The organism is Pseudomonas sp. JZ134 (assembly GCF_051027695.1).
Taxonomy (GTDB): domain Bacteria; phylum Pseudomonadota; class Gammaproteobacteria; order Pseudomonadales; family Pseudomonadaceae; genus Chryseomonas; species Chryseomonas luteola.
Window position 1 is genome coordinate 3045769 of sequence record NZ_CP069250.1, and the last position, 115343, is coordinate 3161111.

At 55.6% G+C, this 115343-nt stretch carries 116 protein-coding genes (2 of these 116 only partly in view); 33 read left to right on the forward strand and 83 right to left on the reverse strand.

Annotation, left to right across the window (positions count from 1 at the left end; translation table 11 throughout):
• From ispC to rpsB, 7 genes are all read right to left on the reverse strand, one after another.
• Window positions 1-1148: the 5' portion of a 1-deoxy-D-xylulose-5-phosphate reductoisomerase gene (gene ispC / locus JQR86_RS14180; protein ID WP_407362979.1), read on the reverse strand. Its footprint begins 43 nt before the window's first position; 1148 of the gene's 1191 nt are visible here — the first part of the coding sequence; its start codon is at window positions 1146-1148; its stop codon lies beyond the left edge, outside the window.
• Window positions 1145-1960 (reverse strand): phosphatidate cytidylyltransferase, encoded by an 816-nt coding sequence (locus JQR86_RS14185; RefSeq protein WP_407362978.1) that lies wholly within the window; start codon window positions 1958-1960, stop codon window positions 1145-1147. The genes ispC and JQR86_RS14185 overlap by 4 nt, the downstream gene beginning before the upstream one ends.
• On the reverse strand, window positions 1954-2709 hold the full coding sequence (gene uppS, locus JQR86_RS14190; protein WP_010797381.1) for a polyprenyl diphosphate synthase: 756 nt from the start codon (window positions 2707-2709) through the stop codon (window positions 1954-1956). The genes JQR86_RS14185 and uppS overlap by 7 nt, the downstream gene beginning before the upstream one ends.
• A 15-nt stretch (window positions 2710-2724) precedes the next feature.
• Entirely contained in the window at window positions 2725-3282 is a 558-nt protein-coding gene (gene frr / locus JQR86_RS14195) for a ribosome recycling factor (protein WP_434153772.1), read from the reverse strand.
• On the reverse strand, window positions 3279-4022 hold the full coding sequence (gene pyrH, locus JQR86_RS14200; protein ID WP_010797379.1) for a UMP kinase: 744 nt from the start codon (window positions 4020-4022) through the stop codon (window positions 3279-3281). The genes frr and pyrH overlap by 4 nt, the downstream gene beginning before the upstream one ends.
• A 190-nt stretch (window positions 4023-4212) precedes the next feature.
• The gene (tsf, locus tag JQR86_RS14205; protein WP_010797378.1) at window positions 4213-5082 is read right to left on the reverse strand and encodes a translation elongation factor Ts; all 870 of its coding nucleotides are present in this window, start codon (window positions 5080-5082) and stop codon (window positions 4213-4215) included.
• Between the two features lie 123 nt (window positions 5083-5205).
• Window positions 5206-5946 (reverse strand): 30S ribosomal protein S2, encoded by a 741-nt coding sequence (gene rpsB, locus JQR86_RS14210; RefSeq protein WP_010797377.1) that lies wholly within the window; start codon window positions 5944-5946, stop codon window positions 5206-5208.
• A 280-nt stretch (window positions 5947-6226) separates the two neighbouring features.
• On the opposite strand from rpsB, the gene map reads away from it, so the two are divergent.
• From map to dapC, 3 genes are read left to right on the forward strand one after another with little or no spacing between them, the layout of a single operon-like run.
• Window positions 6227-7009: a type I methionyl aminopeptidase gene (gene map / locus JQR86_RS14215; protein WP_010797376.1), complete on the forward strand. Its 783-nt coding sequence runs from the start codon at window positions 6227-6229 to the stop codon at window positions 7007-7009.
• A gap of 12 nt (window positions 7010-7021) precedes the next feature.
• Window positions 7022-9721 (forward strand): [protein-PII] uridylyltransferase, encoded by a 2700-nt coding sequence (locus JQR86_RS14220; RefSeq protein WP_010797375.1) that lies wholly within the window; start codon window positions 7022-7024, stop codon window positions 9719-9721.
• 45 nt (window positions 9722-9766) lie between these two features.
• On the forward strand, window positions 9767-10960 hold the full coding sequence (gene dapC / locus JQR86_RS14225; protein WP_407362976.1) for a succinyldiaminopimelate transaminase: 1194 nt from the start codon (window positions 9767-9769) through the stop codon (window positions 10958-10960).
• Between the two features lie 7 nt (window positions 10961-10967).
• Here dapC and JQR86_RS14230 read toward each other — a convergent pair whose 3' ends face one another.
• The 4 genes from JQR86_RS14230 to JQR86_RS14245 form a co-directional block, all read right to left on the reverse strand.
• Window positions 10968-12602, reverse strand: a complete 1635-nt coding sequence (locus tag JQR86_RS14230; RefSeq protein ID WP_150347886.1) for a Na+/H+ antiporter — start codon at window positions 12600-12602, stop codon at window positions 10968-10970.
• A gap of 214 nt (window positions 12603-12816) precedes the next feature.
• Complete coding sequence (locus JQR86_RS14235; protein ID WP_434154922.1) at window positions 12817-13773, reverse strand: methyltransferase; 957 nt, start codon at window positions 13771-13773, stop codon at window positions 12817-12819.
• Window positions 13774-13845: 72 nt separating this feature from the next.
• Window positions 13846-15324 (reverse strand): iron-containing redox enzyme family protein, encoded by a 1479-nt coding sequence (locus JQR86_RS14240; RefSeq protein WP_434153773.1) that lies wholly within the window; start codon window positions 15322-15324, stop codon window positions 13846-13848.
• 146 nt (window positions 15325-15470) lie between these two features.
• Complete coding sequence (locus tag JQR86_RS14245) at window positions 15471-16412, reverse strand: DNA/RNA non-specific endonuclease (protein ID WP_150347888.1); 942 nt, start codon at window positions 16410-16412, stop codon at window positions 15471-15473.
• A gap of 155 nt (window positions 16413-16567) precedes the next feature.
• Here JQR86_RS14245 and JQR86_RS14250 point away from each other — a divergent pair, with 155 nt between their 5' ends.
• The 6 genes from JQR86_RS14250 to JQR86_RS14275 all read left to right on the forward strand — a co-directional run bounded on the left by JQR86_RS14250 (window position 16568) and on the right by JQR86_RS14275 (window position 21353).
• Complete coding sequence (locus JQR86_RS14250) at window positions 16568-16933, forward strand: ArsC family reductase (protein WP_150347889.1); 366 nt, start codon at window positions 16568-16570, stop codon at window positions 16931-16933.
• Window position 16934: 1 nt separating this feature from the next.
• Window positions 16935-17561, forward strand: a complete 627-nt coding sequence (locus tag JQR86_RS14255; protein WP_074828052.1) for a LysE family translocator — start codon at window positions 16935-16937, stop codon at window positions 17559-17561.
• Window positions 17562-17587: 26 nt separating this feature from the next.
• Complete coding sequence (gene dapD / locus JQR86_RS14260) at window positions 17588-18628, forward strand: 2,3,4,5-tetrahydropyridine-2,6-dicarboxylate N-succinyltransferase (protein WP_434153774.1); 1041 nt, start codon at window positions 17588-17590, stop codon at window positions 18626-18628.
• A 105-nt stretch (window positions 18629-18733) separates the two neighbouring features.
• A complete protein-coding gene (locus tag JQR86_RS14265) occupies window positions 18734-19939 on the forward strand; it encodes an aminotransferase class V-fold PLP-dependent enzyme (RefSeq protein ID WP_312270217.1) in 1206 nt (401 codons plus the stop codon).
• On the forward strand, window positions 19936-20340 hold the full coding sequence (locus JQR86_RS14270; RefSeq protein WP_074828047.1) for a SufE family protein: 405 nt from the start codon (window positions 19936-19938) through the stop codon (window positions 20338-20340). Before JQR86_RS14265 ends, JQR86_RS14270 begins: the two co-directional genes overlap by 4 nt.
• A gap of 56 nt (window positions 20341-20396) precedes the next feature.
• A complete protein-coding gene (locus JQR86_RS14275; RefSeq protein WP_010797364.1) occupies window positions 20397-21353 on the forward strand; it encodes a DUF72 domain-containing protein in 957 nt (318 codons plus the stop codon).
• Here the strand turns inward: JQR86_RS14275 and tadA are convergent.
• From tadA to JQR86_RS14290, 3 genes are all read right to left on the reverse strand, one after another.
• Complete coding sequence (tadA, locus tag JQR86_RS14280) at window positions 21350-21844, reverse strand: tRNA adenosine(34) deaminase TadA (RefSeq protein ID WP_409440451.1); 495 nt, start codon at window positions 21842-21844, stop codon at window positions 21350-21352. The genes JQR86_RS14275 and tadA overlap by 4 nt on opposite strands.
• A gap of 14 nt (window positions 21845-21858) precedes the next feature.
• Entirely contained in the window at window positions 21859-23229 is a 1371-nt protein-coding gene (locus tag JQR86_RS14285; RefSeq protein WP_434153775.1) for a multicopper oxidase family protein, read from the reverse strand.
• Window positions 23230-23351: 122 nt separating this feature from the next.
• Entirely contained in the window at window positions 23352-24350 is a 999-nt protein-coding gene (locus tag JQR86_RS14290) for a LacI family DNA-binding transcriptional regulator (RefSeq protein ID WP_434153776.1), read from the reverse strand.
• Window positions 24351-24621: 271 nt separating this feature from the next.
• On the opposite strand from JQR86_RS14290, the gene JQR86_RS14295 reads away from it, so the two are divergent.
• From JQR86_RS14295 to JQR86_RS14310, 4 genes are all read left to right on the forward strand, one after another.
• Complete coding sequence (locus JQR86_RS14295) at window positions 24622-26406, forward strand: IlvD/Edd family dehydratase (protein ID WP_434153777.1); 1785 nt, start codon at window positions 24622-24624, stop codon at window positions 26404-26406.
• A gap of 71 nt (window positions 26407-26477) precedes the next feature.
• Entirely contained in the window at window positions 26478-27638 is a 1161-nt protein-coding gene (locus JQR86_RS14300; RefSeq protein WP_434154924.1) for a fumarylacetoacetate hydrolase family protein, read from the forward strand.
• Between the two features lie 168 nt (window positions 27639-27806).
• Window positions 27807-29450: a D-xylose transporter XylE gene (gene xylE / locus JQR86_RS14305; protein ID WP_434153778.1), complete on the forward strand. Its 1644-nt coding sequence runs from the start codon at window positions 27807-27809 to the stop codon at window positions 29448-29450.
• Window positions 29451-29475: 25 nt separating this feature from the next.
• Window positions 29476-30246 carry an SDR family NAD(P)-dependent oxidoreductase gene (locus JQR86_RS14310; protein WP_074828031.1) on the forward strand — a complete coding sequence of 257 codons (771 nt, stop codon included), beginning with the start codon at window positions 29476-29478 and terminating at the stop codon, window positions 30244-30246.
• A 63-nt stretch (window positions 30247-30309) separates the two neighbouring features.
• Here JQR86_RS14310 and guaA read toward each other — a convergent pair whose 3' ends face one another.
• Both guaA and guaB read right to left on the reverse strand, forming a co-directional pair.
• Window positions 30310-31887, reverse strand: coding sequence for a glutamine-hydrolyzing GMP synthase (guaA, locus tag JQR86_RS14315; RefSeq protein ID WP_010797356.1), 1578 nt, complete (start codon window positions 31885-31887; stop codon window positions 30310-30312).
• A gap of 99 nt (window positions 31888-31986) precedes the next feature.
• Window positions 31987-33456, reverse strand: coding sequence for an IMP dehydrogenase (guaB, locus tag JQR86_RS14320; protein WP_010797355.1), 1470 nt, complete (start codon window positions 33454-33456; stop codon window positions 31987-31989).
• A gap of 279 nt (window positions 33457-33735) precedes the next feature.
• On the opposite strand from guaB, the gene JQR86_RS14325 reads away from it, so the two are divergent.
• From JQR86_RS14325 to xseA, 3 genes are all read left to right on the forward strand, one after another.
• Complete coding sequence (locus tag JQR86_RS14325) at window positions 33736-35757, forward strand: TonB-dependent siderophore receptor (RefSeq protein WP_434154925.1); 2022 nt, start codon at window positions 33736-33738, stop codon at window positions 35755-35757.
• A 109-nt stretch (window positions 35758-35866) separates the two neighbouring features.
• Window positions 35867-36838, forward strand: a complete 972-nt coding sequence (locus tag JQR86_RS14330) for a D-2-hydroxyacid dehydrogenase family protein (protein WP_434153779.1) — start codon at window positions 35867-35869, stop codon at window positions 36836-36838.
• A gap of 33 nt (window positions 36839-36871) precedes the next feature.
• Window positions 36872-38251: an exodeoxyribonuclease VII large subunit gene (gene xseA / locus JQR86_RS14335; RefSeq protein ID WP_239381631.1), complete on the forward strand. Its 1380-nt coding sequence runs from the start codon at window positions 36872-36874 to the stop codon at window positions 38249-38251.
• Window positions 38252-38254: 3 nt separating this feature from the next.
• On the opposite strand, the gene grxB is transcribed toward xseA, so the two are convergent.
• A complete protein-coding gene (gene grxB / locus JQR86_RS14340) occupies window positions 38255-38899 on the reverse strand; it encodes a glutaredoxin 2 (RefSeq protein ID WP_434153780.1) in 645 nt (214 codons plus the stop codon).
• Between the two features lie 127 nt (window positions 38900-39026).
• Here grxB and JQR86_RS14345 point away from each other — a divergent pair, with 127 nt between their 5' ends.
• Window positions 39027-39854 (forward strand): peptidoglycan DD-metalloendopeptidase family protein, encoded by an 828-nt coding sequence (locus JQR86_RS14345; RefSeq protein WP_289923796.1) that lies wholly within the window; start codon window positions 39027-39029, stop codon window positions 39852-39854.
• 50 nt (window positions 39855-39904) lie between these two features.
• Here JQR86_RS14345 and JQR86_RS14350 read toward each other — a convergent pair whose 3' ends face one another.
• The 3 genes from JQR86_RS14350 to JQR86_RS14360 form a co-directional block, all read right to left on the reverse strand.
• Window positions 39905-40591 carry a thermonuclease family protein gene (locus JQR86_RS14350; RefSeq protein WP_150347899.1) on the reverse strand — a complete coding sequence of 229 codons (687 nt, stop codon included), beginning with the start codon at window positions 40589-40591 and terminating at the stop codon, window positions 39905-39907.
• Between the two features lie 66 nt (window positions 40592-40657).
• Complete coding sequence (locus JQR86_RS14355) at window positions 40658-41050, reverse strand: DUF6491 family protein (protein WP_019364410.1); 393 nt, start codon at window positions 41048-41050, stop codon at window positions 40658-40660.
• A 131-nt stretch (window positions 41051-41181) separates the two neighbouring features.
• Window positions 41182-41658: a MarR family winged helix-turn-helix transcriptional regulator gene (locus JQR86_RS14360; RefSeq protein WP_074828019.1), complete on the reverse strand. Its 477-nt coding sequence runs from the start codon at window positions 41656-41658 to the stop codon at window positions 41182-41184.
• Window positions 41659-41798: 140 nt separating this feature from the next.
• Between JQR86_RS14360 and JQR86_RS14365 the strand changes: the two genes are divergently transcribed.
• Together JQR86_RS14365 and JQR86_RS14370 are read left to right on the forward strand one after the other, a co-directional pair.
• Window positions 41799-42890, forward strand: a complete 1092-nt coding sequence (locus JQR86_RS14365) for an NADH:flavin oxidoreductase/NADH oxidase (RefSeq protein WP_434153781.1) — start codon at window positions 41799-41801, stop codon at window positions 42888-42890.
• A 118-nt stretch (window positions 42891-43008) separates the two neighbouring features.
• On the forward strand, window positions 43009-43683 hold the full coding sequence (locus JQR86_RS14370) for a glutathione S-transferase (RefSeq protein ID WP_019364407.1): 675 nt from the start codon (window positions 43009-43011) through the stop codon (window positions 43681-43683).
• Here the strand turns inward: JQR86_RS14370 and JQR86_RS14375 are convergent.
• The 28 genes from JQR86_RS14375 to trmJ form a co-directional block, all read right to left on the reverse strand.
• Window positions 43680-44123, reverse strand: coding sequence for a DUF4174 domain-containing protein (locus tag JQR86_RS14375; protein ID WP_197871958.1), 444 nt, complete (start codon window positions 44121-44123; stop codon window positions 43680-43682). The two genes, JQR86_RS14370 and JQR86_RS14375, sit on opposite strands and share 4 nt — an antisense overlap.
• Window positions 44124-44228: 105 nt before the next feature.
• Entirely contained in the window at window positions 44229-45407 is a 1179-nt protein-coding gene (locus tag JQR86_RS14380; protein ID WP_434153782.1) for an acetyl-CoA C-acetyltransferase, read from the reverse strand.
• Between the two features lie 118 nt (window positions 45408-45525).
• Complete coding sequence (locus JQR86_RS14385; protein ID WP_019364404.1) at window positions 45526-46152, reverse strand: CoA transferase subunit B; 627 nt, start codon at window positions 46150-46152, stop codon at window positions 45526-45528.
• A 1-nt stretch (window position 46153) separates the two neighbouring features.
• Window positions 46154-46855: a CoA transferase subunit A gene (locus tag JQR86_RS14390; RefSeq protein ID WP_010797341.1), complete on the reverse strand. Its 702-nt coding sequence runs from the start codon at window positions 46853-46855 to the stop codon at window positions 46154-46156.
• Window positions 46856-46880: 25 nt separating this feature from the next.
• The gene (locus tag JQR86_RS14395; RefSeq protein ID WP_434153783.1) at window positions 46881-47651 is read right to left on the reverse strand and encodes a 3-hydroxybutyrate dehydrogenase; all 771 of its coding nucleotides are present in this window, start codon (window positions 47649-47651) and stop codon (window positions 46881-46883) included.
• An 11-nt stretch (window positions 47652-47662) separates the two neighbouring features.
• Window positions 47663-49054 carry a GntP family permease gene (locus tag JQR86_RS14400; RefSeq protein WP_010797339.1) on the reverse strand — a complete coding sequence of 464 codons (1392 nt, stop codon included), beginning with the start codon at window positions 49052-49054 and terminating at the stop codon, window positions 47663-47665.
• Between the two features lie 205 nt (window positions 49055-49259).
• Window positions 49260-50696, reverse strand: a complete 1437-nt coding sequence (locus JQR86_RS14405; protein ID WP_434154926.1) for a sigma-54 interaction domain-containing protein — start codon at window positions 50694-50696, stop codon at window positions 49260-49262.
• A 20-nt stretch (window positions 50697-50716) separates the two neighbouring features.
• Window positions 50717-51640: a 3-hydroxyacyl-CoA dehydrogenase family protein gene (locus tag JQR86_RS14410; protein WP_434153784.1), complete on the reverse strand. Its 924-nt coding sequence runs from the start codon at window positions 51638-51640 to the stop codon at window positions 50717-50719.
• Between the two features lie 129 nt (window positions 51641-51769).
• Entirely contained in the window at window positions 51770-52561 is a 792-nt protein-coding gene (locus JQR86_RS14415; RefSeq protein ID WP_074827988.1) for an amidohydrolase, read from the reverse strand.
• Entirely contained in the window at window positions 52549-53697 is a 1149-nt protein-coding gene (locus JQR86_RS14420) for a pyridoxal phosphate-dependent aminotransferase (protein ID WP_010797335.1), read from the reverse strand. The genes JQR86_RS14415 and JQR86_RS14420 overlap by 13 nt, the downstream gene beginning before the upstream one ends.
• A gap of 162 nt (window positions 53698-53859) precedes the next feature.
• A complete protein-coding gene (gene der / locus JQR86_RS14425; protein WP_125889365.1) occupies window positions 53860-55350 on the reverse strand; it encodes a ribosome biogenesis GTPase Der in 1491 nt (496 codons plus the stop codon).
• 78 nt (window positions 55351-55428) lie between these two features.
• Window positions 55429-56571 (reverse strand): outer membrane protein assembly factor BamB, encoded by a 1143-nt coding sequence (gene bamB / locus JQR86_RS14430; protein WP_010797333.1) that lies wholly within the window; start codon window positions 56569-56571, stop codon window positions 55429-55431.
• The gene (locus JQR86_RS14435; protein WP_122043290.1) at window positions 56571-57215 is read right to left on the reverse strand and encodes a tetratricopeptide repeat protein; all 645 of its coding nucleotides are present in this window, start codon (window positions 57213-57215) and stop codon (window positions 56571-56573) included. Before JQR86_RS14435 ends, bamB begins: the two co-directional genes overlap by 1 nt.
• A 9-nt stretch (window positions 57216-57224) precedes the next feature.
• Window positions 57225-58538 (reverse strand): histidine--tRNA ligase, encoded by a 1314-nt coding sequence (gene hisS, locus JQR86_RS14440; RefSeq protein ID WP_074827980.1) that lies wholly within the window; start codon window positions 58536-58538, stop codon window positions 57225-57227.
• Between the two features lie 32 nt (window positions 58539-58570).
• The gene (ispG, locus tag JQR86_RS14445) at window positions 58571-59683 is read right to left on the reverse strand and encodes a flavodoxin-dependent (E)-4-hydroxy-3-methylbut-2-enyl-diphosphate synthase (protein ID WP_010797330.1); all 1113 of its coding nucleotides are present in this window, start codon (window positions 59681-59683) and stop codon (window positions 58571-58573) included.
• A 132-nt stretch (window positions 59684-59815) separates the two neighbouring features.
• On the reverse strand, window positions 59816-60838 hold the full coding sequence (locus JQR86_RS14450; RefSeq protein ID WP_434153785.1) for a RodZ domain-containing protein: 1023 nt from the start codon (window positions 60836-60838) through the stop codon (window positions 59816-59818).
• A complete protein-coding gene (gene pilW / locus JQR86_RS14455; protein WP_374940292.1) occupies window positions 60835-61596 on the reverse strand; it encodes a type IV pilus biogenesis/stability protein PilW in 762 nt (253 codons plus the stop codon). Before pilW ends, JQR86_RS14450 begins: the two co-directional genes overlap by 4 nt.
• Window positions 61597-61613: 17 nt before the next feature.
• Window positions 61614-62759, reverse strand: coding sequence for a 23S rRNA (adenine(2503)-C(2))-methyltransferase RlmN (rlmN, locus tag JQR86_RS14460; protein WP_074827970.1), 1146 nt, complete (start codon window positions 62757-62759; stop codon window positions 61614-61616).
• A gap of 15 nt (window positions 62760-62774) precedes the next feature.
• The gene (gene ndk, locus JQR86_RS14465; protein ID WP_010797326.1) at window positions 62775-63206 is read right to left on the reverse strand and encodes a nucleoside-diphosphate kinase; all 432 of its coding nucleotides are present in this window, start codon (window positions 63204-63206) and stop codon (window positions 62775-62777) included.
• Between the two features lie 89 nt (window positions 63207-63295).
• Window positions 63296-63496, reverse strand: a complete 201-nt coding sequence (gene iscX, locus JQR86_RS14470) for a Fe-S cluster assembly protein IscX (protein WP_010797325.1) — start codon at window positions 63494-63496, stop codon at window positions 63296-63298.
• Window positions 63497-63507: 11 nt separating this feature from the next.
• Window positions 63508-63846 (reverse strand): ISC system 2Fe-2S type ferredoxin, encoded by a 339-nt coding sequence (gene fdx / locus JQR86_RS14475; RefSeq protein ID WP_010797324.1) that lies wholly within the window; start codon window positions 63844-63846, stop codon window positions 63508-63510.
• 7 nt (window positions 63847-63853) lie between these two features.
• Window positions 63854-65713, reverse strand: a complete 1860-nt coding sequence (gene hscA, locus JQR86_RS14480; RefSeq protein ID WP_150347909.1) for a Fe-S protein assembly chaperone HscA — start codon at window positions 65711-65713, stop codon at window positions 63854-63856.
• Window positions 65714-65757: 44 nt separating this feature from the next.
• Window positions 65758-66279, reverse strand: a complete 522-nt coding sequence (gene hscB, locus JQR86_RS14485) for a co-chaperone HscB (protein WP_312270238.1) — start codon at window positions 66277-66279, stop codon at window positions 65758-65760.
• 8 nt (window positions 66280-66287) lie between these two features.
• The gene (gene iscA / locus JQR86_RS14490) at window positions 66288-66611 is read right to left on the reverse strand and encodes an iron-sulfur cluster assembly protein IscA (RefSeq protein WP_074827960.1); all 324 of its coding nucleotides are present in this window, start codon (window positions 66609-66611) and stop codon (window positions 66288-66290) included.
• A gap of 10 nt (window positions 66612-66621) precedes the next feature.
• Window positions 66622-67008: a Fe-S cluster assembly scaffold IscU gene (iscU, locus tag JQR86_RS14495; RefSeq protein ID WP_019365648.1), complete on the reverse strand. Its 387-nt coding sequence runs from the start codon at window positions 67006-67008 to the stop codon at window positions 66622-66624.
• A gap of 28 nt (window positions 67009-67036) precedes the next feature.
• Window positions 67037-68251, reverse strand: coding sequence for an IscS subfamily cysteine desulfurase (locus tag JQR86_RS14500; protein ID WP_010797319.1), 1215 nt, complete (start codon window positions 68249-68251; stop codon window positions 67037-67039).
• A 31-nt stretch (window positions 68252-68282) separates the two neighbouring features.
• A complete protein-coding gene (iscR, locus tag JQR86_RS14505; RefSeq protein WP_010797318.1) occupies window positions 68283-68780 on the reverse strand; it encodes a Fe-S cluster assembly transcriptional regulator IscR in 498 nt (165 codons plus the stop codon).
• Window positions 68781-68913: 133 nt separating this feature from the next.
• Window positions 68914-69687: a tRNA (cytosine(32)/uridine(32)-2'-O)-methyltransferase TrmJ gene (gene trmJ / locus JQR86_RS14510; RefSeq protein ID WP_026003925.1), complete on the reverse strand. Its 774-nt coding sequence runs from the start codon at window positions 69685-69687 to the stop codon at window positions 68914-68916.
• Window positions 69688-69822: 135 nt separating this feature from the next.
• On the opposite strand from trmJ, the gene suhB reads away from it, so the two are divergent.
• Complete coding sequence (gene suhB, locus JQR86_RS14515; protein ID WP_010797316.1) at window positions 69823-70638, forward strand: type III secretion system regulator SuhB; 816 nt, start codon at window positions 69823-69825, stop codon at window positions 70636-70638.
• 34 nt (window positions 70639-70672) lie between these two features.
• On the opposite strand, the gene JQR86_RS14520 is transcribed toward suhB, so the two are convergent.
• The 7 genes from JQR86_RS14520 to rplM form a co-directional block, all read right to left on the reverse strand.
• Complete coding sequence (locus tag JQR86_RS14520; RefSeq protein WP_074827954.1) at window positions 70673-71083, reverse strand: ClpXP protease specificity-enhancing factor; 411 nt, start codon at window positions 71081-71083, stop codon at window positions 70673-70675.
• Window positions 71084-71096: 13 nt separating this feature from the next.
• On the reverse strand, window positions 71097-71714 hold the full coding sequence (locus JQR86_RS14525; protein WP_074827950.1) for a glutathione S-transferase N-terminal domain-containing protein: 618 nt from the start codon (window positions 71712-71714) through the stop codon (window positions 71097-71099).
• Between the two features lie 75 nt (window positions 71715-71789).
• Window positions 71790-72503, reverse strand: a complete 714-nt coding sequence (locus JQR86_RS14530) for a cytochrome c1 (RefSeq protein WP_434154927.1) — start codon at window positions 72501-72503, stop codon at window positions 71790-71792.
• Between the two features lie 14 nt (window positions 72504-72517).
• Window positions 72518-73729 carry a cytochrome b gene (locus JQR86_RS14535; RefSeq protein ID WP_434153787.1) on the reverse strand — a complete coding sequence of 404 codons (1212 nt, stop codon included), beginning with the start codon at window positions 73727-73729 and terminating at the stop codon, window positions 72518-72520.
• A complete protein-coding gene (gene petA, locus JQR86_RS14540; protein WP_010797311.1) occupies window positions 73726-74322 on the reverse strand; it encodes a ubiquinol-cytochrome c reductase iron-sulfur subunit in 597 nt (198 codons plus the stop codon). The genes JQR86_RS14535 and petA overlap by 4 nt, the downstream gene beginning before the upstream one ends.
• 188 nt (window positions 74323-74510) lie before the next feature.
• Window positions 74511-74903: a 30S ribosomal protein S9 gene (rpsI, locus tag JQR86_RS14545; RefSeq protein WP_010797310.1), complete on the reverse strand. Its 393-nt coding sequence runs from the start codon at window positions 74901-74903 to the stop codon at window positions 74511-74513.
• A 15-nt stretch (window positions 74904-74918) separates the two neighbouring features.
• Window positions 74919-75347: a 50S ribosomal protein L13 gene (gene rplM / locus JQR86_RS14550; protein ID WP_010797309.1), complete on the reverse strand. Its 429-nt coding sequence runs from the start codon at window positions 75345-75347 to the stop codon at window positions 74919-74921.
• 226 nt (window positions 75348-75573) lie between these two features.
• Here rplM and JQR86_RS14555 point away from each other — a divergent pair, with 226 nt between their 5' ends.
• On the forward strand, window positions 75574-76611 hold the full coding sequence (locus JQR86_RS14555; protein WP_312508430.1) for an NADP(H)-dependent aldo-keto reductase: 1038 nt from the start codon (window positions 75574-75576) through the stop codon (window positions 76609-76611).
• Between the two features lie 34 nt (window positions 76612-76645).
• Here the strand turns inward: JQR86_RS14555 and nfi are convergent, their stop codons facing one another.
• The 4 genes from nfi to JQR86_RS14575 all read right to left on the reverse strand — a co-directional run bounded on the left by nfi (window position 76646) and on the right by JQR86_RS14575 (window position 80723).
• Window positions 76646-77383, reverse strand: coding sequence for a deoxyribonuclease V (gene nfi, locus JQR86_RS14560; protein WP_312508431.1), 738 nt, complete (start codon window positions 77381-77383; stop codon window positions 76646-76648).
• 72 nt (window positions 77384-77455) lie between these two features.
• Entirely contained in the window at window positions 77456-78550 is a 1095-nt protein-coding gene (gene zapE, locus JQR86_RS14565; RefSeq protein ID WP_037030784.1) for a cell division protein ZapE, read from the reverse strand.
• Between the two features lie 106 nt (window positions 78551-78656).
• Window positions 78657-80009, reverse strand: coding sequence for a tryptophan--tRNA ligase (locus tag JQR86_RS14570; protein WP_434153788.1), 1353 nt, complete (start codon window positions 80007-80009; stop codon window positions 78657-78659).
• Between the two features lie 81 nt (window positions 80010-80090).
• On the reverse strand, window positions 80091-80723 hold the full coding sequence (locus tag JQR86_RS14575) for an alpha/beta hydrolase (protein WP_074827927.1): 633 nt from the start codon (window positions 80721-80723) through the stop codon (window positions 80091-80093).
• 135 nt (window positions 80724-80858) lie between these two features.
• On the opposite strand from JQR86_RS14575, the gene JQR86_RS14580 reads away from it, so the two are divergent.
• Window positions 80859-81293 (forward strand): YhcB family protein, encoded by a 435-nt coding sequence (locus JQR86_RS14580; protein ID WP_434153789.1) that lies wholly within the window; start codon window positions 80859-80861, stop codon window positions 81291-81293.
• A gap of 46 nt (window positions 81294-81339) precedes the next feature.
• Here JQR86_RS14580 and cysN read toward each other — a convergent pair whose 3' ends face one another.
• The 3 genes from cysN to JQR86_RS14595 all read right to left on the reverse strand — a co-directional run bounded on the left by cysN (window position 81340) and on the right by JQR86_RS14595 (window position 85033).
• Window positions 81340-83238, reverse strand: a complete 1899-nt coding sequence (cysN, locus tag JQR86_RS14585; protein WP_434153790.1) for a sulfate adenylyltransferase subunit CysN — start codon at window positions 83236-83238, stop codon at window positions 81340-81342.
• A gap of 1 nt (window position 83239) precedes the next feature.
• Window positions 83240-84157, reverse strand: coding sequence for a sulfate adenylyltransferase subunit CysD (gene cysD / locus JQR86_RS14590; protein ID WP_019365662.1), 918 nt, complete (start codon window positions 84155-84157; stop codon window positions 83240-83242).
• A gap of 117 nt (window positions 84158-84274) precedes the next feature.
• Window positions 84275-85033: a Nif3-like dinuclear metal center hexameric protein gene (locus tag JQR86_RS14595; RefSeq protein WP_434153791.1), complete on the reverse strand. Its 759-nt coding sequence runs from the start codon at window positions 85031-85033 to the stop codon at window positions 84275-84277.
• A 124-nt stretch (window positions 85034-85157) separates the two neighbouring features.
• Between JQR86_RS14595 and JQR86_RS14600 the strand changes: the two genes are divergently transcribed.
• Window positions 85158-86342 carry a S1C family serine protease gene (locus JQR86_RS14600; protein ID WP_434153792.1) on the forward strand — a complete coding sequence of 395 codons (1185 nt, stop codon included), beginning with the start codon at window positions 85158-85160 and terminating at the stop codon, window positions 86340-86342.
• A gap of 18 nt (window positions 86343-86360) precedes the next feature.
• On the opposite strand, the gene hisC is transcribed toward JQR86_RS14600, so the two are convergent.
• From hisC to JQR86_RS14650, 10 genes are all read right to left on the reverse strand, one after another.
• Entirely contained in the window at window positions 86361-87422 is a 1062-nt protein-coding gene (gene hisC, locus JQR86_RS14605) for a histidinol-phosphate transaminase (protein ID WP_434153793.1), read from the reverse strand.
• Window positions 87423-87426: 4 nt separating this feature from the next.
• Window positions 87427-88737 (reverse strand): histidinol dehydrogenase, encoded by a 1311-nt coding sequence (gene hisD / locus JQR86_RS14610; RefSeq protein ID WP_074827905.1) that lies wholly within the window; start codon window positions 88735-88737, stop codon window positions 87427-87429.
• A 122-nt stretch (window positions 88738-88859) separates the two neighbouring features.
• Window positions 88860-89495 (reverse strand): ATP phosphoribosyltransferase, encoded by a 636-nt coding sequence (hisG, locus tag JQR86_RS14615; RefSeq protein ID WP_019365667.1) that lies wholly within the window; start codon window positions 89493-89495, stop codon window positions 88860-88862.
• A 6-nt stretch (window positions 89496-89501) separates the two neighbouring features.
• The gene (murA, locus tag JQR86_RS14620) at window positions 89502-90767 is read right to left on the reverse strand and encodes a UDP-N-acetylglucosamine 1-carboxyvinyltransferase (protein ID WP_010797295.1); all 1266 of its coding nucleotides are present in this window, start codon (window positions 90765-90767) and stop codon (window positions 89502-89504) included.
• Window positions 90768-90789: 22 nt separating this feature from the next.
• Entirely contained in the window at window positions 90790-91029 is a 240-nt protein-coding gene (locus JQR86_RS14625) for a BolA family protein (RefSeq protein ID WP_010797294.1), read from the reverse strand.
• A gap of 97 nt (window positions 91030-91126) precedes the next feature.
• Entirely contained in the window at window positions 91127-91438 is a 312-nt protein-coding gene (locus tag JQR86_RS14630; protein WP_407362956.1) for an STAS domain-containing protein, read from the reverse strand.
• Window positions 91435-92082: an MlaC/ttg2D family ABC transporter substrate-binding protein gene (locus JQR86_RS14635; RefSeq protein WP_074827900.1), complete on the reverse strand. Its 648-nt coding sequence runs from the start codon at window positions 92080-92082 to the stop codon at window positions 91435-91437. The genes JQR86_RS14630 and JQR86_RS14635 overlap by 4 nt, the downstream gene beginning before the upstream one ends.
• A gap of 12 nt (window positions 92083-92094) precedes the next feature.
• Window positions 92095-92571: an outer membrane lipid asymmetry maintenance protein MlaD gene (gene mlaD, locus JQR86_RS14640; RefSeq protein WP_019365671.1), complete on the reverse strand. Its 477-nt coding sequence runs from the start codon at window positions 92569-92571 to the stop codon at window positions 92095-92097.
• The gene (gene mlaE, locus JQR86_RS14645; protein ID WP_407362955.1) at window positions 92571-93365 is read right to left on the reverse strand and encodes a lipid asymmetry maintenance ABC transporter permease subunit MlaE; all 795 of its coding nucleotides are present in this window, start codon (window positions 93363-93365) and stop codon (window positions 92571-92573) included. The genes mlaD and mlaE overlap by 1 nt, the downstream gene beginning before the upstream one ends.
• Entirely contained in the window at window positions 93365-94174 is an 810-nt protein-coding gene (locus tag JQR86_RS14650; protein ID WP_074827898.1) for an ATP-binding cassette domain-containing protein, read from the reverse strand. The genes mlaE and JQR86_RS14650 overlap by 1 nt, the downstream gene beginning before the upstream one ends.
• A gap of 210 nt (window positions 94175-94384) precedes the next feature.
• Between JQR86_RS14650 and JQR86_RS14655 the strand changes: the two genes are divergently transcribed.
• The 9 genes from JQR86_RS14655 to JQR86_RS14695 all read left to right on the forward strand — a co-directional run bounded on the left by JQR86_RS14655 (window position 94385) and on the right by JQR86_RS14695 (window position 101010).
• Window positions 94385-95359: a KpsF/GutQ family sugar-phosphate isomerase gene (locus JQR86_RS14655; RefSeq protein ID WP_407362954.1), complete on the forward strand. Its 975-nt coding sequence runs from the start codon at window positions 94385-94387 to the stop codon at window positions 95357-95359.
• 145 nt (window positions 95360-95504) lie between these two features.
• Window positions 95505-96077, forward strand: a complete 573-nt coding sequence (lptC, locus tag JQR86_RS14660) for an LPS export ABC transporter periplasmic protein LptC (protein ID WP_010797287.1) — start codon at window positions 95505-95507, stop codon at window positions 96075-96077.
• The gene (gene lptA, locus JQR86_RS14665; protein WP_010797286.1) at window positions 96064-96609 is read left to right on the forward strand and encodes a lipopolysaccharide transport periplasmic protein LptA; all 546 of its coding nucleotides are present in this window, start codon (window positions 96064-96066) and stop codon (window positions 96607-96609) included. The genes lptC and lptA overlap by 14 nt, the downstream gene beginning before the upstream one ends.
• Window positions 96606-97334, forward strand: a complete 729-nt coding sequence (gene lptB / locus JQR86_RS14670) for an LPS export ABC transporter ATP-binding protein (protein WP_010797285.1) — start codon at window positions 96606-96608, stop codon at window positions 97332-97334. The genes lptA and lptB overlap by 4 nt, the downstream gene beginning before the upstream one ends.
• Window positions 97335-97441: 107 nt before the next feature.
• Window positions 97442-98938, forward strand: a complete 1497-nt coding sequence (locus tag JQR86_RS14675; RefSeq protein WP_074827893.1) for an RNA polymerase factor sigma-54 — start codon at window positions 97442-97444, stop codon at window positions 98936-98938.
• A 123-nt stretch (window positions 98939-99061) separates the two neighbouring features.
• Window positions 99062-99370 carry a ribosome hibernation-promoting factor, HPF/YfiA family gene (gene hpf / locus JQR86_RS14680; RefSeq protein WP_010797283.1) on the forward strand — a complete coding sequence of 103 codons (309 nt, stop codon included), beginning with the start codon at window positions 99062-99064 and terminating at the stop codon, window positions 99368-99370.
• 16 nt (window positions 99371-99386) lie between these two features.
• Window positions 99387-99851 carry a PTS IIA-like nitrogen regulatory protein PtsN gene (gene ptsN, locus JQR86_RS14685; RefSeq protein ID WP_407362953.1) on the forward strand — a complete coding sequence of 155 codons (465 nt, stop codon included), beginning with the start codon at window positions 99387-99389 and terminating at the stop codon, window positions 99849-99851.
• A gap of 1 nt (window position 99852) precedes the next feature.
• Window positions 99853-100716 (forward strand): RNase adapter RapZ, encoded by an 864-nt coding sequence (rapZ, locus tag JQR86_RS14690; RefSeq protein ID WP_010797281.1) that lies wholly within the window; start codon window positions 99853-99855, stop codon window positions 100714-100716.
• Window positions 100717-100737: 21 nt separating this feature from the next.
• On the forward strand, window positions 100738-101010 hold the full coding sequence (locus tag JQR86_RS14695) for an HPr family phosphocarrier protein (RefSeq protein WP_010797280.1): 273 nt from the start codon (window positions 100738-100740) through the stop codon (window positions 101008-101010).
• 14 nt (window positions 101011-101024) lie between these two features.
• On the opposite strand, the gene JQR86_RS14700 is transcribed toward JQR86_RS14695, so the two are convergent.
• The 3 genes from JQR86_RS14700 to pmbA all read right to left on the reverse strand — a co-directional run bounded on the left by JQR86_RS14700 (window position 101025) and on the right by pmbA (window position 104238).
• A complete protein-coding gene (locus JQR86_RS14700) occupies window positions 101025-101906 on the reverse strand; it encodes a ZIP family metal transporter (RefSeq protein ID WP_434153795.1) in 882 nt (293 codons plus the stop codon).
• Between the two features lie 85 nt (window positions 101907-101991).
• Window positions 101992-102603: a superoxide dismutase gene (locus JQR86_RS14705; protein ID WP_434153796.1), complete on the reverse strand. Its 612-nt coding sequence runs from the start codon at window positions 102601-102603 to the stop codon at window positions 101992-101994.
• A 285-nt stretch (window positions 102604-102888) separates the two neighbouring features.
• Window positions 102889-104238, reverse strand: a complete 1350-nt coding sequence (gene pmbA, locus JQR86_RS14710; protein WP_434153797.1) for a metalloprotease PmbA — start codon at window positions 104236-104238, stop codon at window positions 102889-102891.
• A gap of 92 nt (window positions 104239-104330) precedes the next feature.
• Between pmbA and yjgA the strand changes: the two genes are divergently transcribed.
• Entirely contained in the window at window positions 104331-104855 is a 525-nt protein-coding gene (gene yjgA / locus JQR86_RS14715) for a ribosome biogenesis factor YjgA (RefSeq protein WP_010797276.1), read from the forward strand.
• 21 nt (window positions 104856-104876) lie between these two features.
• Here yjgA and tldD read toward each other — a convergent pair whose 3' ends face one another.
• The 8 genes from tldD to mreB form a co-directional block, all read right to left on the reverse strand.
• Window positions 104877-106319: a metalloprotease TldD gene (tldD, locus tag JQR86_RS14720; protein WP_010797275.1), complete on the reverse strand. Its 1443-nt coding sequence runs from the start codon at window positions 106317-106319 to the stop codon at window positions 104877-104879.
• 132 nt (window positions 106320-106451) lie between these two features.
• Window positions 106452-107297, reverse strand: a complete 846-nt coding sequence (locus JQR86_RS14725; protein ID WP_434153798.1) for a carbon-nitrogen hydrolase family protein — start codon at window positions 107295-107297, stop codon at window positions 106452-106454.
• Window positions 107298-107398: 101 nt separating this feature from the next.
• Window positions 107399-111253 (reverse strand): YhdP family protein, encoded by a 3855-nt coding sequence (locus JQR86_RS14730; protein ID WP_434153799.1) that lies wholly within the window; start codon window positions 111251-111253, stop codon window positions 107399-107401.
• A gap of 18 nt (window positions 111254-111271) precedes the next feature.
• Entirely contained in the window at window positions 111272-112729 is a 1458-nt protein-coding gene (rng, locus tag JQR86_RS14735; protein ID WP_010797272.1) for a ribonuclease G, read from the reverse strand.
• A gap of 68 nt (window positions 112730-112797) precedes the next feature.
• Window positions 112798-113394, reverse strand: a complete 597-nt coding sequence (locus tag JQR86_RS14740; RefSeq protein WP_150347925.1) for a Maf family protein — start codon at window positions 113392-113394, stop codon at window positions 112798-112800.
• A gap of 50 nt (window positions 113395-113444) precedes the next feature.
• Entirely contained in the window at window positions 113445-113933 is a 489-nt protein-coding gene (mreD, locus tag JQR86_RS14745) for a rod shape-determining protein MreD (protein ID WP_010797270.1), read from the reverse strand.
• The gene (gene mreC, locus JQR86_RS14750) at window positions 113933-114991 is read right to left on the reverse strand and encodes a rod shape-determining protein MreC (RefSeq protein ID WP_233432213.1); all 1059 of its coding nucleotides are present in this window, start codon (window positions 114989-114991) and stop codon (window positions 113933-113935) included. The genes mreD and mreC overlap by 1 nt, the downstream gene beginning before the upstream one ends.
• A gap of 119 nt (window positions 114992-115110) precedes the next feature.
• Window positions 115111-115343, reverse strand: partial view of a rod shape-determining protein MreB gene (gene mreB / locus JQR86_RS14755; RefSeq protein ID WP_010797268.1) — the 3' portion only. The gene runs 805 nt beyond the window's last position; only the last 233 of its 1038 coding nucleotides appear in the window; the start codon falls outside the window, past its right edge; it ends in the stop codon at window positions 115111-115113.

Here is a 115343-nt window from a genome sequence, read left to right on the forward strand (position 1 = left end):
GCATGGCGATCCGCTTGCATGACACATTCAAGATCGGTTACGACAGAGATTGTTTCCTGCTTGAGCACAGCCTCGATGATCTGCGGTATCTCATCAAAGCGTGCCCTGCCGTTTAGAAAGGCATCTACTGCCACTTCGTTCGCAGCGTTCAATGTGGCAGGCGCGGTACCACCTGCGCTAATAGCTTGTCTCGCCAATCTGAGGCAAGGAAAGCGCTGCTCATCAGGCTTTTGAAAATCAAGGCGTGCTACTGCAAACAGGTCAAGAGGGCTAACCCCGGACTCTATTCGCTCAGGCCATGCCAATGCATGAGCAATTGGCGTACGCATATCGGGATTGCCCAACTGCGCAAGAACCGAACCGTCAATGTAGTCCACTAACGAATGGATAACACTTTGAGGATGAACAACAACTTCAACCTGATCAGGCCTTGCATTGAACAACCAGCAGGCCTCAATGAACTCCAACCCCTTGTTCATCATGGTGGCAGAGTCTACTGAAATTTTACGTCCCATCGACCAGTTAGGATGCGCGCACGCCTGATCAGGCGTAACGTCACGCAATACGTCCAATGAGGTTTCACGGAAAGGCCCGCCTGAAGCCGTCAGCAAAATTCGCCGCACCCCTTTTGCCACCAGTCCCTCTTCATAGCCTACTGGCAGGCATTGAAAAATGGCATTGTGCTCACTATCAATTGGTAACAGCTTTGCGTTGTACTTTTTGACAGCCTGCATAAACAGGGAGCCGCTCATGACAAGCGCCTCTTTATTGGCAAGGAGAACCTTTTTTCCTGCCTTGACGGCTGCAAGGGTAGGCTTAAGACCTGCCGCGCCAACTATAGCAGCCATAACAGCATCAACATCAGGATGAGCTGATACTTCACTTAGCCCTGCCTCACCGACCAGCACTTGCGTCGAGAGTCCAGCCGCCTTGATTCTATGTTCCAGCGCTTCGGCCTGCGCGCCGCCCGGCACTACAGCAAACCTCGGCTCATGAGTAATACAAAGCGCTCCGAGCTCATCGAGCCTGGTATAGCCAGTTAACGCAAATGCCCTGTAACGATCAGGATGACGTGCAATGACATCTAAAGTACTGAGACCTATCGATCCGGTAGCACCCAGTACGGTGATGTTTTGAGGACTAGTCACATAACACCCCAGCCCGACCACCAGAGAAGCGCTGTGTAAAGAGGCACTGCAGCAGTCAAACTATCAATACGATCCATGATGCCGCCATGCCCAGGTAGAAGCTGGCTACTGTCCTTAAGCCCCATCTGTCGCTTGAACATGCTTTCCGTAAGATCACCTACAACCGAAACAACGACAACCAGCGAAGCACCGATCAGAGCCTTAATCAGGGTATTGGCATCCCATCCGCGATAGAGACCTACACCCAATGTCAGCACAAGACTGGCTATCAGGCCGCCAATCATGCCCTCCCAGCTTTTACCTGGACTTACCTTGGGAGCAAGCTTGCGCTTACCAAATGCCTTGCCGGAAAAATAAGCACCAATGTCAGCCACCCATACCAGCAGCATGACACCAAGAATAAGCCAATTATTGAGAGGCCACTGCTTCAGCAGGATCAACCCCTGCCAGGCAGGAACCAGGATAGCCACACCAATCAAAAGGCGTCGCCAAGTTGACTTCCAGTAATGAGCGCTTTCTGGATAGGTCATAACGAGCACGGCAGCAAAAATCCACCAAGCCACTGCCATCGGCAGGATAGCCAACGCCAGCTGAGACATCTGCCAGCAGAGCAGAAGAAGGAAAGCAATTACAGCTGCATAACCTACACGAGCCGCCTGAGAGACGAGCCCGGAAAGCCGAGCCCACTCCCAAGCACCCAGGGAAACCACTGCTCCGATAAAGGCAGCGAATATCCCACCTTCTAGCAAAAAAAAGCCCCCAATCGCTATGGGCAGCAACACCAGAGCGGTAAGGACCCTTTGCTTTAGCATGATGCTCTCACTTCTGCTTCAATCTGTTCACTGGTCTTTCCAAAGCGTCTTTGCCGCGTCGCATAATCCGCCAACGCCTTACGCATAGCCTCATGTTTAAAGTCAGGCCAGAACAAGTCGGAAAAATATAGCTCCGCATAAGCCAATTGCCAGAGCAGGAAATTGCTGATGCGATGCTCTCCACCCGTACGGATACATAGATCAGGTAAAGGCATGCCTGCGGTGGTCAAGCAGTTCTGAAGTAACTCAGGCGTTATCCGCTCAGGCTCAAGTGTACCCTCCTTGACTGCCTGCGCCAGCCGCTGGGCCGCCTGGGCGATGTCCCACTGACCACCATAATTGGCAGCCACCTGGAGTACCAGTCTTGTATGACCAGCAGTCAAGGCTTCTGCCTGCTCCATCTCACGCTGCAGTTCAGGATGAAACCTGGAACGATCTCCAATGATGCGAAGACGTATGCCGTTCTGATCGAGCTTTTTGGCTTCCCGTCGAAGCGCTGATAGAAACAGCTCCATCAATGCACTGACTTCATCAGTCGGGCGCCGCCAGTTTTCACTGGAAAACGCAAACAACGTGAGCACTTCGACACCGGCGTCCGCGCAGACTTCTATAGCCGCACGAACAGCGTCGACACCAGCTCTATGTCCTGCCACTCCAGGCAGTAACCGCCGGCGAGCCCAGCGGTTATTACCATCCATGATAATGGCGACATGACGCGGTACTACAGAACTAGGGTCGCTATTGCCCATCTTGCATCCCTGCCGTCAAACGGCCATCAAATCAGTTTCCTTAGCCTCCAAGGCCTTATCGACCTCAGCGACATATTTATCAGTCAATTTCTGGATCTCATCCTGCGCACGACGCTCTTCGTCCTCGCTGATTTCCTTTTCCTTGAGCAGATCCTTCAGCTGAGCCAGCGCATCACGGCGAATATTCCGCACGGAAACACGAGCCTGTTCAGCCTCCTGGCGCGCCTGCTTAGTGAAACCCTTTCGAGTTTCCTCAGTGAGAGCCGGCATCGGGACGCGAATGGTAGTCCCGGCTGTCGCTGGGTTCAGTCCTAGATCCGAAGTCATGATGGCTTTTTCAACAGCCTGAATCATGCTTTTATCAAAAACAGTCAGCGCCAACGTACGGGAATCTTCCACTGTCACGTTGGCCACCTGGCGCAGCGGCGTGTCGATACCGTAATAGGACACCATAACGCTATCAAGAATGCTTGGATGAGCGCGTCCAGTACGGATCTTGGCGAAAGCGTGACCAAGCGCTTCAATGGTCTTGGTCATTCGGCTTTGAGCGTCTTGCTTTATTTCATTGATCATACTGTGCCCTCTTCGATCAAAGTACCTTCTCCGCCGCCTACAACAATATTCAGCAAGGCGCCGGATTTATTCATATTGAACACCCGAAGCGGCATCTTATGATCACGACACAGACAGATTGCTGTCAGGTCCATCACGCCCAGCTTACGGTCGAGCACTTCGTCATACGTCAAGCGATCGAACCTTTCCGCATTCGGGTCCTTGAAAGGATCTGCAGTGTACACGCCATCGACCTTAGTTGCTTTAAGCACCAGATCAGCCTCAACTTCGATAGCACGCAAGCAGGCAGCCGAATCAGTGGTAAAGAATGGGTTACCCGTACCGGCCGAGAAAATAACCACCTCGCCGTTCTGCAACTGACGCATAGCCTTACGACGATCATACTGATCGGTCACACCCACCATAGAGATGGCTGACATAACAGTTGCCGGGATATTGGAGCGCTCCAGGGAATCACGCATAGCCAGCGCATTCATAACGGTAGCCAGCATACCCATATGGTCACCCGTAACACGGTCCATACCTGCGGCTGACAACGCAGCCCCACGGAACAGGTTACCACCACCAATCACCAGCCCGACCTGAACACCAATACCAACAAGCTGACCGATTTCCAAGGACATACGATCAAGCACTTTTGGGTCAATCCCGAAGTCTTCGGATCCCATTAGGGCTTCGCCGCTGAGTTTAAGCAGAATACGTTTGTAACGGGGTTGGCGACCACTCATCTGCTGAGCCATTCAGTCTCTCCTGCGACGATTTGAAATAATAAAAAACAAATCATTTTCCCATTACCGAGCCGGAACGTCAGCGTTGACGCATCGATAGTGGGATCGTTACCAAATAAAAAAGAAAACCCATACCTTCGCTACTTGAAAAAAGAGGCCGCACGCGGTGGCGGGCAGCCTCTTTTTCAGCATCGATAGCGTCTTACTGCTTGCTGGCTGCGACCTGAGCGGCCACCTCAGCTGCGAAGTCCACTTCGGCTTTCTCGATACCTTCACCTACTTCGTAACGGACGAAGGAAACGATTTCAGCGCCAGCCTTCTTAGCCAGATCGCCAACCTTGACTTCCGGATCCTTTACAAAAGGCTGCTCAACCAGGCTTGCCTCAGCCAAGAACTTGTTGATACGGCCTTTGACCATGTTTTCAACAATATTTTCCGGCTTACCAGCAATCTTGTCTGCGTTCAGTGCCAGGAAGATTTCTTTTTCCTTGGCAATCGCTTCTTCAGAAACCTGGGAAGGATTCAGGAACTGGGGGTTGCTTGCAGCAATGTGCATCGCGATATCACGAGCCAGCTCAGGCGTACCACCGTTCAGAGCAACAACAACACCGATGCGGTGGCCGTGCAGGTAGGCACCTATCACATCACCTTCTACACGAGTCAGGCGACGAATAGTGACGTTTTCGCCTGTCTTGGAAACCAGCGCCAGACGCGCCTCTTCCTGGGACTCTACCAGCGGAGCAGCATCAGTCAGCTTCTGATCGAACGCCTTATTCAAGCTATCTGCAACGAAAGCCTTGAAGTCATCCTGCAGAGCCAGGAAGTCAGTCTGGGAGTTGACTTCGATGATCAGAGCAGCCTTGTTGTCGTCGGAAACCTTGACAGCAATCGCACCTTCAGCAGCGATGTTACCAGCCTTCTTGGCCGCCTTGATGGCGCCAGCTGCACGCATATCATCGATGGCTTTCTCGATGTCGCCGCCGGCAGCAGTCAACGCCTTCTTGCAATCCATCATGCCAAGGCCGGTACGCTCACGCAGTTCTTTGACCAGGGCCGCAGTAATCTCTGCCATGCTCGAATCCTCTTGAATCAGTGTCTAAACCAATGCCCTAGGGCAGTAATTCTCTGAGTGGCAAAAAGGGGGCCTAGCCCCCTTCCTGCTCACTGAATGTCCAAGTCTTTACGACAGGGTCAATCAGCCTTCAGCAGCTTCACTCGCTGCTTCTTGAACGAACTCTTCAGGTGTTGCACCTGCGTTCTGCTTACCACGCAGTACGGCATCAGCCGTGGCGCTCAGGTACAGCTGGACAGCGCGGAAGGCGTCATCGTTACCCGGGATGATGTAATCAACGCCTTCAGGGCTGCTGTTGGTATCAACAACACCGATAACCGGGATACCAAGCTTGTTCGCTTCGGTGATCGCGATGCGCTCATGATCAACGTCGATAACGAACAGAGCGTCCGGCAGACCGCCCATCTCCTTGATACCACCCAAGCTGCGCTCGAGCTTCTCGAGATCGCGAGTGCGCATCAGCGCTTCTTTCTTGGTCAGCTTGCCGAAGGTGCCGTCTTCAGCCTGAACTTCAAGCTCACGCAGACGCTTGATGGACTGACGAATAGTCTTATAGTTCGTCAGCATACCGCCCAACCAGCGGTGATCCACGAAAGGCATGCCACAACGAGCAGCTTCTTCGCGAACGATCTTGCCAGCGGAACGCTTGGTACCAACGAACAGGATTTTGTTCTTGCCAGAAGCCAGGCGCTCAACAAAGCTCAGCGCTTCGTTGAACATCGGCAAAGTCTTTTCGAGGTTGATGATGTGAATCTTGTTACGCGCGCCGAAAATATACTTACCCATTTTCGGGTTCCAGTAACGGGTCTGGTGGCCGAAGTGCACACCGGCCTTCAGCATGTCGCGCATATTGACTTGGGACATTGATATTTCCTCAATAAGTCGGGTTGGGCCTCCACGCATCCCAATGGCCAACTCCTTGCAGAGCACCCAGGCCATCGTGCCGATACGTGTGTGGGGTTTAGGGCGTTTTAGGGCTATTGCCCGAAAAGCGCCGCGCTTTATACCACAGAAGTCAGCTGAATTAAACCATGGCAGACTACTGCGATTGGGATGGTGACGAAGGACAGGTTTGTTAGAATCCTGTCCAACCCTCTTATTTTAGTTCATATGCAGGCTGCCTGCGCAGCGCTTAGAGATTCTAATGACCGTTATTATCAAGACCCCTGAAGACATCGAGAAAATGCGTATCGCCGGCCAACTGGCGGCTGATGTACTGGAAATGCTGGATGAGCATGTTAAGCCGGGCGTTACGACCGAGGAGCTGAATAAGCTTTGCCACGACTATATCGTCAATGTGCAACAGGCTATTCCGGCGCCACTCAATTACAAGGGCTACCCCAAGTCTATTTGTACTTCGCTTAATCATGTCGTCTGTCATGGCATCCCCAATGACAAGCCACTCAAGAAAGGCGACATCCTTAACGTGGATATCACGGTTATCAAAGACGGCTACCACGGCGATACCAGCAAGATGTATTGCGTCGGCGAAGTGGCCGAGTGGGCAAAGCGACTCTGTGAGGTAACTCAGGAGTGCCTATATAAAGGTATTTCGGTTGTTCGCCCCGGCGCCCGGCTGGGTGATATTGGCGAAATCATTCAGAAGCACGCTGAAAAACAGGGTTTTTCCGTGGTGCGCGAGTATTGTGGTCATGGTATCGGCAAGGGCTTTCATGAGGAGCCGCAGGTTGTTCATTATGGGCGTGCTGGAACAGGCCTTGAACTCAAGGAAGGCATGATCTTCACCATTGAGCCGATGATCAACCAGGGCCGCGCTGAAACCAAGCTGCTTGGTGACGGTTGGACGGCCATCACCAAGGACCGCAAGCTGTCTGCTCAGTGGGAACACACCGTACTGGTTACCGCCGATGGTTATGAAATTCTGACACTGCGCAAAGACGAAACCATTTCCCGCACCCCCGCATGAGGTAATACGGGTATGCCCCAGGTAGATCCCGAACTGTTCGACCGCGGACAGTTCCAGGCTGAACTCGCATTAAAGACCAGCCCCATCGCCGCATTCAAAAAGGCGATCCGCAAGGCAAATGAGGTATTGGACGAGCGATTTTCAGCCGGGCGCAGTACGCGTCGCCTGGTTGAAGATCGAGCCTGGTTCGTTGACCAGATACTGTGCGAAGCCTGGCAACGACTGAACTGGGGTAATGCACAAATTGCCTTGCTCGCCGTAGGGGGGTATGGCCGCGGCGAGCTGCATCCGCAATCGGACATCGATTTGCTCATTTTATTGGGCGCAGAAGATCAGGAAGCGCATCGGGAAGCCATTGAAGGCTTCCTGACGTTGCTATGGGATATCGGCCTTGCTGTCGGACAGAGTGTGCGCTCGGTTCAGGAGTGCGCGGATGAGGCCAGGGCCGACCTGACCGTCATCACCAATCTGATGGAGTGCCGTACCATTGCCGGCCCGGAAGCCCTTCGTCTGAGGATGCTGGATGTAACCAGCCCCAAGCGAATGTGGCCCAGCCGTGATTTCTTTCTGGCAAAGCGGGATGAGCAGAAAGCCCGGCATGCCAAGTACAACGACACGGAATACAACCTTGAGCCCAACGTCAAAGGCTCACCGGGTGGATTACGTGATATCCAGGCACTCTTGTGGGTTGCACGCCGCCATTTCGGGACGCTGAACCTGCATGCGCTGGTTGGTCAGGGTTTTCTGACTGAAAGCGAATGTTCGCTGCTGGCTTCCAGTCAGGAGTTCCTGTGGAAGGTGCGTTATGCCCTGCATATGCTGGCAGGCCGACCTGAGGATCGCCTCCTGTTTGATCATCAGCGCCGCATCGCCGGCCTCCTGGGTTATGAAGACAGCGATGCGAAGCTGGCCGTTGAGCGCTTCATGCAGAAGTATTATCGCGTGGTCATGGACATTGCCCAGCTCAACGATGTTGTCATGCAGCACTTTGAGGAAGCCATCCTGCGGGATGACGAAAGCGAGCCAACGCAGCCTCTTAACAGCCGCTTCCAGTTACGGGACGGCTATATTGAGGTTACGCATCCGGAGGTATTCAAGCGCACCCCCTTTGCACTGCTGGAAATTTTCGTGCTGATGGCTCAGCACCCGGAAATCAAGGGTGTTTCTGCGGGTACGATCCGGCTGCTTCGCGACCACCGTCATCTGATCAATGACGAATTCCGACATGACATCCGCAACACCAGCTTATTTATCGAGTTGTTCAAGAGCCGCGAAGGCATTCATCGCAACCTTCGCCGTATGAACCGCTACGGTATTCTTGGCCTGTACTTGCCGGAGTTCGGCCAAATCATCGGTCAGATGCAGCATGACCTGTTCCATATCTATACGGTCGATGCGCATACACTCAATCTGATCAAGCATCTGCGCAAACTGAACCGACCAGAGATGACGGAAAAGTATCCCCTGGCCACGCGGGTGATGAACAAGCTGCCTAAACCGGAGTTGATCTATATTGCCGGTCTTTACCATGACATTGGCAAGGGCCGAGGCGGTGATCATTCGGAGCTGGGCGCCGTAGATGCCGAAGCGTTCTGCCGCCGCCATCAGCTACCCGAATGGGACAGCAACCTAATCTGTTGGCTGGTACGCAATCACTTGGCGATGTCGACAACAGCGCAGCGCAAGGATTTGTCTGACCCCCTGGTGATTCATGACTTTGCACAGACGGTAGGCGACCAGGTCCATCTGGATTATCTCTATGCGCTCACTGTGGCAGATATCAACGCGACCAACCCCAACCTCTGGAACTCCTGGCGCGCCAGTCTGCTGCGACAGCTGTATACCGAGACCAAGCGTGCCTTGCGCCGCGGACTTGAGAATCCGGTAGAACGTGAAGAGCAAATTCGCCAGACACAGAGTTCAGCCATCGATATTCTGGTGCGTAATGGCATCGATCAGGATGATGCCGAACACCTATGGGGGCAGCTCGGTGACGACTATTTTCTGCGTCACACTGCCAGCGATGTAGCGTGGCACACCGAAGCTATTTTGAGTCATCCCAATGACGGTAATCCGCTGATCCTGATCAAGGAAACTACCCAACGCGAGTTTGAAGGCGGCACCCAGATCTTCATTTATGCGCAGGACCAGCACGACTTCTTTGCTGTGACCGTGGCGGCAATGGACCAGCTGAACCTGAGCATCCAGGACGCGCGTATTATTACGTCCACCAGCCAGTTTACCCTGGATACCTATGTTGTACTCGACGCGGACGGAGGCTCTATCGGCAATAATCCGGCCCGTATCCAGCAGATCAGAAGCGGCTTGATCCAGGCCCTGAAGACACCTGAAGAGTACCCCAACATCATCAACCGACGTGTCCCTCGTCAGCTCAAGCATTTTGCGTTCGCGCCACACGTGAATATCTATACGGATGCTCAGCGCGCCGTGAGCCTGATTGAGCTGACCGCCCCTGATCGCCCGGGCCTGCTGGCTCGCGTGGGCGGTATATTCCTGGATTTCGACCTGTCGGTTCAGAATGCCAAAATTGCCACGTTGGGCGAGCGTGTTGAAGACGTCTTTTATGTTACGGATGCTCAAGGGCAGCCCCTGTCGGATCCGAAGCTGTGCGAGCAACTTCAACAAGCGCTGATCAAAAACCTAAGCGGGGCCAATGGCTCAGAAACGCCGTTGCTACGCATCAGTATCTAATGGACAACTCAGCCTAAGGCCAGGCTGCACTCGCGAGACCTGTATATGAACGATGCCTTGAACCTGCTCCAGCCCTACCCTTTCGAAAAACTGCGCGCGCTGCTGGCAGGTGTCCAGCCACCGGCAGATAAAAAGGCCATCGCGTTATCAATCGGCGAACCTAAACACCCCTCCCCAGCGTTTGTCGCAAAAGCGCTGACCGAGCACCTTGATCAACTGGCGGTCTATCCAACAACAGCCGGACTGCCTGCTTTGCGCGAAGCGATTGTAACGTGGTGCGAGCAGCGTTTTCGTGTACCGACCGGCTGGATGGACGCAGCTCAGCATGCCCTACCGGTAACCGGCACGCGCGAAGCGCTTTTCTCTTTTACACAGGCGGTGGTGAATCGCCAGGAAGGCGCGCTGGTAGTAAGCCCCAACCCTTTCTATCAGATCTATGAAGGCGCCACGCTGCTGGCTGGTGCGCAGCCGCACTACCTGCCCTGCCTGCCCGAGAAAGGTTTTAATCCTGACTTCGATGCTGTTCCAGCCGAAATATGGGATCGCTGCCAGTTGCTGTTCCTGTGCTCTCCCGGCAATCCAACCGGAGCATTGTTGCCTGTCGAGACCTTGAAGCGTTTGATCGAGCTGGCCGACCACCATGACTTCGTAATTGCAGCGGATGAGTGCTATAGCGAATTGTATTTCGATGAAAACAACCCACCTGCAGGCCTTTTGACAGCCTGCGCGGAGTTAGGTCGTAAGGACTTCAGCCGTTGCGTGGTCTTTCACAGCCTGTCCAAGCGCTCGAATTTACCTGGTTTGCGCTCAGGCTTCGTTGCAGGGGACGCTGAGATTCTCAAACGCTTCCTGCTGTATCGGACCTACCACGGCTGCGCCATGCCGATCCAGGTACAGCGCGCCAGCATTGCCGCATGGAGCGATGAGATCCACGTACGCGAGAACCGCGTGCTTTACCGGGAAAAATTCGACGCTGTGCTGGCAATACTAAAAGATGTATTGGATGTCGAGCGTCCGGACGGCGGTTTTTACCTCTGGGCTAAGACACCGTTAGATGACGAGTCCTTCGCCCGTGAGCTATACGCAAAGGAACATGTTACCGTTGTGCCAGGCTCCTACCTTTCCCGGACGGTGGACGGCGTGAATCCTGGTGCCAATCGGGTTCGCATGGCCTTGGTAGCACCTCTGAGCGAGTGTATCGAAGCAGCCGAGCGTATCCGCGCATTCTGCAGCCGCTGACGCTTGCTCAGCCTGCCGCTGAAGCTGGCAGGCTGCGCATCAGTGTCGCCTCGCTGAAGTCCAGATCACTCAGGACTTCAGCGACGATTTCATCGTCGATTACGCCAGACAAGCGCATACGATAGAGCTCCCTACGCTGAGCCCGGATAGCCAGCAACCGCAGCTGCGTTTCAATAAACAGACTGGTTCGGGCACGCGCCTGAACCTCCTCCGTGTCCTGGTAGATATCAAGCTGTTCGCGAAACTCGGCCATGAGCTGCGTCTTGATTTCCGCCTTCAATCCCGCACGCGCAGGATCTTCGTCATCAATACTTTCCGCTTCAAGGGCGCGAAGAGCTGCTTCTGCCGTATTACGCCGAATCTCTCGGCGCTCACGGTCGGCAGCCTCATTGGTACCCACACTTAGTCCACGCAGCAGCAGGGGCAATCCAATGCTGGCCGCCAGCAGGGACAGCAGGATTACGCCCGCAGCAATAAAGATCAGGACATCGCGCTGGGGGAATGGCTGTCCATTCGCGAGAACAATGGGTAGAGACAGTACACCTGCCAGCGTCACGGCCCCGCGTACACCTGCAATTGACGCAATAATTGCGGTACGTTGGAAATCATTGCCCGGCATAGCCTCATGATGTCGGGAGATGCGCCAATACAAGTTCATGACTAGGTAACGCAGCAGGATCAGCGCCAGGAAGATCAGAGTCACCTCCCCCATCAGCCACCCTAGCGTCTTGTAGACATGCTCGGAAGGCTTGAGCACGGCCGCAATGATGTCGGGCAGCTGCAGGCCCAAGAGCAGGAACACCAGTCCATTGAAGGTGAACTCCAGCATCGACCAGATACTGTGGTTGAGCAATCGAGTACGCGACTGCCTGGGCAGCATGTCGATACGGCTTTGCACAAGCCCGGCGGCAACCGCAGAAAGAATGCCTGAGAAGCCCAGGTGTTCGGCAATGACATAAGCGGCAAATGGCAATAGAAGCAAGAAGACGACATAGGGTGCAGGATCCGTCCACCCATGCTCGACCAGCCAGTTACGGGCCTGCCCTGTCAGCCAGCTGAGCGCCGCCCCTGTAAAGAGACCGCCAATGGCAACCATGAGAAACGTCAGACTCGCATCTGCCAGCGAAAACACGCCCGTCATGGCAGCCGCTACGGCAAAGCGAAAGGTGACAAGACCGGACGCATCATTGAAAAGTGCTTCACCCTGCAGGATATGCATCAGCCGCTTGGGCAGTTTCCCACGTGCAATTCCGGACACCGCAACGGCATCGGTCGGCGACAGAACCGCGGCCAGTGCAAAGGCTACCGGCCAGGACAAGCCAGGCACCAGCCAGTGAATAAAGGCGCCAGCGGCCAAAACGGTGATGAATACCAGACCAAACGCCAGCGTCAGGATAGGCGCCCGAAGCCGCCAGAGTTCGCGCTTCGGCATGCGCCACCCATCGGAGAACAGAAGTGGCGGAATGAATAAGAGCATGAACAGTTCAGGATCAAGCGCGACATGCAAGCCCAGGGATGGCAACGCCAGTAACGCCCCGACAACGACCTGGATCAGTGGAAGCGGCACGGGAAGAAACTGAGCACTCAAGCGGGTCGCGCCCACCACAAGCAGCATGATCAAGATGGTATAAACGAGTGTCACCGCTTCTCTCCGCTGGCTACCGAGCCGATCCGCCCGATCTGTACGACACGATCCCTATCGACAAGCCCTGCAAAGACACGTTCGGCAATGCCGTGCCCAAACGGTAGGCATGACGTGTCATGAGGTCATACACCTCACCCAAGGCTCGCCAGTACGTCGTGCTGGCGCCAACTGGACGCCCTCAACTAAGAGGGCGTCACGTTGAAAAACAGTTTCAGGCTGGGCGGGTAACGGTCAGGGTTACAGCCGCGATGCGGTCGGCCTGTGCATAAACACCGGATTCCAGTTCTTCACCGAAGACATCCGGGTCCATCTCACGATAACGCCAGACCAAATCTGTTTTGGCTAACCGCTCCTGGACAGCCTCTAGGAACGGATCCTGGCCTCCCACCATGGCCACGCCGGTATACAGCAGCAAGGTTCCCGCTGGTGCCAAGCGCTCCAGCGCGGCGTCCAGAATGGAAAGAGAGAGTCCGGCTCCCAGCGGCCCGCCCCCGTGGCGATAGGCGCGTTCGGTAGGATCGACCAGGTAAGGCGGATTGGAAATAATAAGATCGAACTCGCCTTCAACATCATTCAGCAGGTTGCTATGCCGAGCCACCACATTGGTCGCTTCAGCCATGTCCGCATTGATTTCAGTAAAGCGGAGCGCGCGATCGTTGATATCAACAGCCAAGACCTCGGCGCCTGGCCTCGCCAGCGCGACAAGTATCGCACCCGGACCTGCACCACTGCCGATATCGACTGCCCGCCGGATCTGCCCAGTTCCGAAGCGCAGCTGGGCTTCGATAGCGTTGGCGTAGCGATAGGTATCTGGACCAAAGAACACTGCATCCGCCTCGTCCGTAGGATAAGCGGAGTGGACGAACAGCTGATCGCCCAAAGTCGACACGCGAACCTTGCTGCGCCAACCATCCTGGTAGGATTCCAGGATGTCGGCGGCCTGCATGGCTTCGAAAAGCTCGGGTGAAATGAGCCCCTGCCTGAAAGGCCGACTCCAGCCAAAAATACCTTGCAAGTCCTTTGCCCACTCGTTGCCGGGGCGACCATTGACGCGGGCATGTGAGGCCGGCGTTATTGTAATGAATTGGTAATGAGCGTCGCGTAATGCTTCGATCAGGAGGCGAAAAGGTTGGACCGAGTGTTTGGAGATTGCAGGCTGTTCGCGCATCTGTGTATCCGTCACGCAGTTTGATCCTTTAGAAGCAGGACAGGGCCCTTATTGGGCCCTGTCCTTGGATGGTCAGTTGAAAAGCTTGTTGAAGAGGCGTGTGGCCAACAATCCAGAGGCGGTATGGTGATTGGCTGGCGACATCATCTCGATCAGAAGCGCCATACCCGCTTCGCGAGTCGGCTGGCACGCCAGGCGTTGCTCCAGGGCCGCGGCTTCGCTGTCAAAGTCATTTACCTCTGCAATAGAGGCATTTGAGGCCGCATTATCGCCTGCGCTTTGACAAAGCGCTTCCTGCTGGCGCTGCTTGGCGCGAAAGCTCAGCTCCCGCTTAGGCAAGATAGCAACTCGGTCCTGCCCTGCCTGGTCCTTGGCTATTACCTTGGCACCGGTGTGCACCAGATCACCCGCAATCCAGTCATGGATAAGCTGCTGCTCATAGGCAGTAAACACACCAAACATTTCGGCACGCTCACCTTGTATGAGCTTCCAGAAACGGCTGTTTTGTGGGTCTTCATGGCGCTTGATCCAGCCTTGAGCCTCCATGGCTTCAAGAAAGGCCGGTATCTGAGCTGGATCGGCCAGCCACTCACTTACATTGCGCCCACCGATTCGGCAGTAATCAGAATGCACGTATTTGCCGACGGTGCTTTTCTCTGCCAGTAGCGAAATAACTTCCTGTTCAAGATCGAACGAGCCAATGACAGACGTTGTGCCTGCGCCCAGGTTGTTGAGCAGATAGCCCTGAGCTACACGTCGATAGAATGCTTCGCGACCTTCTACCGGCATGGCGTCAAGAACGGCCTGCAGGGCCTTCTTTGCATGACCGGTACCGGCGTTATCGACCGTCACGTGCAACGTAAAGTAATAAGGATCGATCCCAAGCTCATTCAACTCGTAAGAGGTAATGAGCAGATGAAGCGGCAACTGTTCATAGCCGAGGTTGAATCCAATGATCTCGGGCAGGAAATGCTCGGCGTTATAGGCCAGCGCCAGCTGGATCGCACCCTGAACATAATGATCATCGCTCAGGCCATCCCAGTCTTCACAACCGTTACTGGCCAGCAATTTCTTATACAGGACGACATGATTCTTGTCTGGCAAACCCTCGCCCAACTCTTCCAGATAGATCTGGATAGGTGCAGTGAAGCGGGTGTCATTCCAGCGCTGCAAAATACCGTACAGCCAGGCGCCGTCTACCAGTTTGGTCGGGGCAACCCCTCTCAAAAAGTAGAGCGCATGGGATTTACTCGTGAAATAACGACGAGGGGCGCCTGCCTTTCGCGACTTAAGATAGGCTCGGTACTCCTGACCTACCTGCTCGGTACTTTGTAGCATCCAGCGCTCTAGCCCTTGCGGATCCTCCGGCAAATCGGATGGCATAGGTCCAGTCGCACTCAGCTGCTCGTCAAGATAGTGCCGAGCCCTTTCGAGCGCGTCAGCCGCGGGTTTCTGTTCAAGCAGAGAAAAATAAAGATGACGGGATGGCTCAAGGGCGTACGGCGTTAACACAGCCTGTCGGCTCGTCGTGGCTCGTGTAGTGGTCTGCATACGTCAGCACATCTGGCAGTTAATAATTGTACAGGTTGTACAATTTGGCCCCTGCCTGGCGGGTGAGTTCCTTACCTTGTGTCCGCTTGGCAGAAAACGATTGCAACTCAAGAGGCCAACGTCTTGAGCTGCAAGGCGTTAAGCCATCAAACCCGTATGTCGGCCAATGTGTGAAGCTCAGCCTCGATCCGTGTCCCTGTCATGGCCTCCTCGTTGGAAAAACCGTCGTAACGGGAGAGTGGGCCAAAATTGATACCTGTCAGCTGTTCGATACGACGAACACTGCGCTGATAGGTTCGGAAGCGTCCGAACGCGGCATCCAGCTGTCCCAGCTCGCTAGATTGATCGATCATGTAGGCGGTTGCAGATGGTTTTCCGTCATCGGATAAAAAGGCGACTACCTTCCAAAAAGCAGACGGGATCAGCACACCTCGATAGCGCCGGTCATCGTCCCGGAAAACCGGCCCGGTAAATACCGTTGCCCGTTCCTTCCAGCGCCGGGTGTTTTCCAGCAGGTAGTTTTCCAGATCCAGCCAGTTCTTCTGATTGAAGCCGGCCATCTGCGGAGAGCAGTTGGTGAAATGAAAGGTGTCACGGTTGGCAACTTCCGCCTCATTCCCCCAGTTAGGGTCCTCACGACGAACAAGGTGTCCGCGATCCAGCAGGTTATTGGCGTACAGGTCTTCGCCAATCTGGGCTTCCAGCGGGATACGTCCGTCATAGGACCAGCGATCCTTGCCCCGCTCGACCGAAACGGACTGAGCACCATCGATATTGACGCCAACGTAGAACGCCAGCCGGCGTGACGCCGACATGGTGATGGAGAAATGCATATAGTCGAGCCGATTTTCGGCGGAACCTGAAACAGGCAGCACGTCCCCGGCACGCTCATCGCTCATGGTAGGCCAGGGTACGCTGAATTCACCAAGAAAGTCGGCGGCATATCCTGGGCGCCCGGACAGCGACTCGGCATCAGTGATACGAGGGCCCTGCTGCCTGGCCTCAAGATCAACCGCAGGCGCTGCCTCCTGCGGTGCGAGTCGGCGCATATCGCTCAGTCTGGGTCTGTGGTTCAGGTCGATCGCCATTTCTTCATATTCCTATCGTATAGAGTGCGTAGAGAGCTTAGGCAATGCCTTGTCGCCTTGTTATAGATTGCGTCGATAGGCGCACAGCCCACCTCTACATGGCATACTCTGACATTCCTATTTGGCGATTACTTTACAAGGGTGGGAGGCCAGGAATGCCCGACACGAACGGCACATTGAGTTTGTATGGCATAAAGGCCTGCGACACCATGAAAAAGGCGCGCACATGGCTCGACGAACATGGCGTGACCTATCATTTTCACGACTACAAGGTCAGCGGCATCGACCGGGAAACCCTTTCAACCTGGTGCCGTGAGCTTGGTTGGGAAAAGGTGCTGAACCGCGCCGGCACTACGTTCAGAAAACTGCCTGACGAACAAAAGGCAGATCTTGACGAGACCCGTGCCATCGAGCTCATGTTGGCGCAGCCCTCCATGATCAAGCGTCCTGTACTGGACCTGGGAGAGCGTCGCGTACTAGGCTTCAAGCCGGAACTCTACTCGGCTGAACTGGACCGCTGACATGTCGATTGCCTGGGCACTATTCATACCTTCCTGTTTCGCATTGAACATGGCGCCTGGGCCGAACAATTTGCTGTCCGTCAATAATGCTGCCCGCTTCGGCTTTGCAGCGGCCTGTATCGGCACCTTGGGCCGACTGATTGCCTTTGCCGGCATGATCGCGCTGGCGGGCTCAGGCCTGGCGCTCGTATTGTTGACGTCGGCCTGGCTCTTTACTGCGATCAAGCTTGTAGGTGCGATGTACCTCATCTGGACTGCCATCCGCTTATGGACTGCCAACACCTCGACGGACGCTCCATCTCCTGACGAAGTCATCAAGGCAGACCTCTGGAAGTTGATGCGTCAGGAGTTTCTGATCGCTGCAGGCAACCCCAAAGCTATTTTGCTGTTTACCGCGTTTCTTCCGCAGTTTGTAGTGGTGGGTGAGCCGCTTGGGCAGCAGTTTACTCAATTGGGCGCAGCGTTTCTGATCATGGAATGCTTCGCCATCGCAATTTACGCCTTCGCCGGAGCACGTCTCGGCCGCCTGTTGGCTGGTGAGCGTGCCAAGCGTCTGTTCAACCGTGGTTGTGCCGCCCTTCTGGGTAGTGCCGGTGTGGGACTACTTCTCAGCCGGCGTCCGGCCTGACCTTATTTGTTTAGAAGGAAAGTTTCATGTCTCAGAATGTGTTCAGCCTGGCCTTTGGTGTCGGCACGCAAAATCGCGACGGCGCCTGGCTCGAAGTCTTCTATGCCCAGCCCCTGCTGAACCCCTCGGCAGAACTGATTGCGGCCATCACGCCGGTTCTCAATTATGCAGGCGGGAACCAAACCATCACCTTTACGCCGTCTCAGGCGCGCGCTCTGGCCGATGCCTTGCGTGGTGTAGAGAACGCTCAGACTCAGATGGCGCTGCTAACCCGTCTGGCTGAAAGCGCCAAGCCGCTAGTTGCCACGATTCTGGCGGAAGACGCTGCGCCCTCCTCAACGCCTGAGGCGTACCTGAAGCTGCATTTGCTGTCGCATCGCCTGGTCAAGCCGCACGGCGTCAACCTGAGCGGCATCTTTGCTCTGCTGCCGAATGTTGCCTGGACCAATCAGGGTGCCATCGACCTGGCAGAACTGCCTTCCGAGCAACTGGAAGCCCGTCTGCGCGGCAAATTGCTGGAAGTGTTCTCCGTCGATAAATTCCCGAAGATGACCGACTATGTCGTTCCCAGTGGCGTGCGCATCGCCGATACCGCCCGTGTTCGTCTGGGCGCTTATATCGGTGAAGGCACAACCGTCATGCATGAGGGCTTCGTAAACTTCAATGCCGGTACGGCGGGCCCAAATATGGTCGAAGGCCGCGTCTCGGCGGGTGTATTCGTCGGCAAGGGTTCGGATCTGGGCGGCGGCTGCTCCACCATGGGTACTTTGTCTGGCGGTGGCAATATCGTGATCAGCGTTGGCGAGGGCTGCCTGATCGGTGCCAACGCGGGCATCGGCATTCCGCTGGGTGATCGCTGCACCGTGGAGTCCGGCCTGTATGTAACAGCGGGCACTAAGGTGATTGTGCTGGATGATCAGAACCAGCAGATACAGGTGGTCAAGGCGCGCGATTTGGCAGGCCAGAATGATCTTCTGTTCCGCCGCAACTCCCAGACCGGCGCGGTCGAGTGCAAAACCAACAAGAGCGCAATCGAGCTGAACGAAGCCCTGCACGCGCATAACTGAGTCATGGAACCCGGTACCTTGGTACCGGGTCCAGACCTGTAAGTAGGCCGCCCGCCGGCTCACGGCCGGGCGGCTTTTTTTCATCCGTTTCCAAAAGTTGAAGCCATGACATTGCCCTCCCCCTGGCGCACCGACTTTCCGGCCCTTGCTGCCTTTGAAGAAGACGGCATCACCTATCTGGACACTGCGGCCACAGCGCAAAAGCCCAAGGCTGTACTGGATGCGCTCACAGCGTACTATGCCCGCGGCGCCGCCAATGTTCATCGCGCTCAGCACCGCCCTGGCGAGCGCGCAACCCAGGCCTATGAGTCCGTACGCGCCAAGGTGGCCCGCTGGCTGGGCGCTTCCAGTTCAAGGGAAGTCGTGTTTACTCGCGGCACGACGGAAGGGCTCAACCTGATAGCCTACGGGCTTGAGCATCACTTCAAGCCCGGCGATGAAATTGTGGTCAGTGCCCTAGAGCATCATGCCAACCTTCTGCCCTGGCAGCAGTTGGCTCGGCGTCAGGGGGTAGAGTTGATCGTATTGCCGCTTACAGACTCGGGCCATATCGACCTCAATCGAGCCAGTGAACTGATCGGCCCACGCACGCGTCTGGTTGCCATCAGCCAGCTGTCGAACGTATTGGGAACCTGGCAGCCGCTGGCCGAGCTCTCCCGTCTGGCCCACGATCAAGGCGCCTGGTTCGTTGTGGATGGCGCTCAAGGCGTGGTTCATGGCCGCCACAGTCCCAAGGACCTGGGCGCGGATTTCTATGTATTTTCCGGCCATAAGCTCTACGCACCAGAGGCCATAGGGGTACTCTGGGGACATGCCGAGGCCCTGGCAGCTCTTGCGCCCTGGCAGTTTGGTGGCGAGATGGTGCGTAACGCCGATTATGAACACGCTGAGTTTCATTCTGCTCCCATGGGGCTGGAGGCCGGGACACCGCCTGTTGGTGCAGCCATTGGCTTGGGGGCAGCATTGGATTGGCTCAGCGCACAAGACGAGTCATCCATTTTTGGTCATGAGCAGGCGTTGTGCGTGAAGCTACAGGCCGGACTGGCTGCTCGCGAGGGCGTTCGTGTATTGGGCGAGCCGCAGATTGCCCTGGCCAGCGTAGTGGTTGATGGCATACATGTGGCTGATCTTTCCCATATGTTGGGCGAGCAAGGCATTGCCGTGCGGGCGGGCAATCATTGCGCCATGCCGCTGTTCAAGCGCCTGGGCGAGGCAGGCTCGCTGCGGATTTCTCTCGGTCTGTATAGTGACTCAACGGATCTGGAGCGCTTCTTCATGGCGCTGGATAATGCCTTGGAGCTACTACGATGACAGGTTTGACGACTGAGGCGCAGGCTGCGCTGGATGCCTTCTCTTCCGCCAACGGGTGGGAAGCTCGTTCACGCCTCTTGCTGCAGTGGGCGACACGCTTGCCCGATGTTGAAACCCGACGAGACGAAGATCGGGTCTATGGCTGTGAAAGTCAGGTCTGGGTCACTCACAAGCAGGATGGAGAGCAGCACTTCTTTCGGGCAGGCAGCGATTCTCGCATTCTACGTGGCCTGCTGGCTGTACTCTTGGTCCGAGCCAATGGACTGACCCAGGAAGAACTGGCCGTGCTGGATATTCATGACTGGCTGGGCCAACTAGGGCTGGAGCGGCAACTCTCCGCCTCTCGTGGCAATGGCCTACGTGCGGTAGTCGAACGCATGCGAACGCTGGCTGAAGCCTAGCCGAACCCCGCTCCCCTCCGCGCAGTCCGAAGAAGAGACGAGTTGAGGAGTTTTCTATGGCTGCGCAGATCCGTATTGGTATTTCCGGCTGGCGCTACGTGCCTTGGCGGGGTGTTTTCTATCCTGAAGGGCTGACTCAAAACAAGGAGCTGCGCTTTGCCTCACGGGCGCTGTCTACAATCGAGATCAATGGCTCCTTCTATTCGCTTCAGCGCCCTCAGAGCTACGCCAGCTGGTATGCAGAAACCGGTGAAAACTTTCTTTTCAGCGTCAAAGGTCCGCGCTACATCACGCATATCCTGCGCCTAAAAGATATCGAAAAAGCGATGGCCAATTTTCTGGCCTCCGGCATCTTTGAGCTCAAGGAGAAACTGGGACCTATCCTCTGGCAGTTTCCAGCTAATTTGAAGTTCGAGCCTGAGCGGTTTGAGGCATTTCTAAAGCTCCTGCCTCAGGACACCCAGACCGCCCAGGCGCTCGCCCTGCATTGTGAGGCGCGCATGGAGGGCCGCTGCAGCCTGAGTATCGATGCCAATCGCCCCTTGCGCCACGCCGTCGAGATCCGGCATGAGAGCTTTATCGACCCCGCTTTTGTCGAGCTACTGCGGCGCTATAACGTGGCGCTGGTAATTGCCGACACAGCGGGCAAGTGGCTGTACCGGGAGGATGTCACGGCAGACTTTCTTTATATACGCCTGCACGGTCACGAGCAGCTCTATTCAAGCCGCTACTCGGATGAAGCGCTGCACTATTGGACGTCTCGCATTCAGGCTTGGGCGCAAGGTGGAGAGCCGGACGATGCCCAGCTGATTGACCAGGCACATCGGTTGCCCACACAGGAGAGCCGAGACATCTATTGCTATTTTGATAATGATGCCAATGTCCACGCGCCGTTCGATGCCGACCGGCTCACAGTGGCGCTAGGCCTGAAGGAAAGCCTGGGCAAATGGGATCTAAGCCTGATTGGCGAGGAGGCCAAGCCGAAGCGAAAGAAAAAGGCCAATGCGCCTTAGGATCTACTCCGACGCGCCCGGAAGAAATCGGTCAGCAAGGCGCCACACTCTTCAGCCAGAAGACCGCCCTCAACGATAACGCGATGGTTCAGGAAATCCTGCTTGAAAAACTGCCCACGGCTTTCTACCGCACCGGCACGCGGTTCACGTGCACCATACACCAGACGCTGGATCCGGGCGTGCACCAGAAGCCCTGAACACATGCTGCACGGCTCAAGGGTTACATACAAGGTAGTGTCCGGCAGACGATAGTTTTCCAGCGCCAAGGCCGCTGCACGAATGGCCTGCATTTCTGCATGGGCGCTGGGATCATGGCCGGTAATGGGCTGATTGAAGCCGCGTCCAATGATCCGTCCCTCATGAACCAATACCGCACCGACAGGCACCTCACCCAGGGATGCCCCTTCAGCCGCCAAGGCCAGCGCCTCTCGCATGAAAAGCTCATCCTGACTACGGTCGATAATGGGAGGGAAACGGCGCATACGATTCATGACAAGCTCAAACGTCAGCTGACCTCAATGGTCCCCATGAGGCCGGTTTCCATGTGGTCGATCACATGGCAGTGAAGCATCCATTGTCCTGGATTATCGGCCACCAGCGCTACCCGAGCTGTCTCGTTCTTGCCGAGCAGGTAGGTGTCGGTATAGTACGGCGTCACGGGATGCCGGTCCGAGCTCAAGACCTTGAAGGTCAGCCCATGCAGATGCACAGGATGAAAATACTGGGCCATGTTACGAAACTCAAGGATGTAACTCTGCCCAAGCTTGAGCTTCGCCAACGCTGGATGCGGGTCCCCTTCCTTGTGCTCGCCACCGGCCTGGCCGTTGATCTGCCAGTACATCGCCTTGCCGCAGTACGCCGGGTCGCTGGCCAGGGTCGCTACCCATTCGAAGCGAAAGCTTACGGTTTCCGCCCGTTCAAGGTCCGGCTCGCTGACAGGGTTGGGCGGCAATGGCCGCGGCCATTCTCCAGGCTGGGCGCCCTGATCGGTAGACCCCAGTGTAGCCAGTCGCAACGGGCCGTTACGCAGGGACACCGTTGTCCCGGCTGCCGGTACCCTATATGCCAGATCGATGCGCATACCAGGGCCTAGCAGGTACTCATCGCCAAACGCCCGAGGCTCGATAGGATGGCCGTCCAGCGCGTAAATACGCGCCTCGACATCCGTCAGGTTCAATCGGTAGGTTGCCGTGTTATCCACATTCAGAATGCGCAAACGCACCACTGCGCCCGCGGGCAGATCAATAGTGGGAACGTGCTTTCCGTTTACTGTGGTCAGCCGACCCAGCGTGCCTACGCGAGCCGCCTCTCGAGGAATGCTGAACGCTGTAAAGACTCCCTGATCATCCACATGCCAGTTCTTCAGGCACAACGTCATGTCGTGCGCAAAGCCGGTCGGCTCACGCTCTTCGACAATAAGCGGTCCTTCCAGGCCTCGCCCCAGTTGCTCACTGCTGGCGACATGCGGGTGATACCAATAGGTTCCAGCGTCTGGTGTCTTGAACTGGTAAACGAAACTCTCGCCCGGTAGCACTGGTGCCTGCGAGATATACGGTACGCCATCCATCTCGATGGGCAGACGAATGCCATGCCAGTGAATCGTGGTGGGCTGATCAAGATGATTAGTGAAGCGGACACGCAGCCACTCGCCTTGCCGCGCCCGGATTTCCTTGCCTGGAAATTGGCCGCCATAGGCCAGCGCAGGCGTGACATGCCCCGGCACCAACTCGACATCCAGCGGTGCCGCGATCAGCTCGTAGTCATACGCTTTGGCCACTTGTGGCCGCCCCAGCCACCAGCGAGCGCCGCCAGCGCCTACCCCTACCACAGCCAGACCGGTCAAACCGCCGAGCACCTGGCGCCGCGTGAAAGACATGAAATGCAGTCCCTCGGGAAATTGGAGGAGCGCACAATACACCCGATTTCACTCAAAGATAAGAAGCACTCTCAATTAAGTAAGCGGAGACGTACGCTTTCAGACTGATGGGAATGAGCGACCTAGGCCCTGGGATCAAGCCGTGTCGTTTCGCGGTGAACGATTTCAAATCCCAGGTCTACATGACGCTCCGGCCTGTCCTGCCCCGCCAGATGAGCGACAAGCAGCTCTGCGGCCTCACAACCGATGCGATAGCGTGGTGTTGCCACAGTCGTGAGCGGCGGAGACGTCCAGGCCGACCCGTTTAGGTCATGGAAGCCCATGATGGCCATGCGGTCGGGAACGGCAATACCCAGGCGGCCGCATTTGAAAACAGCGCCCTGCGCCAAGTCATCATTGCAAAAGAACAGCGCCTCACAATCGGGATGTGTACGGTGCATCCGCTCAAACAGCTCTGCCCCCAGCGCCAGGGAAGAGTTGTTGGTCACAAACAGCTCCCGCTGTGGATCATATAACCCGGCTTCCTCAAGCGCCTGGCGGCACCCATCTCGACGCCGCAGCGTGCGTGGATCGCCCTGCGCGCCAATGATGCCGATACGTCGATAGCCGCACTCGATCAGATGACGGGCCGCGGCATACCCAGCGGCAAACTGGGAAAACCCTACGCTCCAACAATCGTCCCGCGTTAGGGTTTCGATGGTATGCACCGTTGGAATCTGCTGTTGTTCCAGCAATGCCCATAGCCCGGGCGTATGGTCGATACCCGTCAGGATCACACCATCCGGGGAATGCTGCAGATAGGTACGCAGCAGGTGTTCCTCCTGTTCGAGCGAATAGCCGGTTATGCCGATGAGCAGGTTATAACCATGCCGGTCGAGCCGCTCCTTGATGCCGACCAGGATGTCGACGAACACGCTATTGGTAAGCGAGGGGATCAACACGACAATATTCTGGGAACGTGCCGACGCCAGGGCCATAGCGGCTTGGTTGGGGACGTAGCCCAGCTGGCTGCATGCTTCGAGGATCTTGTCACGCACCGGCACGGCGACCTTTTCCGGCGTCTTGAGCGCTCGGGAAACCGTAATCGAACTCACGCCGACGTGTTCCGCTATGTCCTGCATCGTGACTCGTCTACGAGCCGGTTTCCGGTTTCTCATCATCCATACCGTTATAAGCACAGCTGATTTTAGCGTCAAAAGAGGTCTTTACAAACAAAATGTAGGCGCTAACATCGAAATGTATGCGCTAACATTCGCTTGATAAAAACAATAGTGGTGAACGCATCATGTCCTTGCCCCTCACACGTTCTTTTCCAGCACAGCGTCTGATACCTGTTATCGCTCCGGAGCGCTCGCTGCGCCCCTTCACCTCTGATCTGAAGAACAACAAAGCATGAGTGAACCCACACAACGCCGACTACGCAGCCAGCAATGGTTTGATGATCCTGCCCATGCCGACATGACCGCGCTTTATGTAGAGCGCTATATGAACTACGGACTGACCCGTGATGAATTGCAATCGGGTCGACCTATTATCGGGATCGCCCAGACAGGTAGTGACCTGGCCCCCTGCAACCGCCACCATTTGGAACTTGCCCAACGCGTCAAGGCCGGCATTCGCGACTCAGGCGGAATCCCCATGGAGTTTCCGGTGCACCCGCTCGCTGAGCAGAGCCGGCGGCCTACCGCTGCGCTGGATCGAAACCTGGCTTATCTCGGGCTTGTGGAGATTCTGCACGGCTATCCGCTCGATGGCGTGGTGTTGACTACAGGCTGCGACAAAACCACCCCGGCCTGCCTGATGGCAGCCGCCACGACAGATCTTCCTGCCATCGTGCTTTCCGGCGGCCCCATGCTGGACGGCTGGCATAACGGCAAGCGTATCGGCTCCGGAACCGTGCTTTGGCATGCACGCAACCTGTTGTCTGCCGGGACGATCGACTACGAAGGCTTCATGGAAATGACCACGGCGGCCTCCCCGTCCATCGGCCACTGCAACACCATGGGCACAGCCCTCTCCATGAACTCACTGGCCGAGGCGCTCGGCATGTCGCTGCCTGGGTGCGCCAGTATTCCGGCTGCCTACCGCGAGCGTGGCCAGATGGCCTACGTCACAGGCAAGCGCATTGTCGACCTGGTGAAAGAAGAAATTCGTCCCTCGCAGATCATGACGCGAGAGGCATTCGAAAATGCCATCGTGCTGGCTTCGGCCCTAGGGGCTTCCAGCAACTGCCCTCCACATCTGATCGCGATTGCCCGCCACATGGGTATCGATCTGAGCCTGGAAGATTGGCAGCGCCTGGGCGAGGACGTCCCGTTGCTGGTCAATTGCATGCCGGCAGGTGAATACCTGGGTGAAAGCTTTCACCGCGCGGGCGGTGTACCGGCCGTGCTTCACGAACTGGATAAGGCCGGTTTGATCCATCGGCACTGCAACACCGTCTCCGGCAAAACCATTGGCGAGATCATCACGCAGCATCAGACGCTGGACAATGATGTGATTCGCCCCTGTGAATCGCCCCTCAAGCATCGCGCCGGGTTTATCGTCCTGAGCGGCAATTTTTTCGATAGCGCCATCATGAAGGTCTCGGTTATTGGTGAAGCGTTCCGTCAGACCTATCTGGCCGAGCCAGGCAAGGAGAACACCTTCGAGACGCGTGCGATTGTCTTCGAGGGGCCTGAGGATTATCACGCCCGTATCAACGATCCCAGCCTGGAAATCGATGAGCACTGCATCCTGGTCATTCGCGGTTGCGGCACAGTGGGATACCCCGGCAGCGCCGAGGTGGTCAACATGGCGCCACCTTCAGAGCTGATCCGTCGAGGCATCGATTCACTGCCCTGCATGGGTGACGGACGCCAGAGCGGCACCTCAGCCAGCCCGTCTATTCTCAACATGTCACCCGAAGCAGCTATAGGCGGCGGACTTGCCCTGCTCAGGACAGGGGACCGCCTGAGGGTCGACCTTAATGCACGACGGGTCGAACTGCTGATCGACGAGGATGAACTGGAGCGTCGGCGCGGCGAAGCCTTGCCCAGCATTCCGACCTCTCAGACCCCCTGGCAGGAGCTCTACCGCAAACTGGTCGGGCAGTTATCGACTGGCGGCTGCCTGGAGCCAGCCACCCTGTATATGCGAGTGATCACCGAAAACGGTGCCCCTCGCCACTCCCATTGAGTAAGGAGAACCGCATGTCTTCCTACACGCCTTCACATCCCCTGACGGCGGCCTATCAAGCGCCTGACGACATGGCCGCTGGTACCTGGGTCGGCCGTGTCTGGCTACCCGGCTCCACCGCCGGCCCTGCCGTGGTGCTCGTCAAAGAGCAGGCGGTGTATGACATCAGCACCTCGGTTTCGACCATATCTGCGCTGATGGAACTGGACAACCCTGCTGCCTATCTTCGTGAGCTGCCGTTGCCAGCGCCCCTAATAGACCTGCCAGGTCTGCTCGCCAATAGCGACAACCGCGAGCGTGATGAGAGCAAGCCCTGGCTTCTCGCACCGATCGATCTACAGGCTATCAAGGCAGCCGGTGTCACCTTCGCGGCCAGCCTGCTGGAGCGCGTCGTCGAAGAACAGGCCAAGGGCGATCCGGGCAAGGCGGCTGACATCCGCGCCTCATTGACTGAGCGCATCGGCGTTGATCTATCCGACATCGTGCCAGGATCAGATCAGGCAGAAGCGCTACGAAAGGTACTCATCGAGCAGGGCCTATGGTCTCAATATCTGGAAGTAGGTATAGGGCCGGACGCCGAAGTGTTTACCAAGGCCCAGCCTCTTTCAGCGGTAGGTTACGGCTCGGACATTGGTATTCACCCCAAATCCACCTGGAACAACCCAGAGCCTGAGATTGTGCTGGTGGTCTCCAGTACGGGCAAAGTTCAGGGCGCGACCTTGGGCAACGATGTAAACCTCAGGGATTTTGAAGGTCGTAGCGCTCTGCTGCTGTCCAAAGCCAAGGACAATAATGCTTCAACAGCCATCGGCCCTTTCATTCGTCTTTTCGATGAAAGTTACGGCATCGACGATGTGCGCTCGGCAGAGGTTGACTTGCGCATTCACGGCGAAGACGGCTATCTGCTGGAAGGCCACAGCTCCATGCGCCAGATCAGCCGAGACCCACTCGATCTGGTCGCGCAGACGCTTAATGCCAACCACCAGTACCCGGATGGGTTTGTCCTGTTTCTCGGTACCCTATTCGCTCCACGCCAGGATCGCGATCAACCCGGCGGTGGCTTCACCCACAAGCTGGGCGATGTGGTCACGATCAGCACATCGCGTTTGGGCACGCTGAGCAACCGGGTCACCACCAGCGACCAAGCCGCCCCGTGGTCCTTCGGCATTCGCTCACTAATGGACAATCTTCAGCGCCGCGGCCTGCCCTTGAGCGTTTTTCCTCTGCAGTGACCCATCAGCAGCCCCGTATTTACCTGAACTGTTCAGCCTGACTGCTCCAGGCTGAACCTGCCTCACTACTCAGCACAGTTTTTTGATCCGCAAGGAGGCGGATCGTTGTACTCCAGGGAATCGCTAACAAATACAAAAACCGGCTGCCTCCACAGCCTAGGAGACAACATGAACCGTGCCAAATCCTCTGGATTCTTGGTATTCGTCACTATTGCCGCAGCATTCGGCGGCTTGCTGTTCGGCTACGACACTGCCGTGATTTCCGGTGCTGTAGAACCGATACGGATGCACTTTATTGACCCGTTGTTTCAAGACCCGATGCAGGCCAGTCGGGTCGTCATTGAGTTCAAGAACACGCTTCTGCTCAGTACCCTGCTTGTGCTTGCCTTAAGTATCTATTACTTCATGCGGCTTTACGGACGCATGCGTGGGTTAGTGTTTGCTGCGATTGTTTCCGCTATTACGGGCTGGCTGTTCTACAGGCAAGTTTTCATTCTTCCTGATGAAATCACGCCTAATCTCGCCAACTCTATTACTGGATTTACCATTGCATCAGCCCTGCTAGGCTGCGTAATCGGGGGCTTTTTTGCGGGCTATATCAGCCAGCGTCTAGGCCGTCGCAACGGGCTGATCCTAGCCGCCTTGCTTTTTATCGTCTCGGCTATCGGCTCCGCATTGCCTGAAGTCGTCAACGTATTTGGTATTGAGCACATCAGCGCCTTTAACCTATATAGGATCATAGGCGGAATGGGGGTTGGTATTGCCTCTATGCTTTCGCCTATGTACATCGCTGAAATTGCTCCCAGCCACATGCGTGGTCGCCTGGTGTCGTGCAACCAGTTCTGCATCATTTTTGGCATGTTATTGGTGTATTTCGTCAATTACTTCATTGCCCGCGGCCAAACTACGGAATGGCTGAGCCAATACGGCTGGCGATGGATGCTGGGCTCAGAGATCGTACCGGCTTTCGCCTTTATGGCGCTTCTTCTCAAGACGCCTGAAACACCCCGTTATCTCGTCATGAAAGGCCAAACGGGCCGTGCCATGGAGGTACTTGAACAAATCAACGGCTCTGCCGCAGCACAAACCATTCTTAATGAGATTCGTCTGTCCTTCCAGCAGAGCCACCGTGAAGCGCCCTGGCTCTCTTATGGCGGCGCCCTCATCCTGATTGCCATGCTGCTGTCCATCTTCCAACAGTTTGTGGGCATCAATGTGGTGCTGTACTACGCGCCGGAAATCTTCAAGAACATGGGTAGCCAAGCAGACGTCTCGTTGATCCAGACCATCATTGTTGGTGCAGTCAATCTGATCTTCACGGTTGTTGCCATCGTTTTAGTAGATCGTGTTGGGCGTAAACCCCTGATGATCATCGGCGCGCTTGGAATGGCCGTTAGCATGCTGGGGCTGGGTACAGCGTTCTACCTCCAAAGCCTAGGCATTACTGCCCTGTTGATGATGCTGGTGTACGTAGCCGCCTTTGCAGTTTCCTGGGGGCCTGTGGTGTGGGTTCTGCTTTCAGAGATCTTTCCTAACAGCATTCGAGGCGCCCTTTCCATTGCTGTCGCTACTCAATGGTTAGCCAATCTACTGGTGTCCTGGACGTTCCCCATGATGAACAGCAATGCCTGGTTGACCGACCTTTTCAACCACGGCTTCGCCTATTGGGTATATGGCGTTATGGGCCTGCTGGCCGCTGTATTTGTCTGGCGTTGGGTCCCAGAGACAAAAAACAAAACCCTGGAAGAAATGAATGCTGCCTGGTCACCTCGGACGCCTTCAGCATCCGACCTGGTCGCCGAGCGCGCCTAATTCTTGTCCATACAGAGAAATCTAAATGAATCAAGCAACTGCACAGTACCCTAGCCTCAAGGACCGCACCGTTTTCATTACGGGTGGTGGCAGCGGCATCGGTGGTGCCCTGACTCGCGCCTTTCATACACAAGGCGCACACGTCGCCTTTATCGATATCGATGAGCAGGCCAGTCAGCGCCTGATAACTGAGCTGGAGACCGAAACCGGCCAAGCCCCCTGGTTTCGCCGCTGTGATATCCGAGACATCGATAGTCTTCAGGAAGCCATAAGGGACGCAGGACAAGCGTTGGGGCCTATCCGTGTCTTGGTTAACAACGCTGCCAATGATGATCGTCACGATTGGCGCCAAGTGGATACCCAATACTGGGACGACCGCATGGCCATCAACCTTCGCCCCCTGTTTTTTGCTATTCAGGCCGCTGCGCCACAGATGATCCAGGCTGGCGGCGGATCGATCATCAACTTTGGCTCCATCAGCGTCCAGCTTGCGCTTGGCGGGCTGGCAGCCTATGTCAGTGCCAAAGCAGCGGTACACGGACTGACACGAACCTTTGCACGGGATCTGGGTGTCGATGCCATTCGTGTCAATACGGTTGTGCCAGGCTGCATCATGACCGAGCGTCAGCTGGAGAAATGGATCACGCCGGAAGACGAAGCCCGTATTCAGGAACACCAGTGCCTCAAACTGCGCCTGCTTCCTGAGCACGTTGCCCCTACTGTGCTGTTCCTAGCGGCGGATGACAGTGCCCAACTGACGGGGCACGAGTTTCCTGTCGACGGTGGCTGGGGCTGAAGCGGGGCGCCTAAAAGCACAAAGGCCGCCTAGAAAGGCGGCCTTTGTGCTCAATGCGTCAGATCATTCCCACTCGATCGTTGCCGGCGGCTTGCTCGACACGTCGTAGGTCACGCGGGAAATGCCGTCGATCTCGTTGATGATGCGATTGGAAACCTTTTCCAAAAGCTCATAAGGCAGGTGAGCCCAACGCGCGGTCATGAAGTCGATCGTTTCTACAGCACGCAGGGCTACGACCCAGGCGTAACGGCGGCCATCGCCAACCACACCAACCGACTTGACCGGCTGGAATACTACGAAAGCCTGGCTGACTTTGTGATACCAATCAGCCTTGCGCAGTTCGGTGATGAAAATGTCATCCGCGCGACGCAGCAGGTCGGCGTATTCCTTTTTCACTTCACCCAGGATACGCACGCCCAGACCCGGACCCGGGAAAGGATGGCGGTACACCATGTCATAGGGCAGACCCAGCTCCAGACCAATCTTGCGGACCTCATCCTTGAACAGCTCACGCAGCGGCTCGACAAGCTTCAGGTTCATCTCTTCTGGCAGACCACCCACGTTGTGGTGGGACTTGATCACGTGCGCCTTGCCCGTCTTGGCGCCAGCAGACTCGATCACGTCCGGATAGATAGTGCCCTGTGCCAGAAACTTGATGTTTGGCAGCTTGCTGGCTTCAGCATCGAACACGTCGATAAAGGTGCGGCCAATGATCTTGCGCTTCTTCTCTGGGTCGGCTTCGCCTTCCAGATTGGTCAGGAAGCGGTGCTCGGCATCGGCACGAATGACTTTCACGCCCATGTTCTCGGCAAACATGGCCATGACCTGATCGCCCTCATGCAGGCGCAGCAGACCGTTATCGACGAAGACACAGGTCAGCTGATCGCCGATAGCCTTGTGCAATAGCGCCGCGACCACAGAAGAATCCACACCACCGGACAGCCCGAGCAGCACGTTAGCGCTACCAACCTGGGCACGAACCTGGGCAATGGCGTCTTCAACGATATTGGAAGGTGTCCACAGTGCCTTGCACTGGCAGATATCCAACAGGAAGCGCGACAGGATACGGCCGCCCTGCTTGGTATGAGTCACTTCCGGATGGAACTGCACGCCATACCACCCGCGCTTTTCGTCACCCATGGCTGCAATGGCGCAGCTTGGAGTGCTGGCAACGATATGGAAACCTTCCGGCAGGTTGGATACCTTGTCGCCGTGGCTCATCCAGACATCCAGACCGAGGACGCCATCGTCGTCGATATGGTCTTCGATACCGTCAAGCAAGCGGCTCTTGCCGACCACATCGACTTTGGCATAACCAAACTCGCGAACGTTGGAGCCTTCGACTCTGCCGCCCAGCTGCTCGGCCATGGTTTGCATGCCATAGCAAATGCCTAGCAGCGGAACGCCCAGCTCGAATACGGCCTTGGGTGCGCGAGGGCTGTTGGCTTCATGTACCGATTCCGGTCCGCCGGCAAGGATGATACCGCGAGGGGCAAAGGCACGGATGTCGGCGTCATCCATGTCGAAGGGATGGAGTTCGCAGTAAACACCGAGCTCACGCACACGGCGTGCGATCAACTGGGTGTACTGGGAACCGAAGTCGAGAATCAGAATACGGTGAGCGTGGATGTCTTGGGACATGGCCATTTCTCATGAGCGGTAAGAACAGACGATTCGGGGCCATCTAAGACAGCCCCGAATCTCAACATAAAACACCCAGCGAACCTATTGTCGCGGCAATCAGCCTACGCGGTAGTTGGGCGCTTCTTTCGTAATTTGCACATCGTGTACATGGGATTCCGCCATGCCGGCGCCGGTGATGCGAACGAATTGAGGTTTGGTACGCATCTCCTCGATTGTGGCGCAGCCGGTGTAACCCATGGAGGCACGCAGGCCACCCATCAATTGGTGAATGATAGCGGCTAACGGACCTTTGTACGGTACGCGACCTTCAATGCCTTCCGGTACCAGCTTTTCAGCACCGGACGCGGAGTCCTGGAAATAACGGTCGCTGGAGCCCTGGCTCTGCGACATCGCACCCAGCGAGCCCATGCCACGGTAGGACTTGTAGGAGCGGCCCTGGAACAGCTCGACCTCGCCCGGCGCCTCTTCGGTACCAGCGAACATGGAGCCCATCATGACACAGTAACCGCCCGCCACGATGGCCTTGGACAGGTCACCGGAGAAACGGATGCCACCGTCAGCGATCAATGGAACACCTGTACCTTCCAGCGCAGCGGCAACGTTGGCAATGGCGGAGATCTGCGGAACCCCCACACCGGCTACGATACGCGTGGTGCAGATGGAGCCCGGGCCGATACCGACCTTGACGGCATCGGCGCCTGCATCAGCCAGTGCCTTGGCGGCTTCACCCGTGGCGATGTTGCCACCGATGACCTGAACCTGCGGATAGGTTTCCTTGACCCAGCGTACACGCTCGATCACACCCTTGGAGTGACCGTGAGCGGTATCGACCACAATAACGTCAACACCGGCAGCAACCAGCGCAGCCACACGCTCAGGCGTCTCGGCGCCGGTACCGACGGCAGCGCCGACACGCAGGCTGCCCGCCTCGTCCTTGCTGGCGTTCGGGTAGGCCTTGGCTTTTTCGATGTCCTTGACGGTCATCATGCCTTTCAAATTGAAGGCCTCATCGACGATCAGGACCTTTTCCAAGCGGTGCTTGTGCAAGAGCTCGCGCACTTCCTGCTTGTTGGCACCTTCGCGAACGGTAACGAGACGCTCCTTGGGAGTCATCACATCGCGTACCGGAATATCGAGGCGGTTTTCAAAGCGCACATCACGGGAGGTGACGATACCGACCAGATCACCGTTGGCCAGGACCGGTACACCCGAGATGTTGTGCTGACGCGTCAGGTCGAACAGGTCGCGGACGGTTGCGCTGGCATCGATCGTGATCGGGTCCTTTACAACGCCGGCCTCGAAGCGCTTGACCTTGCGGACTTCAGCAGCTTGCTGCTCGACCGTCATGTTCTTGTGGATGATTCCGATACCGCCTTCCTGGGCCATGGCAATGGCGAGGCGGGACTCGGTTACGGTATCCATCGCAGCAGATACCAGGGGAATGTTCAACTCGATACCGCGCGTGAGGCGGGTCTTCAGGCTGACGTCTTTTGGCAAGACATCGGAATAACCGGGAATCAGGAGAACGTCGTCGAAAGTCAGGGCTTCTTGGCTGATGCGCAGCATGGCAGGGGCTCCCGGGCGGGAAAAATAAGAAGCGCGACATTATACCTGTCCTAGAGGAAAGCCTCAACGTAGGCATGAAAGTTGCCGCTCCGTTTACATGGGAAACGATATCAAATTAGAATAATTATCATTACCAAATCATGAGTAATTTCCTTGAAAGCTTCGCTACTCCTCTTCGGTCATGTCCGGCAAACCCCTTTCCTTCTTTCCCTGCTCGCCGGTTGCATCGCTGCGTACACCCTACCCGCCCAGGCGGAAGACCGCGTCGACCTGTCTACCATGGAAATTCAGGCAGATATGCCTCAGGTAGAAGACGGGTATACAGCCGTACAGGCAGGTACAGCCAGCAAGAGTGATGTGCCAGTCAAGGAGGAAGCACAGTCTATTGAGGTCGTAACGCCTGAAATCATTCAGGACTACGACGTTCAGTCGCTGGATGATGCAATGAAGTTTGTCAGCGGCGTCAGCCAGGGCAATACCTTGGGGAACACCAAGGATTCATTGGTCAAGCGGGGATTTGGTACGAATGCCGACGGTTCGATCTTTCGCGATGGCGTACGCTCAAACCTGTCCCGCAACTTTGGCCCTACCAGTGAGCGGGTCGAAGTTCTCAAGGGCCCGGCTTCTCTTCTTTACGGAGCACTTGAGCCGGGTGGATTGATCAACGTAGTCAGTAAACAGCCTCAGTATGTGCAGAGCACTACCTTTGGCGGCTCGGCCTTCAGCGAAGGGGGCGGTAGTCTGAATATCGACACTACCGGGCCTGTGGGCGATACCGGTTTTGCGTATCGCCTGATCGCCGAGCGGCAAAGCGAGGACTATTGGCGCAACTATGGTGTCAATCAGCACACCCTCATCGCTCCTTCGCTGAGTTGGACTGGCGAACGCGCCAGCGTGACGCTGGCCTATGAATACAACGACTATACGAGCCCGTTTGACCGCGGCACGGTGTTTGTCGATGGCCATCCGGCCAGTATCAGCTACGACAAGCGTCTGGATGAGAAATGGGCCAACACAACCGGCATCAGCGAGACTGCAACGGCTCGATTCGAGTATCAGCTTAGCGACGAGTGGAAGACGCGTCTGACCTACGGTTGGAATAACGACCGCTATAGCCTCGCCATCGCTCAGCCGGTCTCGGTTACGCCCAGTGGCGAACTTCTGCGAACAGCCAATGGCGGTCATTATGATTACGAGACCACCTACACCAGCTGGGACTTTATTGGGAAACAGGACTTCCTGGGCCAGCGCCATGATTTATTGATCGGTATCGATCATGAAATGAATGATCAGTACAGGGGCAAGACCTATCGCAATAGCACTGACTCCCGCCGTAACATCAATATCTATTCACCCACCTATGGCAAGCTTGCCGCGCCCAGTCAGATCAGCCCTACGCAAAGCAATGCACGCAACGAGCTTGAGTCCACTTCGCTTTATTTCAAAGATAACTGGCATCTGGATGATCGCTGGATTCTGGTCCTAGGCGGTCGCTATCAGCAATTCCAGCAATATGCCGCCCAAGGTTTGGGAGCAAACCGAAAAACTAGCCTGGACAGGGACGATCAGGTAGTTATCCCGTTTGTTGGTCTGGTTTTTCAAGCAACCGACGCCCTGTCGCTCTACGGAAACTACAGCCGCTCCTTTGTTCCCAACACCACCGTGGACGATCTCAATCAGACATTCGATCCGGAAAAAGGACGCAGCTATGAACTGGGTGCCAAATACACTCTGGCGCCGGGCCTGAATCTGAACGCAGCCGTGTTCGATATCGAAAAAGACAATGTAGTGAGCACTCGCATGGTCAACGGAAAGTCGATAGGCAGTGCAGGCAAAGTGAGTGCTCGCGGGCTGGAACTGGACGTAACCGGGCGGCTGTCCGAGCGTTGGAAACTCATCGGCACCTATGCCTATACCCGCACGCGCATTCTGGAAAATAACAGCAATCCCACCTGGGAAGGCAACCGCCTCAATCAGGCACCTAAACATACGGCCAGCCTGTACCTCACCCATCATTTGCAGGTGCCGTCCAACCTGGGTGACTGGCATACCGGTGCAGGTGCGCGCTATGTAGGGGAACGTGCCGGTGACGACGAGAATAGCTTTTATATGAGCAGCTATACCGTCGCTGACGCCTTCCTGCGCTGGGACTTGCCTGTGCATGGCTATAAAGCCAAGCTGCAACTCAACGTCGACAATCTGTTTGACAAGCATTACTACCCCTCCAGCACCGGTAGCGCATTGCAGGTCAATGTGGGCGAGCCTCGTACGGCGCGTCTGAGTGCCAGCGTGACCTTCTGAGGGCATCAGATTATCCGTTTGGGCACCCTGCCCAGACGGCCCATCCCACCTAGGCGGCTCTCTGTTCTTATGCTCAACTATCGGCACAAGAACACAACGGAGCGCCGCCATGCACATCGTCATCCCGGACGACTATCAACACGTTGTCGAAACCCTGGACTGCTTTACCCTGCTCGAACGTGCCGGGCATACCGTCACGGTCTATCATGATGCCGAGCGTGACCCAGCCGTTCTGATCGAGCGCTTTCGAGAAGCCGATGCGCTGGTGCTGACCCGTGAGCGAACACATGTCGACGAGGCGCTGCTGTCCCATCTACCCCGCCTCAAGCTGATCAGCCAGACCGGCAAGGCGACCGGTCATCTGGATGTCGCAGCCTGTACTCATCGCGGAATTGCGGTGGTGGAAGGCACCGGCTCGCCCATCGCCGCTGCCGAACTGACCTGGGCGCTGATACTCATGGCGCGGCGCAAACTCAAACCGGCCGTCGATGCCTTTTATGCCGGTGGCTGGCAGGTCAATCTGGGCGAACGGCTGAACGGCCAGATTCTGGGGATCTGGGGCTACGGCAAGATTGGCAAGCTGCTCGCCCGATATGGTCAGGCCTTTGGCATGCCTGTTCTGGTGTGGGGCAGCGAGACCTCGAGGCAGGCTGCACTGGCGGACGGTCATCGCGCCGCCGACAGCCAGGAAACCTTCTTTGCCGAGTCGGATGTACTGAGCCTGAATCTGCGATTTTCAGACAAGACCCGCCATATCGTCCGTCGTGAGGACTTGGCGTTGATGAAGAAGTCAGCCCTTTTGGTGAATGCTGCCCGTGCAGGTCTGATCGAGCCGGGCGCACTGCTTGAAGCTGTCGAGGCAGGTCGCCCAGGTTATGCCGCGGTAGACGTGTATGAAGAGGAGCCCGTACCGGCCGGCCATCCCCTCCTTTCCCACCCCAACATCCTGTGCACGCCTCATTTGGGTTACGTAGAGAAACACAGCTACGAACTCTACTTTGGCGAAGCGTTTGCCAATCTGATCGCCTTCTTTGCGGGCGAGCCGGAAAATGTCGCGAACCCAGACGTGCTGGGTCGCTAGCATCCAGCCGACGGCGGGCTTATGATGCCCGCCATGCTTAACGATCCTTTTCAACGTCTCGGCCTCGACCGTGAGGTCCTAACCGTCAGCCAGCTCAACGGCCGCGCCCGTGTTCTGCTGGAAGACGTCTTTTCTCAGGTCTGGGTGGAAGGCGAGATATCCAATCTTGCCCGCCCCGCCTCCGGCCATATCTACTTTACCTTGAAGGATAAGGACGCCCAGGTACGGTGCGCCCTCTTCCGGCAGAACGCCGTGCGTGTCAGGAACCTGCTCAAGGATGGCATGGCGGTGAAGGTTCGCGGCAAGGTCTCCCTGTTCGAAGGCCGTGGTGATTATCAGCTGATTCTGGAAACCCTGGAGCCAGCAGGTGACGGGCTCTTGCGACAGGCATTCGAAGCCCTGAAGCAGAAACTGCTGGACGAAGGCTTGTTCGCGCAAGAGCGAAAGAAACCGCTGCCGGGCCATCCGTGCCGTATCGGAATCGTGACCTCACCGACTGGAGCGGTCATCCGCGATATCGTCAGCGTTTTCAAGCGCCGTGCACCACAGGTCGAGCTGGTCCTGATACCTACGGCAGTACAAGGGCGTGAGGCCACCGGACAGATCGTTCGTGCGTTGCAAACGGCAGACGTGCAGGGTTTCGATGCGATCATTCTGGCCCGGGGCGGTGGCTCTCTTGAGGATCTATGGTGCTTTAACGAAGAGCAGGTTGCCCGCGCTGTTGCAGCCGTTCAAACGCCTATCGTGAGCGCGGTCGGGCATGAGACGGATGTGTCGATTGCCGACTTCGTGGCCGACGTACGCGCCCCGACGCCCTCCGCTGCCGCAGAACTATTGGCCCCTCACAGCGGGGACCTTAAAAACCGCCTGGACGCGCTGTATCGGCGCCTGGTTGTCCGCATGGGTGAGCGGCTCAGCCGTGAGCAGTTGCGCCTGGAAAACATGACGCGTCGGCTCAAGCATCCGGGCGAGCGGCTGCGCCAGCAAGCACAGCGTATCGATGATCTGGACATGCGACTGCGCCGTGCGTTTGTGATTGATATGAACAGACGCCGGGATCGCCTTGCCCATGTCGAAACCCGACTGGCAGGCCAGCATCCGGGCCGTCAACTTGCCCTGCTACGTCAGCGGCTGGATCAACTGGCCCAGCAGCTTCCGCGCTGCATGGAACGCCAGCTCAAGGAGCGTCGTCAGCGCCTGGCCGCCCAGGTTCAAACGCTGCATATCGTTAGCCCGCTTGCCACTCTGGGTCGTGGTTACAGCATTCTGCTCGACGAACGCGGCCACGCCATCCGGTCCGCCGATCAAACGCGTAATGGCCAGCGCCTCAAAGCCCGCCTGGCTGAAGGCGAGTTGGATGTTCGGGTGGAAGACAATCATCGGGAACCAACGACGCTCTCCCTACTGGACTGACCATTAGCAGGCGCGACTGAAAAACGTTTCTACCTGAACACGTGCGCTCAGCTCGTCGACATAGCGGCGCACCGAGTCAGGCCACTCCAGCCCAGCCGTGACGCTCAGGCCTCGCAGAATTGGAAACAGGTTGAAGTCATCCAGCAGGAGCTGCGGACGTACCGGATCAAGGCCGTACATCTCAACTAATAGCGTCAAGCGGTGGTTGATGTCTTCAATGGCCTGCTGGCTGTTTGACAGGGCCGCATTGAAATCTCCGATGATCTGGCTTTTCTTCTCGACAAACAGCGCGTGCGCCTCACGCGAGCCCATCTCCTTAAGGCCGATCTGTGCCCAGCGCGGATAGCCCAGCTGCTGAAACGACGGCAGGGCAGATTCAATCCAGGCGGTTACTGCGTGCGAATGGGTTTGCTCAATCATCGGCATGTCATCGAGATGATCCAGATAACGGACGATCTCCAGACTTTCCGTCATGACGGTCCCGTCGTCCTTTACCAGGATCGGGACAGTCTTCTTGCCTACCAAACGCTCAGGGGTGGCCACATCGTCATACAACAGCACCTGAAGCGTTGCATCGAGTTGCTTGAGGCCCAGCGCCATACGCGCCTTGGTACTGAAGGGACAGTGTTCATAGTAGTAGAGTTTCATGAGGCTTCTCCTTGATGTCCTCATGCAGTGACCGGTGTGAACTCGCCCGGGTTCAGCCACGAGCGATTTGCCAGAAGCCAAGACATGAACGAGGATGACTGGATCACATCGCCTTGATTGTTTTCCTATGCCTCGCTTTCTTCTGCTACTGATTACCTTGTGTTTTACCTTTTGCGCCCATGCTGAAGGCTTCATCACCCGCCTGCTGGATAAACCTGTTCCAGGGGGTGTAGCGGTTGTTCCATTGGGCAACGGCCCGACGGCTCCCAAAGCCACCTATCAAGGGAAGCCGGTCATGGTGGTCCACGAAGAGGGCCAGCGCTGGATCGCTATCGTCGGTATTCCACTCACGATCAAACCCGGTCAGCAGACATTGACGGTCAATGGTAGCCGCACGGAAACATTTGCCGTACGCAGTCGCCACTACAAGGAACAGCACATCACGCTGAAAAATGATCGGCAGGTAAACCCCAATCCGGCGGATCTCAAGCGAATCGAGCGTGAGCTGGCTGAGCAGACCAAGGCCTATCAGATCTTTTCCCCCGGTACGCCCAGTAACCTGCTGCTGGACCGCCCCGTCGATGGACGCCTTTCCAGCCCGTTCGGCTTGCGGCGCTTTTTCAATGGCCAGGAGCGCAACCCACATTCAGGCCTCGATTTTGCCGTTCCAGCCGGTACACCGATCAAGGCGCCAGCCGCAGGCAAGGTCATTCTGATTGGCGATTATTTCTTTAATGGCCGTACGGTATTCGTCGACCACGGACAGGGCTTTATCAGCATGTTCTGCCATATGTCCAAAGTGAACGTAAAGCTGGGGCAGGAAGTGCCCAGAGGTGGCGTGGTGGGCTTCGTGGGGTCGACGGGTAGAGCCACCGGGCCGCATATGCACTGGAATGTCAGCCTGAACGATGCACGGGTCGATCCCGCCATCTTCATCAACGCCTATACACCCTGACGGGGTCAATGAAAGCCCGTAAGCCCGCAAGGCTTACGGGTATAACAATCCTACCGCTTGCAAAGCGCCTCGCAGGGCACCCCGTCGTGATTTCCATCGATCTGAGTGTTGCCACATTGCTGCAGTTGAAATTTCGCCTCGGCGCAGCTGGACATGGCATTACAGCGTTTGAGCGTCGAGCAGTTGAACTCGCCGCCTTCCTCGCTTGCCGACTTGACCGGCGGCGTGTAGGTGGCTGATCCCTGCCGCTTATCCTGACGCTTGTCACGGTCGGCCTTGCGCCACTCCCACGGTGGCATGCGTTCCGACTCCGGTAGCGCCCAAAGACCGCGCTTGGCCGCCTTGGCTTCGGCCTCAAGATCCAGCAGCGACTTGTCTTTCAAATACTGCCGGTACACCCAGGCCGAGCCGGACTTGACCTGCTCGGCATTCACATCTGTCCTGTCCTGGTAAACGCGCGCCACCTTGCGGCCGTAGCGGTCGGTATCCTGTACCTCAAGCCGCACATCCTTGCCAAAAACCATGCTGGAGAGGGACTGCTGCGCACGAGTCCCATAGGGCTGCTTGGACTCAGGCGTATCGATCTCGGCCAATCGAACCTTGAGCTGTTTTTTCTGTGGCGTCAGGCAGGTTAGCGTATCGCCATCGTGCACACCTACCACACGGCAGTTGATGGTCTCGGCCTGGGCCAGCAACGGAAACAGGAAAAAAGCGGCAAACGGAATCAGACGCCTCACGCGAAAACTCCTTGGGAGAAAATGGGCAGAGCTGCTGTTCAAAGTACCACTCCTACGGTGCAGCGATCAGCGGTCCAGGGGAATCAGCTTGTACAGCTCACCAATGGTACACCGCTCCGCATCACCGGCTGGCGCATTGGAAATGATCAGATCTCCAGGCCGCAAGCCGGCCGCTCTTGAGCTGTAGCCGATACGGTTACCTGCCTGCAGGTTGCCGCAAGGCTGCGCAAACTCAACCAGATAGGCCCGCCCCAGGCCAGTTCCCAGCGCAATGTGGCTGCGATCCAGATAATTCCATCCAGACAAGTCGAACCCAAGGATTGTACGGATTGGCTCGCCTTGGCTATAGCCCAGTCGCCTGAGTTTGCCGTCCAGCGTGGTCGGCGGTCCGAACGGTGTTGCACAGGCAGCCAGCAGTGAAATCAGCCCCAGCAGTCCCAGCGTTCTAAACACGCGCATTCAAGAATCCTTAACCTGTTGTCTCTATCGTGGCGCTTTGAGTGCATGCGCCTTTGCCATGGCGGCACCCTATCGAATGTACTGTCTCAGAGGGTTAGGAAAGCGTGGCGCCTTATAGTTTCAATCCAGGCCTAATCGCGTCCGTTCAATGTTTCACTGACTTCGATCAGGCGTGAAAGACCTGCCTTCAGAGCCGCCACCGTGTCGGCGTCCAGAGGAAGCGTCTGTTTCATCGTACCGGGAATGCCACGTGCGGCCTCCTGCAGGGCTCGCCCATCCTGGGTCAGCGTTACCGCCACACAACGCTCGTCCTCAACCAGGCGAGACCGTTGGACCAGGCCGGCAGCTTCGAGGCGTTTAACCAGCGGGGTAAGGGTTCCGGTATCCAGATGCAGGCGCCTGCCGATCTCAGTGACCTTGAGCCCGTCCCGCTCCCAGAGCACAAGCATGACTAGGTATTGCGGATACGTAAGACCCAACGGCTCAAGCAATGGCCGATAGGCGCGAACGGTGGCATTTGCCGCTGCGTAAAGCGGAAAACACAACTGTTCGTCGAGTGAAAGCTCGCACACGGAGCGATTTGGCGTCTCTTTTATCGAATCAGACATGACGACCTCGTCGAGACCAAAGCGAACATCCTGCGACGCCGAGCCTCTTGCTTGTTTACATTTCACGCAATTATATTGAACACAATATATCGGTAAGCCTCTAACTGCCAGATGCTACCTACTCTTGGAGAACATGCCCAATGGCTGATCTGTTTAGCGAACTGAAAATCAAAGACGTTACCCTGCGTAACCGTATTGCCGTCTCTCCCATGTGCCAGTACATGGCAAAAGACGGCATGCCCAACGAATGGCACTTCCAGAATTATGCCTCGCGTGCGGCAGGCGGTGCAGGTCTTATTGTTGTAGAGGCAAGCGCCGTCTCCCCTGAAGGCCGTATCACCCCTGCTGACCTGGGGATCTGGAACGATGAGCAGGCCGAAGCCTACAAGCCTATCGTCAATTTCATCAAATCCACCGGTGCCGTAGCCGGTATCCAGATTGCTCACGCCGGGCGCAAAGCCAGCGCCAACCGTCCCTGGGAAGGCGATGATCATCTGCCGGAAGACCATCCGCTGGCCTGGGAAACCATTGGCCCCTCCGATAATGCCTTTGGTGCCCACCTGCCCCGTGCCCCCAAGCAGATGACGGTCGAGGATATCCATCGCGTTACAGCTGATTTCGTAGCCGCTGCCAAGCGCGCCCTGGCTGCTGGCTTTGAACTGCTTGAACTGCACTTCGCCCATGGTTACCTGGCGCAGAGCTTCTTCTCGCCGCTGGCCAACAAGCGTACCGATGAATACGGTGGCGACTTCGAAGGCCGTGCACGCTTCCTGCTGGAAACCTTCCATGCCGTACGCGAGGTATGGCCCCAGAGCCTACCGTTGATCGTACGCCTGGGCGTGACCGACTTCGTTGAAGGCGACCAGGGTATGGAAGAGTCCATCGAGCTGGTTCGCCGCTTCAAGGAAGGCGGTATGGACCTGATCGACGTCAGCATGGGCTTCAATACGCCTGATGTGTCCAATGTTCCATGGGGCAAGCCAGGCTTCATGGGGGAAAAGGCAAAGCAAATCACCGATGCGGTCGATGTGCTGACCTCCATCAGCTGGTCCATTCGCGAGCCCAAGGATGCCAATGAGCTCATCGAAAGCGGCCAGACCGACCTGATCATGCTGGGCAAGGCTGTACTGGGTGATCCCTTCTGGCCTTACCATGCGGCTATCGAATTGAGTCGCGAGAATCCTCAGGACCTGCTGCCACCGCCCTATGCGGCCTGGCTGAAGCGTCGCTGAGTTTTCGCTGTCCAAAAAGGCGCCCGTTACACGGCGCCTTTTTTATTTGGTTCCGCTTATTGCTTGGCGAGACGCACAGTACGCCAGGCTATGTATCTCCTCAGCCTATGGAGCGCCCATGATCACGGTTCATCACCTCAACAACTCCCGCTCGCAACGTGTCCTCTGGCTACTTGAGGAGTTGGGGCTCGAGTATCAGATCAAACGTTATGAGCGTGATCCGCAGACGTTGCTGGCTCCAAAGGAGCTGCGTGATGTTCACCCATTGGGCAAGTCGCCGGTTATTACCGATGACTCGATGACCTTGGCGGAGTCAGGCGCCATCATCGATTATCTGGCCCACCGCTACGGGCAGTCACTCGTTCCCCCCGCCGACGCCCCCGAGCGTGCACGCTATACCTACTGGCTGCACTATGCCGAAGGCTCAGCCATGCCACCCCTGCTTCTCAAGCTGGTGTTCGACCGTGTCCGCACCGGTCCGATGCCTTTTTTCGCCCGCCCTATCGCGCGCGCTATCAGTGATCAGGTCACCCGAGTCTTCATTCAGCCGCAGCTGAACCTGCACTTCGATTATCTGGAAAGTGAGTTGAGCAAGCACGAATGGTTTGCAGGTGACGCCTTTACAGCAGCCGATATACAGATGAGTTTCCCGCTGGAAGCGGCTGCCTGTCGCGCAGGCTTGACGCAGGGCCGCCCCAAGCTCAAGGCCTTTCTGGAGCGTATCCATGCGCGACCGGCGTATCAACGCGCCCTGGAAAAAGGTGGCCCCTATGACTATGCCGCCCAGGGTTAATGCTGGCGCATGGGCATCTTGTCGATGGTGGCAAAGATTGCGGCAGGATCGATCTGGCCTTGTTGCACGATTTTCTTCCCGCCGTCCTTGCCGACCAGGATGACCGTTGCCTCGCCGCTCGGCTGCTCATCAAGCGCACTGACCAGCGCCTGGGTCTGATGTTCGCTCAGCGGCTCACCGTTACGCTGGCCACGATCACCGACTACGGTATAAAGCACCATATCCCGCTCGATAAAAGCCTCACGGTTGCGTGGCTCTTCAAGGGAGGTGGTCAACTGCTTGAGCACCGGATCATCCGCCGAAGCCGCCAGGACAACAAGGGGACGCGTCTTCCAACGCTCCTGGGTCAAAGGATTGTCCGCGTCAGCGGCCATCACGCCTCCCGCAATCGCCATGAGCCCGCTCAAGGTACCGGCTTTCAGCATGCGTAAAATAGACATCGTTATGACTCCCATCAAGAAAAGGGTCTTTGCATAACGACCACATACGCATCGAAAATTCAGTGGCTACACACCTGTAGCATTACAAAGCGTGTAGCCCTTGGCTTATCGCTCGATAGCCAGCGCGACACCCTGGCCACCACCAATACACAAGGTCGCCAGCCCCTTGTGCGCGTCACGCCGGATCATCTCGTACAGGAGATTGATCACGACCCGTCCGCCCGACGCGCCAATCGGATGACCCAGCGCGATAGCCCCTCCATTCACATTGACCTTGTCCCAGTCCCATCCCAGCTCCTGCCCTACCGACAATGCCTGGGCAGCAAAGGCTTCGTTGGCTTCGATCAGGTCCAACTCGCCCAGATCCCATCCTGCCTTGTCCAGACAACGGCGCGTCGCTGACACGGGTCCGATTCCCATGATGGAAGGATCAACCCCTGCATTGGCATAAGCCTTGATACGGGCCAGCACCGGCAGGCCCAGCGCGTCGGCCTTTTCCGCACTCATGAGAATGAGCGCAGCGGCCCCATCATTGATGCTGGAAGCATTACCGGCCGTGACCGTACCGTCGGGCTTGAATGCTGGCTTGAGCTTGGCCAAGGCTTCGGCTGTCGTGCCTGCACGCGGCTGCTCATCGGTATCGAACACCACCGGATCACCCTTGCGCTGAGGGATCACGACAGGGGTAATCTGGTCCTTGAAGCGGCCCGCCTCGATAGCCGCGAGAGCCTTCTGCTGGGAGGCCGCGGCGTACTCGTCCTGCGCCTGGCGGCTGATGCCATATTTCTCGACCAGATTCTCGGCAGTAATCCCCATGTGGTAATCGTTAAACGCGTCCCACAAACCGTCCTGAATCATCGAATCGACCAGCTCGGCATTTCCCATCCGCAGACCGGTACGCGCCTTGGGCAGAACGTAAGGCGCAAGGCTCATGCTTTCCATGCCACCGGCCACGATGATGTCGGCATCACCACAGCGAATGGCCTGGGTGGCCAGATGCAGCGCCTTGAGGCCCGAGCCGCACACCTTGTTAAGCGCCATCGCTGGCACCGTAGGCGGCAATCCCGCCTTGATGGAGGCCTGACGCGCCGTGTTCTGTCCAAGACCTGCCGTCAATACGTGGCCCATGATGACTTCATCGACCTGTTCCGGTGCGATACCGGTTTTTTCGATCACGGCCTTGATGACTGCAGCCCCCAGCTCCACGGCCGACACATTGGCCAGCGCACCTTGAAAGCTGCCAATGGCCGTCCGCGTAGCGGCCACGATAACAACGTCTCGCATTACTGTTCTCCTGAAATAAGATGGCCATGCGCCCGGCATCAGCACAAGGCGGTTCGCCTGCGGCATTCGTCTGGATCCCGTCGCGTACGTCCTGCGCTGATCAACAGGCGCACCATGCCTATGCCATTACTGAACAGCCGGTGGCTTCCTGCAACGCTTCGAAGGTGACGCCTTCAGCCAGCTCGACCAGCTTCAATCCCTCTGGGGTCACATCCAGCACCCCCAGGTCGGTAATGATCCGGTTGACCACTCCTACTCCGGTCAGTGGCAGGTCACAGACCGGCAGGATCTTGTGAGCGCCTTTGGCAGTGTGCTCCATCAGCACTACCACGCGTTTTACACCGGCAACAAGGTCCATCGCCCCGCCCATGCCCTTTACCATCTTGCCGGGAATCATCCAGTTGGCGAGGTCACCCTTTTCCGACACTTGCATAGCGCCCAGAATGGCGAGGTTGATATGACCGCCCCGGATCATGGCAAAACTCAAGGCACTGTCGAAGTAACTGCTGCCCGGCAGGGCAGTAACAGTTTGCTTGCCGGCGTTGATCAGGTCCGGGTCAATGGTCTCTTCTGTCGGAAACGGGCCGATACCCAGGAGTCCGTTTTCAGACTGCAGCCACACATCCATTCCTTCAGGGATATAGTTGGCGACCAGAGTGGGCAGGCCAATGCCCAGGTTGACATAGAAGCCGTCCTGCAATTCCTTGGCGGCGCGCTGCGCCATTTGTTCACGAGTCCAGGCCATGTTAGTTGCCCTCCGACAGGGTGCGTTTCTCGATGCGCTTCTCGGGGTTGGCATTCACAACAATGCGCTGCACAAAGATGCCCGGCAGATGAACCTCGTCGGGGTCCAGCTCACCCGTTTCCACCAGCTGTTCCACCTCGGCAATACATAGCTTGCCCGCCATTGCTGCCAGAGGGTTGAAGTTACGCGCAGTCTTGTTGAAGACCAGATTGCCTGCCTTGTCAGCCTTGATCGCTTTGACCAGTGCCACATCCGCCACCAGCGACCGCTCCATCACATACTGCTCACCATCGAACTCACGGGTTTCCTTGCCTTCGGCCACCAGCGTGCCATAGCCGGTACGCGTAAAGAACGCCGGGATGCCTGAACCACCGGCACGCAATTTTTCCGCAAGCGTGCCTTGGGGGGTGAATTCCAATTCCAGCTCACCGGAAAGGTACTGCCGCTCGAACTCCTTGTTCTCGCCTACGTAGGAGGAAATCATTTTCTTGATTTGCCGGGACTCGAGCAGTACGCCCAGGCCAAACCCGTCTACTCCGGCGTTATTACTGATCACGGTCAGCTCGCGCTTGCCGGTCTCGCGCAATGCCAGGATCAGCGCTTCGGGGATCCCGCACAGACCGAAACCGCCGACCGCTAGCGTCATGCCGTCTTCCACGACCCCTTCCAGGGCATGAGCGGCACTGGGATAAAGCTTGTTCATGGTTTACCTCGTGTCGTTATTGTTGTTAACGGGCCAACCAGCCCCCATCGACATTCCACGCGGCGCCACATACCTGGGCGGCCGCATCGCTGCAAAGAAACAGTGTCAGCTCGCCCAGTTGGGCAGGCGTGACGAATTCAAGTGACGGCTGCTTCTCCTCCAGAAGCTCCCGCCGTGCGCGCTCTGCATCGCCATCTGCAGCGGCGCGTGCATCGATCTGCTGCTGCACCAGAGGTGTCAGCACCCAGCCCGGGCAGAGCGCATTGCAGGTCACGTTACAATCGGCCGTTTCCAGTGCAACCACCTTGGTCAGTCCGACCACGCCATGCTTGGCAGCCACATAAGCGGATTTCTGTGCCGACCCTACCAGTCCATGCACGGAAGCGATGTTCACAATCCTTCCCCAGCCGCGCTGCCTCATGCCCGGCAATGCCAGACGAGTCGCGTGAAATACCGAGGACAGATTGATTGCAATGATCGCGTCCCACTTCTCGACCGGAAACGTCTCGACCGATGCCACATGCTGGATGCCGGCATTGTTGACCAGAATATCCACACCACCGAACTCATGCTCAGCATAGGCGAAAAGATCAGAAATCTGCTCAGGCCGGGACAAGTCCGCCCCGTGATAGCCCACCCGCCCACCCAAACGGCTTAGGTCGGCTTTAGCCGTCTCGCTGTCACCAAAGCCATTGAGGATCACATCGGCACCCGCTTCGGCCAGTCGCGTGGCGATACCCAGACCGATTCCACTGGTCGAACCGGTTACCAAGGCGGTTTTGCCTTTCAAGTCCATAACGTTCTCCTCTACACGATGCCAGTGGCATAGAACACGCCGATGACCACGAACACTGCCAACGTCTTGATCAGCGTGATACCAAATACGTCTTTGTAAGCTTCCCGGTGCGTCAGTCCAGTTACTGCCAGCAAGGTGATGACGGCGCCATTGTGCGGCAGGGTATCCATGCCACCGCTGGCCATAGCCGCCACCCGGTGCAGCACCTCAAGGGGAATCTGTGCGGCATTGGCTGCGGCGATAAAACTGTCCGACATGGCCGCCAGCGCAATACTCATGCCGCCTGAGGCCGAGCCAGTGATACCGGCCAGAAGCGTTACGGTAATGGCTTCATTGATGAGTGGGTTGGGAATGGTCTTGAGCGCGTCTGCCAAGACCAGAAAACCCGGCAGCGAAGCGATTACTGCACCAAACCCATATTCAGACGCAGTATTCATGGCGGCCAACAAAGCCCCGCCTACTGCGGTTTTAGTGCCCTCGGCCAAGCGGGTACGGATGGTTTTAAACGCAGCCACAAGCACCAGCAAAATGCCGATTAACAAGGCAGCCTCGACGGCCCAGATTGCCGTCAGCTTGCTGACTTCGCTGGTAACAGGCGTTGCCAGACCCGGTAGCGCTAGCGTGTGCGTCTTGCCGTACCATTGAGGAATCCAATGGGTAAACAGCAGATTCATGACACCGACTAGGATAAGTGGCGACAGCGCCAGAAGCGGGTTCGGCAAGTTGATGTTGTCCGGTGTTTCCGGTTCGTTGCGTAACTCGGTGCCGTACCCTTCTCCACGCGCCATCGCTTTACGACGCTGCCGCCCCAGATAGGTCAACCCGACCGCGATGACAAACAACGAGCCGATCAACCCCAGCCAAGGGGCGGCCCAGGCCGTCGTGTTGAAGAACGTCGTAGGGATGATGTTCTGGATTTGAGGCGTACCCGGCAGGGCATCCATGGTGAATGAAAACGCACCCAGTGCAATGGTGGCTGGAATCAAACGTTTGGGAATGTTGCTCTGGCGAAACATCTCGGCTGCGAATGGGTACACCGCAAACACGACAACGAACAGCGAGACGCCACCATAGGTCAGCAAGGCGCAAACCAGCACGATGACCAGCATGGCCTGCCGTGTGCCCAGCAGACGAATCGCAGCAGCTACAATGGAACGGGAAAAACCGGAAAGCTCGATCAGCTTGCCGAAGACTGCACCCAGCAGAAAGACAGGAAAGTACAGCTTGATGAAGCCGACCATCTTGTCCATGAACACACCGGTAAATGCCGGAGCCACAGCGGAAGGATCGGTCAGCAGCACCGCCGCAAGGGCTGCAATCGGTGCAAACAGGATAACGCTATAACCACGGTACGCCGCCAGCATCAGCAGACCCAGCGCCGCCAGAGCAATCAATACGCTCATGTTTTCTCCTCGCTGGCCGGTCAGCACCGAACGCAGCGGCTAGTTATTGTTGTAGCTGTGGAGACAGCAAGGCTTTATTAGCGAGATCCATGCCAGACACTAACACCTTGAATTACTTAACTAATTGCTCCTTCAATTCATTGATTTCCCCAATTGGAGACAACTTCGTATCGATTTTGTCTCTAACTTGAGAATAGTCTCTGTTTCAAGACAAAAGCCCCAGGGCGGCCATTTTCTTATAAAGGGTTGAGCGTCCGAGGCCCAAGCGTTTGGCAGCCTCCTCGACCCTGCCTGAGCACGATGACAAGGCTTGGGTAATGAGCTCATGCTCGAATTGCCGCTTCGCCTCTTCATACGTTATGTTGCTACTAGGCGTCCTGATAGTACTAACGGACACCAGCTCGATCGCTTTGGGCGGCAAGGGTTTTCCTAATGCCGAGCCAATGCTGAGCGCGCCAATAACGGCCTCATCACTCAACAGCGATGCGCGCTCCAGAACATTGCGCAGCTCACGTACGTTACCAGGCCAATCGTAGCGGGCGAGTAACGCCAGTGCTTCCTCATCTAGCTCCCGAGGCGCATGTCCTTCCGCCAGCAAACTGTCCAGGATGGCTTCGCATAACGCCGGCAGGTCTTCTCGCCGCTCACGCAGCGGCGGAACCACAATGGGCAGTACGTTCAAGCGGTAGTACAGATCCGCCCGAAATGAGCCTTCAGCTACCAGCGCATCCAGATTGCGTGAGGTTGCCGCAATCAGCCGAACGTCGCAGCGCAGCACCTCGTTGGACCCCAGCGGCTCGAATTCCTTTTCCTGAAGCACCCTCAAAAGTTTTGTCTGTAAGCTCAGGGGCATATCGCCGATTTCGTCCAGAAATAGCGTTCCGCCCTGCGCAATCTGCAGTTTTCCTGCCCGCGCCTTGCGGTCCGCGCCTGTAAAAGCCCCAGGCGCCGTGCCGAAGAACTCAGCTTCCAACAGATTTTCAGGGATGGCAGCCGCATTCACACTGACAAACGACTTATTGGCCCGAGGGGATGCCGCATGAATGGCATGGGCCAACAACTCCTTTCCTGTGCCGGTCTCGCCCAACAGCAAGACAGAGGTCTCTACCGTAGCCGCACGTCTCGCTCGTCGCTTGACCTCCTGACTGGCCGGGCCGCTGCCTACGAAGTGGGCAAAACTGTATTTGGCCTGCCGGGCGTTCTGCAGCGACCGCCGCGTCGAAGCCAATTCCTCCTGAATCCGTAAGAACCGCGTCACCAAGGGGGCCAACGTCCGTAACTCATCGAACAAGGCAAAGCCAATGGCACCGATGACCTGACCGGTATCGTCATGGATGGGCAAACGCATCACCACCATTGGTCCTTTGGGTGTATCAAGCAGATCCAGCAGGATGGGCTGGCCCGTGTTGACTACTTCCCGCAACAAGCTTCCCGGAATCACCTGCTCACACACCTGCCCGATCGCCGACTTTGCGCTGGGCAAGCCAAAGCGCCGGGCATAACGCTCATTCATCCAGACGATACGGAGGTCACGGTCCACAATCACGGTACCTTCGCTGCTCTGCTCGATGCTTTCAAATAGCGAGCGAATTGCCCGCAGACTGATCTGCTGATAGTCGCTCAGGTCATTGGCGGTCGCCATATCGACACCTGTATAGCGATTCATGGCCGCAAGGCATGCTGTAGCTGATGGGCACGCCGTTCGGCTATCCGCGCCTTGCGCTCCTCGCTCCACTCATAAAACCCATTGCCGCTGCGTAGGCCTGTTCTTCCCTGCCCGACGCGTTCACGCAAAACCTCTAGCACCTCTTCATCCTTGGCTAAGGTCGGCATCAGGTGGCTGGCGATGTCCAGAAAGGTATCGAGACCACCCATGTCTGCCGCTTCCAGCGGTCCCACCATGCCGTAGCGCCTACCCAGAGAGGCCCGCATGACCCGGTCCACATCTTCAGGCGACGCTGCACCGCTTTGTACGATATGCAGGGCCTCACGCAGCACGGCAAACTGCAGGCGGTTGCCAATGAAGCCCGGAATCGCCCGCATGAGCAAAACAACTTCCAGGTCCATGACTTGCAATACATCCCGCACCCTCTCCAAACGGGCTGGGTTGGTCTTTTCTCCCGGCACCAGTTCGACCAGTGGAATCAGATGAGGCGGGTTCCAGAAATGAGCAATGAGCAACCGTTCGGGATATGCCATTCCCTGAGCCAGTTGATCGGGAGGAAAGCCGCTTGTGTTACTGGCAATGATGGCCTCTGGCGAAACGACTGACTCAAGCTCCGCATACAACGCATGCTTGAGCGCCAGCCGCTCAGGTACAGCCTCGATCAGTAGCGTGGCATCAGCCAAATCGGCCAGCGCATCGGTTGTCGTGATCCTGCTCAGCACTGCTTTGGTCTGACTGGGTTCAAACAGCGCAACCGCTGATAGCTCTTCCAAGATGCTTCCGGCAATGGCGGGCACATCGCTCAAACGCTCGGCGGAAACGTCCCGCAGCAGAACCGAATGTCCGTGACGAGCAAAATGAGTGGCAATCCCGACACCCATGAGGCCGGCGCCAATAATTGCGATTCGAGGCGTTTGCATTGTTGTTGTCCTGAATAGCCTGTCGAAGGGCCAGTCTGCAATCGTCCCAAGGCAAAGGGCAAGCGCCGAAAACAATAGTGCCCCATCGCCAGCATGGCAGACGGGGCGCTAGAGAGGAGTAGCGAGCGATCAGAGCAGTTCGAAGTCGTCCACATCCCGATACGCGGGGAACGCATCGCGGTAGCGCGACAGCGTGTCGGCAGACAGCGACACCGTAAACACTCCTGCGCTGTCCTTGGCGTCCAGGAGCGGCTCGCCCTGGTAGTCCAATACCTGGCTGTCGCCGCTATAGGCGATTCCTTTTCCGTCTTCGCCAATGCGATTCACGGCCGCGACATAACAGAGGTTTTCAATGGCCCGAGCGGGAAGCAGCCGATTCCAGTGGTTACGCCGTGCGGCTGGCCAGTTGGCGGTATAGAGCAACAGATCGGTCTTGACTGGATCACGGCTCCACACCGGAAACCGCAAGTCGTAACAGATCAAGGGACGAATGCGCCAGCCGTTGAGCTCGAATACCGCTTGCGCTTCACCTGCGGTGTAATGTTCGTGCTCTCCGGCCATGCGAAACAGGTGACGTTTGTCATAATGGGACATCGTGCCGTCAGGCCGCGCCCACAGGAGTCGATTACGGTACTGCCCCTGGGCATCACGAACGATCAGGCTGCCCGTTATCACAGCATTGAGCGATGCCGCTTGCTCGCGTATCCAGGCATGGGTACGTCCGCCTTCATCCTCAGCCAGCAGGGCTGATTCCATCGAAAAGCCGGTAGTGAACATCTCAGGCAGTACGACCAGATCCGCGCCTTTCGCCTGTTGCAGCAAGGCAGTAAACCGGTCGCGGTTGGCCGAAGCATCATGCCAGAACAGTTCAGTCTGGATGAGTGCCAGTTTCAAATCAGGTCTCAGGCTTAGATCGCGCACAGTTTTTCCGCTGCTAGCCGCAGCGTCTCCTCTCGTTTAGCGAAGCAGAAACGTACCAGACGCAAGTCCTTTGGAGCTTCCTGATAAAACACGGAGATCGGAATGGCAGCCACACCGTGCTCACGCGTCAACCACTCGGCCATTTCGACATCGCTTACGTCATCCCGAATAGCGGAATAGTCCGCCAGCTGGAAATAGGTCCCTGCTGCACGTGTAAACGCCAATTTAGACGAACCCAACAAATCACAGAACAGATCTCGTTTGGCCTGATAAAACGCTGGGAGTTCGGTTACATGCTCGGGATGCGCTTCCATGAAATCTGCCAATGCCCATTGCAGAGGCGTCACCCCGCAAAAGCTTACATACTGGTGAATCTTGCGCAGTTCGCTTGAAAGCTCGCGCGGGGCGATCACATACCCGGTCTTCCAACCTGTCACATGATATGTTTTGCCAAAGGAGCTGATAACAAACGCACGGGCGTAGAGTTCATCATGGGTGAGTACACTGGCATGCTCTGCTCCGTCGAAAACCAAGTGCTCATATACCTCATCACTGATCAGGTAGATATCCCGATCGCGAATCAATGCGGCGAGGCGGTCCAGCGCGTCGCGACCAACCAGCGAGCCGCTCGGGTTATGGGGCGTGTTCAGCACGATAGCCCGTGTGCGCGACGTCAGGGCTGCCTGCAAACGATCCCAGTCAATCCCAAAATCCGGCAGTGCCAAGGGTAGGTGGATGCAGCGCCCACCGGCCAGTTCAACCGAGGGTGCGTAAGAATCGTAGCAGGGATCGAATACAATCACTTCGTCACCGCTGCGAACCACGGACTGAATGGCGCAAAAGATGGCCTGCGTCGCACCGGGCGTAATGGTGACTTCCTGTTCGGCATCAACCGTGCGCCCATAGAGCGTAGCCACTTTGCGGGCCACTTGCTCACGCAAGGCGGGCAATCCTGTCATGGGCGCATACTGGTTATGACCGGCCATGACGTGCCGACTTACCGCCTCGCGCAAGGCATCCGGGCCGTCGAAATCCGGGAAACCCTGAGACAGGTTGATTGCACCCGTTTCCATAGCCAGCTGGGACATGCGGGTAAAGATAGTCACACCGAGGGAAGGCAACTTGCTCTGGATCATCGAACGCTCCGACAACAAGGCGGTCGGCTTCGATGCCGTCGACGGCTCAGCGAAGCACTATGCACCGCTATCATGACTTAAGACTGGCCACTCGGAAGGTGCCCGAGCGGCCTGGTATTCGAACGGGCCAGGCAGCGCTGGCCTGTTACAACAGAGAAGCGACTAGCGACGCTTATCCTTGCGCTTCTTCTCCGCTTTCTTGTGATGGCTCATCAAGCGGCGCTTCTTGTTCACCTGCCGCTCGGTCAGCGTGTTCTTCTTGTCGGCGAAAGGGTTTTCACCTGACTTGAACTCAATGCGAATAGGCGTACCTATCAGCTTCAATACACGGCGATAGGTGTTTTCCAAGTAGCGGACATAGGCGCGCGGGACCGCATCCACTTGGTTACCATGGATAACCAACAGCGGGGGGTTGGCTCCGCCCATGTGCGCATAACGCAGCTTGATTCGACGGCCATTCACCAGCGGCGGCTGGTGCTCCTGTACCGCATCCTCAAGGATCTTGGTCAAACGACTGGTCGGCCAGCGGGTAACGGCCGAAGCGAATGCCTGTTGCACTGACTTGTACAGATGCCCTACGCCGGTACCATGCAGTGCGGAAATGAAATGAATATCTGCGAAATTGGCAAACATCAGGCGGCGTTCGAGTTCGGTCTTCACATAATCGCGCTCACTGGCCTCCATGCCGTCCCACTTGTTGAGCGCAATCACCAGGGCGCGACCGGTTTCCAGTACAAAACCCAACAGGTTCAGATCATGCTCGACTACCCCTTCACGGGCGTCCATCACAAAGATAACGACGTTGGCGTCCTGAATGGCCTGAAGCGTCTTCACAACAGAAAACTTTTCTACCGCTTCGAAGATCTTGCCGCGGCGACGCACACCGGCGGTGTCGATCAGCGTGTACTTCTCTTCGTTGCGCTCGAAGGGAATGTAGATACTGTCGCGAGTCGTGCCGGCCTGGTCATATACGATGACCCGCTCTTCGCCAAGCATGCGGTTGACCAGCGTGGACTTGCCCACGTTGGGACGGCCAATGATGGCGATCTTGATCCCGGCCTTTTCATCTGGTCCTGGAATACGCTTCTCGATGACACTCTCATCCGAAGCCTGATCGCCCTCTTCGTCCTCCGCATCAACAATGAACTCTTCTTCCTCGTCCTTAGGGAAGGAGCCCAGCACCTGCTCAAGCATGCCGTTGATACCGCGGCCATGCGCAGCCGCAATGGTCAGCGCATCACCCAGGCCCATTGGGCTGAATTCAGCCCGGGCAATGTCTGGATCAACTGCGTCGACCTTATTAGCAATCAAAAAGCAGCGCTTATTACGCGTACGCAGATGCTCGGCGATCATCTGATCGCCTGCCGTCATCCCGGCACGGGAATCCACCATGAACAGAACGGCGTCGGCTTCTTCAATGGCCTGAAGCGACTGCTCGGCCATTTTCATATCGATGCCTTCTTCGTCGCCAGAGATACCTCCGGTGTCGACAACGATATACGTCCGACCCTGCCAACGCGCCTCGCCATACTTGCGGTCGCGGGTCAGGCCCGCGATATCGGCCACGATGGCATCACGGGTTTTGGTAAGTCGATTAAACAAGGTGGACTTGCCTACATTAGGGCGTCCTACCAGAGCAATAACGGGAACCATACGGCTCTCCACAGGAATACAGAAAACACAAAGGCCGCTACCGTGAGGGCGATAGCGGCCATACACATACAGGACAGCTTAGCGAATGGTGTAGGCAGCCAGCTTACCGCCGTTGCCGTACACATACATCCAGTCGCCATCCACTAACGGGCGAACCCGAACGCCGCCGTTACCCAGCTTCTGACGACCGGCCATATGACCATCCGTCTGGCTTAGCAGGTGAATATAGCCTTCATAATCACCTACTGCGACGTAGTTCGACAGCACAGCCGGGGCGGACAACATACGACGCGCCAGGGAATCATTGCTCCACAGCGCTGAAGCCGAATTTTGATCTACTGCTTCAACGGTGCCATTTTCCAGGCTTACATATACGTTACCGAAACCTTCAGCGACACCGGTATAGCTGGATGCATCACGTTGCCAGAGCACACGACCGCTCTCAAGATCCAGTCCGGCAACCCGGCCGTGGTACGTGGCCACATACAGCGTAGTACCTGAAAGCAGCAGTCCGCCGTTGATATCAACCATACGATCCAGCTCAGAGCGCCCCTGCGGGATGGCAACCTGCTGCTCCCAGATCGGCAAGCCACGCTGTTCATCCAGCGCAATCACCTTGCCGCTGGCCAGGCCAGCGACAACATAGCGATTGGTTACGACCGGAGCACCTGTGCCACGCAGGGTCAAAACAGGCATGCTCTCCTCATACAGCCAGCGACGGTCACCCGTCTCGGCATCAAGGGCATAAAGCTTGTCGTCCTGAGTCTGGACAGCCACGATGTCACCGTTGCTGACCGGCGGAGCCAGTACTTCACTGGAAACCCTAGCACGCCATTTTTCATCGCCCGAGGTTGCGTCCAGGGCAACGACATCCCCTCTCAACGTACCAACCAGAACCAGCCCGTAGGCAGCGCCGACGCCACCTGAAACAGGCAGGTCCAGCTTTTTCTTCCAAATGATGTCACCGTTTTCACGGTTCAACGCCATGACCAGGCCTTCGTTATCAGTCACGTACAGGGACTGACCGTCAATGGCAGGCGTCAACAGGTTGTAGGTATCACCCTGCCCTTCCCCTACCGAGCGGCTCCATTGCTCCTGCAACTGAACATCGGCCTTGAAGTCCTGCAATTCAGCAGGCGGCAGCTCTTTTTTGCTGTTACTGCTGCACCCGACAGCAGTCAGGGCCAAAGCCAGTAGCGCAACATGTTTCCAACGCAGCATCAGGCATCTCCTTTTGCCAGGTCATCCAGCTTCATCTGCAGCGTGCCTTCGGCGGCATCGGCAGGCAATTCGGACTTGGCTTTTTCATAAGCGGCACGGGCATCGTCGACACGCCCCAGACTGACCAACAGATCACCACGTAACTCTTCGCGGTTGGCGACATAAGGCTCTGCAACCTTGCCTTCCAGTAGTTTCAGGCCATCTTCAGCCTTGCCCTGCGCAGCCAGCACACGCGCCAGACGCTGGCGTGCCAGTTCGCCCACAGTATCATCCGCCGGCTTATCGACAATCGCCTTCAGCTCGTTGGCTGCGTCATCCAGCTTGCCACTCTCAACAGCAACCTTGGCCACGAAAAGACTACCGTATTGGGAATAGGTAGTACCTGAATACTCCTGCTTGAGCTGGTTGGACAGGTCCGTTACCCGAGCGGTATCCGGTTTGCCGCTGGGATCCAGCGCTGCCTGAACCAGCTCCTGATATACGATGGACGCAGCCTGAGACTGATTGGTCTGATTACGCTCCCACCATTGCCAGCCCAGCACGGCCACCAGGGCCACAACGCCACCGGTGAGCAGCGGCTTGCCGTTACGCTGCCACCAATCCTGAAGGTGGGCGACATTTGGATCTTCATTCTGCGAACTCACCGGTCACTCCTATTCGCTTTCGCTGTGTGCGGACGTCTGCTGCTGCAAGCTATCGTGCAGGCGTGCGGACAACTGATCCCAGGCGACCATCTCCTGGGCACTATCATTACGCAAGGGCTTGAGGCCAACCTGGCGCTGCGCCAGCTCATCCTCACCCAGAATCAGAGCAAACCATGCACCGCTCTTGTCTGCCTTCTTGAACTGACTCTTGAAACTTCCGCCGCCAGCATTAACCGCCAGACGCAAGGAAGGCAAGGCCGTACGCAGCTGCTCGGCCAAGGCCAGACCGGCTAGTTCTGCCGCTTCACCAAAGGTGCATAGGTAGATGTCCATCGGACGGCTAAGCTCGGCAGGAATCTTGTTCAGCGTCTCAAGCATCAGCACCAGACGCTCAACACCCATGGCAAAACCAACGCCTGGCGTAGGCTTTCCACCAAACTGAGTGATCAGACCATCGTAGCGTCCGCCAGCGCACACCGTACCTTGTGCGCCCAGCTTATCGGTTACCCACTCGAATACGGTACGACCGTAGTAGTCCAGACCCCGTACAAGCTTCGGATTGATCGTGTACTCGATGCCTGCTGCCTCAAGGCGTGCCTTCAAGCCTTCAAAATGAGCACGAGACTCTTCGTCTAGATAATCCGACAACGTGGGAGCATCGGTCAGCAAGGCCTGTGTCTGGGCATTCTTGCTGTCCAGAATACGCAGGGGATTAGTCGTCAAACGACGCTGACTGTCTTCATCCAGCTGATCGAAATGCTGCTTAAGGTAATCAACCAAGGCATCCCGATAGGCTGCACGCGCTTCGCTTGAACCCAAGCTGTTCAGCTGCAGTGTAACGGCATCATCAATACCCAGCTGCCTCCACAGGCGCGCCGTCATGATGATCAGCTCAGCATCGATATCCGGCCCAGGCAAGTTAAAGACCTCTACGCCAATCTGATGGAACTGGCGATAGCGTCCTTTTTGCGGCTTCTCGTAGCGGAACATGGGTCCCGTATACCAGAGTTTCTGAACCTGGCCACCGCCTGTAAGGCCGTGCTCCAGCACGGCGCGGACACACCCTGCTGTGCCTTCCGGACGCAGCGTCAGCGACTCACCGTTACGGTCGAGAAAAGTATACATTTCCTTGTCGACCACATCGGTGCCCTCGCCGATACCCCGAGCGAACAGCTCGGTGAATTCGAGGATAGGCAGTCGGATTTCCTTGTAGCCGTACCCATCCAGCAAGGTGGCGAAGGTTGTTTCCAGATAGCGCCAGGCTGGCGTCTGCTCTGGCAGTATGTCGTTCATGCCACGAATGGCTTGCAAAGACTTGCTCACTAGGAGTCCTTAATTCAATTCTCTAACGGCATTCAGCTACGGGCAATAACAGCCGCATCCGCTTCCATTTTTTCAGCCGCTTTGCGGCGAATCAGCTGCTCCAGCTCATCCACCAGATTCTCATTGGTCAGCTTTTGTGCAGGCTTGCCATCGATATACACCAGGTTATTAGGCGTGCCGCCAGTCAACCCTACGTGAGCCTCTTTGGCCTCTCCCGGCCCGTTGACCACACAGCCGATAACGGCCACATCTAAGGGAACCAGAAGATCTTCCAAGCGCCCTTCCAGATCATTCATGGTCTTGACCACATCAAAGTTCTGGCGAGAGCAGCTTGGACAGGCGATGAAGTTGATGCCACGTGAGCGTAAGCGCAACGACTTCAGGATATCGAAACCCACCTTGATCTCTTCGACCGGATCCGCCGCCAGGGAGATACGAATGGTATCGCCAATGCCTTCGGCCAGCAGCATGCCCAGGCCAACCGCAGATTTTACGGTGCCGGAACGCAAACCACCTGCCTCGGTGATGCCCAGGTGTAGCGGCTGCTCGATCTGCTTCGCAAGCAAGCGATAAGCCGATACGGCCATGAAGACGTCACTCGCCTTCACACTGACCTTGAAGTTCTGGAAATCCAATTTGTCGAGGTAATCGACATGACGCATGGCTGATTCCAGTAGCGCTTCAGGGGTAGGCTCACCATATTTTTTCTGCAGATCCTTTTCCAGAGAGCCCGCGTTTACGCCGATACGAATCGGAATGTTCTTGTCACGCGCCGCATCGACTACCGCCCTGACCCGGTCTTCACGCCCGATGTTGCCAGGGTTGATACGCAGACAGTCCACACCGAGTTCAGCTACTCGAAGGGCAATTCTGTAATCAAAATGAATGTCTGCAACCAGAGGAACATTCACCTGCTGCTTGATTTGACCGAATGCTTCTGCAGCATCCATGTCGGGAACTGAAACCCGAACGATATCAGCGCCTGCATCTTCCAGACGACGGATTTGCGCAACTGTTGCGGCAACATCACAGGTTTCGGTGTTCGTCATGCTCTGTACCGCGATAGGAGCATCGCCTCCTACCGGCACGGAGCCTACCCAGATCTTTCGAGAAGGGCGACGTTTGATCGGCGATTCGCTATGCATGACAGGACTCTTCTTCCTGATAAATACCAGATCCTTACGGAGACTGGTTAAAACCAGAGAACTATAAAATATGATCCGATAATAAAATCAAAGCGGCAGAATGATGCCGCTTTGATCGTACTGCAATTCTGGTTACTGAGACGCCTGTCCTACTTTGAAGCGAGCAGTTTCCCCACGTACATAGGGCTTGATGTCTACAGGCTGGCCGTTATAGGTAATTTGCGCACCCCGTGCGTAGCCTAAACGAATCTCCACGGGAGCTTTTACCGTTTCAAACTGCAGGGTATCACCCTTTCGTTTGAGGCCACTGTAAATAACTTTCCCCGACGCATCTGTGATCTGCATCCAGCAGTCCGCTACCAGCTGAATGCTCAAGCCTCCCTGCCCTGCCGCTGGCGCAGTTTCGCCGGCTGGCGGCGTGGTAGGCGCAAGCGCAGCATCGGTCGATACAACCGGAGTAGTCGGTGTAACGGCCGTAGCAGGAGCAGCATTCGCAGCGCCATTGGCTGCCGCACCGGAAGCGGTATTGGCTGCAGGCAAAGGCGTTTGCGCAACAGCATTGGCAGCGGGAGCAGTCGGTGTAGCGGGCACACCTGGCTCTGATGCAGCGGGCACCTCAGCCTTTTGAGCTTCCGCCACAGCCTGATCTTCAGGCTCATCAAGCGTATGAATTTCAGTAGTGCCGTCTGCGCTTTCTACTTCGACATGCTCAAGGCTAAGGCCATTACCGCCCATACCAAGCCCGGAGCGCTCCTGCCACCAGAACAGGCCAAGCCCAATGATAACAACGACCAGAATAAAGCTGACGATACGCAGGACATTACGCGACAAGCGCACCGGTTCTTCAACACGGTTTATGGTGTGAACCGTACTGCCTTTGGCATCGGTCCCTGTGTACTGATCGAAGACCTTTACAAGCTCAGCCTGATCAAGCCCCAGCAGCTTCCCATAAGAGCGGACATAACCGCGGGCAAACGTATGCCCTGGCAGCTTTTGATAGTCCCCAGCTTCCAGCAACTCGATGACATGCCCACTCAGATTCATCTGAGCAGCCACTTGAGCGATGCTCCACCCATTGGAAATGCGAGCCTGGCGCAGTATGTCGCCTGGATTACCACGAGCTGACATTACAGCCTCAGGTTGCACATTACTCATCGTTGCTCCGACTGAAGTTGTTTATATTCTTCAGAAGCGGGATAAAGCCGCTTCAATTGCAAGGTATAACTGGCAGCCGTATCGCGATCGTTGAATACTTCGGCCAGACGGATGCCCAGTAAGAGGCTACGCGCATCCTGGGGCGAAATGCGGCTAAATGCTTCGTAATACCCACGTGCAGGTACATACTCACGAGCCGCATAAGAGAGCTGCGCCATTTCCAGCAAAGCCTTGGGTTGGTTGCTGTTCAGTCTCAGCGACTTCTCCAAATACTGGCGTGCCAATTCGGGCTTATTCAACCTTAACGCAGTTAAACCGAGGTTTTCAAAGACTCGCGAGCGTTCAGGGTACAAAGGATCCTGCGAGGCCTCTATGAAACGATCGTAGGCTTCGCTGTATCGCTTCTGCTCAAAAAGAAAGCTTCCGTAATTATTGAGAATACGGGAATCGTTACGGCGTGCTGACATGGCCTTGCGGTATTCTTCGTCAGCCAGTTTGGGCTCCATCTCGGTCTGGAACACCAATGCCAGCGCGGCATGGGCATCAGCGCTCGAGGCGTCAAGCTGCAGGGCCTGTTTCAGCGGGATCTTTGCCTGCTCGGTGTTTCCTTCCTGCAGATAGCCCAGACCCAACTGAATGTAGGCGTCCCGGGCATGATCACGACCTTTTTCCGTACTCAGAGGGTCAGTAGAGCCAGTAGTGACGCAGCCGGTTAAAAGTCCTGCAACTGCCAAAGCCAATACTGCACGCAACATCACTAACCCTCTCCTTTTAATTAATTCTGGCGAACACCCAAAGCCGCATCGTTCTCATTATTCAACTGGCGTACAGCAATGTACCGCTCGCTTCGTCGAGTACGGTCCATAACCTTTCCTACCAGCTGCCCACAGGCTGCATCGATATCATCGCCACGCGTAGTACGCACGGTGACATTGAAACCGGCCTGCTGCAGGAGTTCCTGGAAGCGACGCACCGCATTCTTGCTGGGGCGCTCGTAACCGGAATGAGGGAAAGGATTAAAAGGAATCAGATTGATCTTGCAGGGCACGTTGCGCAGCAATTCAATCATCTGCACAGCATGCTCGGGCTGGTCGTTGACGTCCTTGAGTAGAGTGTACTCAATGGTCAGAACACGTTTTTCACCCAGCTGACCAATGTACCGCTGACAGGCATCCAGCAGCATGGCCAGAGGATACTTGCGATTGATCGGTACCAGCTCGTTGCGCAAGGCGTCGTTGGGCGCATGCAGCGACAGCGCCAGAGACACATCGACGTGCTTGGCCAGCTCTTCAATCATGGGCACAACCCCTGACGTGGATAGCGTTACCTTGCGCTTGGATATTCCATAGCCCAAGTCATCCATCATGATTTGCATGGCAGCTACGACATTGTCGAAATTGAGCAGCGGCTCACCCATGCCCATCATCACGACGTTCGTAATGGCACGGTCGATCTTGGCCGGCACAGTACCAAATGACTTGTTGGCAACCCACACTTGGCCGATGACTTCGGCAGCCGTGAGATTGCTATTGAAACCTTGCTTTCCGGTCGAACAGAAACTGCAGTCAAGTGCACAGCCTGCCTGTGACGAAACACACAGCGTGCCACGCTTGTCCTGAGGAATGTAAACCGTCTCAACGCAGCTACCGGAAGCCACACGAATGACCCACTTGCGGGTGCCATCCGCCGAAATATCTTCACTTACTACTTCGGGGCCACGAACCTCGGCGCAGGCCTTGAGCTTTTCGCGCAAGGCCTTGCCGAGATTACTCATGGCGTCAAAATCATCAACGCCAAAGTGGTGAATCCATTTCATCACTTGGCCGGCACGAAAGCGCTTCTCTCCGATGGACTCGAAGAACTGCTCCATTTGTGGCTGGGTAAGCCCCAGCAGGTTAGTCTTGCCGACTGTATTACTCATGGATTCACCTGTGGATCAGCGAGTGCGCTCGCAAACTTCAGTTGCAGCGAAGAAGTAAGCAATTTCACGGGCAGCCGATGCTTCGGAATCAGAACCGTGAACAGCGTTTTCATCGATGGAAACAGCGAAATCAGCGCGGATGGTACCGGCGTCTGCTTTCTTGGGATCGGTAGCGCCCATCAGCTCACGGTTCTTGGCAATGGCGTTTTCGCCTTCCAGAACCTGAACAACGACCGGACCGGAAGTCATGAAGGACACCAGATCCTTGAAGAAAGGACGCTCTTTGTGCTCAGCATAGAAGCCACCGGCTTCGCGCTCGGAGAGCTGAACCATCTTCGCGGCCACAACGCGCAGGCCAGCCTTTTCGAAGCGAGTGATGATTTCACCAACGACGTTCTTGGCTACAGCGTCCGGCTTGATGATAGAAAGGGTGCGTTGAACAGACATGACAACTCCAAAGTTGGGCATTTAGCAAAAACGAAACCCGCGGATTATACGCGGGCTTCGGTCAAAAGCGTAGGCTAACGAAGAATAGGTTAGTCCGCTTCTTCAATCCACGCAGCCTGGATGGCTTCAAGTACCTTCTCGCCACCCCGCTGGGGGTCATCGTCAAACCCGGGCAGTGCGGTGACCCAGTTACGCAAATTCACGAAATTTACATAGCGGGGATCCACATCCGGGTGAGCTTCGGAAAGAGCGATTGCGATATCCAGCACATCGACCCATTTCATCGCCATGATGATCTTCCTTAGTGACGTTCCGATACCTGATTGATGGTGTAGCGGGGAATTTCAACGACCAAGTCGGCAGTGCCAACCTTTGCCTGACAGGACAGCCGGGACTCCGGCTCCAGTCCCCATGCCTTGTCCAGCATGTCATCTTCAAGCTCGTCAGACGGCTCCATGGAGCCAAAGCCTTCACGAACGACGACATGGCAGGTCGTACAGGCACAAGACATCTCACAGGCATGCTCGACTTCAATACCGTTGCGCAACGCTGCATCGATAATGGTTTCACCTTCTTCGGCCTGGATCACCGCGCCCTCGGGGCAATGCTCTGGGTGGGGCAGAAAAACGATCTGCGGCATGGTGAACTTACTCCTGGATTTCGTTAAGACGACGACCCGCCAGGGCCGCCTTGATCGATGCATCCATCCGGCGAGCCGCGAATGCATCGGTCACTTGGGAAAGACGCTTGGTTTGTACTTCAATAGCAGAGGCATCTGAATGGTCGACAAGACTCTTTAGCTTGTCGATCTCGGCCTCTATAACTTCACGCTCTTCAGCATCCAGCAAACGATCGCCGTCCTCAGCGACAGCCGCCTGGACCGCCTCTAGAAGACGTTGCGCCTCGACTTGCTGCTCACGTAGCACGCGAGCGTTCATGTCATCGCCGGCATTCTGGAAAGAATCCTGCAGCATACGCGCGATTTCACCATCCGTCAGACCATAGGATGGCTTGACCTGGATACTGGCTTCCACACCACTGGAGAGCTCTCGCGCCGAGACGCTCAGCAAGCCGTCCGCATCTACCTGAAAAGTCACACGGATCTTGGCAGCGCCAGCCACCATAGGCGGAATGCCGCGCAGCTCGAAACGAGCCAGCGAACGAGCATCTTTCACCAGCTCTCGCTCACCCTGCAGCACATGAATCATCATGGCTGACTGGCCATCTTTATACGTTGTGAAATCCTGGGCACGTGCCACAGGTATGGTCGTGTTACGCGGGATAATCTTTTCCATCAAACCGCCCATGGTTTCAAGCCCAAGGGAGAGCGGAATGACATCCAGCAGCAAGAGCTCTTCGCCACCACGATTACCCGCCAGGGTATCAGCCTGAATGGCCGCACCGATGGCAACAACCTTATCTGGATCAATGTCCGTCAGTGGCTCGCGACCGAACAGTCTGGCCACTGCGGATCGGACTTGCGGCACGCGAGTGGAGCCACCCACCATGACCACCGCCTTGACTTCCTCAAGCTCGCAACCAGAGTCACGCACTGCGCGACGGCAAGCTTTCAGGCTTCGCGCGATCAACGGCTCGATCAGTGTTTCAAAGTGCTCGCGAGTAAGCTCGCCCTGCCAGGTACCGTAACTGAGCGTAACAGTAGGTTGCGCCGACAATTGCTCTTTGGCCATACAGCCTAATTGCAGTAACTGACGTTGCTCCGAGGGCGACAGATTAGTAGACAGCCCCGCCTGATCGATTACCCAGGTCGCAATGGCATGGTCAAAATCATCACCACCCAAGGCACTATCACCTCCGGTAGCCAGGACTTCGAAAACCCCTTTGCTCAAACGCAAGATGGAAATATCAAATGTGCCGCCACCCAGGTCATAGATCGCAATGAGGCCCTCCGCACCACGATCCAACCCATAGGCCACTGCCGCTGCGGTGGGCTCGTTAAGCAGCCGCAACACATTCAAACCGGCCAGCTTGGCAGCATCCTTGGTCGCTTGGCGCTGCGCGTCATCAAAGTAAGCCGGAACGGTTATTACCGCGCCAACCAATTCACCACCCAGGGTCTTTTCTGCACGCGAACGCAGTACACGAAGGATTTCGGCTGAGACCTCAACAGGACTCTTGAGTCCCTGTATCGTCTCAATGAAAGGCATGTGGGACTCGCCTTCAGCGAATCGATAGGGTAACTGCTCGCCCAACTGCTTGATATCAGCCAGACCGCGACCCATGAAGCGCTTTACGGAAAGAATCGTATTGAAAGGGTCTTGTGCAGCACTTTGCTTGGCTACATCCCCTACTTCAATATCCTTTTCCAGATAGCGAACGGCTGAGGGAAGAATGACACCGCCCTGCTCATCAGGGAGCGGCTCAGAGACGCCGCTGCGCACGGCAGCGACAAGAGAATTCGTAGTGCCCAGATCAATCCCTACCGCCAACTTGCGTTGATGCGGCTTGGGAGCCATTCCAGGTTCGGCAATTTGCAATAAAGCCATTGCTATTCAGCTTGTGCTAGGGGCGCCTTTAAGCAGGCGCCAGATTAATCGTCGAGGCGCTCTTCCAACTGACGCACTTCGCTGCTCAGCTTGTCGAGAAACTGCATGCGGCGAACAAGCCGTTCTGCAATTTCCTGTTTCGAAGCGTTCTCCCAACACGAATCGAACTCATGCTCGAGTTCAGCCTGGGATTTCTTCAAACGCTGTTTGAAGGGCGCGATACCATCAACGTCCCCCTCATCCTGCAATTCCTCCAACTCTTCACGCCACTGCATCTGCTGAAGGAGAAAGTCGGGATCCTGGATAGTCGCCTCAACAAGCATTTCATGCCCTTGAAGCGACAGCAGGTAACGGGCTCGCCGCGAGGGAGTCTTGAGAACGTGATACGCCTCGTTCAACTGCGCCGCACGCTCCAGTGCCTGTCGCCGCTCCCGCTCGGGGGCATCGGCAAAGCGATCAGGATGCACTGTACGCGCAAGCTCACGATAGCGACTCGAAAGCTGCTCGAGATCAAGCGCAAAAGACGGCTTGAGATCGAACAAGGCAAAGTGACAAGGCGTTCCCACGGGCGACCTCAAACGTTGAAGCTTTCGCCGCAGCCACACTCACCGCGCACGTTAGGGTTATTGAACTTGAATCCCTCGTTGAGTCCTTCCTTGACGAAGTCCAGTTCGGTACCGTCAAGGTAGACAAGGCTCTTCGGATCAATGATGACCTTGACGCCATGGCTTTCGAACACCTGATCTTCTTCAGCCAGCGTATCAACGAATTCCAGCACATAGGCCAAGCCCGAACATCCGGTGGTACGTACGCCCAGACGGATACCTTCGCCTTTGCCGCGTCCTTCCAGAGAACGCTGCACGTGACGTGCAGCAGATTCAGTCATGCTAATGGCCATCAGTGCCTCCTCAAGCCAAACCTTTCTTCTGCTTATAGTCCTGCACCGCCGCCTTGATGGCGTCTTCGGCCAGAACCGAGCAGTGAATCTTGACCGGAGGCAAAGCTAGCTCTTCAGCAATCATGGAGTTCTTGATCGCCTCTGCCTCATCGATGGTCTTGCCCTTCATCCACTCGGTAGCGAGCGAGCTGGAAGCGATGGCAGAGCCACAGCCATAGGTCTTGAAGCGTGCATCTTCGATGATGCCCTGATCGTTGACCTTGATCTGCAGACGCATGACATCACCACACGCCGGCGCACCAACCATGCCTGTTCCGACGTCAGGATCTTCGGCATCGAATTTGCCAACGTTACGCGGGTTTTCGTAGTGATCGATTACTTTATCGCTGTAAGCCATTTCTCAATCCTCACTCATCAGGAGCGGTTTAGTGTGCCTGCCATTCAACTGTGGTCAGGTCAACGCCCTCTTTGTACATATCCCACAACGGAGAAAGTTCACGCAGCTTGGTTACTGCATCACGCACTTTCTCGGCGGCGTAATCAACTTCTTCTTCGGTCGTGAAACGGCCAAAGGTGAAACGAATGGAGCTATGAGCCAGTTCATCGTTACGGCCTAACGCGCGCAGCACATAGGAAGGCTCAAGCGAGGCCGAAGTACAGGCGGAGCCCGACGATACCGCCAGATCCTTGAGCGCCATGATCAGGGATTCACCCTCTACATAGTTGAAGCTCAAGTTCAGGTTATGCGGTACGCGTGAAACCAGACTGCCGTTTACATACAGCTCTTCCATATCCTGAAGCTTGCTGTAGAAACGATCGCTCAGCGCCTTGATACGAACGTTTTCCTGCGCCATCTCTTCCTTAGCAATTCGGAAGGCCTCGCCCATCCCGACGATCTGGTGAGTCGCCAGCGTACCGGAACGCATACCACGCTCGTGACCGCCGCCATGGGTCTGCGCCTCAAGACGAACGCGCGGCTTACGACGAACATAAAGCGCACCAATACCTTTCGGACCATAGGTCTTGTGTGCCGAGAAGGACATGAGGTCAACTTTCAGCGTCTCAAGGTCGATCTCAACCTTACCGGTTGACTGAGCAGCATCCACATGGAACAGGATGCCACGGGCACGCGTAAGCTCACCCAGCGCAGCGATGTCATTGATGGTGCCGATCTCGTTGTTGACGTGCATCAGGGAAACCAGAATGGTGTCCTCACGCAATACTGCTTCAACCATATCCGGCGTGATCAGGCCATCTTCGCCTGGCTCTAGGTAAGTCACCTCAAAACCTTCGCGCTCGAGCTGGCGAGTCGTATCCAATACGGCCTTGTGCTCGATCTTCGACGTAATGATGTGCTTGCCCTTACTCTGATAGAAGTGAGCCACACCTTTGATCGCCAGGTTATCCGATTCGGTCGCACCGGATGTCCAAACGATTTCACGTGGATCGGCATTCACCAGCTCGGCAACCTGACGGCGAGCATTCTCGACCGCTTCTTCAGCCTTCCAGCCAAACATGTGCGAGCGCGAGGCTGGATTACCAAAGTTACCATCCACCAAGAGACACTCGCTCATTTTCTGAGCGACACGTGGATCGACTGGAGTAGTTGCAGAGTAATCAAGATAAATCGGTAATTTCATCGGTAACTCCTATATCAGGCTGGCGGCCGGCTCACTCAATAGCGGACGCTTCAATCTTTTCAATGTCCGAGGCACGAGTTCGGCTATTGCACACTCGCTTGTCCTGACGGTTCGCTACAGCTTGTATCTCATTACGCGCGACTAGATCCGCTAGCGTGATACCGCTGAGAAACGTATGAATCTGCTCGCTCAGATCGCACCACAAGTGATGCGTCAGGCATATGTCACCGGAGTGGCAATCGCCCTGCCCCTGACAGCGGGTAGCATCGACAGACTCGTTTACGGCATCGATGACCTGAGCGACATGAATGTCCTGCATATCGCGCGACAGTTGATAACCACCGCCCGGTCCACGCACACTGGTTACCAAAGTGCCACGGCGCAACTTGGCAAACAGCTGCTCAAGGTAGGAAAGCGATATACCTTGGCGCTCAGAGATGTCAGCCAGGGAGACCGGTCCACGCTGCGCATGCAGCGCCAGATCAAGCATGGCAGTGACGGCGTATCGTCCTTTGGTTGTCAGTCTCATGGCAAAACCAGGATGTACTTTAGATAGGTCAAGTATGCAATTCCTGACTATTTAAGTCAACTATAAGCCCTATCGATTCAGTCAACCATTAAAGCCGACCAGAGGCGTTGGCGCACTCGGCTAAAACTGGCCTTCAGACATCATCGGTTTTGCATTTTTCGCCACGAACAACCTTTTGCGTCTCGGTCAGAACACCACGAAGGATATTCATCTCCAGCTTGGTGATTGCACTGCGCCCATAAAGCCTGCGTAGGCGAGACATGAGATGGCGAGGCTTCTCGGGATCGAGAAAACGAATATCGATAAGCGTTTCCTCGAGATGGCGATAGAACAGCTCCAACTCCTCAACAGTAACCAGCTGGGTATTGAGCATGGCCGTACTTTCGACCTTGTTCATCTTGGTGGGCTGCCCTTGAAGGGCCAACCATGCCATGCGTACCTCGTAGACGAGCACCTGTACCGCAGCCGCAAGATTCAGAGAGCCAAATTCCGGGTCAGAAGGAATATGAACATGAAAATTGCAGCGCTGAAGCTCTTCATTCGTCAGGCCTGCATATTCGCGACCAAATACCAGCGCCACCTCCCCACCCACCTCGGCATGCTGCAGCGACGTTTGTGCACACTCACGGGGATCGAGCAGCGGCCAGGGGATACGGCGATCCCTTGCGCTGGTTCCCAGAACAACGCTGCACCCTGTCAGCGCATCTTCCAGCGTTTCGACAACACAAGCATTATCCAGCACATCCGTGGCACCGGATGCGCGCGCTACGGCATCGCCATGGGGGAACTGCTCAGGCTGCACCAGATACAGCCGCTTCAATCCCATGTTCTTCATGGCGCGAGCCGCACCGCCAATATTGCCAGGATGGCTTGTGTTAACTAGGACAACGCGTATGTTCTCGAGCAAGTAGCACCCCCTCTTTAAAGGTGCGAATCTTACCGGACCCCTGTGCGCAAAACCATTCATGCCGACAAGGCAACCGCTCTCTGCATTCTTTTCTGCTAGAATAACCGGCTTTCTTTTACAACCAGGTGGTTTCTCATGCAGCCCATGCTGAACATTGCGCTGCGCGCAGCTCGTAGTGCCGGTGAATTGATCTTTCGCTCAATCGAGCGCCTGGACCTCATCGCTATCGACGAAAAAGGCGCCAACGATTTCGTGACCGAGGTCGACCGGGCCGCCGAACAAGCTATTTTCAACGTTTTACGCAAGGCTTACCCCAACCACGGCTTTCTAGGCGAGGAGTCCGGACTCATCGAAGGTCAGGGTGATGGCGCTGATTATCTGTGGGTCGTCGATCCGCTGGATGGAACCACCAACTTCATTCATGGCGTCCCGCACTTCTCTGTCAGCATCGCGTGCAAGTATCGCGGCCGCATCGAGCATGCCGTTGTATTGGACCCGGTTCGTCAGGAAGAATTTACCGCCAGTCGCGGACGTGGCGCCGCTCTCAATGGCCGACGCTTGCGTGTCAGCACTCGTAAAAGCCTTGAGGGTGCATTGATCGGCACTGGCTTCCCGTATCGCTCCAGCAATATGGACTACCTGGATAATTATCTAGGCATGTTCCGCACCCTGAGCACCCAAACCGCAGGTATTCGCCGCGCGGGATCTGCTGCATTGGATCTAGCTTATGTGGCCGCTGGTCGATTCGACGCCTTCTGGGAAATGGGGCTATCCGAGTGGGATATGGCAGCAGGTGCGCTACTGATTCAAGAAGCTGGTGGTCTGGTCAGCGACTTCAATGGCGGCCATGACTACCTTGAAAAAGGTCATGTAGTAGCAGGCAACACCAAGTGCTTCAAGGCACTGTTGACTACGCTGCAACCTCATCTACCCGCCTCACTGAAGCGCTGAATGAAAACCGCCCACTGATGTGGGCGGTTTCGTTTTACTTGACTACTTTCAGGCTAGGCCGCCCTTGCGGCTTGCCTGGTGCGGACTTAGGCGCAGAACCTTCCGGCTTACCCTTGGGATCATCATCTGGAGAAGAAGGCTCCAGATCAAACACCATCCCCTGCCCATTTTCGCGCGCATAGATAGCCAGAACAGCTTGGGTGGGCACATAGAGACTATGGGCTACACCACCAAACCGCCCATCGAAACTCACGGCTTCGTTATCCATGTGCAATTGGCGAATAGCTCCTGGCGCAACGTTGAGAACAATCTGACCGTCACTGGCATAGCCCGGCGGAACCAGCACATTCGGATAGTCCGCATTGACCAGGATATGCGGTGTGCAATCGTTATCCACGATCCACTCATACAGCGCCCGAATCAAATAGGGACGGCTTGAATTCATTATGTTCCTCCTATCAGCGCATCTCGCGCTCAACTGGCGACAAGCTCGCCTGAAAGGTATCGCGGACGAAATGGCGATCCATATAATCAAAAATCGGCTTGGCTTGTCGCGGCAACTCAACACCCAGGCCAGGTAAACGCCAGAGCAAAGGCAATAAATAGCAGTCAACCAAGCTCATTTCCTCATTTAAGAAGAATTTCTTGTCTGCAAAAAGAGGAGCAACCGAAGTAAGACTGCTGACGAGCTGCCGGCGGACCTGCTGAACATCACCACTTCCTTTTTGCTGACTCATGATGAGATCAGCGTTGTCGCACCAATCCTTCTGGATGCGATGCATGAGCAATCGCATCTGTGCTCGAGCAACAGGGTAAGCCGGCAATAGCGGAGGATGGGGATAACGCTCCTCCAAATACTCCAGCACGATGGTCGAGTCATATAACACAAGATCACGATCCTGCAGAACAGGTAGCGTCCTGTAGGGATTCGCATCAGCCAGTGCTGCCGGATACCTGGCAGGATCGATATCTTTAACTTCCACATCGACCTGCTTCTCGGCAAGCACAAGGCGAACACGATGCGAGTACGGATCCCTAGAGTCAGAAAAACAGGTGAGACGCGTTACATTAGCCATACACTTCTTCGCTGTGCAGCCCCAAACAGGGCAAACGATCGCACCTCACGGCACAGATCCCACTAAAAACAGACATCATTGGACGTCTTTCCAATATTCTCGCTTGAGCAGGTAGGCAAATACAAAAAGAATTGCCAGATACGCCAGAACATAAACGCCAATCCGCTCAGCCTTTTCTTTATTCGGGTCCGCTGAATACGCTAGAAAAGCCACAAGATGGCGAACCGTTTGGTCAAACTGCTCAGCGGTTTGCGATCCTGCCCCTGAAATGACAACAAGCTCCCTGCAACTGCCTGCGCTATTCTCTTCTACAGGCAGACAGGCCTGACGGCCCTGCAAAGCGCCCAGGACATTTGGCATGGCTACATTGGGGTATACGAGGTTGTTCACGCCCCAGGGCCTGGAGGGATCTTCATAAAATCCTTTGAGATAGTGATACAGCCAGTCTTCCCCTCGAACGCGAGCCACCAGCGTCAAATCAGGAGGTACGGCGCCAAACCAGCCCATTGCATCCTCAGCACGCATACTTGAAGTCATGTGATCGCCTGGCTTGGCCTCAGTAAAAATCAGTGTTTTTTGTAGAACATCCTCAGGAATGGAAAGGTCCCTAGCTACATGCTCATAACGCTGATACTGGGTGCCATGACACCCCATACAAAAATTAACAAAGGTGCGCGCCCCTTCCTGAAGGGCGGCCTTGTCAGAAAGGTCAACGCGAACCTTCTCAAACGGAACATTTTCCACCCCCTTCAGGGCTAATGGCATACACGTGAGCACCAGCAATGCCATTAGCCTGAACAGCATCACCTTACTACCCTCTCAGGTACCAGACCTACCCGCTCGACACGGGTGTAAAACGGCATGAAGACGAAATAGCCAAAGTACAGCACAGTAGCCAAGCGAGATAGAAAAATCCGTTCAGACGTAGGGGGAAGAATCCCTAGTACGCCAAGCGCTACAAAGGCCATACAAAAGAGCAACAGCGCCAATCGGCTCATCCATCCTTTGAAGCGCATCGACTTTACAGGACTGCGATCTAGCCAGGGCACTACGAATAGGACGGCAACAGCTGCCCCCATAATCATGATGCCGGCCAGCTTGTCAGGCACAGCTCGAAGCATCGCGTAAAAAGGCGTGAAATACCAAACTGGAGCGATATGCTCAGGCGTCTTCAGCGGATCGGCAATTTCAAAATTCGATCTCTCCAGAAAATAACCACCACCTTCAGGAAAGAAGAAAACCACGCTACAGAAGATAAAGAGAAAGACCGCCACACCCATTAGGTCTTTGACGGTGTAATACGGATGAAAGGGAATACCATCAAGCGGCTTACCCGTTTCATCAAGGCTTTTCCTGATATCCACCCCCAGCGGATTATTGGAACCCACTTCGTGCAGGGCAAGAATATGCAGCACCACCAACCCGACCAGCAGTAGTGGCAGCGCGATAACATGCAGCGCAAAGAAACGATTGAGCGTAATACCTGAAATTAGGTAATCGCCGCGTATCCATTGCGCCAGGTCTTCGCCCACTACAGGAATGGCGCCAAACAAAGCGATGATTACCTGAGCCCCCCAATAAGACATCTGCCCCCAAGGCAGCAGGTATCCCATGAACGCCTCGGCCATGAGTAGAAGATACAGCAACATGCCAAAGACCCAGACTAACTCGCGCGGCTTTTGGTAAGACCCATAGAGCAGGCTTCGAAACATATGCAGGTAGACAACAATAAAAACAGCTGAGGCGCCTGTTGAATGCAGATAGCGAATGAGCCAGCCGTAATCGACATCGCGCATGATGTATTCAATTGAAGCAAAGGCACCTGCTGCCGTGGGGGTATAGCTCATCGCCAACCAAATGCCTGTTACCAATTGGTTGACCAGGACAAGCAAGGCCAGGGATCCAAAAAAATAAAGGACATTAAAGTTCTTGGGTGCGTAATAGTGGCTTAGGTGCTCGCTCCATAGACGCGAAGCAGGAAAACGAGCATTTAGCCAAGCCTTCAACCTGCTCATCCCGCCTCCTTTTGACTCATGCCTATCACAATAATATGTTCAGACTCGTAAGCGTAAGGCGGAACCACTAGGTTGAGCGGCGCAGGCTGCGCCTTGTACACCCTTCCAGCCAGATCATAGCGTGAGCCATGACATGGGCAGAAATATCCTCCCAACCACTCCGTTCCTAGGTCAGCAGGAGCAACTTCCGGCCTAAAGATCGGGGAGCAGCCCAGATGAGTGCAAACACCTACCACGACCAGCACATCCGGCCTGATTGAACGCAAGCGACTGTTCACATAATCGGGCTGTATTGAGTCATGAGAATCAGGGTCAGCCAGCTGATTTTCCAACCTCGACAGGCGCTCCAATGCATCTGCGCCACGTCTGAGTACAAAAACAGGCTGACCACGCCATTCAATGACAATTTGCCGCCCCGGCTCCAACTTGGAAATATTGACCCTTATCGGAGCGCCAGCGGCTTTCGCCTTGGCACTTGGAGACCATGATTTAATAAACGGGATAGCGGCGCCAGCGACCCCCACTGCACCTATTACCGAGGTTGCCGCCACCAATAGTCGGCGACGCCCCTGATTGACACCCCCATCACTCATTCAAAGCCCCTTCGGCCACCACCACCCAAGCCATGTCACGCGAAGGCAGAGGATACTTAAATTCAACGAGAGAACCTATTCATCTGCTCTAGCCAAACCTGCCCAAACATATCTAGGCAACAGACGCAGGGCAAAAAAAAAACCCAGTCTCGAAAGAGACTGGGTTTTGCAAGCGAAGCTGCTGGAGCTTAACGCTTGGAGTACTGCGGACGCTTACGCGCTTTACGCAGACCGACTTTCTTACGCTCAACTTCACGCGCGTCACGGGTAACATAACCCGCTTTGCGCAGAGAGCTGCGGTAGGTTTCGTCGTATTCGATCAGAGCACGAGTGATACCGTGACGAATAGCACCGGCCTGGCCGCTAACACCACCACCCGCAACAGTTACGTACACGTCGAACTTCTCGAGGGTTTCAGTCAGCTCAAGCGGCTGACGAACCACCATGCGAGCTGTTTCACGACCGAAGAATACGTCGATGTTACGATTATTGATGGAAATTTGGCCAGTGCCCGGACGCAGGAAAACGCGAGCGGTAGCTGTCTTACGACGGCCAGTACCGTAATTTTGAGTCGCCGACATTATGTACTATCCCGTTTAAATCTTCAGTTCTTGAGGCTGCTGAGCGGTATGCGGATGAACGCTACCTTTGTAAACCTTCAGCTTACGATACATGTCGCGACCCAGCGGGTTCTTCGGCAACATACCTTTGACTGCGGTTTCGATAACGCGCTCAGGAGCACGAGCGATCAGCTTTTCGAAGTTGATCGACTTGATACCACCCGGGAAGCCGGAATGGTGGTAGTACATCTTGTCGGTAGTTTTGGCGCCAGTTACACGAACCTGCTCGGCGTTGATAACAACGATATAGTCGCCAGTATCAACATGAGGAGTGTATTCCGGCTTATGCTTGCCACGCAGACGGCTAGCAATTTCAGTAGCCAGACGACCCAGGGTCTGGCCGGCAGCGTCGACGACATACCAGTCGCGCTTAACAGTTTCCGGTTTTGCTGTGAAGGTTTTCATTCGTTATGGCCTCAGGGCCGCCTGAAAAAAGACGGCAAATCTTACAGAACAGTACGATCCTTGACAAGTCAAGGGCAGCCGGAAACAGACGCTAATCGGGGGCTCGGGTCAGCGCGTCCGCTACGGCGAAAATCGACAGGCTAGGCATCCCCTGTCAATAAAGCTGCGGAATTATGACGATTACTGTGAAAATATCAACTGTTATCACATCAAGAAAGGAAATTAAATGAAGTATCGTAGCCTTGGACGAACCACCATCAGCGTCAGCGAGCTCTGCCTGGGCACCATGACCTGGGGAGAGCAGAACACCCAGGATGAAGCTTTCGCTCAAATAGACCGGGCAGCAGAACATGGCATCAATTTCATGGATGCCGCCGAGATGTACCCTGTCCCGCCGCGACCAGAGACCTATGGCCAGACAGAACGCATTATCGGAAATTATTTCAAGAAACGAGGCAACCGTGACCAATGGATCCTGACCAGCAAGGTTGCCGGGCCGGGCAATAACATTTCCCACATCCGTGACGGCAACCTAAAGCACAACCGGCAGCACATTATCGCGGCACTGGAAGGTAGCCTTGAACGTCTGCAAACGGATTACATCGACCTTTATCAATTGCATTGGCCGGACCGAGAAACCAATTTTTTCGGCAAGCTAGGCTATGTCCATAACGACAAGACGTTTACGCCGCTTGAGGAAACGCTTGAAGTCTTGAATGAGCAGGTCCAGGCGGGAAAGATTCGCCATATCGGACTTTCCAATGAGACACCATGGGGCACGATGCGCTTTCTTCAACTGGCGGAAGAGCGCGGCTGGCCACGTGCAGTCACCATTCAGAACCCCTACAACCTCCTGAACCGATCCTTTGAAGTAGGTTTGGCGGAAATCGCTATCCGCGAGCAATGCGGGCTCCTGGCCTATTCGCCACTGGCGTTTGGCATGCTAACCGGAAAGTATGCCAACGGTGCAAGGCCGGAACACGCACGCCTGACACTGTTCAGCCGCTTCACTCGCTACAACAATCCTGAAACGATGCGAGCTACCGAACAATACGTTCAGCTAGCCAAGCAGCACGGCCTTGATCCTGCACAAATGGCACTGGCTTACGTTACCAGCCGTCCATTTGTTACCAGCAATATCATTGGAGCGACCTCTCTGGAGCAGCTTCAAAGCAATCTCGACAGCATAAATCTGACGCTATCGGAGGAAGTGGTCGCAGGCATTGAGGCCATTCATAAAATCCAACCCAATCCAGCGCCCTAACGGAAAAGCGCTTTCCCTCAAGAAAGCGCTTACGCTACGAGAATAAATCACCCTGATCCTCAAGCTGACCTGATGCCTGAGAAGACTTGTCTCGCCGAGAAGCCAGTCGATCAGCCAATCGGGTCGGCTCGGGCAGGCGGTGTTTACGCACGCACGCCATAACCAGTTCCGGTGCTGTTTTCAAACTGACCCGATTACCGGGCGACACGATCAGAGGCTTTACCTTGTCCTTGCTGCGTAAAACAGTGCCAATCAACTCTCCCTTGGCAAGCAGGTCCACTTGAGAGCCCCGTGTTTCTGCCAAAGGTTCATGGCTTCCCGTCAGGATTTTTTTCGCAACCCCTATCGTTGGCAGTCCTGTAACGACCCCCAAGTGGGCGGCAATACCCAAGCGCCTTGGGTGAGCAATCCCGTGACCATCGCAAAAGATCAGGTCCGGGGTTTCAGGCAGCTCCGATAAGGCCTGCAGAACCGCAGGCAGCTCCCGAAAGGAAAGCAACCCAGGAATGTAGGGCATATTGGTGGGGATACGAGCTACCGCCTGAGCAATGGGATCCAATGTTTCAGCATTGAGCAGGATGGCCGCAGCACGGGTCACGGCACCCTCCTCCTCAAAGCCTACATCCACGCCAGCAATCAGACGCAGCGAAGGAAAGTCATCCTCCAGTCTGACCTGCTTGGCCAGCTCAATCTGCTGTTTGCGCGCAGCGGCGGGCGTGCCGTCCCACTCATTGAAAGGTGAAGTAGCCACATTGACTCCTGTCGTTACCATTACGGTATTCGAACCGGATTGGATGCAGCCAGTTCCAGATAACAGCAGGGCCACACTTGCGGCCCCTGAATCTTATGGCTTATGCGCTCTCGACAGATATTCGTGGGATTGCATTTCCAGCAAACGGCTCAGCGTACGCTGAAATTCAAACTCGAGCCGTCCACCTGCATACAGATCCTTAAGCTCAACTTCTGCCGACAGGATCAATTTAACGTTACGGTCGTAGAACTCATCGACCAGGTTGATGAAGCGACGCGCCATATCGTCTTTCGTTGCATTCATCTGCTCGACGTTGGAAACCAGTACCGCCTGGAAGATCTTACCCAGCTCAATGTAGTCGTTCTGGCTACGAGGACCGTCACAGAGCTCTCGAAACTCGAACCAGGCTACATCGTCGCACGTCTTGCGTGGTTTGATCTCCCGGTTCTCGATAACCAACGGCTCACCAGTTGATGCACTACCGCACTCCACCGTAAGCGCCTTGAAGCTTTTGGCCATTTCCGTCTCGGCCTGCTCCGTTAACGGCCAGTGATAAAGCTCAGCCTGCTCCAGCGCACGCAAACGATAATCCACACCGCTATCGACATTGACGATTTCGGTGTGCTGCTTCAGCAATTCAATCGCAGGCAAGAAGCGGGCGCGCTGCAATCCATCCTTGTAAAGCCCGTCAGGGACGATATTGGAAGTTGCCACTAGCGATACGCCGTTTTTGAACAGCTCATCCAGCAGTGTTGCCAGAATCATGGCGTCGGTAATGTCCGATACGAAAAACTCGTCAAAGCAGATGACACGAGCTTCGTCCGCAAAGCGCCGACCAATGATGGTCAATGGGTTCTTCTCACCTTTTAGCGTCTTCAACTCCTCATGCACCCTCTTCATGAACCGATGAAAGTGGGTACGCATCTTCTTGTCGAAGGGAAGTGAGTCATAAAAGGTGTCAACCAGATAGGTCTTGCCGCGCCCTACTCCGCCCCAGAAATAAAGCCCCTTTACAGGGCCGGCGGGCTTTTTACCCAAAAGACGGCCTAGCAACCCAGGCTTGCTGTCTGCCTGGCTAACCAGGTCATCATAAAGCCGCTGAAGATGCTTTACCGCCTGCTCCTGAGCAGGGTCATGAAAAAAGTCGGGACGTTCCAGATCGGCCTTGTAGCGCTCTAAGGGTGTCATGACAGGCTGCATAGATTCGAAGGGGAGCTCACTTTAGCGGCGAGCTTCCAAGTTGACAATTAACGAGGCAAGCGGCTTAAGCTGCCCGCCTCGGCGATAGGCGCCATTACTCGGCAGTCATTTCCACCAGTGCTTCACGCAAGGCATCAACAGCGTGTTGACGCTCATCGGCATTAGCGAAGTCCGGGCTTTCCGCCACAGGCTCGCCAGCCAGCCATACCGTGAAGCGTAGCTCTTCTGCCTTGACTTCCAGCTGCCCAACCTCGCTCTGGAGGCGCTGCGTCATCTGCCCAGCGGTTTTTGGATCCGCAAAGGCGCGAGAAAGCAGCAGTTGAGAGCCATCGGCGGCCAGCAGTCTGAAGCGGAAAGTACCATCATGTTCGCGGAAGCTAACGAAACGCGCCCGCTTCGTGGCCTTTTTCTTGGTCTTTTCAGTCTTGACCTGGGCATTCAGGGAGCGAAGCCCCACAGCCTCGCGCAACTCACCCAGGAACGGTGTAGCTATCTTACGCGCCTTGGTAGCACCGGCTAGAAGAACGTCTTCAATGTCGTCTGGCTTGGCAATCAATGCATTGTAATGCTCTCTTGCCTCGCCCAGCTCTGCCTCCAAAAGCTGGAACAGACGCTGCTTGGCCTCTCCCCAAGCCAGACCACCCTGCAGATCATGACGGAACTCGGCCGTCTGCTCGGCTGTAGCAAATGCCTGATAAAGCGTAAACAAATGAGCGCTGTCCGGATCTTTGGGTTCGCCCGGCTCTCGCGAATCAGTGACGATACGGGCAATCGCCTCCTTGAGCTGCTTGGCGGTCCCAAAAAGTGGGATCGTGTTATCGTAACTTTTGGACATCTTGCGACCATCCAGCCCCGGCAGCGTGGCAACCGTCTCCTCGATAAGCGCTTCAGGCAGCTCAAAGAAATCCTTGCTGGCACCAAACAGATGATTGAAGCGTTGAGCGATGTCACGTGCCATTTCAACGTGCTGGATTTGGTCCCGACCTACCGGTACCTGATGAGCGTTAAACATCAGGATGTCTGCTGCCATCAGGACCGGATAGCTGTATAGCCCCATCGTGACGCCAGCATCCGGGTCTTCGCCAGCAGCGACGTTCTTGTCAACGGAAGCCTTGTAAGCATGAGCGCGGTTGAGCAAGCCTTTGGCGGTGACGCAGGTTAACAGCCATGTCAACTCCGGTATTTCTGGAATATCGGATTGGCGATAGAACGTGACCCTTTCAGGATCAAGACCACACGCCAGCCATGTAGCAGCAATTTCAAGGCGAGAGCGCTGAATACGCAACGGATCATCGCACTTGATCAAGGCGTGATAATCCGCCAGGAAATAAAACGAGTCGGTATCGGCCGAGCGACTGGCTACAATGGCAGGACGGATAGCGCCTGCATAATTACCAAGGTGAGGAGTACCGGTTGTGGTAATACCGGTCAGAATACGTGTGGTCATGGCGTATGGTGCATTCTCATCTAGGGCGGCCAGTATCAGGCATGGCCGCCAATTACGGCGTCTTCGGACGCAACGGCTTAATCAGTCCAGTCGAGGCTGGACCAGCGCTTTGAGGTCGGTCAGTTTGCCATGAAAGAAATGGCTGCACTCAGGGACTTTGATCAACTCATGGCGCTGCTGCAACGCTTCAGACCAGGCATAGACCTTTTCCGGCGTAACGACTTCATCGGCCTCGGGCTGAATGACCGTCAAAGGACAGCGCAGCGGTAGCTTACCTTCAATATCGAAGCGTTCGACAGAAGGAGCCAGCATGAACAGACGAGTCAATGCCTGCCCGTCTCCTTCCAGACGCCCTGCCAGGCATCCCGCCACACAGGCACCGAATGAAAACCCCATGACGGTTAAAGGTACCCCTGGGTGCTGCCTTATCAACCACTGTGCAGCCGCATAGGCATCATCAATCTCACCTGCTCCCTCACCGTAGCTTCCAGCGCTTTGTCCTACGCCTCGAAAGTTGAAACGTAGCGTGGAAAAGCCTGCATCCCTTACAGTACGTTGCAGCGTAGAAATGACCTTATTGTGCATAGTCCCGTCAAACAGGGGATGCGGATGGCAGATGATCGCTACGCCACGGGCGTCAGGCTGATCAAGATGCAAGGCTTCGAGTGGCCCTGAAGGCCCTTCGATCGAAACTGGATTTTCTCGTGTAGACACACCTGAACTCCGTGACCCTCTATCGGGTCGACTCGTCTAGCTCGTTGACTGCGCTCACTATTTAACATGGGACAGTGTACAAGCGCAGCAAGAAGCCGTTACCGTAATGCAAAAGACGTTCAGAGAGGAAGATTCGTGGACCAGTCCCTGACTATTTGGCTAATGCCTGTTATTGCCCTGCTCGTTGGTATAGGCATCGGCTTTCTGATTGCGCGCCTGATGCCTGGCACCGCGCCCAACCGAGTACAACGCCAGCTTGACGAGCTTCAGCAGCGCTTTGACAGTTATCAACATGAGGTCACTAGCCACTTCAGCACAACGGCAGGACTTGTGAAAAAACTCACCCAGAATTACCAGGATGTGCAGCGTCACCTTTCCGAAGGTGCGGATCGCCTGGCTCTGGACGAGTTGACACGCCAGCGCCTACAAGCGGCCCTGCATAGCCATGACAACTACCCATCACCACGCGACCGTCTGGACGGTCCTGCAGAGGCGCCCAAGGACTACGCGCCAAAGGTCGATACTGACAGCGGGCTGGATGAGGCCTACGGCCTTAAGAATCATCGCTGAAAAGATAAATAAAAAGCCCGGCAATAGCCGGGCTTTTTATTAACACCTAGATATGACCTCTGGCCCGCAGCAAGGCAATTACCTGCCTAGCTCCTTCCTCGATGGAAAGGCTTTGCGTATCGATTATCAGGTCGGCGTTTAGCGGCACATCGTAGGGGAAGGACTCACCCGGGATGTTGTCACCCTCAGCCGCATACAGCCCCTGAGGATCGCGTTCACGACATGCCTGTGGAGAGGCCTGAACGTACACTGTAATGACCCGCTCAGGACCAATCAGAGTCTTGGCCTGCTCACGCCCTTCGGCGTCCGGCGCTACGAATGCGGCAAGGGTCAATAGGCCGGCCTCATTGAACTGACGGGCCACATGGGCCGCCCGAAGCCAATTTTCACGGCGCCCTGCACGATCCTGCGGAAGCCCCTTGTTAAGGTCATGACGCAGGTTCTGCCCATCCAGTACATATACCGCACGTCCGGCATCGAACAGCTTGCGCTCGACTGCGTACGCCAGCGTGCTCTTGCCTGCGCCGGAAAGACCTGTAAAGAGCACTGTAGCAGGCTGCTGGCCGAACCGAGCCGCGCGCTCCTCAGTGGAGACATGTAGCTGATGGCCATGCTGATCGGCAGTACCGCCCACCTTGGGATCCGCGATGATCATGCCTGCGCCGACCGTACCATTGGTAAGCCGATCGATAACGATGAAGGCACCCGTGGTACGGTTGCGCTCGTAACTGTCTAGAGCGATAGGGGCATCCAGGCTGACCTTGACCCGCGCAATCTCGTTCAGCTTGAGCTGGCTGGCCTGACCTTTTTCCAGCGTGTTCACATCAACCGTATGCACGATGCTGGGCAGAGAGCCAGGGACATAGCTGGTTGCACGCTTGATATCGTATTTCTTGCCGGGCAGCATGGGCTCTTCAGCCATCCAGACCAGCATGGCTTCGAAGCTGTCCGCCACTTGGGGGCGATTATCTGGGTGAACCAATAGATCTCCACGGGAGATATCGATTTCATCTTCAAGCGTCAGCGTAACGGCCTGACCAGGAATAGCCTGTTCCAGCTCGCCTTCGAACGTGACGATGGATTTCACACGGCTACCCTTGCCTGACGGCAGCACAACAACCTCATCACCCTTATGCACCACACCAGAGGCCAGAGTACCGGCAAACCCGCGGAAGTTCAGGTTTGGACGGTTTACGTACTGAACCGGAAAGCGCATGTCGGTGATATTGCGATCGGCTGCGATCTCGACGGTTTCCAGAATCTCCATCAGCGGCTTGCCGGTATACCAGGGCGTTTGCTCGCTGCGATTGACCACGTTATCGCCCTTGAGCGCTGACATCGGGACAAAGTGAATGTCCTTGGCGTCCAGACTGATACGCTCGGCAAAGCTCAGGTAATCCTCGCGAATCCGGTTGAAAACCGCTTCGTCAAAGCCCAGCAGATCCATCTTGTTCACCGCAACCACAACATGCTTAATGCCGAGCAGCGATGCAATAAAACTGTGGCGACGTGTCTGGGTTTGCACACCGTAACGTGCGTCGATCAGGATGATCGCAAGGTCACAGGTGGACGCACCGGTTGCCATATTGCGAGTGTACTGCTCATGGCCAGGGGTATCGGCGATGATGAACTTGCGCTTGGCCGTAGAAAAATAACGATACGCCACATCAATAGTGATGCCCTGCTCACGCTCGGCCTGCAAGCCATCCACCAGCAGCGCCAGATCTACTTCCTCGCCTGTGGTACCGACTTTCTTGGAGTCGCGAGTAATTGCCTCAAGATGATCTTCATAGATCATCTTGGAATCATGCAGCAGGCGACCGATCAGGGTGCTCTTGCCATCATCTACGTTGCCGCACGTCAGGAAGCGAAGTAGCTCCTTGCGCTCGTGCTGGGCCAGGTATGCCAGGATGTCCTGACTAATCAGTTCGGATTGATGCGACATATTAGAAATACCCCTGACGTTTCTTCTCTTCCATTGACCCCGCCGCATCATGGTCAATGACTCGACCCTGACGCTCGGAGGTCCGAGTCAGCAGCATTTCCTGAATGATATCGGGTAGCGTAGCCGCAGAAGACTCGACCGCCCCGGTAAGCGGATAGCAACCCAGGGTACGGAAGCGGACCTGCTGCTTCTGAATACGTGCTTTTTCCTCGTCGGAAAGGTGTTCGAGAATACGCTCGTCGTCGATCATGATGAGCGTGCCATTCTTCTCGATCACGTCCCGCTCTGCCGCAAAGTACAGCGGAACGATCGGGATACTCTCCAGATAGATGTATTGCCAGATATCCAGCTCGGTCCAGTTCGAAAGTGGGAAGACCCTAATCGATTCGCCCTTATTGATGTTGCCGTTGTAGATATTCCACAACTCCGGGCGCTGGTTCTTTGGATCCCAGCGGTGCTTGGTGTCACGGAACGAATAGACGCGCTCCTTGGCACGAGACTTTTCTTCATCGCGACGGGCGCCGCCAAAGGCAGCATCGAAGCCATATTTGTCCAGTGCCTGTTTGAGGCCTTGAGTCTTCATCACATCGGTATGCTTGGCGCTACCATGTGTAAAGGGATTGATTCCCTGAGCGACACCTTCTGGGTTTTGGTGAATCAGAAGATCCAGCCCCATTTCCTTGACCATGCGATCACGAAACTCGTACATGGCTTTGAATTTCCAGCCTGTATCGACGTGCAGAACAGGAAACGGCAACTTGCCGGGAAAAAAGGCTTTACGCGCCAGATGCAGCATTACCGCGGAATCTTTACCGATGGAATACAACATCACAGGGTTGTCGAATTCGGCGGCCACCTCACGAATGATGTGGATGCTTTCCGCCTCGAGCTGTTTCAAATGAGTCAGTTTATCGAGCATGGCTACTCACGGAATTGCGGAGGGACGGCCAGCGGGCCGTGGACGAACACTCACGATACCACAGCATAACTCTTCTATTCAGGAGCCTGCTTAGAACCAAGTGTTCTATATATATATTCAAGCCGGATTCGAACTGTCGATGAAGACATGCTCTATGCCAAAACGTCCTGCAAGATACTCTCCCAAAGCCTGAACGCCGTAACGCTCGGTCGCATGATGGCCAGCCGCAAAAAAACTGATGCCATTTTCACGCGCACTGTGAACGGTCTGCTCCGATACTTCACCTGTAAGATAGGCATCAACACCAGCGGCGATAGCCTGATCGATATAACCCTGGGCTCCCCCTGTACACCAGGCGATCCGCTTGATGGGGCGATCACCCTCGATTACGAGAGGTTCGCGCCCTAGAACATGCTTGATATGAGCTGCAAACTCGGCAGCGGTACGCGGTTCACTTAGTGTCCCTTGCAAAACGATAGAGCGTGGATCACCTGGCTCGATCCCTCCCTCAACCGTGATATCCAAGCGCTCGGCCAGCTGAACGTTATTACCCACCACAGGATGCAAATCGAGCGGCAGGTGATAAGCCACCAGGCTCACGTCATTAATGATCAAGGTCTTGAGTCGACGCTGCTTCATTCCGATGACACGCGGATCCTCGCTTTTCCAGAAGTAGCCGTGGTGCACAAGCACCATGTCGGCTCCCGCCTCTATCGCGGCATCCAACAACGCCTGGCTTGCGGTCACACCGCTAACGATACGACCCACCGTAGCGCGACCTTCCACTTGCAGGCCATTGGGGCAGTAATCCTTGATTGCAGCAGCATCAAGATAGCGGTTCGCCTCATCCAGCAGTGTCGTCAAGGCTATGGTCATGGTTATATTCTCCATTAAACAGGCTCTACCAATCGGTTCGCATGTCTTTATAGACAAAGGCAGCTCCGTATAATGGCCGCACCTTATCGGCCGTACACAGGCCTCGCAACAAGGATTGGTAATAATGTTAAAGGCCTTGCGCTCCTACGGCTGGCCCATCGTGGTAGGCATCCTGCTGGCAGCGGTGGTAGTCATTCGATTTCCTGAATGGGTAGGCTTGCCCAAGCAGCAGGTACATTTCGAGCAGACGACTGAGACCTCCCCTCGCACTCAAGGCCCGGTCTCTTATGCTGATGCCGCCAGCAAGGCAGCTCCGGCCGTAGTTTCACTACGTTCGACCAAGCATCCCAAGAAGCCCAGCGCGCCAATTCAGGATGACCCCTTATTCAAACCCTACTTTGATAAGAATCCACCAAAGAGTAACGAAGAGCTGAGCCTGGGTTCGGCAGTGATCATGAGCCATGAAGGCTATCTGCTGACCAACAACCATGTCACCTCTGACGCCGATACCATTGTCGTAGCGTTACAGGATGGCCGGCAGACGGTGGCGCATCTGATAGGAAGCGATCCCGATACAGATCTGGCTGTTCTCAAGATTGATCTGGATAGTCTTCCGGCCATCTCCATCGGCCATTCGGAAGCCATTCGCATCGGGGATGTGGCACTGGCTATTGGCAACCCGTTCGGCGTAGGTCAGACGGTGACCATGGGTATTATCAGTGCCACAGGCCGTAACCAGCTGGGGCTAAATACCTATGAGGATTTCATCCAGACAGATGCAGCCATTAACCTGGGTAACTCTGGTGGGGCACTGGTAGATGCCAACGGCAATCTGATTGGTATCAACACAGCGATTTTATCCGGTGGCTCGCAGGGTATCGGCTTCGCCATTCCCATCAAACTGGCCATGGACGTCATGCAATCAATCATTGCCCACGGCCAGGTAATCCGCGGCTGGCTAGGGGTTGAGGTAGAACGTATTTCCCCAGAGCTTGCCGCCTCGCTCAACCTGCCTAATCAGGACGGCATTGTCGTTTCTGGGGTTTACCCCAACGGTCCGGCACAACGTGCCGGCCTGCAGCCAGGCGACATTCTGCTTAAGCTGGACAACGAACCTGCGATCGATGGTCGCCAGTCCATGAATCAGGTCGCACGCAGAAGACCCGGAGACAAGATCTCGATAGAAGTGCTTCGCAATGGAAAGCCGCTTAAACTGACCGGAATCATAGGCTTAAGGCCACCCATTGATACCAGCACGTCATCCGAGCCCTCTTCTGATGAGTCAACACAAAAAAACGGCGCCCCATAGGCGCCGTTTTTTCTTCCATCAGGCGAGTCCGTAGTCCTTCAACGCCTCGATCAAAACAGCATTTTGTTCTGGCGTACCAATAGTGATACGCAAGAACTTATCGATTCGAGGCTTATTGAAATGACGCACAATGACGCGTCTTTCACGCAGTGCAGCCGCCAATTCAGCCCCCTCATACGAAGGGTGCTGAGCGAACACGAAATTTGCAGCAGAGGGCAGCACATGGAAACCCAGTGCTTCCAATTCGGCTACCAGCACCGTTCGGCTTTCAATCACTGCTCCGCACGTTTGACTGAAATAGTCCCTGTCTTCAAACGCTGCGACGGCGCCTGCCAGCGCCAACCGATCAAGCGGGTATGAATTGAAACTGTTCTTGACCCGCTCCAATGCTTCGATGAGATCGGGATGACCTACTGCCAGCCCAACCCTCAAGCCTGCCAGGGAGCGGGACTTGGAGAGCGTTTGAGTCACTAGCAGATTTGGATAACGACCCACCAGTGAAATAGCAGTCTCGCCACCAAAATCCACATAGGCTTCATCAACCACCACAACCGAGTCCGTGTTCTTTTGCAGAAGCGACTCGATGTGCTCCAACCCTACCAGACACCCTGTAGGCGCGTTAGGATTGGGGAAAATAATACCGGCGTTAGGCCGGATGTAGTCTTCCAGATTGATTTGATAGTGTTCATCCAGTGGCAACGCTTCGAATGGAATTTCATACAACCCACAGTACACCGGGTAGAAGCTGTAAGAAATGTCCGGGAACAGCAAGGGCGCCTTGTGCTGAAACAAGCCGTGAAAGATATGGGCAAGCACTTCATCCGAACCATTGCCTACAAACACTTGCTCGACATTGATTGAATAATACTCTGCTACCGCCTGCTTCAACCGATCCCCATTGGGATCAGGGTACAGCCGCAAGCCCTCGCCCAGTTCGGCCCGTATCGCATCAATAACCTTGGGCGAAGGGCCGTAGGGGTTTTCGTTGGTGTTGAGTTTTACCAGATTGGCAATCTTGGGCTGCTCGCCAGGTACATAAGGCACCAGCTTCTCGACGAAGGGACTCCAGAATCGACTCATGACATCACTCCTTGATCCGGTATTCAGCGCTGCGCGCATGAGCTGTCAGGGACTCCCCACGCGCAAGCACCGAGGCGGTACGACCCAGCACTGAAGCGCCATCCGCGGAACAAAAGATCAAGGACGAGCGCTTCTGGAAGTCATACACGCCCAAAGGAGAAGAGAAACGTGCAGTGCCGGACGTGGGTAGAACATGGTTGGGCCCTGCACAATAATCTCCCAGTGCCTCAGCGGTATAACGCCCCATGAAGATCGCGCCCGCGTGGCGAATACCCGGCAACCAGGCTTCAGGATCAGCTACAGAGAGCTCCAAATGCTCAGGCGCAATGCGATTGACGACCTCGCAGGCCCGAGCCTGATCGGCAACATGAATCAGAGCACCTCGTCCTTCCAAGGACGTCCGGATGATTTCAGCACGCTCCATTGTCGGCAGAAGACGAGCGATACTTTCAGCAACCCTGTCCAGAAACTCGGCATCAGGGCTGACAAGTATCGACTGGGCATCTTCATCATGCTCAGCCTGAGAAAACAGATCCATGGCGATCCAGTCTGGATCAGTCTGGCCATCACAGACCACTAGAATCTCGGAGGGCCCGGCAATCATGTCGATACCCACCTGTCCGAAGACATGACGCTTGGCCGTTGCAACATAGATATTGCCTGGCCCTACGATCTTGTCCACACGAGGGACGCTTTGCGTACCGTAAGCCAGTGCCGCTACTGCTTGCGCACCACCCACAGTAAAAACGCGGTCCACGCCTGCAATGCACGCAGCAGCGAGCACCAGCTCGTTGATTTCACCGCGAGGCGTTGGCACGACCATTACAACTTCAGCAACACCGGCAACCTTGGCAGGAATGGCGTTCATCAACACCGAAGAGGGATAGGAAGCCTTGCCGCCAGGTACATATAACCCAGCCCGATCAAGCGGCGTCACTTGCTGCCCAAGAACGGTGCCATCCGCTTCCGTATAACGCCAGGAGTCCTGCTTTTGCTTTTCGTGATAGCTGCGAACACGATCTGCTGCATGCTCAAGAGCATTTCGCTGCTCATCGGTAATGCGCGTAAGAGCCAACTCAAGTCTTTCGCGAGGCAGAATCAGATCAGACATTGAGCTAGCCTGGACGCCATCAAAGCGCTGTGTGAACTCCACCAGAGCTTCATCCCCTCGGGTGCGAACAGCCTCGATAATCTCCAGGACTCGCTGATTGACGCCAGCGTCAGAAACACTTTCCCAGCTCAGCAGATGATCCAGATGACGCGCGAAATCAGGATCGGCAGCGTCGAGTCGGCGAAGCGTAATCGGTGCGGTCATAGCGAAGCCTCTTATCAATGGCTAGTCTCAGGCACCGCTAGAGTATCAGCCCTGCCGTGCGGGTACCTGAGAAAATTGGCTATGACACGGATAGGCAGGCACGGCATCAGCCGTGCGAAAGGTCAGGCCTGGTGTCGCTCTTCGACCGTAGCACGCAGCACATCGATCAGCGCCTGGATACGCGCGTGCTGCATTTTCATCGAAGCCTTGTTGACGATCAATCGAGAGCTAACATGGGCAATCAGCTCCTGTGGCTCAAGCCCATTGGCGCGCAAGGTATTACCTGTATCGACCACGTCAATGATCTTGTCAGCCAGCCCTACTAGCGGTGCAAGCTCCATGGAGCCATAGAGCTTGATGATATCGACCTGACGTCCCTGCTCGGCATAGTAACGTTTGGCGATATTGACAAACTTGGTCGCTACCTTGAGGCGGCCACGTGGCTCTGGAGCATTTACTGCACCCGCTGTCATCAGCCGGCATTTGGCGATCTGCAGATCCAGCGGCTCGTAGAGTCCTTGGCCAGAGTGCTCCATAAGCACATCCTTTCCCGCAACACCCAAGTCAGCTGCGCCTTGCTCAACGTAGGTCGGCACGTCGGTCGCACGTACGATCAACAAACGCACATCATCCAGACTTGTGGGGATGATCAGCTTGCGGCTTTTATCGGGGTCTTCAGTTGGGACGATACCCGCCGCCGCAAGAAGCGGCAGCGTATCGTTCAGGATTCGGCCTTTTGAAAGCGCGATAGTCAGCATGAGCCCTTAACCCGGAACACGGCGAATTTTAGCACCCAGAAGTTGTAGCTTTTCCTCGATGCACTCATAACCCCGATCGATATGGTAGATGCGGTCGATCAGGGTATCGCCTTCCGCTACCAGCGCAGCGATTACCAGGCTGGCCGATGCACGCAAGTCAGTAGCCATTACGGGGGCAGCCTTCAGGTGAGGAATGCCGGTTACGATGGCAGCATTACCTTCCACAGCGATCTGAGCACCCATGCGAGTCATTTCATAGACGTGCATGAAGCGGTTTTCAAAGATCGTTTCAACGACCGTTCCTGTGCCTTCTGCCACAGCGTTCATGGAGATGAACTGCGCCTGCATATCTGTTGGGAATGCAGGGTACGGTGCAGTACGCACATTGACTGCCTTGGGTCGATTCCCTTTCATGTCCAGCTCGATCCAGTTGGATCCAGTAGAAACGTGGGCACCTGCCTCTTCCAGCTTGAGCAGAACGGCTTCGAGAATGGAAGGATCAGTATCCTTGAGCTTGACGCGACCACGGGTAGCCGCCGCCGCAACCAGATAACTACCCGTCTCGATACGGTCGGGCAGTACGGAATAACGGGCGCCACCCAGACGCTCGACACCTTCTACCGTAATGGTATCGGTACCGGCACCTTCAATATGGGCTCCCATGGCGATCAGGCAATTGGCCAGATCCACGACTTCCGGCTCACGTGCAGCGTTCTGGATGACGCTACGTCCTTTGGCCAGCGTTGCCGCCATCAGAACGTTTTCAGTACCGGTTACACTGACGGTATCAAAGAAGTAATGTGCGCCACGCAGGCCGCCCGCTGGAGCCTTGGCTTTGATATAGCCTGCCTCGACTTCAATCTGGGCACCCATCGCCTCAAGGCCGCGCAGGTGCAAATCGACCGGACGCGAGCCAATGGCACATCCGCCGGGCAGTGCGACTTCGGCTTCACCGAAACGAGCCAGCATCGGACCCAGCACCAGAATAGAGGCGCGCATGGTCTTGACCAGCTCATAGGGCGCTACAAGCGTCTTGATAGTCGAAGCATTTACTTCAACGTTGAGCTTTTCGTCGATAACCGGCTGCACCCCCATACGACCGAACAATTCGATCATGGTAGTGATGTCATGCAGATGCGGCAGATTGCAAACAGTTACAGGCGTATCCGCAAGCAAGGTGGCAGCCAGGATCGGCAAGGCAGAGTTTTTTGCGCCTGAAATACGGATCTCTCCGTTTAGGCTGGCGCCACCGGTAATAATCAATTTATCCATAGGTATCTCGGCGGCGCCGAACTCAAGCCCGTTCAGCCCAAGCGGCGCGCGTATAGAATTTCATAGTGACTGCATGGATGCTGCCATCAGCGATCAATGCATTGAGATGGGAATAGACTTGCTGCTGGCGCTTTACTGGGCTCATAGCAGCCAATTCATCGCCAATCAGGTTCAATTGGAAATTGCAGCCCTCGCCTTCTACCTCAACCTGAGTTTCCGGCAGTTGTGCTTCCAATAAGCGTTTAACTTCTTCAGCCTGCATGTTCAACCTCCTGGCAGCCTATTCCGCAGCCAGACATAATACAAAAAAGCCCTCCAACTGCGAACCCCAAGGTTGCAGATAGAGGGCGATGGGATATTCAATGAGAGAGAGGAAGAATGTCCAGCAAACCGGACACACTTGCGATCTGCTTCATATCTGAAGGCAAATTCCAAACCTCAAGTTTTTTGCCAGCCTGCAACACATCACGTTGAAAGGACAGCAACAAGGAAAGCCCTGCACTGTTGGAGCGCTCGACACCAGCACAGTCGATCACGATCACATCGGTACTGCTCTGCTGTATATAGCGCTGCCCTTCCTGACGCAGCGCTACCGTCGTCTGATGATCGAGAAGACCAGACAGCGTCATGACGCCCGGCACTTTCTCTCCTAGATGCGCCTGCGTACTCATGAGCCAGCCTGGGCCTTTTGAGCTTCAGGAGAGTTTTTGGCACGCGCCACGGTATTGGCCCAGCTATCGATAACCTTGTCCAAGTTGTTGCCGTTGGCCTGCATGGACTGAGCAAACTGATCACGGAACAGCTTACCGATATTAATGCCGTTGATGATTACGTTACGCACCCTCCAACTGCCATTGATATTTACCATGGTATAAGAGACCGGATAGACAGTTCCGCGACTATCGCGCACTTCCATGCCTACGCTAGTACGTTCGGGATCATTGTCAGTTGCCGGCAGAACCTTAATACCCTGATTGTTGTACTCCAACAGTGCGTTGCCATAGAACTGCATCAGGCTTCGCTTAAAGTTCTCCTGGAAGCGAGCCATTTGCTCAGGCGATGCCTGACGACTGTACCTTACGGTCATGATGCTGCGGGAGATACCTTCGGCATCAACGACCGGACCAAGGATCTCGTTCAAAGAGTTATAGAAAGCATCTGGATTGCTCCGATATGTTTCCTTGTTGGTTTGCAGATCAGACAGCAACTTATCTGTAGTCTGTTGAATGACATCGTGAGCCGAAGGCGCTGCAGAGGCCAGCAATGGCACTACGGCCAGCAAGGCCAGAACGCTGTTTCGCAATAATTTGAGCATGTCGTGTCCTTCTTACTTATCGCCAGACGAATCTTTGTTGACGGTGTTGAGCAGGAATTTGCCGATCAGATCTTCCAATACCAGCGACGACTGGGTATCACGAATAGTTCCGCCATCTTTGACAACCTCCTCATCCCCTCCCACGCTAATACCAATATATTTTTCACCCAACAGACCTGCTGTCAGGATGGAGGCGGTGGAATCGACCGGAATGTTATCGACCTGTTGGTCGATCTGCATGGTCACTCGACCACGGTAGCTATCACGATCCAGATCGATTGCGGTGACTCGACCAATCGTGACGCCTGACATCGTGACTTTTGCACGTACGGTCAGACCGGCGATATTGTCGAAATAGGCGTACGCTTTATAGGTGTCATTGTGCTCGCCAACGCTCAAGCCACTCACTCGCAAAGCCAACAGCAAGAGAGCCAGCAAGCCAGCGAGCAGAAACAGGCCGACACCAATTTCCTGGGTGCGGGTTTGCATCAGATATCTCCAAACATCAAAGCAGTCAAAAGAAAATCGAGACCCAGCACTGCCAGAGAGGCATAGACAACTGTTCGGGTCGTCGCGCGGCTGATCCCTTCGGAAGTAGCGTCGCAGTCGTACCCCTGGAACACGGCGATCCAGGTCACCACAAAGGCAAAGACAAGGCTTTTAATCATGCCATTGATGACATCCGCCATCTGGACGCTGTTCTGCATGTTGCTCCAGAACGAGCCGTCGTAGACGCCGAGCCAGTCAACCGCAACCATCGCACCGCCCCAGACACCTACAACACTGAAGATGGCCGAGAGCAGAGGCAAGGAAATAAAGCCCGCCCACAGGCGCGGAGCCACTATATATTTGAGCGGATCAACACCGATCATTTCGAGGCTGGACAACTGCTCTGTCGACTTCATGTTGCCGATTTCAGCCGTTAACGCGGAACCCGCGCGACCTGCGAACAGAAGCGCACTAACTACAGGGCCCAACTCTCTCAGCAGGGTAAGCGCCACCATCTGCCCAACCGCCTGTTCCGAGCCATAGGTAACCAGAATGTTATAGCCTTGAAGCGCTATGACCATACCGATGAAAAGACCGGAAACCAGGATGATGGGTAGTGATAAAACCCCTACCGAATAGAGCTGCTTGATCAGCAACTGTCCACCCTTGCCTGTGCCGGAGCGGCCAAACAAGGATTGCAATAGCAAAAGAACAGAACGACCAGCTGCAGCCAATACATCCAGGCCTGTGCGCCCCAATAAGCGGATGCGCTCAAGCAGTGAAATGTGACGCATTAGCGCCTCCCCAAAAGATCTTCGCTATAGTCAGGCGCTGCGAAATGGAAGGGTACCGGGCCATCCGGGGTACCTTTTATGAACTGAAGCACTCGTGGATCAGACGACTCCTTGAGCTCTGCGGGGGTTCCTTGGCCCAGCACCTGTGTATCCCCGACAATGTAAAGATAGTCAGCGATACTTGCCGTCTCGGCCAGATCATGTGACACAACGATACTGGTCAATCCCAGTGCATCATTGAGCAGACGAATCAGGCGCACCAGTACGCCCATGGCAATGGGGTCCTGTCCCACGAAAGGCTCGTCATACATCAGGATCTGAGGATCCAATGCAATCGCCCGAGCCAGAGCCACCCGGCGCTTCATGCCTCCGGACAGCTCATCGGGCATCAACTCGATAGCGCCCCGCAGACCGACCGCCTGAAGTTTCATCAGGACGATATCCCGGATCATCTCCTCAGGCAGCTTGGTATGAACCCGGAGAGGAAAGGCCACGTTTTCGAAAACATCAAGGTCAGTAAACAGTGCACCGCTCTGAAACAGAACGCCCATCTGCTTACGCACATTGAACAGGTCACTTCGAGACAGCGTGGGAAGATTGAGATTGTTAACCCATACCTCACCCTTTTCAGGGCGCAACTGGGCTGCAATCAAGCGTAACAGCGTTGTCTTGCCGCTCCCTGAAGGCCCCATAATACCGGTCACCTTGCCACGCGGGATGCGGATATCAACATTCTCGTAGATGGTACGCTCGCCTCGCTTGAAGGTAACGCCTTTAAGCTCGACCGCATACTCGCTATCGGTGTTCATCTAAACTCCTAGCTTACAGCCCTCCTGGCAGACGCATCGAATAGCATCCAAGGCACTTTTAAGGGCCTATTCGACAAGGACATAGCATAACATTTCAGCGCTACCTCCCCAACATGAACATAATTCAATCGTTTTCATAGGAGGGGGGATTGATTGTCGTTATAATTCTGCGTTTTCAATCAATCTGCTGCCCAGCAAACTGGTAGACAAATGACCCACGCTGCAAATTTCATCGAATCCGCAAATCGTACCATCAGCTATGAAGTGGAAGCCGTGAACGCATTGCGTGGGCGTATAGATGATCGCTTTGTCAAAGCCTGTGAACTGATGCTGGACTGCAAGGGCCGCATCGTTGTACTGGGCATGGGAAAGTCCGGACATATCGGCAATAAGATTGCGGCCACGCTGGCAAGCACAGGCACACCCGCGTTTTTCGTCCATCCCGCCGAAGCAAGCCACGGCGACATGGGGATGATTACCCAGGCGGACATTGTGCTGGCCCTGTCCAACTCTGGCTCTACCCCTGAAATAGTGACGCTCTTGCCACTTATCAAGCGACTGGGAATCACGTTAATCAGTATGACAGGCAATCCCCAGTCACCTCTGGCCCAGGCAGCTACTGTCAACCTGGACGCAGGCGTTGCCAAGGAAGCCTGCCCGCTGAATCTTGCACCGACCTCCTCCACCACTGCCAGTCTGGTTCTGGGGGATGCGCTTGCCATTGCCTTGCTCGATGCACGAGGCTTCACGGCTGAAGATTTTGCCTTTTCTCACCCCGGCGGCGCTCTGGGCCGACGCCTGCTTCTCAAGGTCGAGCATGTCATGCATAGCGGGAAGGAATTACCTCAAGTGCCACGAGGCACTTCGCTTAGCGGTGCATTACTTGAGATGTCCCAAAAAGGGCTTGGCATGACCGTCGTCACGGAGCCTGATGGCCGACTGGCAGGTATTTTTACTGATGGGGACCTTCGGCGTGCGCTTGATCGCGGAATTGACGTACGCTCAACGACCATAGACCACGTCATGACGGAGCATGGTCGTACGGCACGCCCACAGATGCTGGCAGCCGAGGCATTGAAAGTCATGGAAGATCACAAGATTAGCGCCTTGGTTGTGATCGACGAGAAAGATTACCCTCTGGGGGCACTGAACATGCACGACCTGCTTCGCGCAGGCGTCATGTGAATGCAGCTCATATCGAGAGACAGCCCATCATTGCTGCTGCATGGCAGTGATGGCACTCATAAATGCTTTACGTTTCAAATGGTACAGAGCCTTTGCCGTGCTTTATGCCGCCGTTTGACTACAATGCTTTTGCAGGCCTTTTGTCATGTTCCGTACACTGCGTAAACCTGTACTTTATGTCCTGATTGCCCTGGCGCTGGTCGCTATCGGTTACTGGAACCTCTTGCCGCAACGGTTTATCGATGACCCGGCAGGCAATGCCCAGACCGATAATGCCATTGATGCCTATGCAACAAATGTCAAAACGATCCAGTACCGTGCCGATGGAAAGGTACAATACGAGATGACAGCCGAACGGCTTGATCACGTTCAGGCCACCGATGTCACACTGGTTTCGAAACCCGATATGCTGGCATACCGCGGTACTGACCTGCCCTGGCATGTTCGCAGCGCAAGGGCCGAGGTGGCGCCAAAAGGTACACAGGCTGAGTTGATCGATGATGTAAGGGTCGAGCGTACAGACGAAAAGGGCCGCCCTATCGTGATGACGACGACGCGAATGACTGTTTTTCCTGACAAAAATTATGCGCAGACTGAGCAAGCCGTTAAGATTGAGGCCGCTAATAGCGTGACCACAGCGAAAGGCATGAAAGCGTACCTGAATGACGGCAGAATGCTCCTGCTGTCCAATGTAAGAGGCCAGCATGAGGTTCGTTAAATCTCTACCCCTTCTTTTAACCCTGGGCGCTACGTTCGGAAGCGTTAACGCCTGGGCTCTGCCTTCTGACCGCAACCAGCCCATCCGGGTACAGGCCGACAGCGCCGAACTCGATGACAAGCAGAACGTAGCGGTTTATCGAGGCGACGTCATCATTACCCAAGGCACGATGAAGATCACGGGTAACACCGTGACCATCACCCAGGACAACAACGGCAACATCAAGGTTGCAACTGCCGTTGGCAAGCCGGCTCACTATGAGCAGAAGCCATCTGCGGACAAAGATACGGTGAAGGCTTACGGCCTGACTATCCAGTACTATGCGGATGAAAACCGAATCGTTCTGATCGACCAGGCACGCGTTGAACAGCAAGGCAATACGTTCGAAGGCGAAAAGATCGTTTACGACACCCAGCGCCAGATCGTGAATGCTGGCCGTGCAAACGGTAACAAGATCACCACACCAAGACCGCGTATCGACATGGTCATCCAGCCCAAGAACAAAGACCAGCAGCCGGGGCAAGCTCAATGACAGTACTGCTCAAAGCCCAGCATCTGGCCAAGAGCTATAAGGGTCGCCAAGTGGTCCGGGATGTCAGCCTGACCATCGAAAGCGGCCAGATCGTGGGACTGCTCGGCCCTAACGGTGCGGGCAAGACGACATGCTTTTATATGATCGTAGGGTTGGTCAACGCCGATCATGGCCGTGTACTGATCGATAACCAGGATGTCACCAACCTGCCTATGCACGGCAGAGCGCAGGCAGGTATCGGTTATCTCCCCCAGGAAGCATCGATATTCCGCAAGCTGACCGTGGCCAACAACATCATGGCCATCCTTGAAACACGCAAGGACCTGGACCGAAACGGACGCACCCAGGCGCTCGAGTCGCTGCTTCAAGAATTTCACATCACCCATATTCGTGACAACCTAGGCATGAGCCTGTCGGGTGGGGAACGTCGTCGCGTCGAGATTGCTCGCGCCCTAGCCACGGCGCCCAAGTTCATTCTGCTGGATGAGCCCTTTGCCGGTGTCGACCCTATTTCAGTGGGTGATATCAAGCAAATCATTCGCCACTTGAAAGCCAAAGGCATTGGCGTTTTGATCACGGATCACAATGTTCGGGAAACCCTCACAATCTGTGAGATGGCTTATATTGTGAATGACGGACAGCTGATTGCTGAAGGCGATGCCGAAAGCGTGCTGGCCAACGACCTGGTTAAGGAAGTTTATCTGGGGCACGAATTCCGCCTCTAGGCAAAAGGGTAAAAACCAGGCATATAATTTGCTCATCCCTACCAAATTATCTGGTGGGCTCCGTGGCGCAGTTCGCGTCTGTAGATTAAGGTGCTAAGCCCGCAGCCATGAAACCATCGTTAGTTTTAAAGATGGGCCAGCAGCTGACCATGACTCCTCAGCTGCAACAGGCCATTCGATTGCTTCAACTTTCGACGCTTGATCTCCAGCAGGAAATTCAGGAAGCCCTGGAATCCAACCCCATGCTCGAGCGGCAAGAAGAAGGCGATGATTTTGATCACAGCGACCCGCTTGCCGATGGCGAGGAGCTATCGAATCCTGGTAGCCAGGAGGTTACGTTCAAGGATACGGCTCCCTCGATAGAGACCTCTGAGTCGGACGAGTCCGAATGGAGTGACCGTATCCCCAATGAGCTTCCCGTCGATACCGCCTGGGAAGATATCTATCAGACAAGCGCGAGCAGCCTTCCGAGCTCTGACGACGATGAATGGGATTTCACATCCAGAACGTCGACAGGTGAAAGTCTGCAGAGCCATCTTCTCTGGCAACTGAATCTGGCCCCCATGTCGGACGTGGATCGCATGGTCGCCATGTCGATCATCGACGGCATCAATAATGATGGCTACCTCGAAGAATCACTCGAAGACATACACGCCTCGCTAGATCCTGAGCTTGAGGTAGAGATTGATGAAGTCGAAGTAGTTTTACGCCGTGTTCAACAGTTCGAACCGGCAGGCGTAGGCGCACGTAATCTCAAGGAATGCCTGCTGCTGCAACTCAATCAGCTTCCAGGCAAAACACCACGGCTGGCGGAAGCCAAGCGCTTGGTCACAGATTATCTGGACGTCCTAGGCAGCCGTGATTACAGCCAGCTCATGCGCCGCATGAAGATCAAGGAAGATGAGTTACGCGACGTAATCGAGCTGATTCAAAGCCTGCACCCCCGACCAGGCTCCCAGATCGAATCAGGTGAAGCCGAGTACGTGGTTCCTGATGTCATCGTGCGCAAACACAATGACCGTTGGCTGGTTGAGCTGAACCAGGAGGCGGTGCCGCGGCTACGCGTAAACTCACAATATGCCGGTTTCGTGAAACGTGCCGACAGCAGTGCAGATAACACTTTCATGCGTAACCAGTTGCAGGAAGCTCGCTGGTTCATCAAGAGTCTGCAGAGCCGTAACGAGACCCTGATGAAGGTTGCGACGCAAATCGTCGAGCATCAGCGTGGCTTTCTAGAGTATGGCGAAGAAGCCATGAAACCACTCGTACTTCACGATATTGCCGAGGCGGTTGGCATGCACGAGTCCACAATTTCTCGTGTGACCACCCAAAAGTATATGCACACGCCTCGTGGCATATACGAATTGAAATACTTCTTCTCCAGTCACGTAAGCACGGCTGAGGGCGGTGAATGCTCGTCGACCGCCATTCGCGCCATCATCAAAAAACTTGTTGCCGCCGAAAATGCAAAAAAGCCATTGAGCGACAGCAAGATCGCTGGTTTACTGGAGTCACAAGGCATACAGGTCGCGCGTCGGACTGTAGCCAAATACCGTGAGTCGCTGGGCATTGCTCCATCGAGTGAACGGAAAAGGCTGGTCTAGACTTAGGCGGCTCGCCACGAGCGGACTGCGAGCGCGGGGGAAAGAGGCGCTTATCGCTCAACAGTGTTTCTTCGGCAGGCCTAATGCCTGCCTGTTACACCACGGCAATAAGGAGAACGCGGTATGCAAGTCAACATCAGTGGGCATCAACTGGATGTTACCGACTCCCTTCGCAGCTACGTTGGAGAAAAGCTCGCCCGACTTGAACGCCACTTCGATCGCATTACCAGTGCTCAGGTAATCATGCAGGTCGATAAACTGAAACAGAAAGTTGAAGCCACCTTGCATGTTGCAGGTGCGTCTGTCGTTGCAAATGCCGAACATGAAGACATGTACGCTGCCATCGACCTTCTCACCGATAAACTCGACCGCCAGTTGATCAAACACAAAGAGAAACAGCTCGAGAGGCAGCAAGGGTTGGGCGTCCGTTGAGACTTAACATCACCCTATGATTCGATTAGAAACCATTCTGACCCCTAGCCGCTCACACGTGAGCGTACCAGGGGTCAGTAAAGAAAGCGTGCTTCAGCAGATTTCTGAAATTGCTGCGACTGACTTGCCAGGGCAAGACGCTCACTCAATTTTCGAAAGCCTCATGGCCCGAGAAAAGTTAGGGTCGACCGGTTTCGGCAATGGAATAGCTATTCCTCACTGCCGCCTGAGTGGCTCCAAGGAGCCTATTAGTGTGCTGTGCCACCTGCAAACACCGGTAGACTTCGACTCACTCGACGGAGCGCCAGTAGACCTTATTTTCGTCCTGCTCGTACCCGAAGCCGCTACCGAGCAGCATCTGGAGTTGTTGCGCCAGATTGCAGCCATGCTGGATAAGGCTGAAATCCGCGACCGACTGCGCCATGCAACTACTAGCAATGGGCTCTATCAAATAGTTATCGACGCCCAAAGCGGTCATTAACATGCATCTGATTATCGTCAGTGGACGCTCCGGATCTGGCAAAAGCACAGCACTAGATGTGCTGGAAGACAACGGCTTTTATTGCATCGATAATCTACCTGCCGGTCTTTTACCGGACCTGTCCGAGCGCGCCCTGACTGAATCCGAAGGGGCTCAGTCTCAGATAGCCCTGTCTATCGACGCCCGCAACCTGCCTAGCCAGCTACAACGCTTTCCCGAGCTGCTTGAGCAAGTCAGATCACGCCATATCCGTTGCGATGTGCTGTATCTGGATGCAGATGATCAGACACTGCTCAAACGGTTCTCGGAAACCCGCCGTCGTCATCCGCTTACGAGCGAGTATCGTTCGCTGGCTGAAGCCATCGAGGATGAGCGTCAGCTGCTGATGCCTATTGCCGATCTGGCTGACCTGAAGATCGACACCACTCATCTGAATCTTTATCAGCTCAAGGACATGATCAAGCTACGCTTGCTCAATGCACCCGAGCCTGGCACTGCGTTTCTAATCGAGTCGTTCGGTTTCAAACGGGGCCTGCCGGTTGATGCAGATATGGTTTTCGATATCCGCTTCTTGCCCAATCCCTATTGGAAAGCAGAGCTCAGGGAGCTTTCAGGTCTGGATCAACCCGTGATCGAGTATCTGGAGGAGCAAACCGAGGTCGAAGAGCTCTACCAAGACATCTATAATTACCTGTCTAAATGGCTGCCCAATTTCGCCGCTAACAATCGCTCTTATGTAACGATTGCGATTGGCTGTACGGGAGGCCACCACCGCTCGGTTTACATTGCCCAGCGACTGGGAACAGCTCTCAAATCAAAACTGAAAAAAGTCCAGATTCGCCACCGCGACCTACCTGGACAATAGCGATTAAGGACACTCAACGTAATGCCCGCCCAAGAAATCACCATCATCAATAAGCTAGGGCTGCATGCACGCGCAGCGGCCAAGTTCGTCGGTGTGGCTGGGCGCTTTCCTTGCGAAGTCAGAGTCGGTAGAAGCCCTGAAAGCACAATCGATGGGAAAAGCATTATGTCTGTCATGATGCTGGCTGCTGGCAAAGGCACGATGCTTCACCTGGCAACGGAAGGCGAACAGAGCGAAGAAGCCTTGCAGGCATTGATTGAACTGATCAACAACCGGTTCGACGAAGGCGAATGATCGCCCACGCTCCCCTACCCTAACGCGGTATCCATTACCATCATCAGACAAAAACCAATGCCGAGCCCTACGGTGGCAGCACTGCGGTGACCCTTTTTAAGGTGCGCCTCAGGAATGACTTCGTGGGTTACGGCAAACAGCATGGCACCTGCTGCCAGCGACAGCCCCCAGGGCAGCATCATCTGACTGAAATTGACCAGCCAGGCGCTAATGACTGCGAAAAGCGGCTCAACCAGCCCTGAGGCTGCGCCAATGCCCACCGCTTTATACCGGTTTACGCCCGCTCCAGCCAACACCAGCGCAATCACCATCCCTTCCGGAAAGTCCTGCAGGGCGATCCCAAGCGCCAGACTCTCTGCCCCTTCAACAGCACCACCTGCGGCTACACCGACAGCCATCCCTTCGGGAATGTTATGAAGAATAATGGCTGCAACGAACAGTAGGATTCGCGGCTCTACGGCGGAAATAGAATCACGCTGCTCTAACTCCTGCTCCGGCATGACACGTTCCAACCCTAGCATGCCCAGTACGCCTAGCATGATTCCACAGCTGACTACCGCTCCACTGCCCCACTTGGAATACCCTAGCGAGCCCCCTGCATCCAATGCAGGCAATAGAAGGGAAAAGGCAGTAGCCGCAAGCATGACGCCTGCACCAAAGCCCAACATGGTATTGGATAGACGCTCGGAGATACGGGAAAGCGCAAGGACAGGAAGCGCCCCGAGTGCAGTCCCTAATGCGCAAAGCATGCCGCCTTTGAGCGCATTCTGCATGGACGATGTTTGAAATAACGCTTGGAGTGCATCAAATTGATGAAATGTGATCCCAATGCAAAGCAGGATAAGACACAACGTCAATCCGAGATAGCTTGAGAGAAAGGCCTGTATTGAGCGCATAAACCTGCCAAGGCAAGAAAGACAGGACTGGAAGACGCGGTGCAAGAATCCCTTACACCGCGAAGATCACGACGCTTGTACCCCGTTAGGCCATTGCTGCCTGATAGCGACGAGTAACTTCAGGCCAATTGACTACATTGTAAAAGGCACCAATGTATTCCGGACGACGGTTCTGATAACGCAGGTAGTATGCGTGCTCCCATACGTCCAGGCCCAGAATAGGCGTATTGCCATTCATGATGGGGCTGTCCTGGTTGAGTGTACTTTCAACAACCAGTTTCTTTTCAGGCGTCACGCTCAACCATGCCCAGCCACTGCCAAAGCGAGACACCGCAGCCTTGGTAAAGGCTTCTTTGAATGCGTCCATACCGCCCAGCTGGGAATCGATCGCCTGAGCCAATTCACCTTCCGGGTTACCACCGCCTTGCGGAGTCATAACGGTCCAGAACAGAGAGTGGTTGGCATGTCCGCCGCCGTTGTTTACTACCACACCACGCTTATCTTGAGGCAGCTTGTCCAGTTGAGTCAGCAGTTCTTCTACCGGCAAGGACTCAAGGCCGGTCCCCTCGAGCGCAGCATTCAGATTATTGATGTAGGTCTGATGATGCTTGGTATGGTGAATTTCCATTGTCTGCGCATCGATGTGAGGTTCCAGTGCATCGTAGGCATAGGGTAAAGCTGGAAGCGTATGAGGCATGATGTCGTCTCCTGATGTGAGGATAACTATCGTCTGCCTAAGGGCAGACCTGTGTTGCTCGAACGTTCACATGTTTACTGCTGAGTGAAGCGCGCCAGTGAGGCTTAACGCTGAAGGTTATTAGCTATGGGCTAACTGGACAGAATTAAAGACCTGTCACCCATAAAACCAGACCTCATAAGAAATGAGATTCTTTATCAATAACATATCTAACAGATTCGACAAACGAAAGCGACGTTTTACGCCTGCCTACAGTAGTTTGATTAGCAGGCGCAAAAGTTTGAATCAACGTCCGGCCAGAGTCATGGACTCAACCAGCACCGATCCGGTTCGAATACCACCGCGACGATCTACATCCGAACCGATCGCAACGATGTTGCGAAACATATCCTGAAGACGCCCCGCAATAGTGACTTCCTGCACCGGAAACTGTATTTCGCCGTTTTCGACCCAATAACCGGCAGCGCCCCGTGAATAGTCGCCCGTTACCAGATTGACCCCCTGCCCCATGAGTTCAGTTACGAGAAGTCCCTTGCCCATGCGACGGATCAGGGCCGCCTGGTCATCACTGCCGTGACTGACAAACAGGTTATGCACGCCTCCGGCATTGGCTGTACTTTGCATCCCCAGCTTGCGGGCGGAATAGGTGCCCAACAAATAGGAAACCAACTCACCTTTATCGATAAAGGGCTTGGCATAGGTCGCCAGTCCTTCATTGTCGAACGATGCACTGCCCAACGCCCTAGGGATTAGCGGCCGTTCATCAATGGATAACCACTCAGGGAAGAGCTGCTGCCCCATTGCGCCTTCCAGGAAGGTCGTCTTCCGATAGAGGTTGCTGCCAGAAATAGCGGCCAGGAAATTACTGAACAATCCTGAGGCCAGTTCAGGCGCAAACAGCACAGGAACCTGGGCCGTCGGAACCGGACGAGCCCCCAAGCGACTCACCGCCCGTTCTGCTGCGCGCTGACCAATATAGACAGGGTCCATCAGCTCTTCAGCCACACGATTGACGTCGTAAAAATAATCGCGCTGCATATGGCCATTACTTTCCGCAATCATGACGCAGCTCAGGCTGTGTCGACTGCTGGCATACCCACCGATAAAGCCATGGCTGTTGCCATAGATACGGCAACCCTGATGAGTGTTGAGGCTTGTCCCATCAGCATTGGTGATTTTGGGATTGGCTGCAAAGGCCGCTGACTCGCAAATAAGCGCTTTCTCGATCGCCTCGTCAGGCGTAATGCTCCAGGGATGGAACAGGTCCAGGTCAGGTAGGCTCTTGGCCATTTTTTCCGGATCGGCCAAGCCTGAATATTCGTCTTCGGAAGCGTGCTGGGCAATGGCAAGAGCCGCGGCTACGGTCTCACGGATAGCATTTTCGCCCGTTGCGGACGTACTGGCCGAGCCCTTGCGGTGCCCTACGTACAAGGTAATACCGAAGCCCTCATCACGATTGAACTCAACCGTTTCAACCTCGCCCTTGCGAACGGTTGTAGATAACCCCTGCTCAACAGATACCGAGACCTCACAAGCAGTGGCACCCTGCTGACGCGCCTCCGCCAAAATGCGCTCGATCTGTTCACGCAAGGCAGGTAAGGCAGCCGGGCCGACAGCTTCCACGGATTGATTCATGCTTCTCTCCTATACAGCGTTGGCAGCCCGGCGGACCGGACAACCGACCTTCAACTCGTTATGATGGCGACCTTTAGTTATGGACCACCCTCATGTCTGATTTTCTTGACGACGACTCCTTCTCCGGAGAGAAGAGCAAATCGCAGATCAAGCGCGAATTGCATGCCCTGCAGGACCTTGGCGCGCGCCTCGCCGGGATGAGCCCTGACCTGCTTGACCGCCTCCCCTTGACCGAGCCTTTGCGCCGCGCTTTGGCCGAGGCTCCCAAGCACAAAGCCAACGTCGCCCGGAAGCGACATACCCAGTACCTGGGCAAACTGATGCGCGATCAGGATCTTGATGCGATCATGGCCATGATCGAACAAGTCGATTCCTCGACCCGCCAGTACAACGAGCGCTTTCACGCCCTTGAACGCTGGCGGGATCGCCTGCTGGGTGGTAGCGACGAGGTCCTGCAGGCTTTTGTCGAAGACTACCCGGACGCTGACCGCCAGCACCTGCGCCAGTTGATCCGTCACGCCCAACACGAGCAGGCGCATAACAAGCCGCCGTCAGCGGCACGTAAACTGTTCAAGTACATCCGTGAACTGGATGATACCAAGCGGGGCCTGCGTTAATACGCGGCCCTTGCCTGCCTGTCAGGCACCCGTTCCTCCTACCGTGATGGCATCAATTTTCAGAGTTGGCTGGCCTACGCCAACCGGAACTGACTGGCCTTCCTTCCCGCACGTGCCAACGCCGTTGTCCAGCGACAGGTCATTGCCGACCATTGATACCTGAGTCATGACTTCCGGACCGTTTCCTATCAGCGTGGCGCCCTTCACCGGCCGGGTCACCTTGCCGTTCTCGATCAGGTAAGCCTCATTGGTCGTAAAGACGAATTTACCGCTGGTGATATCGACCTGACCGCCCCCCAGGCTGGCGCAATACAGGCCATGCTCGACCGAGGCGATGATTTCTGCCGGGTCGCTTTCACCCGCCAACATATAGGTGTTAGTCATGCGAGGCATGGGCAGGTGCGCATAGGATTCACGGCGCCCGTTGCCGGTACGTGCCACTCCCATAAGCCGGGCATTGAGCTTGTCCTGCATGTATCCCTTGAGGATTCCATTCTCGATAAGCACGTTGTAAGCACCTGGCGTGCCTTCATCATCGACCGATACCGAACCACGGCGATCAGGGAGAGTGCCATCATCAACAATGGTGCATAGCGATGAAGCTACACGCTCGTTCATACGTCCGCTATAAGCCGAACTGCCCTTGCGGTTGAAATCACCTTCCAGGCCATGACCTACAGCTTCGTGCAACAGGACGCCAGACCATCCCGAGCCCAACACAACCGGTAGCGTGCCCGCTGGAGCGGCAACAGCCTCCAGATTTACCAAGGCCTGCCGCACCGCTTCGCGCGCGTAGCTCATGGCACGGTCTTCACGCAGAAAGTAACGATAATCCGTGCGTCCGCCACCGCCGTTGTTGCCACGTTCCCGGCGACCATTCTGCTCGACGACCACGTTGACATTGAAGCGCACCAGAGGGCGTACATCCGCCGCCAGCGTTCCATCGTTGGCGGCGACAAGCACCTGCTCCCAGACACCGGAAAGGCTGACCGTAACCTGTTGGATACGGGGATCCAAAGCCCGCGTGGCTACGTCAATATTTTTGAGCAGCTCGACTTTCTCTGCACGGCTCAAGACATCCAGTGGGTTTTCTTCGGGGTAAAGCCGTACCGGCTCGATGTGGCTAAATACCTGAACCTTGCCGTTATCCCCACTGCGTGAGATGGAACGTGCAGCCTGGGCAGCTTGGCTCAAGGCATCCAGCGTGATGGCGTTACTATAGGCAAACCCGGTCTTTTCACCTGATTGAGCACGGACACCAACACCTTGGTCCATATGAAAGCCGCCTTCCTTGACGATGCCGTCCTCAAGCAGCCAAGACTCGGAAATCATGCTTTGGAAATACAGATCGGCGGCGTCGATTCCTGGTCCCGCCAGTTGATGAAGAACCACTGGCAGGCTGTCGATTTCAAGCCCACCTGGATTGAGAAGATGTTGACTGACAGAAGTCAGGTATTGGCTCATGCTTACTCCAATAGCCGAAAGGTCTTATGCAAGGCGTGCACAACACGTTGAAACAACACAGATCTTCTTTATTGACCTTAGCGCGTCTTGCGCGTTGTGCTTAATGGAAATGCCCAATCAAGTCGATTGTGGTCATTCGTGGCTTGGCAAGGGCGATGTTGCAAAACCAAAGCGACGATGCTGAGCAATCGGCATCCGTTCGCGTAATGCTTGTTGCTGGCCAATATCACGTCGTCCAATCATGACAGCTTCCCCTGTAGGCGACTCTTCAAGGACGCGCCCCCAAGGATCGATAATAGCGGAGTGGCCCCAGGTTTCCCGACCTCGTGGATGCAGACCTCCCTGCGCAGCGGCCAGAATATAACATTGCGTTTCGATAGCCCGGGCACGTATCAAGATATCCCAATGAGCCTTTCCCGTAACAGCCGTGAATGCTGAAGGCGCAGCAATCAACTCGGCACCGGCCTCACGTAGAGAGGTGTACAACTCAGGGAAACGCAAGTCATAGCAAACCGTCAAGCCAAGCAGCCCTACAGGGGTATCCGCCACGACGATATCCTGGCCTTCCGCATAGTGATCACCCTCTCTATAGCTACCCTGCCGGTCATCTACACGGGCATTGAAGAGATGCAGCTTGTCATAACGAGCTACTCGCTCCCCTTGATCATTGATCAACAGGCAGCACGCCCTTGGCTTGGCATATGGCTGATCATCCGGAGGAAGCGGTAATGTCCCGGCGACAATCCAGAGCCCCAATGCACGAGCAGAACAGCTTAACCAAGGCAGGATTGGCCCTGCTCCTAGCGCCTCCGCCTGGCCGATCATGGCTGGATTGGAGTGACCGATCGCAACGAAATTCTCGGGCAGGACCGCCAGCTGTGCTCCAGCCTTGGCCGCCTGCTCAAGCAGACGGTATGCCGTAGCAAGATTGGCCTCTATGTCGTCTTGGCTGACCATCTGGATTACCGCAAACGTCATAGCCCACCTCGTATTGACTTGTCTATGCTACGCAGAGGATCCGCTTACGCTCAACCGACTTCTGTCATGGCAGAACAGCCTGCATTTCTTTTGCGCAGGGTTCACTTCTTGCCCAGTGTCATCTGTGGGTTTTGCCAAGGCCCGTGGATGTGATAGTTCACACTGGCCATGCGGGTTACCCTGTCACCAATCAAGCGATCCACAATGAACAGGGCTCCGCCTATGGCAGGTGCTCCGGCAATCAACGCTGCGATAGGCAATGAGTTGGTCAAGGGCAATCCAACCTGCAAATGGGCATCGACCTGATCATGAGCCAGGTCCAGCGTACCCTGCATCTGCATATCGGTAGAAGGACCATCCAGAATGATGGGTTTCCGGGTTAGAAAAACACCGTTTTGCGCCTCCAGTAACCCGCTGATCGTGTCGTAACTCAGGCCGCGGCCAAAAATATCGGAAAAGTCCAGCCGCAGCCGCCGCCGTATGGCCTCGAAATTGAGCAGGCCAAACACCCGGAGCGCTGATGCAGAGCCTTCAACCTGACGCAATTGTCCGTTACGCAGGCTGGCATCCAGTGTGCCGGACAGACGATTCAGCCCCGCCCAGGCTGGTGATCCAGGCCAGCTGACGTTGGCATCAAGACGAAACTCGCGACTGGTCACACTGGATGCAAACTTCCAGGCCAGCAATACATCGGCAACGTTGTCACCCGAGAGACGACCGCTATACCGTGTACGCGTAGTGCCCGGCAACCCCTCCCAATCCATCGTACCTTCGACCTTCAGTCCCTTCAGATAGAGGTTCAGGTCTGAAAAGCGCACTCCTGCCGTCGTTGGCCGGATCCTGAGTCGCTGTGCGCCAACAGGCTCACCGCCCAGCGAAAGGGTATCAATCGATACGTCCATTGCCGGCAGGCCATGCGGGTCGATATTCGCCAGGGGATCAGGACTTTCGACGGGCTTGGCGCCCCCTGCCGGAGCAGCATGACTGGGAAAGTCCAAGTGTTTGAGCGCAAGCGTAATGGGTACCTTGCGGTCTTCCGGCAACCGTACCTGGCCGGCAATGACCGAGCTATCGAGCGTAAGCACCCAGACATTACTTTGTGGTTCCAGCTGAACAGCGAGGTTTTCGACGGTCTGACCGAAACCTTCGAAATGCACTACCTTGAGCTGCCCGCCCGCAAGTATTGAGAGCATGGAGTCGGACGAGGCAGGCCCACCACCGGAGCGCGTCGCCGTTTCCTTACCAGACGTAACGTACTTTTCGATAGCGACCTGCCATTCACTCAGCACGAGACGATCTAGGACGCCACGAACACGGATTCCCTGACCGCTCGGGAGATTGGCTGTGCCATTTCCCAGAACAACCTCACCACGGGCCTCGGTCAAGCGATCCGGCGGTGCGACGATAACGGCATCCGCCAAGCCTTGATACGTCGCCTCATAACGACGCTCGGGCCCATTAAGCGTCATGCTGAAAAAGCCATCATGGGCGGTCTGCGGATCCTTGCCAAACGGTGCCGGCAGATCAATAGCTACCCCTTGAAGATTCGAGGCTACTACGATTTCGCTAGCCTCGTTTGCCAGGGTCAGGCTCATGCGATACGGAATATCGCCTGACACTGGCAAGGGCCGGCCTCCAACACCCAGCCATTGGGTAAGCTGACTGAGCGCTACCTTGCCCTCAGCCACGAGGCGGGTCTTGGGATCGGTCTGACTCCCTTCGGCGAACGCCTTGCCGTGGGCCTGACTGCCCAATACCTGCGCCTTGATATCCGGTGCGCTCAAGCCTCGTGTCGTGTCATAGCGAAACGCACCGCGGATATTGGTGACATCGAGCATGGGATTTGCCAGCTGTAACCGGGCCCCATTAGCCACGAAATCCACAATCACCTTGGGCGGTAGCCCATGATCAAAAGGCAAATCCAGGTCAAGCTTACCCTTTAGAGCCCCTTCCCCCCGCCATCCCTTGAATGTCTCGGCTGTCGGTAACGGCGTCTCCTGCAAGATCGTGAGCCCGTCCTTTACACTACTGTCCAAGTCACTTTTCAGATACAGATGGACCGTACTGCCATCATGTCGCAGCGGGATGGTGACATTTGCCTTGCTGACCTGGGTATCCAGGATTCGCCCCTCCGGTACCTGAATGCGAACGGCATCATCTTCAATGACTATATCGCCGCTGGCCTCACGCAACTCTGGCCAACCCGGCTGGTAGGCAAGCAATGCGTCGTGGACGCGAAAGAAAAGACTCATGGTACGTGCACCCGGCGGTGCATCGTGCATCAGGGAGCCCTGATACTGGTAAATACCTTCATCAATATGGCCACCCTTGATCGCGGTCTTGAGCCAGTCAGCCAGAGGGCCACTCATCGCGGGTGTCCGGGTAGGCAGATACTTGGCGGTATAGCGCGCATCACCATTGCGCAGCCCAACACGCAGGTCCATGTAGCTTTCAATGCCTGGCTTGCGCGCCAGCCGGATGAACATGTCACCGGCGGCATCACCCTCTTTACCCGAGACGCGCATCAACGGACTCGACAAGGTAAAGCTGTCATCGCTTAAAGACCAATTCAAGCGCGCTTTGGCTGTACGGTACTGCCACGGTTCAGGAAACAGGGTGGCCAGATGCAGCGAGAAGTTGGTGGTATCCAGCCGCAATTCGCCATGCTGCAGTCCGCCAGTTGCACTACCACTGGCATTCTCGACAGCCGGCGCACCGTGATAGGCCGAGAACCCTACCTTTTCCAGGTTGGCTGCAAACGCGAGGCGATCAGCAAGACTTTTCTGGGGTTGGTAGTCCAGCGAGATGTTACGTAGCGCACCATGCGGACTAAGTGCCGATAACGCTGACGCCACATTTTCAGGTAAAGGCGCAAGTGCCTGGACGGCGGCCGTCAATGGTGCCAGATCGAGCCGGTCGGCACGTACCTGCCAGCGATCCGCTGCATCATTGCGCTGAACCGCTAATGTCACACCACTCCAGCGCTTCTCCCCAAGGCTTACCGCAAGATCGGAACCGATGGCTCGCCAGCCGTTTTTCTCGCGGGTAAATGCAAGGTTCAGGGCGAGGTCATCAAGACCAGCAGGCGCACGGGTACCATACGAAGCCACCAGCCGAGCCGCATTGAGTCGCAAGGCTGCGTCTTGAGGCAATCCATGAGCCCAGTCAAGCCAGACCTCTCCTCCTGCATGTAACTCATGCAGCTGCCACTGCCGCGTCAGAGTACGTGGCACCCACTGTGCCCAGTCCGTTTGGGGCAGGCTCAAATAGCTCTTGAATCGGCTGTCCTGCCAATGCGCCGAATCGACCTGCCCCTGGACGTCTAAGGCCAAGGGCTGCCCGTCAGGTAGATTCAAACGCGCATCGAGACGGACATCGCCGTTACGTCTCGTAGACAGCGTTGCCTCGACATAGCGCAGCGTAAACACTTTTCCTTCATGGGATAAAACGCTGAGCTGTCCATTGAGTACTGATAGTCGCCCAAGCGAGGACAGCCACTTGAGAAGCGGCGCGGGATCAAAAGGCTTTTGCTCATCATCACGCTGGGGCAGTCCTGCGATACGCCAGCGCCCATCCGCCTCTTCTAGCAACTCGAGTCGTACACCGTCGAGGCTGGCATAACTCAGTATGGGCTGCCAGTGCAGGAGGCTCTGGAACATATTCGGCACAACCCTGATTCGCTCCAGATGCAGAGGTTGGCTGCCCTCACCCAGTTCCAGGTCCTGCAGGTCAATGACAGGATTGAGTCCTTGCCAGCTTCCCTTCAAGGCGCCCAGGCGTACAGGCTGCTTCAAGGCACTGCTCAAGCGCGCCTCAACGTCGGCTCTATACTCGGCAACGCCCGGTATGAGTTGGCGCCCTACGCTGACATAAAGCGCCAGCAGGATCAGGATCAGAGCACACAGACCGAAACCAAGGCGCAGGAGTGTTCCGATGAAGCGGCCCAACCCTGCCATCAGCCTAAGCTCAGCGGCTTACAGCAGTACAACATCATATTGCTCCTGGGAGTACATAGGTTCGACCTGAAACTTGATCGTTCGACCGATAAAAGCTTCCAGGTCCGCTACATTGCCTGACTCCTCATCAAGAAGACGGTCTACCACCTTCTGATTGGCCAACACGAGATAGGAGTTTGCCTGGTAAGCGCGTGCTTCGCGCAGAATTTCACGGAAGATTTCGTAGCAGATAGTTTCAGCCGTCCGCAGCATGCTACGTCCCTGGCACGCCGGACAAGGCTCACACAGGACCTGCGACAGGCTCTCACGTGTGCGCTTGCGCGTCATCTGGACGAGACCAAGCTCAGTAATTCCAATGATGTTGGTTTTGGCGTGATCGCGCTCCAACTGCTTCTCCAGATTGCGAAGCACTTGGCGCTGATGCTCTTCATCTTCCATATCGATGAAATCGATAATGATGATACCGCCCAGGTTTCGCAGCCGTAACTGCCGGGCAATTGCCGTAGCTGCCTCAAGATTGGTCTTGAAAATCGTCTCTTCCAGGTTACGGTGCCCTACGAATGCACCTGTATTCACGTCTATCGTAGTCATCGCCTCGGTCTGATCGATGATCAGATACCCGCCCGATTTGAGCATGACCTTTCGCTCAAGCGCCTTCTGGATTTCATCCTCGACGCCATACAAGTCGAAAATCGGACGCTCGCCAGGATAATGCTCCAGGCGATCAGATACTTCAGGCATCAGCTCGGACACGAACTGGCCAATTCGCTGGAAATTTTCCCGAGAGTCCACACGAATCTTTTCACTGCGCGGACTGACCAGATCCCGCAAGGTACGCAATGGAAGGTCAAGGTCTTCATAGATGGTCGTAGGCGCAGGCACCTTATTCATCTGAGAATGAATCTGAGCCCACAGCCGCCGCAAGTAGCGGATATCCGCCTTGATTTCATCTTCACGCGCGCCCTCCGCCGCCGTACGAAGAATAAAGCCACCAGCTTCCTCGATACACTCGTTGGCGATGCACTTTTCAACGATGTTCTTGAGCCGTTCACGCTCGGCTTCATCCTCGATTTTCAGCGAGATGCCCACATGATTGGTCTTGGGCATGTACACCAGATAGCGCGAGGGAATTGAAAGGTGCGTCGTCAGGCGCGCCCCCTTGGTTCCGATAGGATCCTTCGTGACCTGAACGACCAGACTTTGCCCCTCATGAACCAGGGCACTGATGCTTTCGACAGCACTGCCCTCGCGGGTAGAAATCTCGGCAGCATGAATAAAGGCGGCCCTGGCCAGCCCAATATCCACAAAGGCCGCCTGCATCCCAGGCAGGACTCTGACAACCTTGCCTTGATACAGATTGCCTACAATGCCCCGGCGCATCGTGCGTTCGATATGAACCTCTTGCAGAACGCCGTTTTCAACAACCGCCACCCGAGACTCCATCGGGGTGATGTTGATCAAGATTTCTTCGCTCATAGACTTATCCATTATTCGAGGTGTCTTGCAGCTTATCGGTATCGGCGCTATCTAGGGTATTAACCTTTTCAACGAGGTACATTGGGCTGCCAGCATGGTATGCCAAACGTTGATAACAGCTCCGCTGTTTCACAAAGGGGGAGTCCGACGATGCTGCTATAGCTTCCCGCTATATGTTGAACAAAGACAGCGCCCAGCCCCTGGATTCCGTAACCGCCTGCCTTGTCGGCCGGCTCACCGCTTGCCCAATAGGCTTGACGCTCGTCTTCACTGATAGGCCTGAACGTTACTTCGCTCGACACGACGCGCGCCAGGCACAGATCTTTACTGGCTACGGCAACTGCGGTCAGAACGGTATGCGTCTTGCCGCTCAAGCGAACCAACATGTCCATGCCATGCTCGCGGCTTTCCGGCTTGCCCAGAATATGCCCATCCAACACGACGCTAGTGTCGGCTCCCAGGACGCAATCAACCGTGTCACCAGACAAAAGTGCCAGACCTGCCTGTGCCTTGCTTCTGGCAAGACGTTCGACATAGGCATCTGCCGTCTCGCCAGGCAGCACGGCCTCATTAATTTCGGCCGAAAGACGTTCGAACGGCACACCGATTTGCTCAAGCAACTCACGACGGCGTGGAGATCCGGAAGCAAGATACAGACGTGGCATAGAAGGCTCCTTGAAACGCTCACGTCAACAGATCAGCCGCCGACGCCACGTCAACTTACATTGAAACGCGTTCGCAAATCACGTAGCACCAGATATACCCAAGGCCAGAGCAAGGCGCTGACCAGGGAAGGTGCAAGAAATACCAGTGTGGGTGGACGATTACCCGTCAACGTGTTCAGCCAGAGCTGAACCAGCTGCGAGATGCCATAGACGACCAGCAGCACAAAGCCCTGCTGCCAAATGGGAAAGACGCGAAGCCGCTGTTGTAATGACTGCACCAGAAAAACTACCAGGCTCAGAATCAAGGCATTCTGGCCAAGCAGATTTCCGTACAGCACATCCTCTGCCAATCCGAAGACCCAGGCCGTACTCAGGCCCACCCGATGGGGCAGCGCCAACGTCCAGAACGTCAAGAACATAGACAGCCACAGAGGCCGTCCAATCTCCATGAAGTCCGGCATCGGCGCAACGGAAAGCAGCAGTCCCACCAGCAACGTCAGCCAGATAACCCAGCCGTTATGGCCGATCCGAAAGGCCATTAACGGGCCTCCTGGGCGCGTTGTGTCGAGGCAGCCGGGGCCTGGCTGGCCTGCGGCTTGGCGGCAGGCTTCGCGGGCTGAGTCTGGGGCTTGGCCGACTGAGCAGCCGGAGCCGCCGCGTTGGTCGCCGGTGTCTTGTTATTACCACTGGCTGGCTGAGCGGGATTATTAACCTGGGCGGGCGAGGTTGCCGCTGGCGTTGTTCCCTGCTGCTCCTGGGACACTTTGCGATCCGCTTCTTCCTGGGCCCGGGCAGCATCGTAGGCCCGTTCCTCAGGTGTACGTGGATCACTGAAGACCAATAGCACATAGCGACTGCGGTTCAGCTTGGCAGTGGGTACAGCTCGCACGATGGCAAACGGTTGCCCTGAGTCATGCACTACTTCAGTCACGGTTGCGACCGGGTACCCCGCAGGAAACCGCTGCCCCAAGCCAGAGCTGACCAGTAGATCGCCTTCCTTGATATCGGCGGTATCGGCCACATGGCGCAGTTCAAGACGCTCAGGGTTACCAGTTCCCATGGCGATAGCACGCAAACCATTGCGGTTGACCTGAACAGGAATGCTATGGGTGACGTCCGTCAACAGCAGGACACGGGCGGCATAGGGCATGACTTCGACCACCTGCCCCATCAACCCACTGGCGTCTAACACCGGCTGGCCGATAAAGACCCCATCCTTCGCGCCTTTGTCGATCAGGATACGGTGAGTAAATGGATTCGGATCGACGCCAATCAGCTCGCTGACCAGCACTTTGTCGTCTACCAGGGCGGCAGAGTTGAGCAATTCTCTAAGTCGTACGTTTTGCTCGGTCAAAGCCGCCAGCTTTTGCAGGCGACGCTGCATAAGCAGTGCTTCAGCCTTGAGGCGCTCGTTTTCAGCCATGATCTCAGTACGGCTGGAAAACTGATCGCGCACGGCTTGCCAGGCACGAACCGGAAGATCGGCTGCCCAATAGAATGGTGTAAGCACCAGGCCCATTTCGCTGCGCACCGGCTTCAGATAATCGAAGCGGGCATCTACCACCATCAGGCTGACAGACAGAACAGCCAGAGCCAGCAGACGGACGCCAAGCGAAGGACCCTTGGAAAATATACGCTTGATGGTCTCGTCCTCGAAGCGTCAATCATGACAACATCAAGGCCCGCCATGCAGGCCCTGATATTCATGCATGCGACTTATTCGGTGGAAAGAAGATCCATAGCGTGACGGTCCATCATCTCCAACGCCTTGCCGCCACCGCGGGCAACACACGTCAGAGGATCTTCCGCCACGATCACCGGCAGGCCGGTTTCCTGCGCCAGGAGCTTGTCTAGATCACGTAGCAGAGCACCACCACCGGTCAGGACTAGACCGCGCTCGGCAATATCCGAAGCCAACTCCGGCGGGGACTGCTCCAGACAGCTCTTGA

Coding starts and splice junctions, on each gene's coding strand:
- JQR86_RS14185 (WP_407362978.1), bottom strand. CDS start 1,960: ATGCTAAAGCAAAGGGTCCTTACCGCTCTGGTGTTGCTGCCCATAGCG.
- uppS (WP_010797381.1), bottom strand. CDS start 2,709: ATGGGCAATAGCGACCCTAGTTCTGTAGTACCGCGTCATGTCGCCATT.
- frr (WP_434153772.1), bottom strand. CDS start 3,282: ATGATCAATGAAATAAAGCAAGACGCTCAAAGCCGAATGACCAAGACC.
- pyrH (WP_010797379.1), bottom strand. CDS start 4,022: ATGGCTCAGCAGATGAGTGGTCGCCAACCCCGTTACAAACGTATTCTG.
- tsf (WP_010797378.1), bottom strand. CDS start 5,082: ATGGCAGAGATTACTGCGGCCCTGGTCAAAGAACTGCGTGAGCGTACC.
- rpsB (WP_010797377.1), bottom strand. CDS start 5,946: ATGTCCCAAGTCAATATGCGCGACATGCTGAAGGCCGGTGTGCACTTC.
- map (WP_010797376.1), top strand. CDS start 6,227: ATGACCGTTATTATCAAGACCCCTGAAGACATCGAGAAAATGCGTATC.
- JQR86_RS14220 (WP_010797375.1), top strand. CDS start 7,022: ATGCCCCAGGTAGATCCCGAACTGTTCGACCGCGGACAGTTCCAGGCT.
- dapC (WP_407362976.1), top strand. CDS start 9,767: ATGAACGATGCCTTGAACCTGCTCCAGCCCTACCCTTTCGAAAAACTG.
- JQR86_RS14235 (WP_434154922.1), bottom strand. CDS start 13,773: ATGCGCGAACAGCCTGCAATCTCCAAACACTCGGTCCAACCTTTTCGC.
- JQR86_RS14240 (WP_434153773.1), bottom strand. CDS start 15,324: ATGCAGACCACTACACGAGCCACGACGAGCCGACAGGCTGTGTTAACG.
- JQR86_RS14245 (WP_150347888.1), bottom strand. CDS start 16,412: ATGGCGATCGACCTGAACCACAGACCCAGACTGAGCGATATGCGCCGA.
- JQR86_RS14250 (WP_150347889.1), top strand. CDS start 16,568: ATGCCCGACACGAACGGCACATTGAGTTTGTATGGCATAAAGGCCTGC.
- JQR86_RS14255 (WP_074828052.1), top strand. CDS start 16,935: ATGTCGATTGCCTGGGCACTATTCATACCTTCCTGTTTCGCATTGAAC.
- dapD (WP_434153774.1), top strand. CDS start 17,588: ATGTCTCAGAATGTGTTCAGCCTGGCCTTTGGTGTCGGCACGCAAAAT.
- JQR86_RS14265 (WP_312270217.1), top strand. CDS start 18,734: ATGACATTGCCCTCCCCCTGGCGCACCGACTTTCCGGCCCTTGCTGCC.
- JQR86_RS14270 (WP_074828047.1), top strand. CDS start 19,936: ATGACAGGTTTGACGACTGAGGCGCAGGCTGCGCTGGATGCCTTCTCT.
- JQR86_RS14275 (WP_010797364.1), top strand. CDS start 20,397: ATGGCTGCGCAGATCCGTATTGGTATTTCCGGCTGGCGCTACGTGCCT.
- tadA (WP_409440451.1), bottom strand. CDS start 21,844: ATGAATCGTATGCGCCGTTTCCCTCCCATTATCGACCGTAGTCAGGAT.
- JQR86_RS14285 (WP_434153775.1), bottom strand. CDS start 23,229: ATGTCTTTCACGCGGCGCCAGGTGCTCGGCGGTTTGACCGGTCTGGCT.
- JQR86_RS14290 (WP_434153776.1), bottom strand. CDS start 24,350: ATGCAGGACATAGCGGAACACGTCGGCGTGAGTTCGATTACGGTTTCC.
- JQR86_RS14295 (WP_434153777.1), top strand. CDS start 24,622: ATGAGTGAACCCACACAACGCCGACTACGCAGCCAGCAATGGTTTGAT.
- JQR86_RS14300 (WP_434154924.1), top strand. CDS start 26,478: ATGGCCGCTGGTACCTGGGTCGGCCGTGTCTGGCTACCCGGCTCCACC.
- xylE (WP_434153778.1), top strand. CDS start 27,807: ATGAACCGTGCCAAATCCTCTGGATTCTTGGTATTCGTCACTATTGCC.
- JQR86_RS14310 (WP_074828031.1), top strand. CDS start 29,476: ATGAATCAAGCAACTGCACAGTACCCTAGCCTCAAGGACCGCACCGTT.
- guaA (WP_010797356.1), bottom strand. CDS start 31,887: ATGTCCCAAGACATCCACGCTCACCGTATTCTGATTCTCGACTTCGGT.
- guaB (WP_010797355.1), bottom strand. CDS start 33,456: ATGCTGCGCATCAGCCAAGAAGCCCTGACTTTCGACGACGTTCTCCTG.
- JQR86_RS14325 (WP_434154925.1), top strand. CDS start 33,736: ATGGAAATTCAGGCAGATATGCCTCAGGTAGAAGACGGGTATACAGCC.
- JQR86_RS14330 (WP_434153779.1), top strand. CDS start 35,867: ATGCACATCGTCATCCCGGACGACTATCAACACGTTGTCGAAACCCTG.
- xseA (WP_239381631.1), top strand. CDS start 36,872: ATGCTTAACGATCCTTTTCAACGTCTCGGCCTCGACCGTGAGGTCCTA.
- grxB (WP_434153780.1), bottom strand. CDS start 38,899: ATGAAACTCTACTACTATGAACACTGTCCCTTCAGTACCAAGGCGCGT.
- JQR86_RS14345 (WP_289923796.1), top strand. CDS start 39,027: ATGCCTCGCTTTCTTCTGCTACTGATTACCTTGTGTTTTACCTTTTGC.
- JQR86_RS14355 (WP_019364410.1), bottom strand. CDS start 41,050: ATGCGCGTGTTTAGAACGCTGGGACTGCTGGGGCTGATTTCACTGCTG.
- JQR86_RS14360 (WP_074828019.1), bottom strand. CDS start 41,658: ATGTCTGATTCGATAAAAGAGACGCCAAATCGCTCCGTGTGCGAGCTT.
- JQR86_RS14365 (WP_434153781.1), top strand. CDS start 41,799: ATGGCTGATCTGTTTAGCGAACTGAAAATCAAAGACGTTACCCTGCGT.
- JQR86_RS14370 (WP_019364407.1), top strand. CDS start 43,009: ATGATCACGGTTCATCACCTCAACAACTCCCGCTCGCAACGTGTCCTC.
- JQR86_RS14375 (WP_197871958.1), bottom strand. CDS start 44,123: ATGTCTATTTTACGCATGCTGAAAGCCGGTACCTTGAGCGGGCTCATG.
- JQR86_RS14380 (WP_434153782.1), bottom strand. CDS start 45,407: ATGCGAGACGTTGTTATCGTGGCCGCTACGCGGACGGCCATTGGCAGC.
- JQR86_RS14385 (WP_019364404.1), bottom strand. CDS start 46,152: ATGGCCTGGACTCGTGAACAAATGGCGCAGCGCGCCGCCAAGGAATTG.
- JQR86_RS14390 (WP_010797341.1), bottom strand. CDS start 46,855: ATGAACAAGCTTTATCCCAGTGCCGCTCATGCCCTGGAAGGGGTCGTG.
- JQR86_RS14395 (WP_434153783.1), bottom strand. CDS start 47,651: ATGGACTTGAAAGGCAAAACCGCCTTGGTAACCGGTTCGACCAGTGGA.
- JQR86_RS14400 (WP_010797339.1), bottom strand. CDS start 49,054: ATGAGCGTATTGATTGCTCTGGCGGCGCTGGGTCTGCTGATGCTGGCG.
- JQR86_RS14405 (WP_434154926.1), bottom strand. CDS start 50,696: ATGGCGACCGCCAATGACCTGAGCGACTATCAGCAGATCAGTCTGCGG.
- JQR86_RS14410 (WP_434153784.1), bottom strand. CDS start 51,640: ATGCAAACGCCTCGAATCGCAATTATTGGCGCCGGCCTCATGGGTGTC.
- JQR86_RS14420 (WP_010797335.1), bottom strand. CDS start 53,697: ATGATCCAGAGCAAGTTGCCTTCCCTCGGTGTGACTATCTTTACCCGC.
- der (WP_125889365.1), bottom strand. CDS start 55,350: ATGGTTCCCGTTATTGCTCTGGTAGGACGCCCTAATGTAGGCAAGTCC.
- bamB (WP_010797333.1), bottom strand. CDS start 56,571: ATGCTGCGTTGGAAACATGTTGCGCTACTGGCTTTGGCCCTGACTGCT.
- ispG (WP_010797330.1), bottom strand. CDS start 59,683: ATGCATAGCGAATCGCCGATCAAACGTCGCCCTTCTCGAAAGATCTGG.
- JQR86_RS14450 (WP_434153785.1), bottom strand. CDS start 60,838: ATGAGTAATGTGCAACCTGAGGCTGTAATGTCAGCTCGTGGTAATCCA.
- rlmN (WP_074827970.1), bottom strand. CDS start 62,759: ATGAGTAATACAGTCGGCAAGACTAACCTGCTGGGGCTTACCCAGCCA.
- ndk (WP_010797326.1), bottom strand. CDS start 63,206: ATGTCTGTTCAACGCACCCTTTCTATCATCAAGCCGGACGCTGTAGCC.
- iscX (WP_010797325.1), bottom strand. CDS start 63,496: ATGGCGATGAAATGGGTCGATGTGCTGGATATCGCAATCGCTCTTTCC.
- fdx (WP_010797324.1), bottom strand. CDS start 63,846: ATGCCGCAGATCGTTTTTCTGCCCCACCCAGAGCATTGCCCCGAGGGC.
- hscA (WP_150347909.1), bottom strand. CDS start 65,713: ATGGCTTTATTGCAAATTGCCGAACCTGGAATGGCTCCCAAGCCGCAT.
- iscA (WP_074827960.1), bottom strand. CDS start 66,611: ATGGCCATTAGCATGACTGAATCTGCTGCACGTCACGTGCAGCGTTCT.
- iscU (WP_019365648.1), bottom strand. CDS start 67,008: ATGGCTTACAGCGATAAAGTAATCGATCACTACGAAAACCCGCGTAAC.
- JQR86_RS14500 (WP_010797319.1), bottom strand. CDS start 68,251: ATGAAATTACCGATTTATCTTGATTACTCTGCAACTACTCCAGTCGAT.
- iscR (WP_010797318.1), bottom strand. CDS start 68,780: ATGAGACTGACAACCAAAGGACGATACGCCGTCACTGCCATGCTTGAT.
- suhB (WP_010797316.1), top strand. CDS start 69,823: ATGCAGCCCATGCTGAACATTGCGCTGCGCGCAGCTCGTAGTGCCGGT.
- JQR86_RS14520 (WP_074827954.1), bottom strand. CDS start 71,083: ATGAATTCAAGCCGTCCCTATTTGATTCGGGCGCTGTATGAGTGGATC.
- JQR86_RS14525 (WP_074827950.1), bottom strand. CDS start 71,714: ATGGCTAATGTAACGCGTCTCACCTGTTTTTCTGACTCTAGGGATCCG.
- JQR86_RS14530 (WP_434154927.1), bottom strand. CDS start 72,503: ATGGCATTGCTGGTGCTCACGTGTATGCCATTAGCCCTGAAGGGGGTG.
- JQR86_RS14535 (WP_434153787.1), bottom strand. CDS start 73,729: ATGAGCAGGTTGAAGGCTTGGCTAAATGCTCGTTTTCCTGCTTCGCGT.
- petA (WP_010797311.1), bottom strand. CDS start 74,322: ATGAGTGATGGGGGTGTCAATCAGGGGCGTCGCCGACTATTGGTGGCG.
- rpsI (WP_010797310.1), bottom strand. CDS start 74,903: ATGTCGGCGACTCAAAATTACGGTACTGGCCGTCGTAAGACAGCTACC.
- rplM (WP_010797309.1), bottom strand. CDS start 75,347: ATGAAAACCTTCACAGCAAAACCGGAAACTGTTAAGCGCGACTGGTAT.
- JQR86_RS14555 (WP_312508430.1), top strand. CDS start 75,574: ATGAAGTATCGTAGCCTTGGACGAACCACCATCAGCGTCAGCGAGCTC.
- nfi (WP_312508431.1), bottom strand. CDS start 77,383: ATGGTAACGACAGGAGTCAATGTGGCTACTTCACCTTTCAATGAGTGG.
- zapE (WP_037030784.1), bottom strand. CDS start 78,550: ATGACACCCTTAGAGCGCTACAAGGCCGATCTGGAACGTCCCGACTTT.
- JQR86_RS14570 (WP_434153788.1), bottom strand. CDS start 80,009: ATGACCACACGTATTCTGACCGGTATTACCACAACCGGTACTCCTCAC.
- cysN (WP_434153790.1), bottom strand. CDS start 83,238: ATGTCGCATCAATCCGAACTGATTAGTCAGGACATCCTGGCATACCTG.
- cysD (WP_019365662.1), bottom strand. CDS start 84,157: ATGCTCGATAAACTGACTCATTTGAAACAGCTCGAGGCGGAAAGCATC.
- JQR86_RS14595 (WP_434153791.1), bottom strand. CDS start 85,033: ATGACCATAGCCTTGACGACACTGCTGGATGAGGCGAACCGCTATCTT.
- JQR86_RS14600 (WP_434153792.1), top strand. CDS start 85,158: ATGTTAAAGGCCTTGCGCTCCTACGGCTGGCCCATCGTGGTAGGCATC.
- hisC (WP_434153793.1), bottom strand. CDS start 87,422: ATGAGTCGATTCTGGAGTCCCTTCGTCGAGAAGCTGGTGCCTTATGTA.
- hisD (WP_074827905.1), bottom strand. CDS start 88,737: ATGACCGCACCGATTACGCTTCGCCGACTCGACGCTGCCGATCCTGAT.
- hisG (WP_019365667.1), bottom strand. CDS start 89,495: ATGCTGACTATCGCGCTTTCAAAAGGCCGAATCCTGAACGATACGCTG.
- murA (WP_010797295.1), bottom strand. CDS start 90,767: ATGGATAAATTGATTATTACCGGTGGCGCCAGCCTAAACGGAGAGATC.
- JQR86_RS14625 (WP_010797294.1), bottom strand. CDS start 91,029: ATGCAGGCTGAAGAAGTTAAACGCTTATTGGAAGCACAACTGCCGGAA.
- JQR86_RS14630 (WP_407362956.1), bottom strand. CDS start 91,438: ATGAGTACGCAGGCGCATCTAGGAGAGAAAGTGCCGGGCGTCATGACG.
- JQR86_RS14635 (WP_074827900.1), bottom strand. CDS start 92,082: ATGCTCAAATTATTGCGAAACAGCGTTCTGGCCTTGCTGGCCGTAGTG.
- mlaD (WP_019365671.1), bottom strand. CDS start 92,571: ATGCAAACCCGCACCCAGGAAATTGGTGTCGGCCTGTTTCTGCTCGCT.
- mlaE (WP_407362955.1), bottom strand. CDS start 93,365: ATGCGTCACATTTCACTGCTTGAGCGCATCCGCTTATTGGGGCGCACA.
- JQR86_RS14650 (WP_074827898.1), bottom strand. CDS start 94,174: ATGAACACCGATAGCGAGTATGCGGTCGAGCTTAAAGGCGTTACCTTC.
- JQR86_RS14655 (WP_407362954.1), top strand. CDS start 94,385: ATGACCCACGCTGCAAATTTCATCGAATCCGCAAATCGTACCATCAGC.
- lptC (WP_010797287.1), top strand. CDS start 95,505: ATGTTCCGTACACTGCGTAAACCTGTACTTTATGTCCTGATTGCCCTG.
- lptA (WP_010797286.1), top strand. CDS start 96,064: ATGAGGTTCGTTAAATCTCTACCCCTTCTTTTAACCCTGGGCGCTACG.
- lptB (WP_010797285.1), top strand. CDS start 96,606: ATGACAGTACTGCTCAAAGCCCAGCATCTGGCCAAGAGCTATAAGGGT.
- JQR86_RS14675 (WP_074827893.1), top strand. CDS start 97,442: ATGAAACCATCGTTAGTTTTAAAGATGGGCCAGCAGCTGACCATGACT.
- hpf (WP_010797283.1), top strand. CDS start 99,062: ATGCAAGTCAACATCAGTGGGCATCAACTGGATGTTACCGACTCCCTT.
- ptsN (WP_407362953.1), top strand. CDS start 99,387: ATGATTCGATTAGAAACCATTCTGACCCCTAGCCGCTCACACGTGAGC.
- rapZ (WP_010797281.1), top strand. CDS start 99,853: ATGCATCTGATTATCGTCAGTGGACGCTCCGGATCTGGCAAAAGCACA.
- JQR86_RS14695 (WP_010797280.1), top strand. CDS start 100,738: ATGCCCGCCCAAGAAATCACCATCATCAATAAGCTAGGGCTGCATGCA.
- JQR86_RS14700 (WP_434153795.1), bottom strand. CDS start 101,906: ATGCGCTCAATACAGGCCTTTCTCTCAAGCTATCTCGGATTGACGTTG.
- JQR86_RS14705 (WP_434153796.1), bottom strand. CDS start 102,603: ATGCCTCATACGCTTCCAGCTTTACCCTATGCCTACGATGCACTGGAA.
- pmbA (WP_434153797.1), bottom strand. CDS start 104,238: ATGAATCAATCCGTGGAAGCTGTCGGCCCGGCTGCCTTACCTGCCTTG.
- yjgA (WP_010797276.1), top strand. CDS start 104,331: ATGTCTGATTTTCTTGACGACGACTCCTTCTCCGGAGAGAAGAGCAAA.
- tldD (WP_010797275.1), bottom strand. CDS start 106,319: ATGAGCCAATACCTGACTTCTGTCAGTCAACATCTTCTCAATCCAGGT.
- JQR86_RS14725 (WP_434153798.1), bottom strand. CDS start 107,297: ATGACGTTTGCGGTAATCCAGATGGTCAGCCAAGACGACATAGAGGCC.
- JQR86_RS14730 (WP_434153799.1), bottom strand. CDS start 111,253: ATGGCAGGGTTGGGCCGCTTCATCGGAACACTCCTGCGCCTTGGTTTC.
- rng (WP_010797272.1), bottom strand. CDS start 112,729: ATGAGCGAAGAAATCTTGATCAACATCACCCCGATGGAGTCTCGGGTG.
- JQR86_RS14740 (WP_150347925.1), bottom strand. CDS start 113,394: ATGCCACGTCTGTATCTTGCTTCCGGATCTCCACGCCGTCGTGAGTTG.
- mreD (WP_010797270.1), bottom strand. CDS start 113,933: ATGGCCTTTCGGATCGGCCATAACGGCTGGGTTATCTGGCTGACGTTG.